This is a genomic window from Cupriavidus sp. UGS-1, assembly GCF_021213615.1.
Classification (GTDB): domain Bacteria; phylum Pseudomonadota; class Gammaproteobacteria; order Burkholderiales; family Burkholderiaceae; genus Cupriavidus.
This window is the reverse complement of sequence record NZ_JAJQJF010000002.1, coordinates 1-112,393: the sequence shown is the minus strand read 5'-3', so window position 1 is coordinate 112,393 and position 112,393 is coordinate 1. Positions and strand designations below refer to the sequence as shown.

The following is a 112,393-nucleotide window of genomic DNA, read 5'->3' as shown; positions in this document are numbered from 1 at the left end:
GACCGGCCGCAACCTGGACCCGTATATCGGCCGCGCCTTTATCGGCGATGGCGTCGCCACGATGCTGTCGGCCGCTGGCGGCGGTACCGGCGTGACGACCTATGCCGAGAACATGGGCGTGATGGCAGTGACGCGCATCTATTCGACGCTGATCTTCGTGGTCGCCGCGCTGGTGGCGATCCTGCTGGGCTTCTCGCCCAAGTTCGGTGCGCTGATCCTGACGATTCCCGGTCCGGTGATCGGCGGCCTGACCATCGTCGTATTCGGCCTGATCGCGGCCACCGCGGGCCGGATCTGGGTCGAGAACCGCGTGGACTTCTCCGATTCGCGCAACCTGATCACCGTCGGCGCCACGCTGACGGTTGCGGCCGGCGACCTGACGCTGCGTTTCGGCGGCATGACGCTGGGCGGCATCGGTACCGCCACCTTCGGCGCGATCCTGCTGTACCACCTGCTCGGCAAGGGCCGCACGCGCGCCTGATGAGCCGGGGCGGGGCATGCGAATGCTGCCCCGCCGCGCTGGCGGCAGGGTCATGACACCTGCATTACAATGGGCGCCGACATTTGGACTCGCCCCATCATGGCCTACAAGACGATCGAAGACACCATCGGCAATACGCCGCTGGTGCAATTGCAGCGTATTCCCGGAGCCGCCAACGCCGAGCGTGGCAATGTGATTCTGGGCAAGCTCGAAGGCAACAATCCCGCCGGCTCCGTCAAGGACCGGCCCGCGCTGTCGATGATCGCGCGTGCCGAGGCGCGCGGCCGTATCAAGCCTGGCGACACGCTGATCGAGGCGACCTCCGGCAATACCGGCATCGCGCTGGCGATGGCCGCCGCGATCCGCGGCTACAAGATGGTGCTGATCATGCCGGAGGACCTGAGCATGGAGCGCCGCCAGAGCATGGCGGCGTACGGCGCCGAGATCATCCTGACCCCGGTCAAGGGCGGCATGGAATACGCGCGCGATCTGGCCGATTCGATGGAGCGCGACGGCAAGGGCATCATCCTGGACCAGTTCGCCAATCCCGATAATCCGCAGTCCCACTACGAGACCACCGGTCCCGAAATCTGGCGCGACACCGACGGCCGCGTCACGCATTTCGTCTCGGCAATGGGCACCACCGGCACCATCACCGGGGTGTCGCGCTATCTGAAGGAACAGAACCCGGCGATCCAGATCGTCGGCGCGCAACCGGCCGAAGGCTCGCGCATTCCGGGCATCCGCAAATGGCCGGAAGCCTATATGCCGAAGATCTACGATCCGCGCCATATCGACCGCACCGAGCCGGTCAGCCAGGCCGATGCCGAGCATATGGCCCGTCGCATGGCGCGCGAGGAAGGCATCTTCTGCGGGATCTCGGCCGCCGGCGCGCTGTGCGTGGCGCTGCGAATCGCCGAGGAAGTCCGCGATGCGACCATCGTGTTCGTCGTCTGCGATCGCGGCGACCGCTACCTGTCGACCGGCATCTTCCCCGCCTGATTCAGCGTCGACCAGGGCCGGCGCCGTCCGCCAACAGCGGGACATGCGCCGGCCGGACCATCGGTCCTTACACCATCGCGGCCTTGACCGCCTCGCCCAGCTGATAGACCGCCAGCGCGTAGAAGAAGCTGCGGTTGTAGCGCGTCAGCACATAGAAATTGCGCAGCCCAAGCATGTAGTCGGTCGGCGCATCGGGCGTCGGCAGGTCTACCACCAGCACGCCGGTCTCGCCTTCGCGCGCCAAGTCGATCGGCTCGTCCAGCCGCAGCCCGGCGCGCGTCAGCTGATTCAGCGTGCGCGTCGGCCACGGTTCGCCGTCCGCCGCGGCCGCCGCGATGCCGCGGCTGCCTTCGTCCTGTGCCAGCCGCCACACCACCGGCCGTCCGGGCTCCCATCCGTGCAGTTGCAGAAAGCGGCCGACGCTGCCGATCGCGTCGACCGGGCTGTTGCGCAGGTCGACATGGCCGTCGCGGTCGAAGTCGGTCGCGTATTCGCGCAGGCTGGTCGGCATGAACTGCGGAATGCCGATCGCGCCCGCGTACGAGCCGAGCACCGAGAACACGTCGGTGCGGGTATCGCGGCACCACAGCAGGTAGTCTTGCAGCTGCGCGCGGAACATGGCCGAGCGGCTGGCGCGGTTTGGCGTATCGGGATAGTCGAAGGCCAGCGTCGACAGCGAATCCAGCACGCGGAAGGTGCCCATGTCGCGTCCGTAGATCGTCTCGACGCCGATGATGCCGACGATCACCGAGGCCGGCACGCCGAACTCGCTTTCCGCGCGGCGCAGCGTGTCGCGATGCTGCTGCCAGAAGCGCACGCCGGCGTTGATGCGGATCGGTTCGATGAAGCGTGAGCGGTAGGCACGCCAGCTTTTTCGGCCCGGCGTGGCCGGCGGCATGATCAGCCGCGCCACCGTGGCCGAGTAGACGGCCTGTCCGAACCAGTCGTTCAGGGTCGCGCGGGAGAACCCGTGCTGCGCGACCATCTCGTCGATAAAGGCGGCCGCTTGCGGGTTGCTGCCGTTGCGATAGCGGCCGGGATCGATTTCTTCTTCCTGGAAGCTGGCGCGGCGCTTGCCGGCCGCCAGCAGCGAGGGGGTGGCGCCGCACAGGCCAAGCGCCACGGAGCAGAGCGCGGCGCCCAGCAGCGGGCGGCGCAGGTTACGCGTGTGTTCGGTCATGGTGTCCTTTGCAAGTCGGACCGAGTATAGCGGACGCCTCCGACGCAAAACATCACGGCACGATACGACCCGGCGACGAAGGCGGCAGCCGCATTGCCCGGCCATCCGCTGTGCTAACGTACGGGGATGGAGACAGCGGCGCACCCGGCAGGGTGTCCGCCACGCGCCCAACAACGCCTCGATAAACGCGCTGACATCCCATGCCGACCGGCTACTACACGCATCCCGAATTCCTGCTGCACGAGATGGGGCACTTCCATCCCGAGTGCCCGGAACGCCTGACCGCCATCGAAGACCATCTGATCTCGCACGGCATCGACGGCCTGCTGGACCGCCGCGAGGCGCCGGCCGCCAGCCGCGAGCAGATCGAGCGCGTGCACCTGCCCGGCTATGTCGACGGGCTGCAGGAAGCGAGCCCCGCCAGCGGCTACCATGCGATCGATCCCGATACCGCGATGAACGCGCATACGCTGGCCGCGGCCACGCATGCGGCGGGCGCCGCGGTGGCCGCCACCGATGCGGTGATCGCCGGCGAGCTCGAGAACGCCTTCTGCTGCGTGCGCCCGCCCGGCCACCACGCCGAGCCCGATCGCGCGATGGGCTTCTGCTTCTACAACAACGTCGCGATCGCGGCCCGCCATGCGCTCGACGCCCACGGGCTCGAACGCGTGGCGATCATCGACTTCGACGTGCATCACGGCAACGGCACCGAGGCCGCCTTCCGTGGCGACGAACGCGTGCTGATGTGCAGCTTCTTCCAGCATCCGTTCTATCCGTACAGCGGCACCGAGCACGTGGCCAACAACATGGCCAATATTCCGCTGCCGGCCTATACCAACGGCATGGCGGTGCGCGAGGTCGTCGAGACGATCTGGATGCCGCGGCTGCAGGCGTTCCGTCCGCAGATGCTGTTCATCTCGGCGGGCTTCGACGCGCATCGCGAGGACGACCTCGGCCAGATGGGGCTGGTCGAGCAGGACTACGCCTGGATCACGGCCGAGCTGATGACGCTGGCGCGGCAGCACGCGCAGGGGCGCATCGTCAGTTGCCTCGAAGGCGGCTACAACCTCAGCGCGCTGGGCCGCAGCGTGCTGGCGCATCTGAAGGTGCTGCTGGAGAAATAGGCTGCGACCGGCGCCACCGCGGCACGACAACGTCAGATCAGCAAACCAGGAGACCATCATGGCCGAATCGGAACACGCACAAGCCGCCGGGGCGCTGCTGATGCAAAGCGAGGATGCCCCGGGCGTGCTGCGCCTGACGCTGCAACGTCCCGACGCCTTCAACGCGCTGTCCGAGGCGCTGATCGACGCGGTGACCGAGGCGCTGACCCGCATCGCCGCCGATCCCGCGGTGCGGGTCGTGGTGCTGGCCGGCGCGGGCCGCGCCTTCTGCGCCGGACACGATCTGCGCGAGATGCGCGCGCAGCCGTCGCACGATTACTACCGGCGGCTGTTCGACCGCTGCACGCGCATGATGCTGGCGATCCAGCGCATGCCGCAGCCGGTGATCGCGCGCGTGCACGGCATCGCCACCGCGGCCGGCTGCCAGCTGGTGGCGATGTGCGACCTGGCGGTCGCGGCGGACGACGCGCGCTTCGCGGTGTCGGGCGTCAACCTCGGGCTGTTCTGCTCGACCCCCGGCGTGGCGCTGTCGCGCAACCTGCATCGCAAGCACGCGATGGAGATGTTGCTGACCGGCGAGATGATCGGCGCCCGCGAGGCGCAGGCGCGCGGCCTGGTCAACCGTGTGGTGCCGGCCGCCGAACTGGACGGCGAGGTGGCGAAGCTGGCCGCCAGCATCTGCGCGAAGCCCGCGGCGGCGATCGCGGCGGGCAAGGGCCTGTTCTACCGCCAGCTCGAAATGGGCGTGGAGGCGGCCTATCAGCTGGCCGGGCAGACCATGGCGTGCAACATGATGGACGAAGCGGCGCTGGAAGGCGTGCAGGCGTTCATCGACAAGCGGCCGCCGGCCTGGCGCGCGAGTTGACATACCGGCACTTCGGATCGACGCCTTATTCCCTTTTCGTCTAAAGACATCGGCAAAAAGTCGTTTCTGGTAAGAAGCGGATCGCTTAAAATAGCCCGTTACATCCAAAAACGATAAATGCGGCAGCAGCGCTGGAGACCCCGTCCCGGCTGTTGCCGTTTTCTTTTCGCTCTGTCTCATGATCGAACTGCAAGGTCTCTCGCAGCGATTCCCCGGTGCGACCGGGGATGTGCACGCTTTGCGGGATGTCAGCCTGTCCATCGCGGCGGGCGAAGTCTTCGGCATCATCGGCCGCAGCGGCGCCGGCAAGAGTACGCTGGTGCGCGCCATCAATCTGCTGAACCGTCCGACCGACGGCCGCGTGATCGTCGCCGGCCAGGACCTGACCGCGCTCGACGCGTCGGCGCTGCGGCTGGCGCGCCGCGACATCGGCATGATCTTCCAGCATTTCAACCTGCTGTCGTCCCGCACCGTCTATGACAACGTGGCGCTGCCGCTGGAGCTGGCCGGCAAGAACCGCGACGAGATTGCCGCGACGGTACTGCCGCTGCTCGATCTGGTCGGCCTGTCGGCGCTGAAGGACCGCTATCCGGCGCAGATCAGCGGCGGGCAGAAGCAGCGCGTCGGCATTGCGCGCGCGCTGGCCAGCAAGCCCAAGGTGCTGCTGTCGGACGAGGCCACCTCGGCGCTCGATCCGGAAACCACGCGCTCCATCCTCGACCTGCTCAAGCAGATCAACCGCGATCTTGGCCTGACCATCGTGATGATCACGCACCAGATGGAGGTCATCAAACAGGTCTGCGATCGCGTCGCGGTGCTCGACGCCGGCTGCGTCGTCGAGCAGGGCCAGGTCATCGACGTCTTCCTGCGGCCGCAGCATGCGGTCACGCGCGCGATGATCGGCGACGTGATTTCGCAGGAGCTGCCGGCCAGCGTGCTCAAGCGCGTCGAGAGCCGGCTCGGCAACGGGCGCGACCACGTCTACCGGCTCGCCTTCACCGGCGAGGGTGTCGACCAGCCGGTGCTGGCACAGGCGATCCGCCGCTACGGGCTGGACTTCAACATCCTGCACGGGCATATCGACGAGATCCAGGGACAGGCCTTCGGCTCGCTGGCCATCATGGCCACCGGCGAGACCGACAACGTCCGCGCGGCAATGGCATTCCTGCAGCAGCAGGGCGTGGTGGTGGAGGAGTACGAGCATGTGGTCTGAGCTGTTCGACCTGTTTGTGACCTCGCTGGGCGAGACCCTGGTGATGGTCGGCATCTCCGGCGTCATTGGCGCGCTGCTGGGCGTGCCGCTCGGCGTGGTGCTGCACCTGACCGACCGCGGCGGCCCGCTGGCGCATCCGTTGTTCAACCGGCTGATCGGCGTGGTCGTCAACGCCGTGCGCTCGATCCCGTTCATCATCCTGCTGGTGGTGGTGATTCCGTTCACCCGCTTCCTGGCGGGCTCGTCGATCGGTACCGCGGCGGCCGTGGTGCCGCTGACGATCGCCGCGATTCCGTTCATCGCGCGGCTGGTCGAAAGCGCGCTGCGCGAGGTCGACAAGGGCCTGGTCGAGGCGGCGCAGTCGATGGGCGCCAGCACGCGCCAGATCGTCTGGAAGGTGCTGCTGCCCGAGGCGATGCCCGGCATCGTCGCGGGCCTGACCATCACCTTCGTCAGCCTGGTCGGCTATTCCGCGATGGCCGGCGCGATCGGCGGCGGCGGCCTGGGCGACCTCGGCATCCGCTATGGCTACCAGCGCTACATCACCGAGGTGATGGTGGCGGTGGTGCTGATCCTGATCGTGCTGGTGCAGGCCGTGCAGAGCTTCGGCGACTGGCTGGTCCGCCGGATCAGCCATCGTTGAGCGCCATGTCGCACCGGCCGGGATCGTTTCGTTTTCCGTTTCGTTTTTGCTTTACCCCAGACTCAACCCAGAACGCATCGCAAAGGAAGTCAGACATGCAACGTCGTAGCCTGCTGCAATGGATCATCGGCGCCGCGCTCGGCGCCAGCCTCGCCACCGCCGCGGTGGCGCAGGACAAGCCGATCAAGATCGGCGTGACCGGTGGTCCGCACGCCCAGATCATGGAACAGGTCAAGAAGGTCGCCGCCAAGGATGGTCTCAATATCCAGGTCGTCGAGTTCAGCGACTACATCCAGCCGAACGCCGCGCTGGCCGCCGGCGACCTCGACGCCAACAGCTACCAGCACCTGCCGTACCTCGAAGCCCAGATGAAGGACCGCGGCTACAAGTTCGCCAACGTCGGCTACACCGTCACGTTCCCGATGGGCGTCTACTCGAAGAAGATCAAGTCGCTGGACCAGCTCAAGCAGGGCGCCCGCGTCGGCGTGCCCAACGACCCGACCAACGGCGGCCGCGGCCTGCTGCTGCTGCAGAGCAAGGGCGTGATCAAGCTGCGCGCGGACGCCGGCCTGAAGGCCACGCCGCTGGATATCGTCGGCAATCCGAAGAAGCTGCGCATCGTCGAACTGGACGCCGCGCAACTGCCGCGCTCGCTGGACGACCTGGATGCCGCCGCGATCAACGGCAACTACGCGGAATCGGCCGGCCTGTCGCCGACCAAGGACGCGATCGCGATGGAAGGCCCGAAGGGTCCGTACGCCAACCTGATCGCCGTGCGCGAGGCCGACAAGAACAAGCCGTGGGTCGCCAAGCTGATCAAGGCCTATCACTCGCCGGAGATCAAGCAGTACGTCACCACGACCTTCAAGGATTCGGTGATCACGGCCTGGTAAGCCGCGAGCCGGGCGTCACGGCCGGGTATCGAACAAAACCTCGAATCCGGCCGCCGCCTCTGTGCCGCGAAGGGTTTTCTGCGGCACAATACGTGTCGCCAGATCGCTTGCCGGGCTATGCCCGGCAATTCTTTGCCTATAAAATAGTACGGTCGTTCGAAAATTCCGGGCGCCGCCGACCCGGTGGTTATAATGGCGAGCGAACCAAATTTCTGACAATCAGTGGAGTGAGCGCATGAAAGTACTCGTCGCAGTCAAGCGCGTGGTTGACTACAACGTCAAGGTCCGTGTGAAGTCCGATGGCTCGGGCGTCGACCTGGCCAACGTGAAGATGAGCATGAACCCGTTCGACGAGATCGCCGTGGAAGAGGCGGTCCGCTTGAAGGAAGCCGGCGTGGCCAGCGAGGTCGTGGCGGTCTCCTGCGGCGTGGCGCAATGCCAGGAAACGCTGCGTACCGCGATGGCGATCGGCGCCGACCGCGGCATCCTGGTCGAGAGCGGCGAAGACCTGCAGCCGCTGGCGGTGGCCAAGCTGCTGAAGGCGCTGATCGACAAGGAGCAGCCGCAGCTGGTGATCCTGGGCAAGCAGGCGATCGACGACGACTCCAACCAGACCGGCCAGATGGTGGCCGCGCTGGCCGGCCTGCCGCAGGCGACCTTCGCCTCGAAGGTCGTGATCGCCGATGGCAAGGCCTCGGTGACGCGCGAGGTCGACGGCGGCCTCGAAACGCTGTCGGTCAAGCTGCCGGCGGTGGTGACCACCGACCTGCGCCTGAACGAGCCGCGCTACGTCACGCTGCCGAACATCATGAAGGCCAAGAAGAAGCCGCTGGAAACCGTGAAGCCGGAAGACCTGGGCGTCGACGTGGCGCCGCGTCTGCAGACGCTGAAGGTCGTCGAGCCGCCCAAGCGCAGCGCGGGTGTGATGGTGCCGGACGTCGCGACGCTGGTGCAGAAGCTCAAGAACGAAGCCAAGGTCATCTAAGCGCGCCAGGAGATACGAACATGACTGCACTCGTCATTGCTGAACACGACAACCAATCGATCAAGGGCGCGACCCTGAACACCGTGACCGCCGCGGCCCAGTGCGGCGGCGACGTCCATGTGCTGGTGGCGGGCGCCAACGCCCAGGCCGCCGCCGAGGCCGCCGCGAAGATCGCCGGCGTCGCCAAGGTGCTGCTGGCCGATGCGCCGTACTTCGGCGAAGGCCTGGCCGAGAACGTCGCCGAGCAGGTGCTGGCGATCGCCAGCGACTACAGCCACATCCTGGCGCCGGCCACCGCCTACGGCAAGAACGTGCTGCCGCGCGTCGCCGCCAAGCTGGACGTGGCCCAGCTGTCGGACATCACCAAGGTCGACGGCCCGGATACCTTCGAGCGCCCGATCTACGCCGGCAACGCGATCGCCACGGTCAAGTCCTCGGACAAGATCAAGGTGATCACCGTGCGCGGCACCGCCTTCGACCCCGCCGCCGCGGAAGGCGGCTTGGCCTCGGTCGACACCGTGCCCGCCGTGGCCGATGCCGGCATCTCCCAGTTCGTGTCGCGTGAAGTCACCAAGAGCGATCGCCCCGAACTGACCGCCGCCAAGATCATCGTGTCCGGTGGCCGTGGCGTCGGCTCGGGCGAGAACTACACCAAGGTGCTGACGCCGCTGGCCGACAAGCTGGGCGCCGCGCTCGGCGCCTCGCGCGCCGCGGTCGACGCCGGCTTCGTGCCGAACGACTATCAGGTCGGCCAGACCGGCAAGATCGTCGCGCCACAGCTGTACATCGCCGTCGGTATCTCGGGCGCGATCCAGCATCTGGCCGGCATGAAGGACTCCAAGGTGATCGTCGCGATCAACAAGGACGCCGAGGCGCCGATCTTCTCGGTCGCCGACTACGGCCTGGTGGGCGACCTGAACACCGTGGTGCCGGAGCTGGTGGCGGCGCTGGGCTGATTCGGAAGCCGTCCGCGGCGCCGCCCGGTGCCGCGGACGGACGAAGCCACGCAACACAAGAAAAACGAAAAGCCAAGACAAGCCGTTCCGGGCCCGCCCGCGAGCGGCTTTTTTATACGCTGTATCGAACGGCCGCAGCGATCCGCGCGCCCTGCGCGACCTGCGCGACATATTGCGATAACGGAGACATCGATGACCTACCGCGCCCCGCTCAAGGACATGCTGTTCGCGATCAACGAACTGGCCGGGCTGGATGCCATCAGCCAATTGCCTGGCTTCGAGGAAGCGACGGCCGACACCGCGCAGGCGGTGCTCGAGGAAGCGGCCAAGTTCACCGAGCAGGTCGTCGCGCCGCTGAACCGCGCCGGCGACATCGAGCCGAGCCACTGGAAGGACGGCGCGGTCACCACCACGCCGGGCTTTCGCGAGGCCTTCCGCCAGTTCGGCGAGGGCGGCTGGCAGGGCGTGCTGCATCCGCAGGAATTCGGCGGCCAGGGTTTGCCCAAGCTGATCGCCACCGCCTGCAACGAGATGCTGAACTCGGCCAATCTGTCGTTCGCGCTGTGCCCGCTGCTGACCGACGGCGCCATCGAGGCGCTGCTGACCGCCGGCAGCGACGCGCAGCGCCAGGTCTTCCTGCCGAAACTGATCTCGGGCCAGTGGACCGGCACCATGAACCTGACCGAGCCGCAGGCCGGCTCCGACCTCGCCGCGGTGCGCACGCGCGCCGAGCCGCAGGGCGACGGCACCTACAAGCTGTTCGGCACCAAGATCTTCATCACCTACGGCGAGCATGACATGGCGGAGAACATCGTCCATCTCGTGCTGGCGCGGACGCCGAACGCGCCGGAAGGGGTCAAGGGCATCTCGCTGTTCATCGTGCCCAAGTTCCTGGTCAACGAGGATGGCTCGCTGGGCGCGCGCAACGACGTGCACTGCGTCTCGATCGAGCACAAGCTCGGTATCAAGGCCAGCCCGACCGCGGTGCTGCAGTTCGGCGACCACGGCGGCGCGATCGGCACGCTGGTCGGCGAGGAGAACCGCGGCCTCGAGTACATGTTCATCATGATGAATGCGGCCCGCTTCTCGGTCGGCATGCAGGGCATCGCGGTGTCCGAGCGCGCCTATCAGCAGGCCGTGGCCTATGCCCGCGAGCGCGTGCAGAGCCGGCCGGTCGACGGCTCGGCGCGGCAGGCGGTCACGATCATTCATCATCCGGACGTCAAGCGCATGCTGATGACGATGCGCGCGCTGACCGAAGGGGCCCGTGCGCTGGCCTATGTCGGCGCGGCGGCCTGCGATACCGCGCACCAGCATCCCGACGAGGCGGTACGGAGCGAGAACCAGGCGTTCTACGAGTTCCTGGTGCCGGTGATCAAGGGCTGGAGCACCGAGCTGTCGATCGACGTGACCAGCCTCGGCGTGCAGGTCCACGGCGGCATGGGCTTCATCGAGGAGACCGGCGCCGCGCAGCATTATCGCGATGCGCGGATCCTGCCAATCTACGAGGGCACCACCGCGATCCAGGCCAACGATCTGGTCGGCCGCAAGACCGTGCGCGATGGCGGCGCGGTGGCGCGCGCCATCTGCGCACGGATCGCCGAGACCGAGGCCGCGCTGGCCGCGCATGGCGGCGCGCCGTTCGCCGCGATGCAGGCGCAGCTGGCCAAGGGCCGCGCCGCGCTGGAGCAGGCGATCGACTTCATCGTGGCCAATGGCAAGACCGATCCCAACGCGGCGTTTGCCGGCAGCGTGCCGTATCTGAAGCTGTGCGGCATCGTGTTCTCGGGCTGGCAGCTCGGGCGCGCGATGCTGGCCGCCGATGCGCGGCGTGCCGAGGACCCGGCCTTCCACGAGGCCAAGATCGCTACCGCGCATTTCTTCGCCGAGCACGTGCTGTCGCAGGCCGGCGGCATTCGCGATGCCATCGTGTCAGGTGCGCCGGCGGCGCTGGCGTTGACCGAGGCGCAGTTCTGAAGGCGGTGGAGGTGGAAGCAATAAAAAAAGACGGCCGCTTGGCCGTCTTTTTTTAAGGGCGGTTCTTTCAGGCCGTCGCCGGACGCGGTGCCGGATGCCGTGCCGTCTGCTGCTGATAGCGCGCGACCGACAGATCGTCGGCGCGGATCGCCGGCGAGGCGCCCGACACCAGGTCGGCCAGCAACTTGCCCGAACCGCAGGCCATCGTCCAGCCCAGCGTGCCGTGGCCGGTATTGAGCCATAGCCCCTTGACCGGGGTCGGGCCGACGATCGGCGTGCCGTCCGGCGTCATCGGGCGCAGGCCGGTCCAGAACGAGGCCCGCGCCACGTCGCCGGCGCCGGGGAACAGATCGGTCACCACGTGTTCCAGCGTGCGCCGCTTGGCCGGATCCAGCGAGCGGTCATAGCCGACGATCTGCGCCATGCCGCCGACGCGGATGCGGTCGTCGAAGCGGGTGATCGCGACCTTGTAGGTCTCGTCCAGCACGGTCGACACCGGGCTGCGCGCGGCGTCGGTCATCGGCACGGTGATCGAGAACCCCTTCAGCGGATAGACCGGAATCCGCACGAAGTCCTTGATGAACGGGGTCGACCAGCTGCCCAGCGCGACCACCACGGCATCGGCGAAGATCGGCTCGCCGCCGACGATGGCGCCAGTCACCGCGGTGCCCTGGGTCATCAGGCTGTCGATCGACCGGTTGTACAGGAACTGCACGCCCAGGCCCTCGGCCATGGCCGCCAGGCGTTGGGTAAACAGCTGGCAGTCGCCGGTTTCGTCGTTGGGCAGGCGCAGCCCGCCGGTCAGCTTGTGGCTGACCGCGGCCAGCGCCGGTTCGCTCGCGGCGAGGTCCTCGCGCGACAGCAATTGATAGGGGACGCCGGCTTCCTCGAGCACGGCGATGTCCTTGGCCGCGCCTTCAAGCTGCTCGTCGGTGCGGAACACCTGCAGCGTGCCTTGCTGCCGGCCCTCGTAGGCGATGCCGGTTTCGGCGCGCAGCGCGCGGATGCAGTCGCGGCTGTACTCGGCCAGCCGCACCATGCGCTCCTTGTTGACCGCGTAGCGGTCGGCGCTGCAGTTCATCAGCATCTGCCACATCCACTGCAGCTGGAACAGCGTGCCGTCGGGCCGGATCGACAGCGGCGCATGCTGCTGGAACATCCATTTGATGGCCTTCAGCGGCACGCCGGGCGCGGCCCACGGCGAGGCATAGCCGGGGGAGATCTGGCCGGCATTCGCAAAGCTGGTGCCGAGCGCCGGCGCCGCTTCGCGGTCGATCACCGTGACCTGATGGCCGGCCCTGGCCAGGTACCAGGCGCTGGTCACGCCGATCACGCCACTGCCAAGAACGAGAACACGCATTGCGATGGACCCCAACCAGAATGACAATTGTATGAAGGTATATCCGCTATGGTATTGGATTCATTCCAGTCATAATTACCGAAAATTTGTCGTAAAAAGGAAATATTCATGAGAACGACCCGACAGCCGGTACGCGGCCTGGACCGCCTCGACCGCCGCATCCTGGCCCTGCTGCAGGCCGACGGCCGAATCTCGATGAAGGACCTCGCCGAGGCGGTCGGGCTGACCATCACGCCGTGCATCGAGCGGGTCAAGCGGATGGAGCGCGACGGTGTCATCATCGGCTACTACGCCCGCCTGAATCCGGCGCTGCTGGGCAGCGCACTGCTGGTCTTCGTCGAGATCACGCTGAACAACAAGGCCGGCAACATGTTCGAGCAGTTCCGGCGCGAGGTGCTGCGCATCCCCGAGGTGATGGAGTGCCATCTGGTGTCGGGCGATTTCGACTACCTGATCAAGGCGCGCATCCGCGAGATCGGCGAGTATCGCCGGCTGCTGGGCGACATCCTGCTGCAACTTCCGGGGGCCGCCCAGTCCAAGAGTTATGTCGTGATGGAAGAGATCAAGGAGACGCTGGCCATCCCGGTCGACGAGAAGAGCCAGCCTGCATGAGATGAAGGACAACGCGCGCAACGGGCGCCACATCGGTCAGTACGATCCGGACCGGCCGGCGGATGACGTCCCTGACGAATCGGCGCCGCCTCGGCCGCCACTTCGGCCGCCGCTTCGACCGCTGAAGGGCCGCGGTGCGGTCAGCAATCTGCAGGGGCGCTTCGAGCGGGATACCCGCGAGCCCTTCGACGATGGCTGGGGTCCGGCGGACATCGGCGAGCACGAGGCGATCGCGGGCGGCGAGGGCGGCGAAGGCGCCGCTGCCGAACCGGCGCCGCCGAAGCTGATCACCCGCGTCACGCAGGAGCAGGCGCGCTCGATCCTGAGCCGCAATTCGTCGCCGGACATCCCGTTCGGCGTCTCGCTGAACCCCTATCGCGGCTGCGAGCACGGCTGCATCTATTGCTTCGCGCGGCCGACGCACGCCTATCTCGACCTGTCGCCGGGCCTGGATTTCGAGACGCAGCTGTACGCCAAGACCAATGCCGCCGAGCGGCTGCGCGAGGCGCTGTCGCGGCCGTCCTACCGGTGCGAGCTGATCGCGCTGGGCGTCAACACCGACGCCTATCAGCCGATCGAGCGGACCCAGCGCATCACGCGTCAGGTGCTCGAGGTGCTGCACGAATGCCACCATCCGGTGGCGCTGATCACCAAGTCGTCGCTGATCGAGCGCGACATCGATCTGCTGGCGCCGATGGCGGCCCGGCGGCTCGCGGTCGCCGCGATCACGATCACCACGCTCGATGCCGGGATCGCCCGCACGCTGGAGCCGCGCGCGGCCACGCCGTCGCGGCGGCTGCGGACCATCCGCACGCTGTCGGAGGCTGGCATTCCGGTCGCGGTCAGCGTGGCGCCGGTCATTCCCTTCATCACCGAGCCCGATCTGGAGCGCATTCTGGAGGCCGCGCGCGAGGCCGGCGCCGTCTATGCGAACTACATCGTGCTGCGCCTGCCATGGGAGGTCGCGCCACTGTTCCAGCAATGGCTCGAGGCGCATTTCCCCGACCGGGCCGAGCGCGTGATGAATCGCGTGCGCGAGATGCGCGGGGGCAAGGATTACGATTCCGATTTCTCGACCCGCATGCGCGGCACCGGCGTCTGGGCGGACCTGATGCGCCAGCGCTTTCACAAGGCGGCCGAACGCCTCGGCTTTCGCTATCACCGCTTCGATCTGGATACCTCGCAGTTCGTCCCGCCCGCGCCGCCGGCCGGCGCGCGACGCGGCGCGCGAGGCGCCCGCAAGCCGGAGGACGACGCGCAAGGTTCGCTGTTCTGAACCTGCGGGTTTGTACAAGCCCGGCACGCTGTCCATAATGGCTGTTCGATCCGCGGCGCCTGCCCGTCCCGGCGCCGCCTTGGGGAAGCCATGATCCATCTGATGCAGCACGGCGGCCGTGCCTTCGATCCGGTCGTGATCTGGGGCGAGCTGGCCCAGCAGGCGCTCGCCGCCGGGCCGTATCCGCTGGCCGCGGCCACGCACCGTCGCCGTTTCGAGCACTACTACCGCTGGTTCCAGACCTGGCTTGCGCCGTTCGGCACGGCCGATTTCGAACTCGAGGATATCGAGGTGGATGGCGTGCGCACGCCGGTGGCCGAAAGCACGGTGTCCGTGACGCCGTTCTGCACGCTGCGGACGTTCCAGTGTGCGTCGCCGTCCCGCCGCAAGCCGCGCTCGCGCGTGCTACTGTGCGCGCCGCTGGCGGGGCATCGCGCGGTGCTGATGCGAGATACCGTCGCGGCGCTGCTCCCGCATGCGGACGTCTACGTCACCGACTGGGCCGATGCGCGCGATGTGCCGCGCGAAGCCGGCGCGTTCGGTCTCGACGACTACGTACTGTTGGTGGAGCGATTCATCCGCCAGCTCGATCCTGCCGGTCTGCATGTGCTGGCGGTCTGCCAGGCGACAGTGCCGGCGCTGGCCGCGGTCTCGCGCATGGCGCAGGCCGATGGCGCCGAGCCGGCGACGTTGACGCTGATGGGCGGGCCGATCGATGCGCGGCTGGGGCCGACCACGCTCGATCGCGTCGCCGCCACGCTGTCGCTGTCGTGGCTCGAGGCGACCGCGATCGATGTGGTGCCGAGCGGTTATGCCGGCGCCGGACGGCGCATCTATCCAGGCTTTCTGCAATATCCGGCGCTGGTCGCGGCGCAGCCGGACCGCCATGCGACGCTGATGTTCGACTGGCTATGCCGGCGCCAGGCCGCCGATGCCGATACCGCGCGCGAGATCGAGCGTGCCGTCGCGCAATACGGCGCCGTGCTGGACATGACCGCGGAATTCTTCTTCGACACGCTGCGCGTGGTGTTCCAGCAGATGCTGCTGCCCAAGGGCGCGTGGCGGGTCGGCGGCGAGATGGTGCGTCCCGACAGTCTGCGGCGAACCCGCTTGCTGACGGTCGAAGCCGAGCGCGACGATATTTCGGGACCGGGGCAGACGCATGCGGCGCAGGGACTGTGCAGCGGCCTGCCGGCACGGTGCCGCGAACGGCTGACGATCGAGCGATGCGACCACTATGGCCTGTTCAGCGGCGCACGCTGGCGCGAGACGGTACACCCCGCGGTGCGCCACTGGCTGGCGGCGGCCTAGCTCATTGCCGGCCCGGCCGCACAGGGTTCGCCGCGGCAGGGGGACGCACTGCGCCTGCCCGCACCGGGGCGGCCGGCCGCGGCGCCATGTCGTCGTCCATCATCCTGCAGGCCAGATCCAGCGCCGCGACCGCGTCGTCGTGCGACAGGCCGGACGCGCGCATCAGTCTGACGGTCAACGCGGCCACCCGGCCCACTTCATAGCTGGGAACGTTCATGTCCACTCCTGGGGTTCACCGACCTGGCAAACAACGGGTTCAGTATGGGCGACGAATGCCGGAATGGGGTTGACGTGGATCAGCAAAACGAAGGGTGCGCGCATGGCGTGCCTGCTCGCCGCGGACGGTCTTCGTCGGTGCTATTGCGACAGCTCGCGCGCCGCTTCGACCTGCGACTCGAAGAACGTCTGGAAGCTGATGGCGAGCCCCGCCATCAGCAGGCCGGTGCCGATCAGCAGCGACAGGATCACCAGGATCACGACAGGCCAGCCGGAGCGGGTCGGCTCGCCGTCCGCATTGAAGCGCGCGTCCCAGCGCTCGTCCGGCCGCAGCCCGTAGACGATCGCCGCCAGGAAGGCGCTGATCACCGAGGCGCCGCCCGCCACCGCAAAGGTCCAGTTCAGCGCCGGCGCGCCGACGTGCAGCACCATCGAGGCGATGCCCAGCACGCCGGCCAGCGTGGCCAGCAGGTGCAGCCAGCCATAGCGGTCGCGCAGGCCGCCAAGATAGAAGCGGTGGGCCCCGAGGCTGCCGAGCAGGAACGCCAGCGCCACGGTCAGCAGCTTCGATTTGCGCCTCGGCGCGCGGTCCATGCCGGCGGCGATGGCGGGAGAGGCGGGCGAGGCGGAGGACGGAGCGGCGGACATGGGCGTGGACGTGGGGAAGGGAAAATCTGCCGAGATTCGGACCGGGGCCGACAAGGGCACCGGGCCGGCGGCCCTACGATGGAAGCGGGCAGTGCAGCGCACATTGTACGCCGCACCGCCCGCTTCGATGACCTGGTTGAAGGCCGGCGGATCGTGAGTCGACCACCGGCCGGGGGGCGCTGGTGCAAAACCTGCAATGACCTGTCTTGCAGCAGCGTCCGATGGCCGTCAGCGCGGCGCGTTCGACACGACGCCCAGCAGGACGCCGAGATTGGTTTCGCCGTACAGCACGGCAGCCAGAATTCCCATGAACAGCACGGTCAGAGTGAGCTGGCCCGCGTGTCGAGCCAGGTCGGTCAGCATGGATAGCATACGAACCTCGTCGGTTGGTTGGACGAAGGCCGCGCCCATCGCGACACGATCCGAAGGAGAGGGCATGTCAGTGTGCGTTCGCCGCCTGCGATCGACGGCACGCTGCTGAACACCGGTCAGCGCCGGGCGGCAGCCAGGTGGCGGCGCAGCTACGGCCGCCACAAGCTATTGGACCGTTGAAAGAGGGGTGGAGTTCCGGCGGGGAGTTTCGAGCCCATCGCGATCGGCGAAGGCTGCGGGAATCGCGCCAGCGATCCCGGCTGGAAGCGCAAAAAAGCGCCTGAACACGCGCGACAGCAAGGCGGCCGCGTAGGGGCGGCCGCTGTGGCAGTCAGGATGGGGAGGAGCGCGACTAGCGGGTGGTCTCGCGCCCGGAGCCTTGCCAGCCGGGTCCGACATTGGCGGGGCGATTGTCACCGGACACGCCGCTGCCGTTCTGCGCGCTGCGGTCGGAAGTCGGCGTACGTTCGGGAACCGCGCGTTCGGCGGGTGGGCTCGGGCGCCCGTTCAGCCGGCTGTCGGCGCGGGCACGCGCCTCCATCCGCTCGATCTGGGCACGGACGTGATCGGGGCTTTCCGCGCGCATCACGGTGCGTTCCATGCCGGTCGGCAGCAGGCGCGCACCGAAACCATCCCGCATGTCGGCGCCTTGCCGCGACCAGCCGCCCTGAGCATGGCTCAGGGCCGCAAGGCCGAGCACCGACGCCACCAGCACGGTGGCGGCCGCGGCGTCGCGCAGGAGAGAGCGGAAAAGCATGCGGAATCCCAGAGCCTTCGCTTGCTGTCGTTATCAAGAAGATTGGGATCATGGTACGCAGCGCTGCCAGCAGGCGCCTATGCCAATCCCGTTACCGGTGTAACGGATTGTTTCGCCTGCGAATGCGGTCTGTTCTCATCTCCGGCGCCGCCCGCGCGCGCGCCGCCCGCGACGGCGATCGACGGTCGTCGCCTCGGCTATGGCGCATAGCGGATGCGGTAGATTGCGCCGGCCATATCGTCGCTGACCAGCAACGAACCGTCGGGCGCGACCTCGACATCGGCGGGCCGGCCCCACGGTTGGCCGTCCTGCAGCCACCCCTGCGCGAACACCTCCTGCCTGACCGCCTTGCCGCTGTCGTCGAGCACCACGCGCGTGATGCGGTAGCCGATCCGTTCGCTGCGGTTCCAGCTGCCGTGTTCGGCGATGAAGATGTTGTTGCGATATTCGGCGGGGAACTGCGTGCCGGTGTAGAAGCGCATGCCAAGCGCGGCCACGTGCGGGCCCAGGCGGGCCACCGGCGGCTGGAACTCGGAGCAGGGACGCTGCTTGCCGAACTCCGGATCGCGCAGATCACCGGCGTGGCAATACGGAAAGCCGAAATGCAGCCCGGCACGCGGCGCCCGGTTCAGCTCGTCGGGTGGCTGGTCGTCGCCAAGCCAGTCGCGGCCGTTGTCGGTGAACCACAGCTCGCCGGTGGCCGGATGCCAGTCGAAGCCGACGGTGTTGCGCACGCCCTTGGCCACGACCTGCAGGTCCGTGCCGTCCGGCTTCATCTTCATCACGTTGGCGTAGCGGCCCTCGTCGCGCGTGCAGACGTTGCAGGGCGCGCCGATCGGCACGTACAGGTAGCCGTCCGGTCCGAAGGCGATGAAGCGGCCGCCGTGGTGGGTCTCGCTAGGCAGCTGGTTGTTGATGACGACTGGCTTGGGCGGATTGGACAGGCGCTGTTCGATGCCGTCCAGCCGCAGGATGCGCGAGACCGACGAGGTATAGAGCGCGCCGTCGCGCCACGCCACGCCGATCGGCAGCGTCAGGCCGCTGACGACCGTATGGACCACCGGCTTGCCGCTGAGCGGCGCCTGCACCGCGTAGACCTTGCCGGCGCCGCGGCTGCCGACGTACAGTGTGCCGCCCGGAGAAAAGGTCATGCCGCGCGCCTCTGGCACGTCGCCGGTCAGCCGCTCGATGCGAAAGCCGGGCGGCAACTGGATCTGCTCCAGCGACTGGGCTTGCGCGCTCGGCACAATCGTCTGGAACAGCGCGGCGGCAAAGCCGGCCAGGATGGTGGAAAAGTGACTGAAGTAGCGCACGACCCCTCCTGCAATTGGTGTTTTTGCCACGATGCCGACGCGTGACGCGGCCGTCAATCGGCCCACACCGCCGTCGGACACCCTAAGTGTTTGTTTGGCCTCAGTAATTGGGCTATACTCTTGTGTTTCGTGTTCGAACACCCCGTTTTTCGAGGAATTCACCCATGGTCGTAATCCGTCTGGCCCGTGGCGGCAGCAAGAAGCGCCCGTTCTTCAATATCGTTGCAGCTGATTCGCGCAACCGCCGCGACGGCCGTTTCATCGAGCGTATCGGCTTCTACAACCCGCTGGCTTCGCAAGGCGAAGAAGGTCTGCGTCTGGCGCAAGACCGCCTGACCTACTGGCAAGGCGTTGGCGCCCAACTGTCGCCGACCGTCGCCCGTCTGGTCAAGCAGGGCGCCAAGGCCGCTGCCTGATTTTCGCTGTCTGATTTTCACTACCGCTAGTCTGCCGTGGCCACGTCCGCGCGCGGCACGCAACGGCGGCCGTTGAACCTGCCGCCCGGTGCCACCGGGAAAGGGGCCGGGACCGGCACGCCGCGCGAGGTGCGCGAGGTGCGTATCCCCGCCGCGCTGGTGCATGCACAAGCTCTGCCCGAAGACCTGATCGAGGTCGGCTATGTCGCCGCGGCGTATGGCGTGCGCGGCTGGATCAAGGTCCAGCCCCATGCCCAGGATGCCGGCGCCTTGCTGCATGCGCGGCGCTGGTGGTTGCTGCAGCCCGAAGCTCCGGCTTCGCGGCCGGTGGCCCAGTCCGCGGCGCGCGATGCGGAACCGCTGTGCCTGAAGATCGCCCAGTCGCGCGAGCATAGCGGCACGGTGGTGGCGCAGGCATCCGGTGTGGCGGACCGCAATCTGGCCGAGGCGCTCAAGGGGCGCCGCGTCTGGATCCGGCGCGAGGATTTCCCCGCGCCCGAAGAGAACGAGTTTTACTGGGTCGATCTGATCGGCTGCACGGTGAGCAACGAACAGGGCGAGGCCCTGGGCGAAGTCGCCGGGCTGATCGACAACGGCGCCCACCAGATCCTGCAGGTTGCCTACGCGCTGCCGGACGGCAAGCCGGGCGAGCGTCTGATTCCCTTCGTCGACGCCTATCTGCGCCACGTCGATATCGACGGCAGGCGCATCGTGGTGGACTGGGGACTGGACTACTAGCCACGGCACCAAGGGCGGCAAGGCAACGGCAGGTAATGGCGGCAATGGAACAGGAGTGAGACGGATGCAGTTCGACGTGATCACGCTGTTCCCGGAGATGTTCCGCGCGCTGACCGACTGGGGCATCACCAGCCGGGCCGCCAAGCAGCAGCGCTATACGCTGCGCAGCTGGAATCCGCGGGACTTCACCACGGATAACTACCGCACCATCGACGACCGTCCCTACGGGGGCGGACCCGGCATGGTGATGCTGGCCAGGCCGCTGGAAGATGCCATCGACGCCGCGGTGGCGGCGCAGGCGGATGCCGGTGCCAGCCCTGCCCACGTGGTGCTGATGTCGCCGCAGGGCGCGCCGCTGACGCACGCCAAGGTGGTCGAGCTGGCGCGGCGCCCCGGGCTGGTGCTGATCTGCGGCCGCTACGAGGCGATCGACCAGCGCCTGATCGACCGCCGCGTCGACGAGGAAATCAGCCTCGGCGATTTCGTGCTGTCCGGCGGGGAGCTGCCGGCGATGGCGCTGATCGACGCGGTGGTGCGGCTGCTGCCCGGCGTGCTGGGCGATGCGCAATCCGCGGTGCAGGACAGCTTCGTCAACGGGCTGCTCGATTGTCCGCACTACACGCGGCCCGAGGAATACGAAGGCGTGCGGGTCCCCGACATTCTGCTCGGCGGCCATCACGCCGAGATCGAAAAATGGCGGCGCCGCCAGGCGCTGGCCAATACGGCGCGCAAGCGGCCCGACCTGATCGAGTCCGCGCGCCGTCAAGGTTTGCTGACCAAGGCCGACGAGAGCTTCTTGTCGGAGTGGGCGGCGAAGGAAGGGCGGGGGCAAGCCTCCGCCAGTTGAAACCCCATCCTCTGTCGGGGCCGCGCCATCAGGCGAGGCATGCAACGCCGGCACGATGGCACAGGAGAAGAAACGATGAACATCATCGAGCAGATCGAGAAGGAAGAGATCGCGCGTCTGACCGCGAACAAGACCATCCCCGCATTCGCGCCGGGCGACACCGTCGTCGTCAACGTGAACGTGGTCGAAGGCAACCGCAAGCGCGTGCAGGCTTACGAAGGCGTGGTGATCGCCAAGCGCAACCGTGGCCTGAATTCGTCCTTCATCGTGCGCAAGATCTCGTCGGGTGAGGGCGTGGAGCGTACGTTCCAGCTGTACTCGCCGCTGATCGCCGGCATCGAAGTCAAGCGTCGCGGCGATGTGCGCCGTGCCAAGCTGTACTATCTGCGCCAGCGTTCGGGCAAGTCCGCTCGCATCAAGGAAAAGCTCGTCACCAAGGCCTCCAAGGCCGCGGTCGCTGCCGAGTAAGACGCAGCGCCTGGCCGGCCACGCCGGCCGGAGCGATCGACGGGGTTCGCGCCCCGTCTTCGAGGGCACCTTCGGGTGCCCTTTTTGCATGGTGGCCCCATGGCCGCCCACATCGTGGCCATGCCGCCGTCTCGCCGGGCCGCCGATGCGCCGCGGCGACCTCTGTCATACTTGTGCCGCTATGCGCCCCGCCTTCGATCCCGAAGCGCTGCCGATCGTCTCCGTCGACAGCCAACATCCACCGCTTTCCGAGCCGCGCCTGCGGCCCGACTTCATCCGCCATCGTTTCCTGACCCCGCCGGCCTGGCAGCCCGAGCTGACCGACGAGTCGCGCGCCTACGATCCCAGGCAGAGCCTGCGCGACGCCGCGGTGCTGGTGCCGCTGGTGCAGCGCGCCGACGGCCTGACCGTGCTGCTGACGCAGCGCAACGCCAATCTAAGCGCGCACGCGGGGCAGATCAGCTTTCCCGGCGGCCGCTGGGAGCCAGAGGACGCCAACCGGGTCGCCACCGCGCTGCGGGAAACCGAGGAGGAGATCGGGCTGGGACGGGATTACATCGAGGTGCTGGGCGCGCTGCCGGACTACATCACCGGCACCGGTTTTCATGTCAGCCCGGTCGTGGGCCTGGTGCGCGATGGCTTCACGCTGCGCCCCGATGCGCGCGAGGTCGCCGATGTGTTCGAGGTGCCGCTGGCCTTCCTGATGGATCCGTCGCGCCATCAGCGGCGGCTGTTCCGCTGGGTCGATGGCGAACGGATGTTCTATGCGATGCCGTATCCGCGCGAGGGCGGCGGGCACCGTTTTATCTGGGGCGCGACCGCGGGCATGCTGCGCAATCTGTACCACCTGTTGGCGGCCTAGCGCGCGGGCGCATGCCTTGCGACGGCGTGCAGGCAATCAGGCCCGCGCCGCTTTCCCTTCCTGCTTCGATTCGGACTCGCGCTGCGCCGCACGGTCGGCATGGCAGTGCGGGCAGCTGACGCCCACGACGTAGTGCGGGCTCTGCTGCTCCTCGGGCGTGACCACGGCCCGGCAGGCAAAGCACTGCTTCGGTCCGGCCGGCTGCAGTTCGGGATTGAGCGCGGTGCGGTAGTCGAAGACGAAGCAGTCGCCGCGATAGTGGCTGCCGCCGACCTCCTCGAAGTACTTCAGGATGCCGCCCTCGAGCTGATAGACGCGTTCGATGCCGGCCTGCTGCATATGGATCGCACCCTTCTCGCAGCGGATGCCGCCGGTGCAGAACGACACCACGGTCTTGCCGGCGAACTCGTCCTTGTGCTCGGCGACCACCGCCGGGAAATCGCTGAACTTCTGCAGCCCGTAGTCGACCGCCTGCTCGAAGGTGCCGACCGCGACCTCGAAGGCATTGCGCGTGTCGAGCATCACCACCGGCCGGCCCTCGTCGTCATGGCCCTGGTCGAGCCAGCGCTTGAGGTCGGCGGGGCGTACCGACGGCGCGCGGCCTTCCTCCGGCCGGATCAGCGGCATCTTCATCGTGATGATCTCGCGCTTGATCCGCACCAGCATCCGCTTGAACGGCTGCGTTTCCGACAGGCTCTCCTTCGGTTCGAGGTCGGCGAAGCGCGGATCGGCGCGCAGCCAGCCCGCCACGTCGTCGATGCCTTCGCGGCTGCCGGCCAGGAACAGATTGATCCCTTCGGGGGCGAGCAGCACGGTGCCCTTGAGCCCGGCCGCTTCGCAGCGCTCGCGCAGGGCCGCGCGCAGCGTCTCGATGTCGTCCAGCGTGACGAATTTGTAGGCGGAAATATTGACGATCTGCATGGACTGCGGCATGGACTGCGGAGGATGGCGTGGCGGCATGTCGGACGCGCCGGCGACGCGCCGGATGAAGCGCCGGAGAAGGCGCCGGGACAGGTCCGTGGACCGCGCCGCGCAGCCACCCGCTGCCGCCATTAACTGCCTGACTGGAAACGCGAAATTATAGCGGTTCGGGCGGACGGACGGCGCCGCGCCCGCCGGCCCGATCGCCGCGCAACCGCATCCGGATGCGGATTTCGTTGCCTGCCGGCGGCCCGGCAAACAGCCTGCGCCGGTACAATGGCGCCCATGTCTTCGCCCCGCTTCGTACATCTCCGTCTCCATTCCGAATACTCGATCGTCGACGGCATCGTCCGCCTCGAGGATGCGGTCAAGGCCGCCGCCGCCGATGGCATGGGCGCGCTCGCGCTGACCGACCTGGCCAATGCCTTCGGCCTGATCCGCTTCTACAAGGAGGCGCGCGGCGGCGGCGTCAAGCCGATCGTCGGCGCCGACGTCTGGCTGACCAACGCCGACGATCGCGACAAGCCGGCGCGCATGCTGCTGCTGGTGCAGGACCGGCGCGGCTATCTGAACCTGTGCGTGCTGCTGTCGCGCGCCTGGCTGTCGAACCAGTACCGCGGCCGCGCCGAACTCGAGCCCGGCTGGTTCGAGGAACCCGGCGAGGACGGCCTGCCGCTGTCGACCGGCCTGATCGCGCTGTCCGGCGCGATGGGCGGCGACGTGGGGCAGGCGCTGGCCAACGGCAACGAGGCGGCCGCGCGGCGCGCCGCCCAGCATTGGGCCAGCGTGTTTCCGCAGCGCTACTACATCGAGCTGCAGCGCGCCGGCCATCCCGGTACCGAGGCTTATGTGCAACGCGCGGTCCAGCTCGCTGCCGCGCTGCAGCTGCCGGTGGTCGCGACGCATCCGGTCCAGTTCATGACCCCCGACGACCATACCGCGCACGAGGCGCGCGTCTGTATCGCCGAGGGCGAGCTGCTGGCCAATCCGCGCCGCGCGCGCCGCTTCACCACCGACCAGTATTTCAAGACGCAGGACGAGATGTGCGCGCTGTTCGCCGACATCCCGTCGGCGCTCGAGAACGCGGTGCAGATCGCGCGCCGATGCAACCTGACGCTCGAGCTCGGCAAGCCGCGCCTGCCGCTGTTCCCGACGCCGGACGGCATGTCGCTGGACGACTATCTGGTGCACATGTCGAAGGAAGGGCTGGAGCGCCGTCTCGAAGTGCTGTTCCCCGACGAGGCGACGCGCGAGGCCAAGCGTCCCGAGTACTACGCGCGGCTCGAGTTCGAGACCGGCATCATCATCAAGATGGGGTTCCCCGGCTACTTCCTGATCGTGGCCGACTTCATCAACTGGGCCAAGAACAACGGCGTGCCGGTCGGTCCGGGGCGCGGCTCGGGCGCCGGCTCGCTGGTCGCCTACGCGCTCGGCATCACCGACCTCGATCCGCTGAAATACGCGCTGCTGTTCGAGCGTTTCCTGAATCCGGAGCGGGTGTCGATGCCCGACTTCGATATCGACTTCTGCCAGCACGGCCGCGATCGCGTGATCCAGTACGTCAAGGAGAAGTACGGCAAGGACGCGGTGTCGCAGATCGCCACCTTCGGCACGATGGCCGCCAAGGCCGCGGTGCGCGACGTCGGCCGCGTGCTCGATCTGGGCTACAACTTCGTCGACGGCGTGGCCAAGCTGATCCCGTTCAAACCCGGCAAGCTGGTGACGATCGAGGAGGCCAAGAAGGAAGAGCCGCTGCTGACCGAGCGCGAGAACAACGAGGAGGAAGTGCGCCAGCTGCTCGAGCTGGCGCAGCGCGTCGAAGGCATGACCCGCAACGTCGGCATGCACGCGGGCGGCGTGCTGATCGCGCCGGGCAAGCTGACGGACTTCTGTCCGCTGTACACGCAGGGCGGCCAGAACGACGGCATGAGCGGCGTGGTCAGCCAGTACGACAAGGATGATGTCGAGGCCGCGGGCCTGGTCAAGTTCGACTTTCTGGGCCTGACCACGCTGACGATCCTCGACTGGGCCGAGCGCTATATCCGCCGGCTCGATCCGGGCAAGGCCGACTGGAACTGCAGCCAGATTCCGCTCGACGATCCGGCCGCCTTCGACATCCTGAAGTCCGCCAACACCGTGGCAGTGTTCCAGCTGGAAAGCCGCGGCATGCAGGGCATGCTCAAGGACGCCAAGCCCGACCGCTTCGAGGACATCATCGCGCTGGTGTCGCTGTACCGCCCCGGCCCGATGGACCTGATCCCCAGCTTCTGCGCGCGCAAGCACGGCCGCGAGAAGGTGGAATATCCTGACCCGCGCGTCGAACCCGTCCTGAAAGAGACCTACGGCATCATGGTCTATCAGGAGCAGGTGATGCAGATGGCGCAGATCATCGGCGGCTACTCGCTCGGTGGCGCCGACCTGCTGCGCCGCGCGATGGGCAAGAAGAAGCCCGAGGAGATGGCCAAGCACCGCGAGCTGTTCCGCGAGGGCGCCGCGAAGAACGGGCTGTCGTCCGACAAGGCCGACGAGATCTTCGACCTGATGGAGAAGTTCGCCGGCTACGGCTTCAACAAGTCGCACGCCGCCGCCTATGCGCTGCTGGCCTACTACACGGCCTGGTTGAAGGCGCATCATCCGGCCGAATTCATGGCGGCCAACATGTCGCTGGCGATGGACGACACCGACAAGGTCAAGATCCTCTACGAGGATTGCCGCGCCAACGGGCTGCGCGTGCTGCCGCCGGACGTCAATGCCAGCGAATACCGTTTCGCCCCGACCGATGCGAAGACGATCCGCTACGGTTTGGGCGGCATCAAGGGCTCCGGCCAGGGCGCGATCGAGGACATCCTGCGCGCGCGCGAGGAACGGCCTTTTACCGACCTGTTCGACTTCTGCGAGCGCGTCGACCGCCGCCAGGTCAACCGCCGCACGATCGAAGCGCTGATCCGCGCCGGCGCCTTCGACACGCTGCATCCGAATCGCGCCCAGCTGCTGGCCTCGGTGCCGCGCGCGATGGAGGCCGCCGAGCAGAAGGCCGAGTCGGCCAACCAGGTGTCGCTGTTCGACCTGATGGCAGACGACGGCGACGCGCACCGCCCGGAGCTGATCGACGAGCCGGCGTGGACGCCCAAGCGCATGCTGCAGGAAGAAAAGCAGGCGCTCGGCTATTACTTCTCCGGCCACCTGTTCGACGCCTATCGCGACGAGGTGCGGCGCTTCGTCAAGGGCACGCTGGCGGCGCTGGAAAAGGAAGTGCAGGGCAACGGCGGCGGCTATGGCCGCGACGTGCGCGGCAAGATGGTCGCCGGCGTGATCACCGGCATCCGCACCCAGATGACCCAGCGCGGCAAGATGCTGATCGTGCTGCTCGACGACGGCACCGGGCAGATCGAGATGACGGTGTTCAACGAGGTGTTCGACGCCAACCGGCACATGTTCCGCGAGGACGAGCTGCTGATCGCGCAGGGCAACGCGCGCCACGACACCTTCACCGGCGGCGTGCGCTTCACCGCGGAAACGGTGATGGACCTGACCACCGCCCGCATCCGCCATGCGCGCGCGCTGAAGCTGTCGCTGAACGGCAATTCGTCGACCGCGATGCTGCGCGAGCTGCTGACGCCGCACCTGGCCGCCTCCGCTGGCGCGGCGGGCCTGCCGGTCTGCATCCAGTACGCGAGCGCCTCGGCGGTCTGCGAGGCGGTGCTGGGCCAGGCCTGGCAGGTGGTGCCGTCGGATGACACGCTGGCGGCGCTGCGGGCGGCGCTGTCGCCGGAGTGCGTCAGTACGTTGTACGAGTGAGGGGCAGCGAGTCGGCAAGACGCGCGCCTTGTCGATAACGCCCGTTATCGGCCCCCTCTCCCGCTGGCGGGAGAGGGTAGGGGAGAGGGAACAGGGCGGGTCAACGAGCGTCGAGGGTTACAGGAAGCGCCCGCTTCCCTCTCCCCCAACCCCTCTCCCGCAAGCGGGAGAGGGGGGTACCGAAGCCCCTCAACGCTTCACCCTTCACCCCTTCACCCCTTCACCCCTTCACCCCTTCATCCCTTCATCCCTTTCACCAGATTCCCCAGCGCGAAGAACGGCGCATAGATGCCGGGGCAGGCGGCATAGAGGAACATCCGCAGCCGGTGGCCCAGCCGCACGTCACGCGCGCGCAGCAGCAGCCGCAGCCGCTCGCCGTTGCTGCTCGCGGCGAAGATGTCGCGCGTGAAGGTCTCGCGGGCCAGCTTGCCGGCCTTGTGGCGGCGCATCGCGTCGCCGGCGCCGGCCAGCTCGGCGTCCTGGATGAACTGCAGCGTCTCGGCCAGCGAGCTGCGGTTGGTCAGCTGGATGCGCCTGACGAAGTCGGCCGGCGTGCGCCACTTGCGCTTGCCCGAGACGCCGCCGCGGCGATAGCGCACCAGCGGCCGGCGCAGCGTGATGGCGCCGCCGCCGAGCACCGCGCGCAGCGTGGTGATCTGGTCTTCGGAGATCATGCCGGGCGCGATCGGGCCGAAGCGTTCGAACTGCCGGCGCGTCCAGGTATGCGAGGCGCCGATGACGACCGGCGGTTCGGCGATCCAGCGAGCGACGCTGTCATAGATGCCGAGCTCGCTGTGCGCGATGGTGCCGTGGTCGACGCCCTCGTAGTCCATGTCGATCAGGTCGGTGGCGATCAGGTCCGGCTTGCGGCCGTGCGCGAGCCAGGCCTGCGCGACCTCGCGGCAGCGCGTCGGCAGCGAGATATCGTCGCCGGCGGCGACGAAGATCAGCTCGCCGTGCGACAGCTCGACCAGCTGGCTCAGATGCCCGCTGATGCCGAGGTTGACCGGGTTGCGCCGCAGCGTCACGCGATGCGGGCCGGCGTAGCCCTGCAGCGCCCGCTGCGCGGCGGCGAAGGTGTCGTCGGTCGAGGCGTCGTCCGAGACGATGATCTCGAGGTTCGGGTAGTCCTGGGCCAGCGCGCCGGCGATCGCGTCGGCGATGAAGCGCTGCTGGTTATAGGTGATCAGCAGCAGGGTCGCGGACGGCCACGCGCGGTCCCGCGCATTCGCCGCGTCCGCCGTGTCACCTGCGTCCGCCGTCGCCCGCAGCTCGCCGCCATTCGCCGTACCGCTCATCCTCGCTTCCTCTCTGCTTGCCAATCTGCTTGCTGTCCGCTCGCCACCCGCGGGTGGCCCCATCGCGGCAAGGCCGAACGATACCATGCCGATCCGGCCCCCCACGCAGGGAGGGGGCGCAAGGGGCAACGGTATAATGCGCCGCGTGGCGCCCCCCCGGCCGCCCTTTGTTTTCGGCTCATGGCCAATGTGCCCGCCAACGCCGTTCCGGCGCCGATCCGTATTTCACCCCATGAGCATGCATCGTGTTTCCATCGGTGTCGCGGCGATTGCCGCGGCGCTGTCCCCTGTGCTGATGCTGACCCTGCAGGGCGGCACCGGCTACTGCTTCTTCGTCGTGCTGGCCTTCAGCCTGCTGTGGCTGAGCCAGGCCGAGAACCGCCGCCAGAGCCGAGAGCTGTTGCTGCGCTACAAGTGGTACGTCGTGGCGATGACGGCCTATCCGCTGGCAATCGGCCTGCAGGCACTGCTGACCGGCGAGGTGCCGTCACGCGCGTTCGATTCGCCGTCGCGGCTGCTGCTGTCCGTGCCGATCTTCCTGCTGCTGGCCGCGGTGCCGGCCGAGCGGCTGCGGCCGTTCCAGTGGGGCTGCGTGGTCGGCGCGCTGGGCGCGTGCTTCTGGTCCGTGCTGATCCTGTTCTCGCCGGCCGAGTGGGTGATGTCCGGCCGCGCCGGCAATCCCTTCACCAACCCGATTCCGTTCGGCGACACCGCGCTGGTGCTCGGCTTCATGGGCGCGATTCCGCTGGCCGAACGGGGCCGCCCGCGCTGGGAGCAGGTGCTGCGCCTGCTCGGCCTGGCGGCCGGCTGCTATGCCTCGTACGCCTCGGAGAGCCGCGGCGGCTGGATCGCCATTCCGGTGATGCTGTGGGTGCTGCTGTGCCGCTTCGACCTGGCTCGCATGCGTCCGCGCCGGCTGATGCTGGTGTTCGCCGCGTCGCTGACGCTGGGGGCGATGGCCGCGCTCAATACGCCGGTGGTGCAGAGCCGGATTGCCGCCGCGACCTCGGACTTCGAGCGGCTGGCGCAGGGCGATGCCGACACCTCGATCGGCCTGCGGCTGCAGCTGTGGCAGGCGGCCTGGACGCTGTTCGAGCGGGAACCGGCGCTGGGCGTCGGCAAGGGCACGCTGAAGGACAATCTGCAGGTGCTCGCCGAGCGCGGCGAGGCCTCGCCGGCGATCGTCCATCCGCACGCGCACAACGAGCTGTTCTCGACGCTGGCCGAGATGGGGCTGCTGGGCCTGGCGGCGCTGCTGCTGCTGTACTACGGCTCGGCGATCTATTTCTGGCGCCATCGCCATTCGGCCGATCCCGACATCGCCACCGCGGCCGCGATGGGCCTGGTGCTGTCGCTGGGCACGGTGGTGTTCGGCCTGACGATCGACGTCTTCACGCTGGTGATGAACACCGCGTTCTTCGGGCTGACCTCGGCGACACTGCTGGGCATCATCGCCAATCGCACCCGGCAGCTGGAAGCCGCGGCTGCCACCAGGCAGCGCTGAGCGGACCGTAGGTCCCGGACCCGAGGCGGAATTCTCTCAGGCACCACCCAGCCGCAGCAGCGCATCGAGATGCGCCGCCGGTTCCGGGTTGTAGCGCAGATGCCGGCGCGGCTCGGCGATCCGCGCGCCGCCGTCCTTCGACCACGCGGCGGCCTCGCGCATCGCGGCGGCGATCGCCGCCACGTCGCTGCGCGGGAAGCGCCGCGCCACCGCATCGTCCATCACCTCGAGGCACGCGATATTGTCGGCCAGCAGCACCGGCGTGCCGCACAGCACCGACTCGATGCCGACCAGCCCGAACGGCTCGTAGCTCGAGGCGAGCACGGTGAAATCGGCGGCGGCATAGAGCTCGGCCATGTTGGCGCAGTAGCCCAGTTCGCGCACGCCGGGCAGCGTCTTGCCGACCGGCCGGCCGGCGACGGCGAGCGTTGCATCGAGGCCGCTGTCGGCCAGCGCGCGGGCCAGCACATCGAGGCCCTTGCGGGAATGGTCGGACGACGGGAACAGGAACACCGGCGTGTCGCCAAAGCCGAAGCGCTGGCGCAATGCCGCGCGTGCGGGGTCGTCGACCGGACGGAAGCGCGCGGTGTCCACCGGCGGATAGAGCAGGGCGAGCCGGTCGGCCGGCACGCCATAGAGCTCGGCCAGTTCGTCGGCCATCAATCGAGAATGCGCGACCACGCGGCGCGCGGCCGCATAGTGGCGCGATTCCAGTTCGATCTGGCGCCGGTCCCAGAAGGTCGGCGCGCGTCCCGATGCGCGCAGGTAGCCGCGATGGGTGCCGCCGCAGACCGCCAGGTCGGCGCCCACCACGCGGTTGCAGCCGATCAGCAGATCGCAGTGGCGATGCGCGTCGCGCATGCCCCACGAGAACGCGGTGTCACGCATCTTGCCGGGCAGCCAGCGCACGCGCACCAGATGCCGGTCGACCTGGCCGTACTCGGGAATGTCGCCGTCGAAGCGGCGCGCGAACACCGCGGGGCGCTCGCCGCGCGCAATCAGGCCGCGCGCCAGGTCCAGCGCATAGCGTTCGAAGCCGCCGCCCTTGCCGAAGCGGTTGCAGGAGATGCCGATCTTCATGGACACGGATATCGGGACGGGAGAAAAGCCAGGGTCATGGGCGGTCGCTCATTGGCCGCTGGCCTGCTGCCGGCCCAGGTACCACAGCTTCAGGTATTTGTAATAGCTCGCCTGCGCGTTCATCAGCGCGACGCCGAAGCCCTCGGCCCCGTCGAGAATGCTGCGCCGAAGCAGCCAGGTCCGCAGGAAGGCCCACAGGCCGTGGCCCGCGGCGGCCAACGGCGACGAACGCTTGCCGCGGCTGAATGCCTGGCGGGCGCCGGCCGACGAATAGCTGTCGATCTTGCGCAGCACGTCCGAGTAGTCGCGATAGCTGTACTGCGTCAGCGGTTCGCGCAGCCGGCCGAGCCGGCCCTGCACGATCAGGCTCTCGTGCACCAGCGCATCGCTGAAGCGCCCATGGCCGCGGCGCACGAGCCGCGTCACATAGTCGGGATACCAGCCGCCATGGCGGATGAAGCGGCCGCAGAACTGCGACAGCCGCGGCATCTCGTAGCCGTCGGCGCTGCCGCTGGCGATCGCCGCGAGGATCTCGTCGCGCAGCGCGGGGCTGACGCGCTCGTCGGCATCGATGCTGAGGATCCAGTCGCCCGTCGCGGCGTCGACCGCGCGGTTCTTCTGCGGCCCGAAGCCGGGCCAGTCTTCGGTCTGGATCACGCGCGCGCCCATGTCCCGGGCAATCGCCGGGGTGGCGTCCGCGCTCATGCAATCCACTATAATCGCCTCGTCACACCACTTCACGCTCTCCAGACAGGCCTGGATATTGTGGGCTTCGTTGCGGGTGATGATGACGACGGAGAGTTTCATTGACGTGGTCGTATGGCCTGCTGTATGACGCGACCGAGCCGCGATCCGACCGCCATCGGCACGGTATCGCCCCGGTCGAGCGCGGCGCCATTGTACCCCGGCCCCTGCCGGCCTCTGCGCCGGGCCGACCCCGCCGGTGCCCGCTTCCGGTCTCCGGCCCGGGCTCACCGGCGCCTCTGATTATTCCGAAGGAGTGTTCTTGTCCCGCCCATCGACGCCAGGTGTGCAAACCATGCCCGCCCGACTCTGGTCCTACCTGCGCCCGGAGTTGCGCATCTTCATCGCGGCCATCATTGCGATGGCCGTCGTGGCCGCCAGCGAAGGGGTGATCCCCAAGGTCGTCAACGATCTGCTGGACAAGGGCTTCGGCGGCGACTACGCCGGCAAGCTGTGGCATGTGCCGGCGATCCTGACCGGCGTCGCGCTGATTCGCGGCCTGGCGCAGTTCGCTTCCGGCTATCTGCTCAGCCTGATTTCCAATCGCGTGCTGCTGAAGATGCGGCTGCAGATGTTCGAGCGGATGCTGCATGTGCCGGCGATGTTCTTCCATCGCAATACCGCGGCGTCGCTGATCAATGCGGTGATCTTCGAGGTCAACCAGGTGCTGCAGATCCTGACCAGCGTCTTCATCACGCTGGTGCGGGACTCGCTGACCGTGGTCGCGCTGTTGATCTACCTGTTCTACACCAACTGGCGGCTGACGTTGATCGTGGCGGTGATCCTGCCGGTGATCGGCTACCTGATGTCGAAGATCAACCGGCGCCTGCGCAAGCTCAATCGCGAGCACCAGACGCTGACCAACAGCGCCGCCTACGTCGTCGAGGAAGCGGCCGGCGGCTTCAAGGTGGTCAAGCTGCACGGCGGCGAGACCTACGAACTGGCGCGCTTTCGCGCGATGGCTGAGCGGCTGAAGAACTATTCGATGCGGATGGCGGTCGCGGGCGGGCTGAATCAGCCCGTCACCGCGTTCCTGGCGGCGCTGGCGCTGTCGGTGATCATCACCATCGCGATGGTGCAGGCGCAGGGCAATCAGACCACCATCGGTGGTTTCACCGGCTTCGTGATGGCGATGCTGCTGCTGATCTCGCCGCTGAAGCACCTGACCGACATCAACCAGCCGCTGACGCGCGGCATGACCGCCGCCGAAATGATCTTCCGGCTGATCGACGAGCCGGTCGAGCCGCAGCACGGCGGACTGCCGCTGGAGCGCGCGCGCGGCGAGCTGGTGTTCGACCGCGTCGGCTTCCGCTACGGCGATGCCGGGCGCCCGGCGCTGCAGGACGTGTCGCTGCGCGTCAGCCCCGGCGAGGTGCTGGCGCTGGTCGGTCCGTCCGGCAGCGGCAAGACCACGCTGGTCAATCTGGTGCCGCGCTTCTTTGATCCGACCGAAGGGCGCATCCTGCTCGATGGCCAGCCGCTCGATGCGCTGGCGCTGAAGGACCTGCGCCGCCAGATCGCCTTCGTCAGCCAGGACGTGGTGCTGTTCAACGACACCGTCGCCGCCAACGTGGCCTATGGCGTGCACTCGGCCGACCAGATCGACCTGGCGCGGGTCGAACGCGCGCTGGAGGCCGCCTATCTGACCGACGTGGTCAAGGGGCTGCCCGAGGGCCTGCAGACCAATATCGGCGACAACGGCATGAAGCTGTCCGGCGGCCAGCGCCAGCGCCTGGCGATCGCGCGCGCGCTGTACAAGGACGCGCCGATCCTGATCCTGGACGAGGCCACCTCGGCGCTCGATTCGGAGTCCGAGCGCCAGGTCCAGGCCGCGCTCGAATCGCTGATGGTCGGCCGTACCACGCTGGTGATCGCGCACCGGCTGTCGACCATCGAGAACGCCGACCGCATCGCGGTGCTGGACCAGGGCCGCATCGCCGAGCACGGCACCCATGCCGAACTGCTGGCCGCGAACGGCCTGTACGCGGGGCTGCACCGCATCCAGTTCGCCACGCAGTAAGTTGGCCTCGCAGTAAGCCGGCCGGGCAGTAAGCCGGCCGCGCGCTTGGGCGCCGGCCGGCGAGGCTTGGCGTGCCGCCGTGGCTGGCCGATACTGTCGCAGGCCCCCGCACACCGCGCGGGGCCATGCCGACAGCCGGATCAACCGGAACCCACCGAGGAGACCACGATGAGCGAATCGCAGCAAGCCAGTCCGTCCTCGACTGCATCGGCCGACAGGCGGATCAGCCGCTACCCCGTGCCGACGCTGGAGCAGGTGCCCGACGATATCCGCGAGCGGATCCTGACGGTGCAGGAGAAGGCGGGCTTCGTGCCCAATGTCTTTCTCGCGCTGGCGCACCGGCCGGCCGAGTTTCGCGCCTTCTTCGCCTATCACGACGCGCTGATGGACAAGGAGGGCGGGCTGACCAAGGGCGAGCGCGAGATGATCGTGGTCGCCACCTCCGGCGTCAACCAGTGCCTCTATTGCGTGGTCGCGCATGGCGCGATCCTGCGCATCTACGAGAAGAAGCCGCTGCTGGCCGACCAGGTCGCGGTCAACTACCGCAAGGCCGACCTGCCGCCGCGCCAGCGCGCGATGCTCGATTTCGCGATCAAGGTCTGCCAGGCCTCGCACGAGATCGACGAGGCCGATTTCGAGGCGCTGCGCCCGCACGGCTTCTCCGACGAGGACGCCTGGGATATCGCCGCGATCACCGCCTTCTTCGGCCTGTCCAACCGGATGGCCAACACCATCGGCATGCGTCCCAACGACGAGTTCTTCCTGATGGGACGTGTGCCGAAGGCCAAGCCATAAACCGCTTCCGGGACCGGCCGTCTCGCCCGCGCACGGCGGATGCCGTCCGCTCCCGACCTGCAAGGAGATTGCATGCCAAGGATCGTCGACCGATCGTTTGTTTCCTCGCTTCTTTCCTCGTGGCTTTCGCGCCTGACCGGCACCGGCCGGCTGGCCTGCGCCGCGACCGGCGCGGCCATGCTGACCGCCTGCGCCAGCGAACCGCCCCCGGGCCCGCCGCCGCCGCCGATGGGCGGCGCTGCCACGCCGCAAGGCTGCGCCGCCGACAAGCTGGCCGACGACGCGCTGGTCGGCAAGCCCGAGGCCGAGGCGATCGCGCTGCTGGACGGCTGCGCCTGGCGCATCGGCCAGCGCGACGCGCAGCAGTTTCCCGGCACCATGGATTACCGTCCGGACCGCCGCACGCTCGGCATCGCGGGTGGGCTCGTGGTCTGGGTCAAGCGCGGCTGAACGTCTGCATGCCAATGCCGACGTTGGTGGACCAATTGCAATAGGGCGCGGCGATTGCGAAAGCAACCGCGGCGTCGATTGCGGATGATCCGGATCTTGCTTGCGGTGACGGTTCGCCGAACCGGATCACCGCATCCTTCCCCGGTCAATTCGCCAACATCGAGGCTGTCACATGAGAGTCGGGCACCGCGTTAGTCTCCCGCAATCGCCATCGCAACCCACGCGCACGGCGTCCGTGCCGTCCCATCCGGGTCGAGCGCCCCGCAACGCCCCCGCGATTGGCGCCCAGCAAGCCGCGCCGCTGTTGCCCGCATGGCAGGCGCCGCAGGCTCCGGCAGCGCCCCGGCTGGCGGAGCGGCTCAAGAGCGGGCTCTGGTGGCTCGTGCGGGCGCGCGGGATGCCCCAGGCTCCGGTGCCGGGCGCCGGTCGCATTGTTGGCCGCGTGCTCGTCAGGGCAGCGCAGTGCGCGGTGGTTGGCGGCGTCGCCTGTGCCATCGTCATGACTGGCATGGCGATCCCCGCCCTCTTCGCGGCAGCGGGGATCGTTGCGTTGGTGGGGATGTGCGCGGCGCTCGGATACGTGGCCGGCAAGCTGCCTGGCGCGGCTGGCAACGTTGATATGCATCGGCCGGGAACTGGCGGCACCGGCGGCGGTCGGGCCGAATGATCGCTCGCACGGCGCCGGCGACGGTCGCGGTTCGGGCCGGCCGGCGCGCGGCCAAGTTCCGCCCTGATTGCCGCGCTGATTGCCGCCCTGATTGCCGCCCTATTTGACCTGCGCGCACATGCCGCTGCCCGGGTCGAACATCACCGGCCACGCTTCCTCGTAGATTCCCGGCGTGCAGCGCTTCTGGCAATTGGCATGCGCCAGCGTGACGCGCCGCGGATCCTGCCAGACCATCAGCTTGCAGCCGCTGTCGTCGCGTGCCACCAGCTCGATATGCGGGGCCTTCTGGACCTGCCGGAACTCGCTCAGTTCGAAGGCGCACGAGCCGCGGCGCCGCGGCACCCACAGCTTCCAGTTCAACGCATGCACCTCGTTGGCGATCACGCGCACCCGCGCCTCTTCGCGAAAGCCGTCGTCCTCGGTGCGGCTGCAGTAGCCGGCCAGTTCGATCACGCGCGCAGCGATCGGTGGCGGCGGGGCAGGGGTAACCTGGCGTTCGGGCGCGGCCGGCGGCAATGAGGGCGCGCGTTTCGCCAGTTCCTGCACGGGCGCGCAGCCCTGCATGCCGGCAATCGCGATCAGCATCGCGCCGATCCACGGCGCGCCTTGCCGAATCCAGAACTGTCCGGCCGTTGTCGATTGCCGCCCCGTCATGGCCCGCTCCTGCCGTGCTCTTGCTGTATTCGTTATAGGGGATCGGGACGGCAATGACATGCGGTCAGACCCTAGTGGAAATCCGCACCGGGCACGCTACATCAGGATGATGTCGTACTGCTCCTGATGGAAGGTCGATTCGACCTGCAGCGAAATCGGCTTGCCGATGAAGTCGCCAAGCATCGCCATATGCTGGCTTTCCTCTTCGAGGAAGAGGTCGATCACTTCCTGCGAGGCCAGGATGCGGAACTCGCGCGGATTGAACTGGCGCGACTCGCGCATGATCTCGCGCAGGATCTCGTAGCAGACCGTGCGCGGCGTCTTGACCTGCCCCTTGCCCTGGCAGACCGGGCACTGCTCGCACAGCACGTGCGCCAGCGATTCGCGCGTGCGCTTGCGCGTCATCTCGACCAGGCCCAGCTGCGAGAAGCCGTTGACGGTGATGCGGGTGCGGTCGCGCGACAGCGCGCGCTTCAGTTCCGACAGCACCGCGTCGCGGTGCTCGGCGTTCTCCATATCGATGAAGTCGATGATGATGATGCCGCCCAGGTTGCGCAGCCGCAGCTGGCGCGCGATCGTGTGCGCCGCTTCCAGGTTGGTCTTGAAGATCGTGTCGTCGAAATTGCGGGCGCCGACATAGCCGCCGGTGTTGACGTCGATCGTCGTCATCGCCTCGGTCTGGTCGATCATCAGATACCCGCCGGACTTCAGGTCGACGCGCCGCGACAGCGCGCGCTCGATCTCCGCGTCGATATTGAACAGGTCGAAGATCGGCCGCTCGCCGGTGTAGTGCGACAGCCGCGGCAGCACCGCCGGCGTGTATTCCTGCGCGAACTCGACCAGCTTCTGGTAGTTCTCGCGCGAGTCGACCTGGATCACGCCGGTGGCGTCGTTGACGAAATCGCGCAGCACGCGCTGCGCCAGGCTCAGGTCCTGATAGAGCAGGCTGGGCGCCGGCAGCGTGGTGGCGTTGAGCCGGATCGCGCCCCAGATCTTGCGCAGGTAGGCGATGTCGTTGCCCAGCTCCTCGTCGGTCGCCTCCTCGGCGATGGTGCGCACGATGAAGCCGCCGCGTTCGTCCTCGGGCACCAGCCCCTGCACGCGGGCGCGCAGCGCCTCGCGATCGACCTCGCCCTCGATGCGCTGCGAGATGCCGATATGCGGGTCCTGCGGCAGATAGACCAGCGTACGGCCGGCGATGCTGACCTGGGTCGACAGCCGCGCGCCCTTGGTGCCGATCGGGTCCTTGATCACCTGCACCATCAGCGCCTGGCCTTCGAACAGCGTCTTCTCGATCGCCAGCTGCGTGCTGCCGTTGCGGTCCGGCTCGCGCCGGTGCCAGATATCGGCCACATGCAGGAAGGCGGCCCGCTCCAGCCCGATGTCGATGAAGGCCGACTGCATGCCGGGCAGCACGCGTACGACCTTGCCGAGATAGATGTTGCCGACGAGTCCGCGCGTCAGCGTACGTTCGACATGAAGCTCCTGCACCGCGGCCTGCTGCACGATGGCCACGCGCGTTTCCTGCGGGGTGATATTGACGAGGATGTCTTCGGTCATGTTGTGTGCGATCCGTCGCCGGCTGGCTGGCTCCGCCGACGGTTGCCGGTGGCGGCGGAGCAGGTTGGTTCCCTGGATGCCGGGCGGCGCGGTCGGCGGGAGAACCGCGGCCTTTGCCTGATCTGGCTAGGCGTTGCCCGGCGTTGTCCGGACCTGCGCGGCGGTGCGCTTCAGAAGCGCAGACCGGCCTGTCGCAACAGCGACGCGGTCTCGAACAAGGGCAGGCCCATGATACCCGAATAGCTCCCCGCGATCCGCTGCACGAACTCGGCGGCGCGGCCCTGGATGCCGTACGCCCCGGCCTTGCCGAGCGGCTCGCCGCTGGCCACGTAGCGCGCGATCTCGTCGTCGCCCATCGTGCGGAAGCTGACCTCCGAGATCGACAGCGCATGGTGCGCGCCCAGCGTCGAGACCACGGTCACCGCGGTCAGGACCCGATGCGTGGTGCCGGACAGCGCCGTCAGCATCGCGGCGGCGTCGTCGGCATGCTCGGGCTTGCCCAGGATGCGGCCGCCCAGGCAGACCGTAGTGTCGGAGGTCAGGATCGGCGCGTCGGGCAGCGCGCGGCGCTCGCGGCGGCGCAGCGCGGCCTCGGCCTTCAGCGCGCAGACGCGCTGCACGTAGTCGTCCGGCGTTTCGCCGGGCAGCACTGCCTCGAGCGCCTCGGCGTCTTCGTCGTCATCGGGCAGCAGCAGCTGGTAGGAGACGCCGAGCTGGGTCAGCAGTTCGCGGCGGCGCGGACTTTGGGAGGCGAGGTAGAGGACGTCGTGGAGCACGATGGCACGGAAGGGCAAGCCGGGACGAACGCAGCGGCCGGCGCACCGGCTCTGCATGGATCAGACCCGATGGTAAGGGTGGTTTTGCGTGACCGTCCAGGCACGGTACAGCTGCTCGGCCAGCAGCACGCGGACCATGCCGTGCGGCAGCGTCAGGCTGGACAGCCGCAGCAGCGTCTGCGCGCGCGCCTTCAGCAAGGGATCGAGCCCGTCCGCGCCGCCGATCAGGAAGGCGACGTCGCCGCCCTCGCGCTGCCAGCCGGTCAGCTGGTCGGCCAGCTGCATCGTGGTCAGGTCGCGGCCGCGTTCGTCCAGCGCGACGATGCGGCACTGGCGCGGCAGCGCCGCCTCGATGCGTGCGGCCTCGCGCTGCATCACGGTCGCCGCGTTATTGCTGGCGGTGCGCGCCTCGGGCTTGATCTCGCGCAGCACGATGCGCAGCTCCGGCGGCATGCGCTTGGCATACTCGGCGAAGCCGGCTTCGATCCAGGCCGGCATCTTGTGTCCGACCGCGACGATCAGCAATTGCACGGCGGCGCGCTACTGCGAGGGCGGGCCTGGCTCAGGCCGAGCGGGTGGCGCGCTTGCGCGGTGCCGCGGTCTTGGCGGCGGCGCTGCGCGTGGTGGTGGTCCTTGCCGCGGTGCGGGTGCCCGTACCGGTTGCCGTCTTTGCCGCCGTCTTGGGGGCGCTCCTGGGGGCGGTCTTGGCCGCAGTCTTGGCCGCAGTCTTGGTCGCAGTCTTGCGCGCGGCGCCGGTACCGCTGCCGGTGCCCGTGCGGGCCGGCGCCTTGCGCGCCGGCGCGGCGCCGCTGACGCTGGTGGTGCGGGCGCGGGCGACAGGCTTGCGCTGCGTCGCGATCGCGTCCGGATCGGTGTCCTCGTGACCCATCGGCGGCGACGGTTCCTTCATGCCTTCGGGCAGCCGGGCCAGTGCCGGGCGTTCGCCGACCGCGCGGCGCGTGCGGGCGCGCGGTGCGTTGTCTTCCTCGTCCTCGTCGATCGGCTCGCTGGCCTTGATCAGGCCCTTGGCCGCGCTGCCGAGCTTCATCCGCACCGGCTTGTCGCCCCAGATCTCTTCGAGGTTGTAGTACTGGCGCAACTGCGGCTGCAGGATGTGCACCACCGCATCGCCGCAGTCGACCAGCACCCATTCGCCGGTCTCCATGCCTTCCACCGCGACGATGTGGCCGCCGGCTTCCTTGACGGTGTCGCGTACCGAGGCGGCCAGCGCCTTGGTCTGCCGGTTCGAGGTGCCGCTGGCGATCACCACGCGGTCGAACAGTTCGGTCAGGTGCGAGGTGTCGAACACCTTGATGTCCTGTGCCTTGACGTCCTCGAGGCCATCGACGATGGCGCGTTGCAGTTTGCGAATATCCATGGTGCCTTGGTGGTGCCCTTGTATTTGGTCAGCGAGGGATCGGTGGCCGTGGCCGCGTCCCGGGCCAGTGCCAAGGCCGGCCCGGTTCCACGGTCCTGCTCAGTCCTGGCGATAGAGTCCGTGGGTGGCGATGTAGTGTGCCACGCCCGGGGGGAGTTGGTCATCCGCGCGCTGGCCCGCCGCGAGGCGCTGGCGCAGGGCGGTGGAGGAGAGGTCGACGGCTAGCGTCTGGTCGATCCACATCCGGCCGGAGGGCGTGGATTGTATCAGGTGCGCGTCGGCGCGGCGTTGGGCCAGCGCGTCGCGTACCGGGCCGTCGAGCTGGTCCAGCGCGAAGCCGGGCCGGGTCGCCACGCACAGATGGACGTAGTCGAGCAGATCCTGCCAGCCATGCCAGGTGTGCAGGCGCAGCAATTGGTCGGCGCCCATCAGCCAGGCCAGCGAGGCCTCGGCGCCGACCTGCTCGCGCAGCTGGCGCACCGTGTCGATGGTGTAGCTGGGGCCGGCGCGATCGACTTCCATGCGGCTGGCGTGGACCCGCGCCGGCGCGTCGGCCAGCGCCGCGGCGGCCAGCTCGGTCATCGCCAGCCGGTCCGCGGCCGGCGTCACATCGTTGCCCTTCTGCCACGACTGGCCGGTCGGGATCCACAGCAGCTCGTCCAGCTGCAGATGCTCGATGCACAGCCGCGCCAACGCCAGGTGGCCGACGTGCGGCGGATCGAAGGTGCCGCCGAGGATGCCGAGGCGCCAGGGGCGGCCGTGCGGGGCCGGATAGGGATCGTCGGCCGGGGCCGGCCGGATCGGCGCGCTGGCGGCGGGGCGGGTGGTGTTCATCGGTGAGGTTCGGAGCCGGTTCAGACCCAGTCGCGTGCCGGCAGGAAGTCGGTGTACAGCGCCGCTTCGGCGCTGCCCGGCTCGGGCTGCCAGTCGTAGCGCCAGGCAGCCTGCGGCGGCATCGACATCAGGATCGATTCGGTGCGGCCGCCCGATTGCAGGCCGAACAGCGTGCCGCGGTCGAACACCAGGTTGAATTCGACATAGCGGCCGCGGCGATAGGCCTGGAAGTCGCGTTCGCGCGGGCCATAGGGCGTGTCCTTGCGCGCCTGCAGGATCGGCAGGTAGGCGTCGAGGAAGCCGTCGCCGACCGCGCGCATCATCGCGAAGCTGTCGTCGAAGCCGAGCGCGGAGAAGTCGTCGAAGAACACGCCGCCGACACCGCGCGCCTCGCCGCGATGCTTCAGGAAGAAGTAGTCGTCGCACCAGCGCTTGAAGCGCGGATACAGCTCGGCGCCGAAGGGATCGAGCGCGCGCTTGCAGGTCGCGTGGAAATGCCGGCAGTCGTCGGCATGGCCGTAGTAGGGCGTCAGGTCCATGCCGCCGCCGAACCACCAGACCGGCTCGGCGCCTTCCTTGACCGCCAGGAAGCAGCGCACGTTCATATGGACCGTGGGCACGTAGGGATTGCGCGGATGGAACACCAGCGACACGCCCATCGCCTCGAAGCCGCGGCCGGCCAGTTCGGGCCGGTTGGCGCTGGCCGACGGCGGCAGCGCGTCGCCGCGCACGTGCGAGAAGCCGACGCCGGCGCGCTCCATCACCGCGCCGCCTTCGAGGATGCGGGTGCGGCCGCTGCCGCGCAGGCGTTCGGTCGGCGGCTTTTCCCAGGCATCGGTGGCGAACGGCTGCCCGTCGATGGCGGCGACGGCCTCCGTGATGCGGTCTTGCAGATCCAGCAGATAGGCGCGGACCGCCTGGGAATCGATCATCAGCATGGTCAGGATTGTAGCCGCTGCCCCGTCATGGTGCGGCGGGACCGGCACGCGGGGGGCTGCCTCAGGGCCTTTTTCCCCTCTCCCGCGTGCGGGAGAGGGGTGGGGGAGAGGGCAAGGGCGGTGGCGTCACGACGATATTCGAAACCACCTCCTCTCCCCGGCCCTCTCCCCCTGAGGGGGAGAGGGAGAACAACATCGGCTCGAGCCATGTCGGCGAGCCGACGGAGCACCGATTCGTCAGCGCTTGATTGCCCGATATCCGATATCCGAGCGGTACTGCATGCCGTCGAAGTGGATCTGCTGGGCGGCCGCGTAGGCCGCGCGCTGCGCCGCCTTGACGGTATCGGCCAGGCCCACCACGCACAGCACGCGGCCGCCGGCGGTCAGCAGCTTGCCGTCGGCCAGCGTGGTGCCGGCGTGGAAGGTCACGCTGTCGTCGGTCTCGGCCGGGATGCCGGTGATCAGGTCGCCCTTGCGTGGCGCATCCGGGTAGCCGTGCGCGGCCATCACCACGCCCAGCGCGGTGCGGCGGTCCCAGTCGAGTTCCACCGCGTCGAGCCGGCCATTGACCGCGTGCTCCATCACGTCGAACAGGTCGGTCTTGAGCCGCGCCATGATCGGCTGCGTCTCCGGATCGCCCATGCGGCAGTTGAATTCGAGCGTCTTCGGGTTGCCTTCGCTGTCGATCATCAGGCCGGCGTAGAGGAAGCCGGTGTACGGGATGCCGTCCTTCTCCATGCCGCGCACGGTCGGCATGATGATTTCGCGCAGCACGCGCGCATGCAGTGCCGGCGTGACCACCGGTGCCGGCGAATAGGCGCCCATGCCGCCGGTATTGGGGCCGGCATCGCCGTCGAGCAGCCGCTTGTGGTCCTGGCTGGTCGCCAGCGCCAGCACGTTGGCGCCATCGACCATCACGATGAAGCTCGCCTCCTCGCCCTCGAGGAATTCCTCGATGACCACGCGCGCGCCGGCATCGCCGAGCTTGTTGTCGGCCAGCATCATGTCGACCGCGGCGTGCGCCTCTTCCAGCGTGGTGGCGACCACCACGCCCTTGCCCGCGGCCAGGCCGTCGGCCTTGATCACGATCGGCGCGCCCTGCGCGTCGATATAGGCGTGCGCCTCGCCGGCATCGGCGAAGGTCTGGTAGGCGGCGGTCGGAATCTGGTGCCGGTGCATGAAGGCCTTGGCGAAGTCCTTCGACGACTCGAGCTGCGCGGCCGCCCGGCTCGGGCCGAAGATACGCAGGCCCTGCGCGCGGAACACGTCGACGATGCCGGCCGCCAGCGGCGCCTCGGGACCGACCACGGTGAAATGCACGCCCTCCTGCCGGGCAAACTCGGCGAGCGCCGCCGGATCGGTCACCGGGACGTTCTGCAGCCGCTTGTCCAACGCCGTGCCGCCGTTGCCCGGCGCCACGTAGACGACCTGCACCTTGGGCGACTGGGCCAGTTTCCAGGCCAGCGCGTGTTCACGTCCGCCCGAGCCGACAACCAATACTTTCATGATCCACTGCCAGAAGATAAAGCTTTGGGGAGGGCGGCCGCCGCATTGCGTGGGCGGCGGCCGCCGGGGAGAGGGGAGGGGCGGAGGCGCCGGCTCAGTCCTCGATCACCGCGTTGGTGAAGACTTCCTGCACGTCGTCGAGATTTTCCAGCGCGTCGAGCAGCTTCTGCATCTTGACGGCATCGTCGCCGGTGAAGCTGACTTCGTTCTGCGGCTTCATCACGACGTCGGCGACCTCGGCCTTGAAGCCGACCGCTTCCAGCGCCGCCTTGACGGCGCCGAAGTCGTTGGGCGGGCAGGTGACCTCGATCGCGCCGTCCTCATGCGTCACGACGTCGTCGGCGCCGGCTTCGAGCGCGGCTTCCATCAGCTTGTCCTCGGGCGTGCCCGGGGCGAACAGGAACTGGCCGCAATGCGTGAACATGAATGCCACCGAACCCTCGGTGCCCATGTTGCCGCCGTGCTTGGAGAAGGCGTGGCGCACTTCGGCGACGGTGCGGGTGCGGTTGTCGGTCAGGCAATCGACGATGATCGCGGCGCCCGACAGGCCATAGCCCTCGTAGCGGATTTCCTCGTAGCTGGCGCCTTCCAGACCGCCCACGCCGCGCTGGATCGCGCGCTGGATGTTGTCCTTCGGCATGTTGGCGTCCGTGGCCTTGTCCATGGCCAGGCGCAGGCGCGGATTGGAGTCGGGATCGCCGCCGCCAAGCTTGGCGGCAACGGTGATTTCCTTGATCAGGCGGGTCCAGATCTTGCCGCGCTTGGCGTCGGCGGCGGCTTTCTTATGCTTGATATTGGCCCATTTGGAATGACCGGCCATGTTTCTCTCCGAGGCGGAACAGGTACGCGAGGCGCGTGCAGCGCGGCAAGGGCAGCATGGCCGAAGGTTGGCGGCCGGGCCGGCGGACGTTCGAAGACGCCCACGGCTTGTTGCGATGCACGCGCCGGGTGATGGAATCATCAGCGGCAGGCCATGACTGCTGGCAATCACTGCTGGATATAATCAGCCCGGGATTTTATCACGCGCCCCCGCGCGCCAGACCGCCGGCCCGGCCCTTGCCGTGCCGGTGCAAGGCGGGCCGGAATGGCGCAACACCAGCCGCACCATCGCTTCATCAGCGCATCGTCATCGCCTCGTCATTCACCGGAGCCCCAGCATGGCCGACCCCATCGTTATCGCCAAGAATGCCCAGCACGAACTGGCCCTGCTGCCGCAGATGGGCAATCGCCACGGCCTGATCACCGGCGCCACCGGCACCGGCAAGACCGTGACGCTGCAAACGCTGGCGCAGGGCTTCTCGCGGCTCGGCGTGCCGGTCTTCATGGCCGACGTCAAGGGCGACCTGACCGGCATCTCGCAGCCGGGCCAGCTGTCCGACAAGCTCGGCAAGCGGCTGGCCGACCTCGGCCTGCCCGAGCCGGTCTGGGGCGCCTGCCCGACCACGCTGTGGGACGTGTTCGGCGAGAAGGGCCATCCGGTGCGTGCCACCGTGTCGGACATGGGCCCACTGCTGCTGTCGCGCATGCTCGAGCTCAACGACACCCAGCAGGGCGTGCTGAACCTGGTGTTCCGCATCGCCGATGCCAATGGCCTGCTGCTGCTCGACGCCAAGGACCTGCGCGCGATGCTGCAGTACGTCGGCGACAACGCGTCGCAGTTCACCACCGAGTACGGCAATATCTCGGCCGCGTCGATCGGCGCGATCCAGCGCGGCCTGGTCGCGCTCGAATCGCAGGGCGCCGACGTGTTCTTCGGCGAGCCGATGCTGAACCTGGACGACTTCATGCAGACCGACAAGGGCCTGGGCATGGTCAATATCCTGGCCGCGGACAAGCTGCTGCACGCGCCGCGGCTGTACGCGACCTTCCTGCTGTGGCTGCTGTCCGAGCTGTTCGAGAAGCTGCCCGAGGCCGGCGACCTCGACAAGCCGAAGCTGGTGTTCTTCTTCGACGAGGCCCATCTGCTGTTCAACGACGCGCCGAAGGCGCTGCTCGAGAAGATCGAGCAGGTGGTGCGGCTGATCCGTTCGAAGGGCGTCGGCGTGTACTTCGTCACGCAGAATCCGATCGATATTCCGGACACCGTGCTGGGGCAGCTCGGCAACCGCGTCCAGCATGCGCTGCGCGCGTTCACGCCGCGCGACCAGAAGGCGGTCAAGGTGGCCGCCACGACGATGCGCGCCAATCCCGAGCTCGATGTGGAGAAGGCGATCGGCGAGCTGGCGGTCGGCGAGGCGCTGATCTCGCTGCTCGACGCCAAGGGCACGCCCGGCATCACGCAGCGCGCCTGGGTGCTGGCGCCGGGCAGCCGCATCGGTCCGATCGACGAGGCCGAGCGCAAGCAGCTGCTGGCGTCGTCGCTGGTGGCGGGGACCTACGAGAAGGCGGTCGACCGGGAATCGGCCTACGAGCGGCTCAAGGGCAGGGCCGTGCAGGACGCGGATGCGCAGGCTGGTGCGCGGAACGGCGGGCAGGCAGGAAGCGAGCCCGCGCAGCAGCAGGCCGCCGATCGCGGCTGGCTCGACGAGGCCGGCGATCTGTTCGGCGGACTGACGCGCGGCACCGGCAAGAGCGGCCGCGGCGATTCGATCCTCGAATCGATGGCCAAGTCGGCGGCGCGCACCATGGGTTCGCAGGTGGGCCGCGAACTGATCCGCGGCGTGCTGGGCAGCCTGCTGGGGTCGGGGCGCAAGCGCCGGTGACGTTTGCCCTTCCCCCGGCCCCTCTCCCGCAAGCGGGAGAGGGGAGAGAAAACCGGGTGGCGCTTCGATGTTCGTGGAACGGACTGCCCTGTTCCGCTCGCGTGAAGCAGAGAAGAAAAAACCGGCGGCGCTTCAACATCTGTGGGGTGGCTCCCTCTCCCGCGCCGCGGGAGAGAGGCTGGGGGAGGGGGCAAGGCGCCTCCCCAACCCCTCCGCCTCAGTTCTTGGTACCGAACAACCGGTCTCCCGCATCCCCCAGCCCCGGCACGATATACGCGTGCTCGTCCAGATGGCTGTCGAGCGAGGCCACGTACAGCTTGACGTTCGGGTGGGCCTTCTGGAAGACCTCGACGCCTTCGGGCGCCGCCACCAGCGCGACGAACGTGATCGCCTCGTCCTTGACGCCGCGGCGCTTGAGCACATCGACCGCGTGCGCCGCCGAATAGCCGGTGGCGACCATCGGATCGCACAGGATGAAGCTGCGGTCCTCCAGGTCGGGCAGCCGCACCAGGTATTCGACCGGACGATGATGCTCGTCGCGATAGACGCCGATATGGCCGATCCGCGCCGACGGGATCAGCTCGACCAGGCCGTCGCTCATGCCGACGCCGGCGCGCAGCACCGGCACGATGGTCAGCTTCTTGCCGGCGATCACCGGCGCGTCCATGCTGACCAGCGGCGTGTCGATATGGCGCGTGGTCAGCGGCAGGCTGCGCGTGATCTCGTAACCCATCAGCAGCGTGATCTCGCGCAGCAGCTCGCGGAAGGTCCGCGTCGACGTGTCGCGGTCCCGCATATGCGACAGCTTGTGCTGGATCAGCGGGTGGTCGAGGATGAACAGATTGGGAAAACGCGGATCTTGCTTCATGGCGGGTAGCGGCAGGGCGGGAAGGACGGGGCCTGGATCGGGCGCGGGGTTCGGTCGGCAGGCCGTTGGTGCGGGATTGTAATGGATCGACTCCATGTCGTCCCCGCGCAAGCGGGGACCCAGTGACTTCGCGCCCTGGCGGCGATCAAGACGCTGGGTCCCCGCCTGCGCGGGGACGACATGGCCGCCATCCGATGCCTTTGCGCCTTTTGACATACAATCCTCGCGTCTGTCCGGCGGCATTGTCGGGCGGCAATCCCAAACATTTCCGATGTCATGCCCTTGCCGCGCCCGCCTGTCGGCGGCCCTGCGCGGACAGGCCGTTTGCACCATACCCGTGCCCGCTTCCCAGAAATCCCTCGCCAGCCCCGCCAGCGCTTCCGCCGGCGCGCGGCAGCGCACCGGGCTTGCCGTCGCCGCGATCGGCGCGGTGCTGTTCTCCGGCAAGGCCATCGTCGCCAAGCTGATGTACCGCTACAACGTCGACGCCGTGATGGTGATCACGCTGCGCATGCTGTTCGCGGTGCCGCTGTTCATGGCGATCGGCTGGTGGCAGTCGATGCGGCTGCCGCCGCTGTCGTGGAGCGACCGCGCCCGCGTGCTGATGCTCGGCTTCATCGGCTACTACCTGTCGAGCTTTCTCGATTTCCTCGGCCTGCAGTACATCACCGCGGGGCTGGAGCGGCTGATCCTGTTCCTGACGCCGTCCTTCGTCGTGCTGGCGACCGCCTTCGGCTTCAAGCGCCATATCAGCCGCCAGCAATGGATCTCGCTGCTGCTGGCCTATGCCGGCATCGTGCTGGTGCTCGCGCACGACCTCGACGTCAGCGGCAGCCAGGTGTGGCTTGGCGCCGCGCTGGTGCTCGGCAGCGCGCTGACCTACGCGGTCTATCTGATCGCCAGCGGCGAGCTGGTGGCGCGCATCGGCTCGCTGCGGCTGGTCGCCTATGCGATGTGCGTGTCGACCGCCTGCTGCGTGGTGCAATATCTGGTGCTGGGACGCCCCTGGGGCGAACTGCTGCAGCCGGCGCCGGTGATGTGGCTGTCCGTGATCAACGCGGTGTTCTGCACCGTGTTGCCAGTGTCGCTGACGATGATGGCGGTCGCGCGCATCGGCGCGCCGATGGCCTCGCAGGCGGGCATGATCGGTCCGGTGTCGACGCTGTTCCTCGGCTTCTGGCTGCTGGGCGAGCCGATCACCGTGGTGCAGCTGGCCGGCAGCGCGCTGGTGATGGGCGGCATCTATCTGCTGTCGCGCGGCAAGGCCGCGCGGGCTTGAACACAGGCGTGAATACAAACTAGCGAATCAAGGAGAAGGGAGCATGGATTTCGGACTGCGAGGCAAGCATGCGCTGGTGTGCGGCGCGAGCAAGGGCCTGGGCTTTGCCTGCGCCGATGCGCTGGCCGCCGAGGGCGTCGATGTGGTGATCGTCGCGCGCGGCGCCGAGGCGCTGGACAAGGCCGCCGCCGACCTGCGCGCGCGCCATGGCCGCCGCGTGATCGCGGTGGCGACCGACATCACGACGCCGGAAGGCCGTCAGCAGGCGCTCGACGCCGCGGCCAAGCTCGGCGACCTCGACATCCTGGTCAACAACGCCGGCGGTCCGCCGCCCGGCAACTTCCGCGACTGGAACCGCGAGGACTGGATCGCCGCGCTCGACGCCAACATGCTGACGCCGATCGAGCTGATCAAGGCCACCGTCGACGGCATGATCGCGCGCAAGTGGGGGCGCATCATCAACATCACCAGCGGCGCGGTCAAGGCGCCGATCGATGTGCTGGGCCTGTCCAACGGCGCGCGTTCGGGCCTGACGGGCTTTGTCGCCGGCGTGGCCCGCGAGGTCGCCCAGCACGGCGTGACCATCAACAACCTGCTGCCGGGGCCGTTCAATACCGACCGGCTGTACAAGACGATGGAAGGCGCGGCGAAGAAGGCCAACCTGACCGTCGACGAGGTCGCGCAGCGCCGCGCCGCGCAGAACCCGTCGCGCCGCTTCGGCGACCCGGCCGAGTTCGGCGCAACCTGCGCCTTCCTGTGCAGCAAGCAGGCGGCCTACATCACCGCGCAGAACATCCTGCTGGACGGCGGCGCCTACCCCGGCACCTTCTGAGCGCGCGCATGACGACCATCCCTGTCGCCGCGGTTCCGCCGCGCATCGCGCTGATCGCGCACGACCGCAAGAAGGACGATATCGTCGCCTTCGCCCGCCGTCACCGCGACTTCCTCGTGCATTGCGAGCTGCTGGCCACCGGCACCACCGGCGGCCGGCTGATCGACGAGGTCGGGCTGTCCGTCACGCGCATGCTGTCGGGCCCGTGGGGCGGCGACCTGCAGATCGGCGCGCAGCTGGCCGAGGGCCGGGTTGCCGCGGTGATCTTCCTGCGCGACCCGATGACGCCGCAGCCGCACGAGCCCGATATCAACGCGCTGGTGCGCGCCTGCGACGTGCACGACGTGCCGTGCGCGACCAATGTGGCGACCGCCGACATGCTGATCGCCGAGATGCGGCGGCGCGCCGAGGCGCCGGCGGCCTGAGCCGGTGCGGCATCGCCGCGGCGCTTCCATCCGATCATCCCCAAGGAGAACCGAACCATGAGCAAAGCCATCCGCATCTTCGAGAACGGCGGTCCTGAAGTGATGCAGTGGGTCGACGTCGAGGTCGGCGAGCCGGGCCCGGGCGAGATCCGCATCCGGCAGGAGGCGGTCGGCCTGAACTACATCGACGTCTATTTCCGTACCGGGCTCTACAAGCAGCCGCTGCCCGGCGGGATCGGCATGGAAGGCGCCGGCGTGGTCGAGGCGGTCGGGCCGGGCGTCACGCATCTGCGCGAGGGCGATCGCGTCGCCTATGCCGGGCGTCCCACCGGCGCCTATGCGCAGGTCCGCGTGATGCCGGCCGATATCGTCGTCAAGCTGCCGGACGATATCTCGTTCGAGCAGGCCGCCGCGATGATGCTGCAGGGCATGACCGTCCAGTACCTGGTGCGCGACACCTACCGCGTGCAGCCGGGCGACACCGTGCTGCTGCACGCCGCCGCCGGCGGCATCGGCCTGATCGCGTCGCAATGGCTGAAGGCGCTGGGCGCCACCGTAATCGGCACCGTCGGCAACGACGACAAGGCCGCGCTGGCGCGCGCGCATGGTTGCGACCATACCGTCGTCTATACGCGCGAGTCGTTCCTGGACCGCGTCAAGGAGATCACGGGCGGCAAGGGCGTGGCCGTGGTCTACGACTCGATCGGCAAGGACACCTTCAACGATTCGCTGGACTGCCTGGCGCCGCGCGGCACCATGGTCAGCTTCGGCAATGCTTCCGGTCCGGTGCCGCCGGTCGATATCTCGGTGCTGGGCGCCAAGGGCTCGCTGAAGCTGACGCGGCCGACCATCATGACCTATGTGACGCAGCGCGAGCTGCTCGAGCCGATGGCGGCCGAGCTGTTCGACATCGTGCGCAGCGGCAAGGTCAGGATCGAGATCCGCCAGCGCTATCCGCTGTCCGAGGTCGCGCAGGCGCATCGCGAGCTGGAGGCGCGCAAGACCACCGGCTCGACCGTGCTGATTCCGTAAGCTCGTCGCTAGTTGCAACGAAAAAGGGCGCCAGTTCAGTGGCGCCCTTTGTTTTTTGTTCCTGCGAGGTCAGTGCGGCCTGACCGTGGTCGACTGCGTGCGCATCTGCGCTTGCCGCAGGATGTGCGGTGGCAGGCGCTTCAGGATCAGGTGTACGGCCAGCGGGATCAACACCAGGTCATCGACGATGCCCAGTCCCGCCACCACGTCCGGGATCAGGTCGATCGGCGACAGCGCGTACAGCACCACGCCGATCACCGCCGGCTTGAGCCAGCCGGGCGCGTCCGGATGCCGCAGCGCATGCCAGAGCAGGCGCCCATCGCGCCGCGCGAGCGTCCAAAGCGCCGAGAATCGTTTCCACATGAGAGGCCTCCTTCACACTGTGCACCCGCGGCTCGAAATGCGCGGCACGACAACAGGATAGCTTGGGCCGGTTCGCCGCGGTTCAAGTTCCCGGGGGCGGATGTGGCGAAAGACTGAAAGCAGGAAGGGAGGGTCTGCGGAACGCAGGGATCGCGCAAGGGAGGGTTTGCAGAAGGGCGGGTTTGCTCCCCTCTCCCGCTTGCGGGAGAGGGGCTGGGGGAGAGGGAAGGGACGGTCGAATTGCGTACGTCAGCAACCAGTGCCCGCGCCGCTTGCCCTCTCCCCCGACCCCTCTCCCGCCTGGCGGGAGAGGGAGCAAACAAGCGGCAGAGGTCAGACGTCGCCAGCAGAGCGTCCCGATCAACCCGGAATCTGCCCCTCGACGCCCTCGACATAGAACTTGATGCCGTGCAGGAACTTGTCGTCGGCGACCTGGCCCTCGGCGAGCTGTTCCTTGCCGGTGTTGTCCTTGATCGGGCCCTTCCAGATCGGCGCGCTGCCCTCGATGATGCCGCGGCGGCGCTCGGCGACCAGCGCCTTGACGTCCTCCGGCACATCGGCGTTGAAGCCGGTCAGGTCGATCATGTTCTCCTTCAGGCCCCACCAGGTGGTGCCGTTGGTCCAGGTGCCGCTGAGCACGTCGCCGACCACCTTGTTGTAGTAGACGCCCCACGAGATCACCGACGCCGCCAGATGGGCCTTCGGACCGAACTTGCTCATGTCGCTGTCCCAGCCGAATGCGTGCACGCCCTTTTCCTGCGCGGTCTGCACCACGGCGGCGGAGTCGGTGTTCTGCATCAGCATGTCGACGCCCTGGCCGATCAGCGTGGTCGCGGCCTCGCGCTCCTTGCCCGGATCGAACCACTTGTTGACCCAGACCACCTTGACGGTCGCGCTCGGATTGACGCTGCGCGCGCCGAGCGCGAACGAGTCGATGTTGCGGATCACCTCGGGGATCGGCACCGACGCGACCACGCCCATCTTGCCGGTCTTGCTCATCTTGCCCGCGACCACGCCGGCCAGGTACGCGCCCTCATAGGTGCGCACATCGTACTGGGCGACGTTCTCCGCGGTCTTGAAGCCGGTCGCATGCTCGAAGCGGACGTCCGGAAATTCCTTGGCGACCTTCAGCATCGATTCCATGTAGCCGAAGGTGGTGCCGAAGATCAGCTTGTTGCCCTGGCTGGCCAGGTCGCGGAACACGCGCTCGGCATCGGCGGCCGATTCGGGGATGTTCTCGACATAGGTGGTCTTGACCTTGTCGCCGAATTTCTCCTCGACCGCCTTGCGGCCGCGGTCGTGCGCATAGGTCCAGCCGGCGTCGCCGACCGGTCCGATATAGACGAAGGCGACCTTCAGCGGCTCGCCCGCCTGGCCGGCGGCCGGCGCGGAAGCCGCGCCCGGTGCGGGCTGCTCGGCCTCCTTCTTGCCGCAGCCGGCCAGCGTGGCGACCGCCAGCAGCGTGGTGGCGGCCAGCGTCGCGAGGGACTTCCTGCGCGTGACGATCATCGATTTCTCCTTGTGTTGAATGCGCGATTGGACACGCGCGTTGGCTCTTGCTGGAAAACGTTTGCGGGAAATGGGTCAGGCGTTGCCGGGGCGGAATGGCCGTCCCAGCGACGCCGGCATATTGAGGCGAATCCACGCCGGATTGCGCGAGATCAGCGCCAGCACGACGATGGTGGCCGCGTACGGCAGCATCGACAGGATCTGCGACGGCGCGGACACGCCGATGCCCTGCAGGTAGAACTGCAGGATCGTCACGCCGCCGAACAGCCAGGCGCCGACCAGCACGCGGCCGGGCCGCCAGGTGGCGAAGGTGGTCAGCGCCAGCGCGATCCAGCCGCGCCCGGCGACCAGGTTCTCGACCCACATCGGCGTATAGACCAGCGACAGATAGGCGCCGGCCAGACCGCAGCAGCCGCCGCCGAACAGCAGCGCGGCGAAGCGGATCCAGCGCACCGGATAGCCGAGCGCGTGCGCCGACTCGGGCGATTCGCCGATCGCGCGCAGCGTCAGCCCGGCGCGCGTGCGGAACAGGAACCACATGATGGCCAGGCACAGCAGCACGCTGGCATAGACCATCCAGTGATGCTGGAACAAGGCCGGACCGACGAAGGGCAGGTCGCCCAGCACCGGCACCTTGCTGCCCTGCGCGGGCATTGCATGGCCGACGAAGCGCTGGCCCATGAAGGCCGACAGGCCGGTGCCGAAGATCGACAGCGCGAGGCCCGTGGCGACCTGGTTGGTGGCCAGCACCAGCGCCAGCCACGCGAACAGCGTGGCCATCGCCATGCCGGCCAGCGCGCCGGCGACGAAGCCGAGCAGCGGCGACTGGGTCTGGTAGCCGACCATGAAGCCGAACACCGCGGCGACCAGCATCATGCCTTCGGCGCCGAGGTTCAGCACGCCGGCGCGTTCGTTGATCAAGAGGCCGAGCGCGGCAAGCAGCAGCGGCGTGCCGGCATTGATCGCGGTGGCGACAAGGGGAGCGAATTGTTCCATGAGCGGATATCGGTAGAGCCGCCGGATCAGCGGGCGGCCGCCGCGCGCCAGCGCAGGCGGTGGTCGATCAGGCTGTCGCAGGCGAGCAGGAAGAACAGCAGCATCCCCTGGAACACCCAGCCGATGGCCGACGGCAGGCCCAGGCGCGATTGCGCCATCTCGCCGCCGATATAGAACAGCGACATCACGATGCCGCCGAACACCGCGCCGACCGGATGCAGCCGGCCGACGAAGGCGACGATGATCGCGGTAAAGCCGTAGCCCGGCGAGATCGACGGCAGCAGCTGGCCGATCGGTCCCACCACTTCGAACGCGCCCGCGAGCCCGGCGAAGCCGCCGGAGATCAGCAGCGCCATCCACAGCGAGGCGCGCGCCGAGAAGCCTGCGTAGCGCGCGGCCGACGGCGCGGTGCCGCCGACCTGCAGCCGGTAGCCGGCGAAGCTGCGGAACAGGAACACCGTCATCACCGCCACCAGCACCAGCATCACGGCGAAGCCCGCGTGCAGCCGCGAGCCGGACATCAGGTTGGGCAGCAGGAACTCCGACGAGAACACCCTGGACTGCGGGAAATTCATGCCCTGCGGATCCTTCAGCGGCCCGTTGACCACGTAGAGGATCAGCTGCTGCGCGATGTACGTCAGCATCAGCGAGACCAGGATCTCGTTGGCGTTGAAGCGGTCGCGCAGCAGCGCGGTGATGCCGGCCCACAGCATGCCGCCGGCGATGCCGGCGAGCGAAGCGAGCACCAGCACCGCGACGCCGCTGACCGCATGGCCGGGCACGTCGAACCACAGCACCGTCGCCGCGGCGAAGATGCCGCCGAGGATCAGCTGGCCCTCGGCGCCGATGTTCCAGACGTTGGCCCGGTAGCAGACCGACAGCCCCAGGGCGCACAGCACCAGCGGCACGGTCTTGAGCAGCACCTCGCCGAGCGCGCGCTTGTCCTTGACCGGATCGACCAGGAAGACCTTCAGCGCGGCCATCGGGTCCTTGCCGAGCAGCACGAACAGCAGCGCGCCGAAGGCCAGCGTCAGCGCCAGCGCGATCACCGGCGAGGCATAGGCCATCGGGCGCGACGGCAGGCCGCGGGGGGCCAGCGAAACGGGGAAGGCGAAGCCGAGCGATCTAGCCATGGGCGCGCGCCTCCGCGACGTCATGCCGGCCTTCGTCCTGGCCGCCGGGTCCGCCTTGCCACAGCCCGCTCATCCACAGGCCGATCTGTTCTCGCGTGGCATCCTCGACCGGGATCGACGGCGACAGCCGCCCCTTGGCGATCACGTGCAGCCGGTCGCAGATCGCGAACAGCTCGTCGAGCTCCTCCGATACGACCAGGATCGCGCAGCCGGTCGCCTTCAGCGCCAGCAGCTCGTTGTGGATCTGCGCGGCGGCGCCGACGTCGACGCCCCAGGTCGGCTGCGCGACGATCAGCACGCCGGGGCCGCTCTCGATCTCGCGGCCGACGATGAACTTCTGCAGGTTGCCGCCGGACAGGCTGCGCGCCAGTGCGTCGGGACCGCCGGCCTTGACGCGAAAGCGCTGGATGATCGCGGCCGCGAGCCCGGCCGCCGCCTTCGGCGACACCAGCCCGCGCCGCACATAGGGCGGGTCCTGGTGCGACAGCAGCGTATTGTCGGCCAGGCTCATGCCGGGCACCGCGCCGCGGCCCAGCCGCTCCTCGGGCACGAAGGCCAGGCCCGCGCGCCGGCGCGCCCGGGCATCGAGCCGGCCGACCGGTTTGCCGTCGAGCGCGATCGCGTCGCGCGCGGCGCGCGTGTCCTCGCCCGACAGCGCCGCCAGCAATTCCTGCTGGCCGTTGCCGGAGACGCCCGCGATGCCGACGATCTCGCCGGCATGCAGCTCGAGCGAGATGTCCTCGAGCGCGGTGGCGAACGCATGCGCGCGCGGCAGCGACAGCGCGCGCACCGACAGCCGCAGCGCCCCGCGCGGCGTGGCCACGCGCGCCTCGCGCGGCGGCTCGCCGCCGATCATCATGCGCGACAGCGAGGCCGCGCTTTCCTGGCGCGGGTCGCACAGGCCGGTAACCCGGCCCATCCGCATCACGGTGGCGCGATGGCACAGCGCGCGGATCTCGTCGAGCTTGTGGCTGATGTAGAGAATGCTGGTGCCTTCGTCGGCGAGCTGGCGCAGCGTGACGAACAGCGTCTGCACCGCCTGCGGCGTCAGCACCGAAGTCGGCTCGTCGAGGATCAGCAATTGCGGCCGCGCCAGCAGCGCGCGGACGATCTCGACGCGCTGGCGCTCGCCGACCGACAGCGTATGCACATGGCGCTCGGGCTCGAGCGGCAGGCCGTAGCGCGCGGCCGTCTCGCGGATCCGTGCGGCCAGCGCCTTCATCGAGGTGCCGCCGCGCTGCGCGGCCGGCAGCCCCAGCGCAATGTTCTCGGTCACGGTCAGCGTGTCGAACAGCGAGAAATGCTGGAACACCATCGCGATGCCCAGGTCGCGGGCGTCGTGCGGACTGTCGATGACGACCGGCGCGCCGTTGAAGTGCATGTGGCCGGCGTCTGGCTTGACCGCGCCGAAGATGATCTTCATCAGGGTCGACTTGCCGGCGCCGTTCTCGCCGAGCACGGCATGGATTTCGCCGGGAGCGACGGTCAGCGAGACGTCGTCGTTGGCGGTCACGCCGGGATAGCGCTTGACGATATGGGCAAGCGCCAGCCTGGGGGTGGAATTGGATGTCACTGAGGCGGCTCTGGTTGTCGTGGCAGCTTCGTCCGTCGGCACTGCGCGGCACCGGGGCAGACCGCGGGGAAGCGGCGCCACGGCACGGCGGCAGCGGTCAGCAGTGAACAGCGGCAAGGCGAAGGCCAGCATGGCCGGGGCGCCTGGCCGCGTCATCACGGAAGCGTAATGCCTGTTATCAGGTCGGGATTATATAAGTGCGCGGGTCTCGCAACGGCCGCCGTGACCGCCGCTGCAGGCCCCGCAACGGATGGCGGACGGTTGCAAGTCGCATGCCGGATGCGCGGCGGGGAAAGAGAAGAAAGGGGGAAGGCCCGGCGAACGCGGGCCCTCGAAGGGCTGTCTGGGGCGCTCAGGCAGCGGAGGCCGAAGCCCCGGTGTTCTCGCCCGCCTCGCTGCCGGTGCGCTCCGCGGCCAGCGAGCCCTGCATCACCGCCTCGCGCTTCTCCAGCAGATGCTGGCGCAGGATCGCGGCGAGCCGTTTGCCGTCGCGCGCTTCCAGCGCCTGGATCATGGCCTCGTGGTCCTGCACCGCGCGGTCCCATTTCTGGGTCTGCTGGTTGGAGCGGAAGCGCAGCGCCTTGAGCCGGCGGTTGATCGACAGATAGGTCTGGCGCAGCACGCCATTGCGCGCGGCCGCGTTGATGCGGTCGTGGATCTCCTGGTTGCGGCTGTAGTAGCCCGACAGATCGTTCTGCGCGCGGCAGGCCAGCATCGCGTAATGCAGCGCCTTGATCTGCGCCAGCTCGGCCGGCGTGATGCGTTCGCAGGCCAGTTCGCCGGCAAAGGCTTCGAGTCCGGCCATCAGCTCGAAGGTCTCCCAGATCTCGGCCTCGGTCATCCGCGACACGCTGGCGCCGCGGTTCGGCGAGATCTCGATCAGGTTCTCGGCGGCCAGCACCTTGAACGCTTCGCGCAGCGGCGTGCGCGAAATCCCCAGCGTCTCGCACAGTTCGCGCTCGTTGAGCTTCATGCCGGGCTTGAGCACGCCCTCGGTGATGAACTTGCGCAGGTGCTCGACCACGGTGTCGTGCAGGCGCTGGCGCTCCAGCCGGGGCAGCAGCGGGGTGGCGCCGCTGTCGGGCAGCGGTTCCCCTTCGGCGGAATTTTGCATTCAAAGTCCTTATCCGTGATGTCCCGGCCATTCTAGCGCAGAGTCGCCGGCAACTGTCCCGCAGCCCGCGTGGCGCTGGCAATGCGGGTAAACGAGCGCGCTTCCGGGGCAATTTCCGCTTGGGCTGGCCGACCTCGGCTGCTACAGTATTTTGAATTCAAAATTCAACAAGGAGGTACCAGTCCCATGATCTCGCTCGACTTTCACCCCGCCGGCCGCCATTTCCTGCAGATTCCGGGACCGAGTCCGGTACCGGATCGCATCCTGCGTGCGATCAGCTATCCGACCATCGACCATCGCGGGCCGGAATTCGGGGCGCTCGGGCGCAAGGTGCTGGCGGACATCCGCAAGATATTCAAGACCGAGCACCCGGTGATCATCTACCCGGCCTCGGGCACCGGCGCCTGGGAGGCCGCGCTGTCGAACACCACGAGCCCGGGCGATACCGTGCTGATGTACGAGACCGGGCATTTCGCCACGCTGTGGAAGTCGATGGCCGAGTCGCTCGGCCTGAAGCCGGAATTCCTCGGCCTGCCCGGCATCGAGGGATGGCGCCGCGGCGTGCAGGCCGACATGATCGAGGCGCGGCTGCGCGAGGACAGCGGCCATCGGATCCGCGCGGTCTGCGTGGTGCACAACGAGACCTCGACCGGCGTGACCTCCGACATCGCCGCGGTGCGCCGCGCGATCGATGCGGCGGGCCATCCGGCGCTGCTGATGGTCGATACGATCTCGGGCCTGGCCTCGGCCGACTACCGGCATGACGAGTGGGGCGTGGACGTGACGGTGTCGGGCTCGCAGAAGGGCCTGATGCTGCCGCCGGGCATCAGCTTCAACGCGCTGTCGCCGAAGGCCATCGCGGCCAGCAAGGAGGCGCGCATGCCGCGCAGCTTCTGGCGCTGGGACGAGATCATCGAGGCCAACAAGAACGGCTACTGGCCGTACACGCCGAACACCAACCTGCTGTACGGCCTGTCCGAGGCGCTCGACATGATCCTGGAGGAGGGGCTGGACAACGTGTTCGCGCGCCACCAGCGCCTCGGCGAGGCGACGCGCCGCGCGGTGCGCGCCTGGGGCCTGGAGATCCAGTGCGCCGATCCGGCGGTCTACAGCCCGGTGCTGACCGGCGTGATGATGCCCGAAGGCGTCGACGCCGACGCGGTCCGCAAGCGCATCTACGAACGCTTCAACATGTCGCTGGGCCAGGCGCTCGGCAAGATGCGCGGCAAGATGTTCCGCATCGGCCATCTCGGCGATTGCAACGACCTGACGCTGATGGCGACGCTGTCGGGCTGCGAGATGGGGCTGAAGCTGTCGGGCGTGCCGCTGCAGGGCAGTGGCGTCGCGGCGGCGATGGAGTACCTGACCTCCCATGCCGACACCCCGGTGCTGAAGGCCGCTGCCTGAGCGGATGGAGCTGCGATGACGGATCTGTCCACGCCGTTGGCCCCTTCATTGGCTGCCTCGCCGATCGTCAAGCCGCTGCACTTCGTCCGCGCCGAAGGCGGCCCCGGCTCGCCGCTGGCCACGCGGCTGCGGCGCGAGCTGCGCGGCGACGTGCTGTTCGACCGCGCCAGCCGCGGCCGCTATGCGACCGACGCGTCGATCTACCAGATCATGCCGGTCGGCGTGGTGGTGCCGCGCGACCAGCGTGACCTGCTGCTGGCGCTGGAGATCGCGCGCGATGCCCATGCGCCGGTGCTGGCGCGCGGCGCCGGCACCAGCCAGTGCGGCCAGACCGTCGGCGAGGCGCTGGTGATCGACAACAGCAAGTGGCTGAACCAGGTGGTCGACTTCGATCCGGTCGCGGCCACGGTGACGGTGGAACCGGGCATCGTGCTCGACCACCTGAACGCCTGGCTCAAGCCGCATGGGCTGTGGTTCCCGGTCGATGTCTCGACCGGCGCGCAATGCACGATCGGCGGCATGGCGGGCAACAACTCCTGCGGTTCGCGCTCGCTGGCCTACGGCAACATGGTCCACAACGTGCTGGCGATCGACGCGGTGCTGGCCGACGGGGCGCAATGCCATTTCGGTTCGCTGGCGCAGCCGCCGGCCGATGCACGCGTGCTGGCGATGCTCGAGCGCCTGCGCGCGATCGCCACGCGCGAGCGAGACGAGATCGCCGAGCGCATGCCCAAGGTGCTGCGCCGGGTCGCCGGCTACAACATCGATCTGTTCGACTGCCAGAATCCGCGCGCCTATACCGACGACGGTCATGCCAACCTGTCGCATCTGCTGGTCGGCTCGGAAGGCACGCTGGCTTACAGCCGGCAGATCACGCTGAAGCTCGCGCCGCTGCCGACGCACAAGGTGCTGGGCGTGGTCAATTTCCCGACCTTCTACCAGGCGATGGAAATGACCCAGCATATCGTCGGGCTGGCGCCGGTCGCGGTCGAGCTGGTGGACCGCACGATGATCGACCTGTCGATGGCCAACCCGGCCTTCCGCCCGGTCATCGCGTCGGCGCTGCGCGGCGAGCCGCAGGCGATCCTGCTGGTCGAGTTCGCCGGCGAGGATGCCGCCGCGCTGCGCGCCGACCTCGATGCGCTCGACGAGCTGATGGGCGACCTCGGCCTGCCCGGTTCGGTGGTCAAGATGCCGGACGCCGGCGCGCAGAAGGCGCTGTGGGAAGTGCGCAAGGCGGGCCTGAACATCATGATGAGCATGAAGGGCGACGGCAAGCCGGTCTCCTTCATCGAGGACTGCGCGGTGCCGCTGCCGCATCTGGCCGAGTACACGCGCCGGCTGACCGAGGTGTTCCATCGCCACGGCACCGAGGGCACCTGGTACGCGCACGCCAGCGTCGGCACGCTGCACGTGCGGCCGATTCTGGACATGCGCCGCGACGGCGCGCAGAAGATGCGCGCGATTGCCGAGGAGGCCGCCGCGCTGGTGCGCGAGTACAAGGGCGCCTATTCGGGCGAGCACGGCGACGGCCTGTGCCGCGGCGAATGGGTGGCCTGGCAATACGGCCCGCGCATCCATGCCGCCTTCGGCGAGATCAAGGCGCTGTTCGATCCGGACAACCGCTTCAACCCGGACAAGATCGTGCGGCCGCCGAAGATGGACACGCGCGAGCTGTTCCGCTTTCCGCCCGGCTACCAGCGGCTGCCGCTGCAGCCGGCGCTCGACTGGTCGGCCTGGAACGTCAGCCGCGATCCGCTGAGCGGCGAGGAAACGCCGCCGGGCAGCGGCGGCGATCGCACCGGCGGGCTCGCCGCCGCGGTCGAGATGTGCAACAACAACGGCCACTGCCGCAAGTTCGACGCCGGCACCATGTGCCCGAGCTACCGCGTCACGCGCGACGAGCAGCATGTCACGCGCGGCCGCGCCAACACGCTGCGGCTCGCGGTGTCGGGCCAGCTCGGCGAGGCAGGACTGGCCAGCGAGGACGTCAAGGCAGTGCTCGACCTGTGCGTGTCGTGCAAGGGCTGCAAGCGCGACTGTCCGACCGGCGTCGACATGGCGCGGCTCAAGATCGAGGCGCGCCATGCGTGGGCGCAGCGTCATGGGCTGACGCTGCGCGATCGGCTGGTGGCCTTCATGCCGCGCTATGCGCCGCTGGCGAGCCGCATGTCCGGCCTGATGGCGCTGGCCGAGCGGATTCCGCTGCTGTCGGACTGGGCCAAGCGCGCGCTGGGCTTCGCGCCGCAGCGCAGCCTGCCGCGCTGGCAGCGTTCGTTTCTGTCGACGATTGCGCGTGCCGGCCGCGGCGATGCCACCCCGGCCACTGCCGGCGCCGGCGCTGCGACGGACACCGCTTCCGTCGCCGTTTCGTTTGGCGATTCATCTGTCGATGCGGCCGCCGGGGGACAGCGGGAAGTGGTGCTGTTCGTCGACACCTTTAACAACCACATGGAGCCCGAGAACGCGCGCGCCGCGCAGGCGGTGCTCGAAGCCGCCGGCTACACCGTGCATCCGCTGATGCGGCCGGGCGAGCGTCCGCTCTGCTGCGGCCGCACCTTTCTCGCCGCGGGCCTGGTCGAGCAGGCGCGGCAGGAGGCGCGGCGGCTGCTCGACGCGGTGCAGCCGTTCGTCGCGCGCGGCGTGCCGATCGTCGGGCTCGAGCCGTCGTGCCTGCTGTCGCTGCGCGACGAATTCCTCGGCTACGGCTATGGCGACGAGGCGGCGCGGTTGGCCGCCGGCGCCTTCCTGTTCGAAGAGTTCCTGGTGCGCGAGCGCCAGGCGGGGCGCCTGAGCCTGAAGCAGCTGGCGCTGCAGCCGCTGCCGCAGCGCGAGGCGCTGGTGCATGGCCACTGCCACCAGAAGGCCTTCGACGCGTTCACGCCGGTGCAGACGGTGCTGGGCTGGATTCCCGAGCTGAAGGTCACGCCGATCCAGTCCTCGTGCTGCGGCATGGCCGGCAGCTTCGGCTACGAGGCCGAGCACTACGAGGCGTCGGTGGCGATGGCCCAGCTGTCGCTGCTGCCGGCGGTGCGTGCCCGCGCGGACGACGCCATCGTCGTCGCCGACGGCACCAGCTGCCGCCATCAGATCCTTGACGGTGCCCACGCGCAGGCCTGGCACGTGGCGCGCGTGCTGGCCGCGGCGTTGACGGCGCGCGCAGGGGCGGCGGTGACGGACTAGCGAGGGGGTAGCAATACAGGGAGGACAGGCCGGCACCGTTGCCGTGCCGGCCGCAAACCAGTCCGCCGCACAGACCGCACAAGGCCGCTCGACGGCCGGCACGCGGCGGACCGATGTGACATTCCAACGAGGAGACAGGCAATGCAAAGCAAGCACAGCAAGCAGGGCAAGCGTTCGATGCTGGCGTTCGGCGCGGCCGCGCTCGCGATCGGCGGCGCGCCGGCCGCGGCATGGGCATGGGAGCCGACCAAGCCGGTCGAGATCGTCGTGCCGTTCAGCGCGGGCGGCGCGTCCGACCAGATGGCGCGCTCGATCCAGAGCATCATCGCCAAGCACAAGCTGATGAACCAGCCGGTGATCGTGGTCAACAAGGCCGGCGCCAGCGGCGCCGAGGGCCTGATGGATACCAAGGCGTCGCAGGGCAATGCGCACAAGCTGCTGGTGACATCGTCGGCGCTGTACACGGTGCCGATGGTCAGCCACCTGCCGTTCAGCTGGCGCGACCTGACGCCGATCGCGATGGTCGCGCAGGACGAGTTCGTGCTGTGGACCAATGCCGAGGCACCGTACAAGACCGTCGCCGAGTTCGTCGAGGGCGCCAAGGCCGGGGCCGGCAAGGTCAAGATGGGCGGCACCAGCTCCAAGCGCGAGGACCAGATCATCACCACGCTGATCCAGAAGAAGACCGGCGCGAAGTTCATCTACGTGCCGTACAAGGGCGGCGGCGAGGCGGCCACGCAGCTGTCGGGCAAGCATATCGACGCGAACGTCAACAACCCGTCCGAATCGATCGGCCAGTGGCGTGCCGGCGAGCACCGCGCGCTGTGCGTGTTCGCGCCCGAACGGATGGGCTACACCGCCAAGGTCACCCAGTCGCAGAGCTGGCGCGACGTGCCGACCTGCAAGGAGCAGGGGCTCGACGTCCAGTACCAGATGCTGCGCGTGTTCATGATGCCCGGCGGCATCACGCCCGATCAGCAGAAGTACTACGTCGAGCTGATGCGCAAGATCGTCGCCACGCCGGAGTGGAAGGAGTACCTCGAGCGCAATGCGCTGAAGAGCGAATTCGTCGCCGGCAAGGCGCTCGAGGACTTCCTGGTCAAGGACGAGAACGCGCACCGCGACATCCTGAAGGAAGCGGGCTTCATGGCCGCGCGCTGAGCCGGCACCGCAACGACGCGCGGCCGGCTCGACGCGGGCCGCCGCGCGCACCGACTGGGAGAGCTTTCGATGGAAACACAGCAAGAGCATGCGGCCGCCGCCGCGCACGCCGACCGGGCCGATCACGCCGACCGCGCTGATCACGCCGAGGCGGACGCGCCCGGCGTGTCGCTGCGCGCGGTCGAGCTGGTGGTGGCCGCGCTGCTGCTGGCGGCCGCCGCGGTGGTGATCTGGAGCAATCACCGCATCGGCGCCGGTTGGGCCGCCGACGGTCCGGAGGCCGGCTACTTTCCGCTGCGCGTCGGCGCGATCGTGCTGGTGTGCAGCCTGGCCGTGGCGTGGCAGGCGTGGCGCACCCCTGCGGACGCGATCTTCGCCAGCTGGCAGCAATTGCGGCAGGTCTGCGTGATCCTGCTGCCGCTGACGGTCTACGTCGCGCTGATCGGCTGGCTCGGCATCTATGTCGCATCGGCGGTCTTCATCGCCGGCTTCATGATGGCGGTCGGCAAGGCCGAATGGTGGCGCGCGGTGCTGCTGGGCGCGGGGATCAATCTGGTGCTGTTCTGGATCTTCGAGATCCAGTTCCGGGTGCCGCTGCCGAAGGGGCCGCTGGAAGCGGCGCTCGGCTTCTAGGAGGGGCACCATGGAGGAATTCAATGCGCTGATGCACGGCTTCTCGGTCGCGCTGTCGTGGCAGAACGTCGGCCTGATGTTCGTCGGCATCCTGCTCGGCATCGTGGTCGGCGTGCTGCCCGGGCTGGGCGGCCCCAATGGCGTCGCGATCCTGCTGCCGCTGACGTTCTCGATGGATCCGACCTCGGCCATCATCATGCTGTCCTGCATCTACTGGGGCGCGCTGTTCGGCGGGGCGATCACGTCGATCCTGTTCAATATCCCGGGCGAGGCCTGGTCGGTGGCGACCACCTTCGACGGCTATCCGCTGGCGCAGCGCGGCGAGGCGGGCCGCGCGCTGACGTCGGCTTTCACCGGCTCGTGCCTCGGCGCGATGGCCGGCGTGCTGCTGATCACCTGCCTCGCGCCGCTGGTGGCGAAGTTCGCGCTGCGCTTCGGCCCGCCGGAATATTTCGCGGTCTATCTGCTGACCTTCTGCAGCTTCGTCGGCATGGGCAAGGAGGCCAAGCCCAAGATCCTGATCGCGATGTGCGCTGGCTTCCTGCTGGCGGCGGTCGGCATGGACACGGTCTCCGGCACGCTGCGGATGACCTTCGGCTCGACCGAGCTGCTGCGCGGCTTCGACTTCCTGGTCGCGGTGATCGGGCTGTTCGGCATCAGCGAGATCCTGATGACGATGGAGGAGGGCGTGGCCTTCCGCGGCAAGCAGGCGCGCATCGACCTGAAGGTGGTGCTGCGTACCTGGGCCGAGCTGCCGCGCTACTGGATGACGGTGCTGCGCTCGTCGGCGATCGGCTGCTGGCTCGGCATCACGCCGGGCGGCGCCACCGCGGCGTCGTTCATGGGCTATGGCGTGGCCAAGCGGATGGCGCGCGATCCGGACTCGTTCGGCAAGGGCAATATCGAGGGCGTGGTCGCGCCCGAGACCGCCGCGCACGCGGCTGGCACCAGCGCGCTGCTGCCGATGCTGGCGCTCGGCATTCCGGGCTCGGCGACCGCCGCGGTGCTGCTCGGCGGCCTGATGATCTGGGGCCTGCAGCCGGGGCCGCTGCTGTTCCAGGAGCAGGGTCCGTTCGTCTGGGGGCTGATCGCCAGCATGTACCTGGGCAATATCGTCGGGCTGCTGGTGGTGCTGTCGACGGTGCCGCTGTTCGCCGCGATCCTGCGGATCCCGTTCTCGATCATCGCACCGCTGATCCTGGTGGTCTGCGCGATCGGCGCCTATACGGTCAACAACGCGCTGTTCGATGTCTGGCTGATGCTGGGCTTCGGCGTGATCGGCTATGTGCTGAAGAAGCTGGACTATCCGCTGGCGCCGCTGGTGCTGGCACTGGTACTGGGCGACCGCGCCGAGGACGCGTTCCGGCAGACCATGCTGGTGTCGTCGGGCTCGCTCGATATCTTCTGGTCCAACGGACTGGTCGGCACCATCATGACGCTGGCCATCCTGGTGCTGATCTGGCCGATGATCGGCGACCTGCGCGCACGGCTGCGCAAGGGCAAGGGGGTGGCGGAGGCGGTGGAGGGGAATGGGTAGGGCGCAAGGCGGCCCAGTCTCGCTGCCCTCTCCCCCGGCCCCTCTCCCGCGAGCGGGAGAGGGGAGCAAGCCAGCGGCGTCTGGTGAGTCGGTAGGTGTTCGCCTCTCCCGCTTGCGGGAGAGGGAAGCGAACCAGCAGCGTTTCGTTGATCGGAAGGTGTTCTCCCTCTCCCGCTAGCGGGAGAGGGCCGGGGGAGAGGGCCGCGGCGCATCGCGCCGCTTCCCGACCTTACCCCGCGCTCTGCACCTTCCCCTCGAACCGCCCGTCGCGGAAGTCGCTGAGCGCCTGATGGATCTGCGCCTCGCTGTTCATCACGAACGGTCCGTACTGCACGATCGGCTCGCCCAGCGGCTTGCCGGCGATCAGCAGGAAGCGCGCATCCTGCGTGGCCTTGACGATCACGCCGTCGGCGTCCGCCTCGTTGGCCAGCACGCCCATCCGCTGCGCGTCGAGCGCGGCCAGCGCGTCGCCCTCGCCGATGCTGACCTCGCCCCGATAGACGTAGACGAAGGCGTTATGCCCGGCGGGGATCGCCTGCGCGAACGATTGACCCGCCGGCAGCGATACGTCCAGATACAGCGGCTCGGTGACGGGCCGCGTCATCGCGCCTTGCACGCCGTGCGAGGCGCCGGCGAGCACGCGCACCACTGCGCCGCCCGGCAGCGCGACGGTCGGGATCGCCGCGGCGGGCAGGTCGCGATACCAGGGCGCCGTCATCTTGTCGCTGGCCGGCAGGTTCAGCCACAGCTGGAAGCCCTCCATGCGGCCATCCTGCTGTTCCGGCATCTCCGAATGCACGACGCCGGCACCGGCCACCATCCATTGCGCGCCACCGTTTTCCAGCAGCCCCTCGTTGCCGGCGCTGTCGCGATGGCGCATGCGTCCGGCCAGCATGTAGGTGATGGTCTCGAAGCCGCGATGCGGGTGGGCCGGAAAGCCGCCGATGTAGTCGTCGGCCCGGTCCGTGCCGAAGGCGTCGAGCATCAGGAACGGGTCGAGCCGGCGCTGCAGGTTCTGCGTCAGCACGCGGGTCAGCTTGACGCCGGCGCCATCGGAGGTGGCGATGCCGCGCACCACGCGGTCGATGGTGCGGGTGCGCCGCACCGCTTCCTCGGCGGTCGCCGGCACGGTGGTCAATTCGTTCAGGTTGCGGATGTCGTCCATGTCGATCTCCTGTGTCTTGGCGAGCGGCGCCTCGCGCCGCGGTACCCCCTCAATGTAAGGGTTTGGCGGGAAAGCGGTAGCCGGGAACAGGGCAAAAGAGCGTTCTATTGATGGAATGATGGGACCTAGTTTGTGAACGCCACTGGAACGCGGATCGCTGCATGCCGGGTGCCTTGTCAGGCGTTTGGCCAGGCCCCGGGACGCGCAAAAAGACCCCAAAAGACGGCCGGCTGACGGGCGGGGTGACAAGATCGCTGAAGTTGGTTAGAATAGCGACCTCTTTGCCATCCGTTGTTGCAAATTAGCCGCTTGAGCTTCGCGCTCGCCGTGGCCGATTTCGCGACCACGGCCGATTGACCGGCGGCGCGTCGGAACTTTCAATTTTGCGCTGCCACTGGCCTGCGAGGTCTGGACTTACCGTCTGGCGACCGTCCGCGTCCGTCCGGCTCCTGCCGACGCCGCACCGACCGTCGCACCGATCCGCAGCGCCGCGCCAGGGCCGCTGGCGCCCGCCCGTTCCGGGCGGCACCCGCGGTCCGTCACCGGGCCCCCATCGCCTCGCCCCCTCGTGCGGCAATGGGCGCCCACCGTCCGTCCGCCGGCATCGCGCCGGTCATGGCGGACAGCACCAATCTAGTCTGGACCCGGCCGGGTCCGCCGTCATGGCGCATGTCCCCATCGGGTCCCGCCATCGCGCTGGTCCGTTGCCGTCGTCCTTCATGGACCGCCGTCGCGGCCGTCGCGCCTTGGTGCGCCTGTCGTGCCGCGCTTTTGCCGCCGCCTGTCGCCGCTTGGCCGATCTGCCGATCCGCCGATCCGCCGATCGCGACGCCGGCTGGCTTACGGGAGAAAAGATGTCGCAGCGAATCTGGCGTGGACTCGGCTGGACCGGTTTCATCGTGTTGGCACTGGCCGGCCTGCTGGCCTGGGTCGGCGTCGATGCGATCGCCGAGCACCGCGAACGCCTGCTTTACGACGTGGCCGATCACCTGCGCCTGGTGGCGTGGTCGATGGCGCTGGCGCTTGCCACCGGCGTGCCGGCCGGCATCCTGCTGTCGCGGCCGGCGCTGCGGCGCTGGGCCGACCGGCTGATGCAGGTCTTCAACATCGGCAATACCGTGCCGTCGCTGGCGGTGCTGGCGCTGTCGCTGGCGGTGCTGGGCATCGGCGAGCGGCCCGCGGTGCTGGCGCTGTGGCTGGCCTCGCTGCTGCCGATCGTGCGCAATACCTGCGAGGGCCTGCGCGGCCTGCCGCCCGCGCTGCTCGAGGCGGCCAAGGGCATCGGCATGACGCCGCGCCAGCGGCTGCTGCGGGTCGAGTTGCCCAATGCGATGCCGGTGATCCTGGCCGGCGTGCGTACCAGCCTGGTGATCAACGTCGGCACCGTGCCGCTGTCGTTCCTGATCGGCGCCAACAGCCTGGGCGAAATGATCTTCCCCGGCATCTACCTGAACAAGCCGTCGCTGCTGCTGCTGGGCGCCGCGGCCACCGCGCTGCTGGCGCTGGCGCTCGACGCGCTGTTCGCCGCGGGCGGACGCTTCTATCTGCGCCGGCGAGGGCTGGCGGCATGAAGCGGACCATCCAGCGGAACACCCAGCGGAACATCAAGGAGAACACCATGACGATGATGCGATCGCTTCGTCCGCGCGCGTGGCTGGCCGCACTGCTCGGCGCCGCCGCGCTGCTCGTCAACGCTCCGGCGACGGCCGCCGATGCGGCGCCCGTGCGCGTGGGCGGCAAGAACTTCACCGAGCAGCTGATCCTGTCGTCGATGACCTCGCAGTATCTGCGCGCCAAGGGCCTCGCCACCGAGCTGACGGCGGGCCTGGGCAGCACGCTGATGCGGCAGGCGATGGAGAGCGGCCAGCTCGACGTGGTGTGGGACTACACCGGTACCGCGCTGATCGTCTTCAACCGCGTCGAGGAGAAGCTCGATGCCGAGCAGAGCTACGCCCGCGTCAAGTCGCTCGATGCGGCCAAGGGCCTGGTGTGGCTGCAGCCCTCGACGATCAACAACACCTATGCGCTGGCGATGCCGCGCCACCGTGCGGAGGCGGCTGGCGTGAGCACGCTGTCCGAGCTCGCCGACAAGATCCGCGCTGGCGGCGAGGACAAGCGCCACCACTTCGCGGTCGACATGGAATTCGCCGCGCGGCCCGACGGCCTCGAGCCGCTGAAGGCCGCCTACGGGCTGCCGTGGGCGCGCCGCGACGTGATCCAGCTCGATCCGGGCCTGGTCTACACCGCGCTGCGCAACGACCAGGTCGAGACCGGCCTGGTCTACGCCACCGACGGCCGCGTCAAGGGCTTCGACCTGGTGCTGCTGCGCGACGACAAGGGCTTCTTCCCGGCCTACCAGGCGGTACCGGTGGTGCGCAAGGCGGTGCTCGACGCCCACCCGCAATTGGCCGAGCTGCTGAACGCGCTGGCCGCCGCGCTCGACAACGCGTCGATGACGGAGATGAATTACCGCGTCGACATCGAACAGAAACCGGTCGACGCCGTCGCGGCCGATTTCCTGCGCCAGCACGGGTTGATCTGACGCCCGCTCGGGCGCAGACAACACGGACAACCACGGACAATCCATGGACCTGATTTCCTACCTGCAACACAGCTGGCCGACGCTGCTGAAACTGACCGGCGAGCATCTGGCACTGGTCGGCGCGGCGGTCGGGCTGGCGATCCTGATCGGCGTGCCGCTCGGCATCCTGGCCACGCGCTGGCGCTGGCTGGCCACGCCGATGATGACGCTGGCCACGGTGGTGCTGACGATCCCGTCGATCGCGCTGTTCGGCCTGATGATCCCGGTGTTCGCGCGCTTCGGCCACGCGCTCGGCTACCTGCCGGCCGTCACCGCGGTGTTCCTGTATTCGCTGCTGCCGATCCTGCGCAACACCTACGTGGCGCTGGCCGGCATCGACAGCGGCATCCAGGAGGCCGGACGCGGCATCGGCATGACCACCTGGCAACGGATGCGGCTGGTCGACCTGCCGCTGGCGGTGCCGGTGATCCTCGGCGGTGTGCGCACCGCGGTGGTGATGAACATCGGCGTGGCGACCATCGCCGCGCTGATCGGCGCCGGCGGCCTCGGCGTGCTGATCCTGCAAGCGATCAGCCAGAGCAATATGAGCAAACTCGCGGTGGGCGCCGTCCTGGTCAGCCTGCTCGCCATCGTGGCGGACGTGTGCCTGCAATGGTTGCAGCGCGTGCTGACGCCCAAAGGAATCCGCACATGATCGAACTGGACCAACTGAGCAAATCGTTCACGCAGAAGGATGGCGCGCTGGTGCGCGCGGTCGACTCGGTGTCGCTGACGGTGCCGCGCGGCGAGATCTGCGTGTTCCTCGGCCCGTCGGGCTGCGGCAAGACCACCACGCTGAAGATGATCAACCGGCTGATCCCGCCGACCTCGGGCCGCGTGCGGATCGAGGGCGAGGACACCGCGGGCATCGACGAAGTCGCGCTGCGCCGCAAGATCGGCTACGTGATCCAGCAGATCGGCCTGTTCCCGAACATGACGATCGAGCAGAACATCACCGTGGTGCCGCGCCTGCTGGGCTGGGACAAGCAGCGCTGCCGCGAACGCGCGCGCGAGCTGATGGCGATGGTGCAGCTCGATCCGAACCGGATGCTGTCGCGCTATCCGCGCGAGCTGTCGGGCGGCCAGCAGCAGCGCATCGGCGTGATCCGCGCGCTCGCCGCCGACGCGCCGGTGCTGCTGATGGACGAGCCGTTCGGCGCGGTCGACCCGATCAACCGCGAGAGCATCCAGAACGAGTTCCTGCAGATGCAGCGCCAACTGGGCAAGACCGTGATCATGGTCTCGCACGACATCGACGAGGCGATCAAGCTGGCCGACAAGGTCGCGGTGTTCCGCGCCGGCAAGCTGGTCCAGTTCGACCATCCGGACGCGCTGCTGGCGCATCCGGCCGATGAGTTCGTGCAGGCCTTCGTCGGCCACGACAACACGCTCAAGCGGCTGCTGCTGGTGCGCGCCGGCGATGCCGCCACGATGGGCTCCACCGCGACGCCGCAGATGCCGCTGGCGCAGGCGCTGGCGCTGATGGACGACGCCGACGTGCGCTATCTGCCGGTGCTCGATCGCGACCAGCGCGCGCTCGGCTATGTGGCGCGCCGCGACGCGCGCAATCCGGCCGCGGGCAAGCAGGCCTGCGGCGACGTGCTGCGTCCGTTCGCGGCGACCGCGGCGTTCGACGAGCATCTGCGCATCGTGCTGTCGCGGATGTACCAGCACAACACCAGCTGGCTGCCGGTGGTCGACGCCGACGGCGTCTACCTGGGCGAGGTCACGCAGGAGTCGATTGCGGGCTATCTGAGCTCGGGGCGCTCGCGCAGCGGCGCCATCGCGTCGCCTGCCGCCTCGGCGGCGCCGGCTTCGGCAGCGAGCGCGGCCGCGCCGCTGCGCGCGGCGGCCTGAGGACGTACGGCCCGGCGATACGGCGATACGGCGATACGCCGATGCGCCGATGCGCCGATGCGCCGATGCGCCGCGGCGTCAGCGCAGCTTGCCGGGTGGGTCGATTGGGCCCGCCAGCCGCCGCTTGATCGCGTCGATCGCCGCTTCGAGCTGCTCGCGGCAATGCAGCGAATCGGCGGTCTCGCGCACGCGCCACATCAGCTCCTTGCGCAGATGGCCGAGGCGCGTCTTGTAATAGGTGTGTTCGGTGAAATCGGCGTTGATCATCGCCGGATTGATATAGATGCGATGTCCCCGCGCGCGCAGGTCGGCGTGGAAGGACACGTGCTCGTTGATCTCGCCGCCGTTGGCGTCGAGCCCGACATAGCGTCCCGTCACGAAGGCATCGCGCCGGTACACCGCGAAGCCGCCGAAGGCCGATTCGACCTCGATCGGCGCGGCGTCGGCCGGCACGCGGATCTGCTTCGATGCGACGCACATCTCCAGCGCCTGGCGATGCCCCACCACGTCGACGATGTCGCGATAGGCGGCCCAGCAGTCGACCGGCGACCAGGCCGGATGGCGCAGCGCCCAGATATCGTAGTAGCCCAGCCGCTGGTTGGCCGTCATGCCGGCCCAGTCCAGCTCGCTGCGCCAGCAGCTGAGCACCGCGTCGGCCGTCAGGCCATGGTTGATGTCGTCCAGGTCGGCGGCAATCACGTAGTCGATCCTCGCATAGCGCGGGTCGGTGGCCAGGCGCTCGACATAGACATTGCGGCAGAGCGCGATGCGGTCGCAGCGCGCCGGATGACGCTCGCGCAGCGCGCCCATCGATTCGAAGGCGAAGCCCGGTACCTGCGCGGCCAGCTGCCGCAACTGCTCGACGGAATCGTCGCTGGAATCGCTCTCGACCAGCAGGAAGCCGACCGAGGCGAAGCCCGCCAGGACCTTGCGCAGGTGTGCCACTTCGCCCGCGATCGTCGCGCCGCAATTTCGCACCGGCCCTACCACCACGACATGGGCGGATTCGGGCGGGATGCGCAGGGGGCGCGGCGGGGCGGTCATGATGGCGGTCCTCTGTGGCCGACGGGCACACGTTGCGGTGACAGTGTCACTGTACGTACGTCGACCTGCGGCGACTGTGGGATGGATCACACAGTCGCCGCCGGCCGTGGCGGGCCACCGCGTCGTTCCCGCGCAGGCGGGAACCCAGCGTCCTTGAACGCCACTGGGTCCCCGCCTTCGCGTGGACGTCAACGTTTGGCCGGCTATGCCCTGCCCAACTCCCCATCCCGCAGCCGCCACAGCCCCAGCGGATTGTCGTCGCGCAGCGCCGGCGGCAGCAGTTCGGCCGGCACGTTCTGATAGCAGACCGGCCGCAGGAAACGCGAGATCGCCGCGGCGCCGACCGAGGTCGTGCGGGCGTCCGAGGTGGCCGGGAAGGGGCCGCCGTGCACCATCGCGTACGACACCTCGACGCCGGTCGGATAGCCGTTGAACAGTACCCGTCCGGCCTTGCGCTCGAGCACCGGCAACAGTTGCCCGGCCGCGGCGTGGTCGCCGGCATCGGCATGCACGGTGGCGGTCAGCTGTCCCTCGAGGCTGCGCGTCAGCGCGGCCATCTCGTCGATGTCGCGGCAGACCACCAGCACCGACGACGGGCCGAACACCTCGGCCTGCATCCGATGATCGGCGATGAACTGCGCGGCGCTGGTCTCGAACATCGCGGCGCAGGCCTGGTTGGGTCCGCTGCCGGCCAGACCCGTGCCGATGCGCTGCAGGCCGTTGATTTCGCCCAGGCTTGCCACGCCCTGCTGATAGGCCTGGTGGATGCCGGGCGTCAGCATCGTGCCGGCGGGCTTGCCGCCCAGCGCCTGCACCGCGGCCGCGCGGAACGCGGCGAGCGCCGGACTGTCGATCGCGATCACCAGGCCCGGGTTGGTGCAGAACTGGCCCACGCCGAGCACCAGCGAATCGACCAGCTCCGTGGCGATGCGCTCGCCGCGCGCGGCCAATGCGGCCGGCAACAGGAACACCGGATTGATGCTGCTCATCTCGGCATAGACCGGGATCGGCTGCGGCCGCTGCTGCGCCACGCGCGTCAGCGCCAGGCCGCCGCCGCGCGAGCCGGTGAAGCCCACCGCCTGGATCGCCGGATGCGCGACCAGCGCCGTGCCGATCTCGTTGCCGGCGCCGAGCACCAGCGAGAACACGCCCTCGGGCAGGCCGGCGTCGGCCACCGCCTGCTGAATCACGCGGCCGACCAGTTCGGAGGTGCCCAGGTGGGCCGGGTGCGACTTGGCGACCACCGGGCAGCCCGCCGCCAGCGCCGACGCGGTATCGCCGCCGGCCACCGAGAACGCCAGCGGGAAGTTGCTGGCGCCGAACACCGCCACCGGACCCAGCGCGATGTTCTGCATGCGCAGGTCGGGACGCGGCGGCGTGCGCTCGGGCAGCGCGCTGTCCCAGGTGGCCTGCTGCCAGCGGCCGTCTCGCAGCACGCGCGCGAACAGGCGCAGCTGATTGGCGGTGCGGCCGCGTTCGCCCTGCAGCCGCGCCAGCGGCAGGCCGCTTTCGCGGTGGGCGCGTTCGATCAGCGTGTCGCCGAGCGCCTCGATGCCGTCGGCGATGCGCTCCAGAAAGGCGGCGCGCTGCGCCGGCAGCGTGTTGCGGAAGGCGTCGAAGGCCTGTTCGGCCAGCACGCAGGCACGGTCGACCTCGGCCGCGCCGCCGCCATGAAAGTCGGGGCCCAGCGTCGCGCCGGTGGCGGGATCGATCGCCTGCAGCACGGCGTCCTGGCCGCGCACGGCGCTGGCGCCGATCAGCATCTCTCCGGTGATCTTCATTGGCTTCTCCTGAAAACGTCGATGGCGCAGCGGCCGCCGCGGTGCGATACCGCGGGCGGCCGATGCGCCGAGGGCATGATGGCGCGCGCCGCGCCGGCATGGACGGGCGCGGCGTGCATGGACGGGCTTACTGGCCGCCGACCTTGTCGATCAGCCGTTGCAGCATCGCGCATTCCTCTTCGCTCAGATCGGTCAGCGGCGCGCGCACCGGGCCGGCATCGTGGCCGACCAGGCGGGCGCCCGCCTTGATGATGCTGACCGCGTAGCCCTGCTTGCGGTTGCGGATGTCGAGGTAGGGCAGGAAGAACGTGTCGATCAGGCGGCCGACGGTCTCGTGATCCTCGGCGGCGATCGCGCGATAGAAGTCCATCGCGGTCTTCGGAATGAAGTTGAATACCGCCGACGAGTAGACCGGCACGCCGAGCGCGCGATAGGCGGCGGCGTAGACCTCGGCCGTCGGCAGTCCGCCCAGATAGGCGAAGCGCTCGCCCAGCCGGCGGCGGATCGACACCATCAGCTCGATGTCGCCCAGGCCGTCCTTGTAGCCGATCAGGTTCGGGCAGCGCTCGGCCAGCCGTTCCAGCTGCACCGCGTTCAGGCGGCACACCGCGCGGTTGTAGACGATCACGCCGCAGGACACCGAGCGGCAGACCGCCTCGACGTGGTTGGCGATGCCTTCGGGGCTGGCCTCGGTCAGGTAGTGGGGCAGCAGCAGCACGCCGTGGGCGCCCAGGCGCTCGGCTTCCTGCGCATAGGCGATCGCCACGCGGGTCGGGCCGCCGGCGCCGGCGATGATCGGCACCTTGCCGCGGCAGGTGTCGACCGCGGTGCGGACGATGTCGCTGTACTCGTTCGGCGCCAGCGAGAAGAACTCGCCGGTGCCGCCGGCCGCGAACAGCGCGCTGGCGCCATACGGGGCCAGCCATTCGAGGCGCTTCGCGTAGGACGCCGCGGCAAAGTCGCCATTGGCGTCGAAATCGGTCACCGGGAACGACAGCAGGCCGGCGCTGATGATCTGTTTGAGGTCTTGGGGGTTCAGGGACATGGTGGTTTCCGATTTACCGATTTACCGAGGAAAGGGCCGGGCGTCCTGCCCGAATGCGCAACGTTGGACGGCGAAGGCGCCGCGGTAGTGAAGCGCCATTCGATGTTCGATATCGTAAGACATCATACAACTATGGCGCAAGGGGTCCGCGTCGGGGGTTAACCCTCGGAGGGGGCGGGGATCAGGCTTGCTTAGGCCGGCTTATCAGACCTGGGTATTGGGGGCCTGCGTGTTGGAGGCCGGCGTACTGGCGGCCGCGGCCGAGGCCTTGCGCAGGCGTTCGCGGCTGTTGGTCAGGTGCATGCGCATCGCGGCCTTGGCGCCATCGGGGTCCCGGCGCTCGATCGCGTCGTAGATGCTGTCGTGCTCGAAGTTGACCCGTTCCAGATATTGCTCCCGGTCGCCCGGGGTGACGTGCAGCCGGCCGCGCGGAATCACCGAGGCGCCCAGGTGGCCCAGCATCTCGCTGAAGTAACGGTTGCCGGTCGCGCGTGCCACGGCCAGGTGGAAAGCAAAGTCGGACGCGACCGAATCGCCGCCCGAGGCGGCGGTGCGCTTCAGTTCGTCCAGCGCGCGCCGCATCTCGGCCAGATCGGCGTCGCTGCGCCGCACGGCCGCCAGGCCAGCGGCCTCGGCCTCGATGCTGACGCGAAATTCCAGCATCGCCAGCACGTCCATCGCGGTGACCATGGCCGACGGATCGATGCGGAACGGGGAGGCCGATTCGGCGGGCGGCGGTGTCAGCACGAAGGTGCCGATCCCGTGGCGGGTCTCGACCAGGCCGCTCGCCTGCAGGCGCGACAGCGCCTCGCGCACCACGGTACGGCTGACGCCGAGCGAGGCCATGATTTCCGATTCGGTGGGCAGCTTGTCGCCGGGGCGCAGCGTGCCCTGGCGGATGCTGTCAGTCAGGCTGGCGACCGCTTCTTCGGCCAGCGTGCGGCCGCGGCGGCGCAGCGGAGTGGGGGCCAGGGTCGAGGCTTTCATAGGGTATGTACCGTGCTTGACCGGTTCGCGAACGGCTCATTATACTGCGTCGTAAGTCATACGACGACTGATAACCGACTTTGGCGCACGGCCCGACGTTTCACCCACTGGTGTGGCCGGCCCGTAGCGGCAAGCCATCCGAGACAGCATTCCGAGACGCTTCATGACAGACCACTCGATCTCCGCGCCGGGCGCCACGCCCGTCGTCACCGAACTGACCGTGATCCCGGTCGCCGGCCACGACAGCATGCTGATGAACCTGTCGGGCGCCCACGGACCGTTCTTCACGCGCAACGTGGTGCTGCTCAAGGACAGCGCCGGCCGCATCGGCGTCGGCGAAGTGCCTGGCGGCGAAGGCATCCGCCAGACGCTGGAGGACGCTCGCCCGCTGGTGGTCGGCCAGCCGATCGGCGCCTGGCAGGCGGTGCTGAACCGTGTGCGGCAGGCTTTCGCCAGCCGCGATGCCGGCGGCCGCGGCCTGCAGACCTTCGACCTGCGCATCACGATCCATGCGGTGACCGCGCTGGAGGCGGCGCTGCTCGACCTGCTGGGCAAGCATCTGGACGTGCCGGTCGCCGCGCTGCTCGGCGAAGGGCAGCAGCGCGATGCGGTCGAGATGCTCGGCTACCTGTTCTATATCGGCGACCGCAAGCGCACCACGCTGCCGTATCGTCAGGAGGCCGATGCCGACGATGCCTGGTTCCGGCTGCGCAACGAGGAGGCGATGACGCCGGAGGCGGTGGTGCGCCTGGCCGAAGCCGCCTATCAGCGCTACGGCTTCAACGACTTCAAGCTCAAGGGCGGCGTGCTGCGCGGCGACGAGGAGATGGAGGCGATCGTCGCGCTGGCCGAGCGCTTTCCGGAGGCGCGCATCACGCTCGATCCGAACGGCGCCTGGTCGCTGGCCGAGGCGGTGCGGCTGTGCCGCGACAAGCATGGCGTGCTGGCCTATGCGGAAGATCCGTGCGGCGCCGAGGACGGCTATTCGGGCCGCGAGATCATGGCCGAGTTCCGCACCGCGACCGGACTGCCGACGGCGACCAACATGATCGCCACCGACTGGCGGCAGATGGGCCATGCGGTGCGGCTGCAGTCGGTCGACATCCCGCTGGCCGATCCGCACTTCTGGACCATGCAGGGCTCGGTACGCGTCGCGCAGATGTGCGCGGAGTGGGGGCTGACGTGGGGTTCCCATTCGAACAACCACTTCGACATCTCGCTGGCGATGTTCACGCATGTGGCCGCGGCCGCGCCGGGACGGATCACCGCGATCGACACGCACTGGATCTGGCAGGACGGCCAGCGCCTGACCAGGGAGCCGTTGAAGATCGAGGGCGGCATGGTGCAGGTGCCAAAGCGGCCCGGGCTGGGCGTGGAGATCGACATGGCCGAACTGGAGAAGGCCCACCAGTGCTATCGCAGCATGGGGCTGGGCGCGCGCGACGACGCGGTGGCGATGCAGTTCCTGATCCCCGGCTGGAAATTCGACAACAAGGCGCCGTGCATGGTGCGGTAGCCGGTGCCGGCGATCCCTTCGACAACGAACAGAGATTCAGGAGACAACATGAGCAAGACCTTCATCACTTGTGTGCGCCGCCTGCCGCGGCTGATGCTGTCCGCGGGCATGCTGGCCGGCGCGTTCGCCGGCGGCCTGCTGGCCACCGGCACCGCGGCCGCGCAGGACTGGCCGCAGAAACCGGTGTCGGTGGTGGTGCCGTTTCCGCCCGGCGGCTCGACCGACACCATCGCGCGGATGCTGGCGCAGCCGCTGAACGAAAAGCTGGGCCAGCCCTTCGTCATCGAGAACCGCCCGGGTGCCACCGGCGCGATCGGCGCGGCGATGGTCAAGCGCGCGCCGGCCGACGGCTACACGATCATGATCGCGTCGATCGGCGTCTACGCGGTCAACCCCTTCCTGCAGAAGAACCTGCCGTACGATCCGGCCAAAGACTTCGATCTGCTGACGGTCGCGGTGCGCGCGCCCAACGTGCTGGTCGCCAATCCGTCGGTCGCCGCGCGCAGCGTGCAGGACCTGGTCGCCCATATGAAGAAGAACCCGGGCAAGGTCAGCTTCGCGTCGTCGGGCGCTGGCTCGTCGGACCATCTGACCGCGGCGCTGTTCTGGCAGAAGACCGGCACCGACGGCCTGCACGTGCCGTACAAGGGCGGCGGCCCGGCGATCCAGGATCTGCTGGCCGGCCAGGTCGAGGTCTCGTTCCAGAACATCAACGCGGTGATCCAGCACATCAAGGCCGGCAAGCTGAAGGCGCTGGCGATTACCTCGGAGAAGCGCTCGCCGCTGCTGCCGGATGTGCCGACGCTGGCCGAAGCCGGGGTCAAGGATGTCGAGGTCTATTCGTGGCAGGCCGTCGCCGCGCCGCGCGGGTTGCCGGCCAACGTCAAGTCCAAGCTGCACGGCGCGCTGGTCAGCTCGCTGACCGAGCCGAAGATGCGCGCCAAGCTGGCCGAGACCGGCTTCGAGGTCGTCGCCAATACGCCGGAGCAGTTCGCGCAGTTCGAGAACCAGGAGCTGCAGCGCTGGAAGAACGTGATCGAGGCCGGCAAGATCACGATCGATTGACGATCGGACGATCGCTCCACGACATGTCGTTGCCCCGCCTGGTGCGGGGCTTTTTTATTGCGTGGGGAAGGATCGCCGTTTCTGTGTCGCCGTTCGGGTGTCGCCGTTCGGGTGTCGCCGTTCGGGTGTCGTCGTGCGGATGTGACCGTGAGGGTCTGGCGTTTGCAGTGGCGGAGACGGTGAGATTCGAACTCACGGATGGGTCACCCCATCGGCAGTTTTCAAGACTGCTGCCTTAAACCACTCGGCCACGTCTCCAGTCCCATGATGGGCCGGCCTTGCGCCGGCCGCGCATTATAGCAAGGCGGTATGCGGGTGGGGTTGGAAACGCCTCGTTACACATCTTGCACCGCGGGAAGACAAGAAACCGGCCCTGTCGGCGTCCGTCCGACATCGCGGAACCTTGTCTGGATGTATACCTCCTAGGGCAGGAGGGAAGCGGCGGTGCGCCGCATCCCGTCTCTTCTCGTCCCAGTCAGGAGAACATTAAATGAATGGCAAGACTTTGTTTGGCATGGCCGCGCTGGCGGCCGCGATCGGTACCGCGGGCTGCGCGGCACCCGGTGGCGGTTATGGCTACGGCGCCCCGGCGGCCAATACGGGTTACGGCCAGGGGTCCTACCAGGCGCCGGCCGGCTCGGTGTTCTACGGTCGCGTCGAAGCGATCGAACCGATTCAACAACCTCGCGGCGCCAGCTCGGGTCTGCTCGGCACCGTGATCGGCGGTCTGGCCGGCGGCCTGCTCGGCCACCAGATCGGCGGCGGCCGCGGCCAGACCATCGCGACGATCGGCGGTGCGGTGGCGGGCGGCGTGGCCGGCAACCAGATCGAACAGCGCGCCACCGGCGGCATGGAAACCGTCTATCGCGTGCACGTACGACTCGACGATGGCCGCATGGCCACGGTGACGCAGCGCCAGGCCAACAATCTGCAGGTCGGCCAGCGCGTGCAGGTCGCCAACGACATGGCGTCGCCGATCTGACGCGATGCCCGCCGCTGCGATGGCGGCATGAAATGGAAAAAGGCCGCGAATCGCGGCCTTTTTCATTGGCGCGGCTCTCGGTCCCGCTGGCACTCACGACTTCAGGAAGATCTCCTGCAGATCGTTCAGGAAGCGCCGTCCCAGCTCGGTTGGACGGATCACGGTCGGGTCCGGGTCCAGCAATCCCTTGTCGGTCGCCTGCGCCAGCTCGCGGCGGATCGCATGCAGCGGCAGGCCGGTATGGTCATGGAACAGGCTCGCCGGCACGCCGTCGGTCAGCCGCAGCGCGTTCAGCATGAATTCGAACGGCAGCTCGGCGGCATCGACATCGCGCGCTTCCTGCACCGCGTTGCCCGCCATCGCCTGCGCCATATAGGTGGCCGGATGCTTGTAGCGCATCTGGCGCAGCACGCGATGCGGGAACGACAGCTTGCCGTGCGCGCCGGCGCCGATGCCGAGGTAGTCGCCGAAGCGCCAGTAGTTCAGGTTGTGGCGCGCCTCGCGATGCGGCTGCGCATAGGCCGAGGTCTCGTAATGGCGATAGCCGGCTTCGGCCGTGCGCGCCTCGATCCAGTCCTGCATCTCGTAGGCGGTGTCGTCGTCCGGCAGCGCCGGCGGGAAGCGCGCGAACAGCGTGTTCGGCTCCAGCGTCAGGTGGTACAGCGACAGATGCGTGGTGCCGTACGACAGCGCCGTCTCGACGTCCTGCCGGCACTGCGCGAGGGTTTGCCCGGGCAGCGCGTACATCAGGTCCAGATTGACGTTGTCGAAGTGGCGCAGCGCGATGTCGATCGCGGCGCGGGCCTCGGCGCCGCCGTGAATGCGGCCCAGCGCCTGCAGATGTTCGTCGTGGAAGCTCTGGATGCCGATCGACAGCCGGTTGATGCCGCTGGCGCGATAGCTGGCGAAGCGCTCGGCCTCGAAGGTGCCGGGGTTGGCCTCCATCGTGATTTCGGCATCGGCGTCCAGCGGCAGCAGCGCGCGGATGTCGGACAGCAGCCGGTCCATGCCGGCGGCCGACAGCAGGCTGGGCGTGCCGCCGCCGATGAAGACCGTATGCACCGGGCGCCCCCATACAAGCGGCAGCGACTGCTCGAGGTCCGCGCGCAGCGCGTCCAGATACGCCGCTTCGGGAATCTCGCCGCCGTCGGGCGCCGCGTGCGAATTGAAGTCGCAATACGGGCATTTGCGCACGCACCAGGGCACGTGCACGTACAGCGACAACGGCGGCGAGGCCGGCAGCGAAATCTGCCCGGGCTTGAGCCACAGGCCGACGCTGTCGCCGCCGGACGAAGCGGGGGCGGGCGTGGCACCGGGGACGGGGACGATCGGAATCATGGCCGGCCTTGCGCGGCAGTATCCGCGGCGGTATCCGTGGCGCTATCCGTGGCCGCATCCCGGCGCAGCCGCTCGCACAGCGCCTGCAAGGCCAGCGCGCGATGGCTGACGCGGTTCTTCTCTTGCGCCGACAGTTCGGCGGCGGTCTTGCCCAGCGCCGGCAGCAGGAAGTACGGGTCGTAGCCGAAGCCGCCGTCGCCGCGCGGGACGTCGATGACTTCGCCGTCCCAGCGGCCTTCCGCGATGATCGGGCAGGGATCGTCGGCATGGCGCACCAGCACCAGCACGCAGTAGTAGTGCGCGCGGCGATCCGCGTGGCCCGCCAGTTCGGCGATCAGATGCGCGTTGTTGGCGGCGTCGCTCTTTTCCTTGCCGGCCAGCTGCGCGTAGCGCGCCGAGTAGACGCCGGGCGCGCCGCCCAGCGCGTCGACGCTGATGCCCGAGTCGTCGGCCAGCGCCGGCAGGCCCGACAGGCGGCTGGCATGGCGCGCCTTGGCCAGCGCGTTCTCGACGAAGGTCACGTGCGGTTCCTCGGCCTCGGGGATGCCGAGCTCGCGCTGCGGCACCACATCGAAGCCGAGCGGCGCCAGCAGCGCGCCGAACTCGCGCAGCTTGCCGGCATTGTTCGAGGCCAGCACCAGACGTTGCGCGGCGCGCATGGCGATGCCCGCGGTCGAGTTCGCCATCATGCCGCCGTCATGCCAGATTCAGCGCCTGGCGCTGCATCGTGACGAGCTGCGCGATGCCGCGCTCGGCCAGCTGCGTCATCGCGTCGAGTTGCGCGCGCGAGAACGGCACGCCCTCGGCGGTGCCCTGGACCTCGACGAAGCCGCCGCTGCCGGTCATCACGACGTTCATGTCGGTGTCGCAGGCGCTGTCCTCGGCGTAATCCAGGTCGAGCACCGGCACGCCGCCGACCATGCCGACCGATACCGCGGCGACGAAGTCGCGGATCGGGCTTTCCGCGATCAGGCCGTCGCGCAGCATCACCGAAACGGCGTCATGGGCGGCGACGAAGGCGCCGGTGATCGCGGCCGTGCGGGTGCCGCCATCGGCCTGCAGCACGTCGCAATCGAGCTGCAGCGTGTATTCGCCGAGCTTGGACAGATCGAACACCGAGCGCAGCGCCCGGCCGATCAGGCGCTGGATCTCCTGGGTGCGGCCCGACTGCTTGCCGCGCGCGGCCTCGCGGTCCGAGCGGGTATGGGTGGCGCGCGGCAGCATGCCGTATTCGGCGGTCACCCAGCCTTCGCCGCTGCCTTTCTTGTGCGGCGGCACCTTGGTCAGCACGCTGGCGGTGCACAGTACCTTGGTGTCGCCGAAGGCGGTCAGCACCGCACCTTCGGCGTGGCGGGTGTAGTGGCGGGTCAGGGTGATCGGGCGCAGCGCGTCGGCCGCGCGTCCACTGGGTCGCATGGAGGCTCTCTTGGAAGGAAAATCGGGAACAGGCGCGATTCTAACGCCGGGCGCCCCCGGACGCTGGCGGCGGCGGTGCCGCGCCGGGCCTTGCGCTGCGGCACGAACGCAGCGGCGCGGCAGCATGGCGGCAAGGGGCCGCCGGGCAAAGTTCTTTACAATACTGTGTTCAATCCGTGTTGGTCAGCCCACTGCCGGGCCGGCCGCGGTCGCCGCGCCGTGCGGCCCTCGCCGCCAGCCCCTTCAAGAGACGAATCCATGATCCATAGCATGACCGGATATGGCCTGGCGACGCGCCAGGCACCGCTGACCGACGCGCATGGCGCGCCCAGCGGCAGGACCGCCGCCGTGTCGGTCGAATTCCGCACCGTCAATTCGCGCTTTCTCGATCTGCTGTTCCGCGCGCCGGAAGAGTGCCGCGCGTTCGAGCCGGCCCTGCGCGAGATGCTGATGGCCAAGCTGTCGCGCGGCAAGCTCGAATGCCGCATCAATCTGCAGCGCACCGACGCGGGCGGCGCGGCGCTGGCGCTCAATACCGGCCTGCTGGCGCAGCTGCGCGAGCTGGAAGCCACCGTCGCCAGGACCTTCGACCAGGCCGGCACGCTGCGCATGGGCGAGATCCTGCGCTGGCCCGGCGTGCTGATCGAGCCCGAGCTGTCGCAGGACGCGCTGCGCGAAGCGGTGCTCGGCGCCGCCAAGGACGCGCTGGCGCAACTGCTCGAAGCGCGCCGCCGCGAAGGCGATGCGCTGAAGACCACGCTGGTCGACCGCATCGACGCGATGCTGGCGATCGTGCAGCGGCTCGCTCCGGCGGTGCCGGACCTGATCGCGCAGCATCAGGAGAAGCTCACCGAGCGGCTGCAGGAGGCCTTCAACCTGGTCGCGCCGAACGGCATGCCGTCGATGTCGCGCGACGAGATCGGCGAGCGCATCCGCCAGGAGGCGACCGTCTACGGCATCCGCATCGATATCGCCGAGGAGCTGTCCCGGCTCGAGGCGCATCTGAACGAGACCCGGCATATCCTCGACAAGGGCGGCCAGGTCGGCAAGCGGCTCGACTTCATGATGCAGGAGCTGAACCGTGAGGCCAACACGCTGGGCTCGAAGGCCGCGGCCAAGGAACTGGCCGATGCGTCGATGGAGCTCAAGCTGCTGATCGAGCAGATGCGCGAACAGATTCAAAATCTCGAATGACGAACATGAGCAACCCTACTCAGCCTCATCCTGCGGCGAACTTGCAAGCCAGCGCGCCGGCGCAGTCGCATACCGCGATCGACACCGTATACCCCGGCAACCTGTTCATGGTGGTGGCCCCGTCCGGCGCGGGCAAGTCCACGCTGGTCAACGCGCTGCTGGCGCAGGACCCGTCGATCCGCCTGTCGATCTCGCACACCACGCGGCCGCCGCGCCCGGGCGAGCAGGACGGACGCGAGTACCACTTCACCACGATCGAGGCCTTCCGCGAGGCGCGCGATCGCGGCGACTTCCTCGAATGGGCCGAGGTCCACGGCAACTACTACGCGACCTCGCGCGTCTGGATCGAGCAGCAGATGGCGCACGGCCACGACGTGCTGCTGGAGATCGACTGGCAGGGCGCGCAGCAGGTGCACAAGCGCTTCTCCAACGCGGTCGAGGTCTTCATCCTGCCGCCGTCGCTGACCGCGCTCGAGGAGCGTCTGCGCAAGCGCGGGCAGGACGAGCCCAACGTGATCGTGCGGCGCCTGCTGGCGGCCGGCAGCGAGATGGCGCATGCCTCCGAAGCCGACTACGTGATCATCAACGACGTGTTCGACGAAGCGCTGGAAAAGCTGCGCTGCGTGGTGCGTGCCACGCGGCTGCGTTTCTCGTCGCAGAAGGCGCGGCACGCCGATCTGTTCATCGAACTCGGCATCCACTGAATGCGAGGCCGCGGGGCCGCGGGCCACCTGCGGTAAAATGGCGGCCATCGCATAGGTTCTGTCTCAAGGTAGATTTGATATGGCGCGTATTACCGTCGAAGATTGTCTGAAACACATCCCGAACCGCTTCGAGCTCGCGCTCGCGGCGACCTACCGCGCGCGCCAGCTGGTGCAGGGGCACACGCCGAAGGTCGAGGCCAAGGACAAGCCGACCGTGGTGGCACTGCGCGAGATCGCGTCGGGCCAGGTCGGCATCGAAATGCTGAAGAAGGTTCCGACCTGATCGGCCGGCGGCCCGGTTTTCAACGGCATTGCGAGCTACCCTGGCATCCCGCCCGATCGTCGCTTTGGTCGACCGGATTGTCCTGATCGCACTCGTTGCCCACGTCTGAACCACAGGCCGCCATCATGCCCTCGTCGCCGCGCTCTTCCTCGCGATCGTCGCCCAAGCCGGGCAGCACGGGGGAGACGCGCGCCGCGGCGCGCACCGGCGCGCCGAACCTGCCCGATCCCCTGGGCGACGACGTGGTGGGCGAGCGCGCCGTAGCCCCGGCGATGGCACCCGCCAAGGGCCGCGCCGCCAGCGTGCCGGCCACGCAGCCGCGCGAGGCCGACAGCGGCGTCGCGGTGGCCGCGCCGGCCGCTCAGGCGGCGGACGGTCTCTTCATCGACGCGGTCCTCGCGCAGACGTACCGGCATTTCTTCGGCCCCACCTCGCAGCCGGCGGTGCCGCCGCGGCAACAGGTGATCTCCATCTCCGGGCTGATGGAGAAGCTCGGCTACCTGAAGCCCGCCGACCAGGCCCTCGTCCGAGAGGCCTTCCAGTTTTCCGACGAGGCTCACCTCGGCCAGTACCGGCAGAGCGGCGAGCCGTATATCACGCATCCGGTGGCGGTCGCCGAACTGTGCGCCGAGTGGAAGCTCGACGCGCAGTCGATCATGGCGGCGCTGCTGCACGACGTGATCGAGGACCAGGGCATCACCAAGAGCGAGCTGGCCGAGAAGTTCGGCCCCAAGGTCGCCGAGCTGGTCGATGGCCTGACCAAGCTGGACAAGCTCGAATTCCAGAGCCGCGAGCAGGCGCAGGCGGAAAGCTTCCGCAAGATGCTGCTGGCGATGGCGCGCGACGTGCGCGTGATCCTCGTCAAGCTGGCGGACCGCACGCACAACATGCGGACGCTGGACTTCGTGCCGCCCGAGAAGCGCCGGCGCATCGCGCTGGAGACGATGGAGATCTATGCGCCGATCGCGCATCGGCTCGGGTTGAACAGCACCTATCGCGAGCTGCAGGAACTGTCATTCAAGGTCGGCTCGCCGTTCCGCTACGCGACGCTGGAGAAGGCCGTCAAGGCGGCCCGCGGCAATCGCCGCGAGGTGGTCTCGCGCATCCTCGAGGCCGCGCAGAGCGCGCTGGCCAACGCGGGCATCGTGGCCGAGCTGTCGGGCCGCGAGAAGACGCTGTACAGCATCTATCGCAAGATGCATGACAAGCAGCTGTCGTTCTCGCAGGTGCTGGACGTCTACGGCTTCCGCGTGGTGGTCGAGACGCAGATGCATTGCTACATGGCGCTCGGCGCGCTGCATGGGCTGTACAAGCCGATGCCGGGCAAGTTCAAGGACTACATCGCGATCCCGAAGATCAACGGCTACCAGTCGCTGCATACGACGCTGGTCGGCCCGTTCGGCACGCCGGTCGAGTTCCAGATCCGCACGCGCGAGATGCACCAGATCGCCGAGGCCGGCGTCGCGGCGCACTGGATGTACAAGCATCACGCCGACCAGATCAACGACATCCAGCAGCAGGCGCACCAGTGGCTGCAGTCGCTGCTCGATATCCAGAGCCAGACCGGCGATTCGCAGGAATTCCTCGAGCACGTCAAGATCGACCTGTTCCCGGACGCGGTCTATGTGTTCACGCCGAAGGGCCATATCCGGGCGCTGCCGCGCGGGGCCACGGCGCTCGACTTCGCCTATGCGGTGCACAGCGATCTGGGCAACCAGTGCGTCGCGGTCAAGATCAATAACGAGCTGCTGCCGCTGCGTACCGAGCTCAAGAGCGGCGATATCGTCGAGGTCATCACCGCGCCGTACTCGAAGCCCAATCCCGCCTGGCTGTCGTTCGTGCGGACCGGCAAGGCGCGCGCGGCGATCCGCCACTATCTGAAGACGACCAAGCTCGACGAGGCGATCCAGCTTGGCGAGCGGCTGCTGGAGCAGGCCGCGCGCCAGCTCGGCATCGACCTGAAGGCGGTGCCGCAGCCGGTGTGGGAACGGATGATCCAGTGGACCGGCAACAAGCAGCGCGACGACATCTTCGCCGACCTGGCGCTGGGCCGGCGCGTGCCGGCGGTGGTCGCCAAGCGCATGGAGATCCTGCTGCAGGAGCTGTCGGGAGACTTCGATACCGCGCTGATGGCGGCGGTGCAGACCTTTGCCGGCGAGGAGGCGCCCGCGGTGCCGATCACCGGCGACGAGGGCATGTCGATGATCTTCTCGGCGTGCTGCCGGCCGATCCCGGGCGATTCGATCGTCGGCTATCTCGGCAAGGGCGAAGGGCTGCAGATCCATGTGCAGGACTGCAAGGTTGCCAAGCGGCTGCACAGCAAGGATCCGGAGCACTGGATCGAGGTCATGTGGGCCAACAAGACCACGCGCGCCTTCGATGTCTCGATCAAGGTGCTGGTGCGCAACGTCAAGGGCATCGTCGCGCGCGTCGCGGCGGACCTGACCGCCGCCGACGCCAACGTCGCGCACGTCGCGATGGAGCACCAGGACAACGGGCGGCAGGAAGCGACCTATATGCAGTTCGTGATCCAGGTCCACGACCGCCTGCATCTGGCCAACGTGATGCGGGCCCTGCGCCGCAACACCGACGTCATCCGCATCTTCCGCGACCGCAACGACGGCTGACGCGCGGTCGGTACCGGGGACGCCTCAGTCCTCAGGCCTCGCCGCGCTTCGGATAGCGGACTTCCAGAATATCGATCTGCTCGATGCCGTTGGGCGTGCGCAGCGGCACGGTATCGCCCTCGCGGGCCTTGATCAGTGCCTTGGCGATCGGCGAGATCCAGCTGACGCGGTGCGCGTCCAGGTCGACCTCGTCCATGCCGACGATCGTGATCGTGTTTTCCTCGCCCGCCTGGTTGGCGTACGTGACCGTCGCGCCGAAGAAGATCTGATCGTTGTCGCCCTGCAGCGAGGGGTCGACCACCTCGGCCTTGTCGAGCCGCCGGGTCAGGAAGCGGATGCGGCGATCGATCTCGCGCAAACGTTTCTTGCCGTACAGGTAGTCGCCGTTCTCGGAACGATCCCCATTGGACGCGGCCCACGAGACGATCTGCACGATCTCGGGGCGTTCGACGTCGATCAGGTGCATCAGTTCGTCGCGCAGCCGCTGATAGCCCTGCGCGGTGATGTAGTTCTTGGTGCCGGCAGGCAGCGGGGTCGCGCCTTCGGGGAGGTTGTCGTCTTCGTCGTCCGACGGTTCTTTGACAAAAGCCTTGCTCATGGTACGGATCACTTCTTGGCAGGCAGACATTATAGGAACAGCGGCCTGCAACGGTGACGCCGAAAAAGATGGCGCAGGGGGCTTCCCAAAAACAAAAAACGCGATATAATCTCTTTCTCGCGTGCGGCTGTAGCTCAGTTGGATAGAGTACTTGGCTACGAACCAAGGGGTCGTGGGTTCGAATCCTGCCAGCCGCGCCACCTACATGCAGTACGAACGGCTTGGAGAGTCTTCTCTCCAAGCCGTTTTTGTTTTGGAGTTGCCGGAGTTGCCGGTGGAGCAGGATTGCCGCAGATGCCCGGCCGCCAGCGTGGCCGTCAACGCCGATCGAACGCTCCCGTTACAGCGCGGCCGGATTCTCGCTGTTTGCCACCGCGCTCGGGCGGCCGCTCTGGACGTTGGCGCCGGCCTTCAGTCCGGCGTAGGCGGCGAAGCCCAGCGCGGCGACGGAGATGGCCAGCGTGGCTACCCACTTGTAGATGTCGGTATGCGCGCGTTCGACCGAAGCGCGGATATCGCCGAGGTCGAGCTTGGCGTCGAGCCGCGTCAGCGTGGTCTGGATGTCCGCGACACTGGTGGTCAGGTGGGCGACATCGGTCTTCAGGGACGAGACGTCCGTCTTCAGCGATGAGACGTCGGTCTTTAGAGTCGACACGTCGCCCTCGAGCCGGGCCACCGATTGTTCCAGTCGATCGATTCGGTCCATCTTGCGATTTTCCATGACGCATTGACGTTGGTGCGGGGTCCTGGCCGGCCTTGCGGCTCCGCGAGCAATGCCGGCTGACGCGGGTTGTGCAATGGCGAAGATGATGGCACGAATCGAGCGGGCCCACTGTCAATTTGCGTTTCGACTACGCCGTTCTCCGACAGCCGCGTCAGCCTTCGCCGCCTTGCGCCAGCGCCGCACGCTGGCTAGCCTGACACTGTGTACGGGCGAAATCGCAGGAGGCGCGATGCATGACGACGACTGGCGTGTCGAGGACTATCGCGGCATGGATGTCTATGTGCTGGTGTCCGAGCGCGAGGGCGGCGGACCCGCGGGCTGGAGCTACGAGGTCCGCATCGGCCAGGAGGGCGGCGATCCGAGCGATGCCGGCGATGTCGAAATGATCTCGAGCGGCGAGCAGGTCTTTGCGACCCGTCACGCGGCCGAGGTCGCGGCCTTCAGTGCGGGCTATGCGCGCGTGGATCGCATTCTCGGGCCTGAGGTCTGAAGCGGCGACGGGATAAGCGGGTGCCCGGCCCGATCATGTCACGTTGTGATGGATTGACGCGTGGCGTCCGGTGTTTGCTGCAACAATAATGCTTGCAATGGCGGCGCGATTGCTGCATAATGTTGTTCTTCCAGACGCGGGGTGGAGCAGTCTGGCAGCTCGTCGGGCTCATAACCCGAAGGTCGCAGGTTCAAATCCTGCCCCCGCAACCAAATTCCCGAGATGTCGTCGTTACGCACGGTACCTGGCCCTGAACCAGGTACCGTGCAGACATCTCAGCGGCACGCAGTTTCGTCCCTTCGCAGTATCTCCCTGACCAGTACCGCCTTCAGTTACTCCGTGTTCGGGGCTAAGTCGCCCGCGCCTTGCCGCGCCTACACCGCGGAACCGCCGGCCAGCGCGATCGCCTGTTCGAAGGTTTCGCGTATCGCCGGCTGATCTTCGCGCTCGGCGGCCTCCGCGCGTTCGCGCAGCCTCGCTACCAAGACCTGCAGATTGTTGCCGACCGGCGTCGTCTTGCTGGCGTCGCATTCGCTGACCGCCTCGGTCATCAGCTGCTGCAGTTCGTCACCGACATCGGCGCCGTCGAACGCGCTGACCGACAGCGCCGAGATGCGCTCGAGGTAAAGGTTGACCAGCGCTTCGTCGTGTACCGGTTCGGGCATGTCCATCTCGGCCTCCGTGCTGTGGGTTGGCGGTGTGATGTCCATTCTAGTGGCCGCCCCGGCCAGCCTGCTGTCGGGACGTGGCCTACAGCGCGCCTGTCCGATGACCACGAATGCCGTCAACCTTCGGGTCGGTCGCGGGCCGGAAAGACAGGCAGCGCGATGCGCCGGCGCGCGGCCTTCAGCGCACGGGTGGGCCACAGCACGTAATTGGTATGCGGGTCGAGCGGCTTGCCGAAGTAGGACACCCACACCTGTACGCCGTGCTCGGTCTCGGCGATGATCGCGGCCACCGCGCGGGCGGCGACGGAAGGGGACTTCAGCAGTTCGGCCAGCGCCTCGACGCCCTGGACGACGTGGTGCTTGACTCCCCGGAACCACGCGTACTGCCGCATGGCGGACAACAAACGCTTCGTCATTGTCTGTGCATCTCCATTGAAAACGAGAATGAGAACCACGTGTCTGACCGCGCCGCCCGGTCTTTGTTCAGCCTGTGTGCGCGGCTGTTTTCTATCGCTGGCCGGGACCGATTCGTCGCGCCGGTCGAGGGCCCGGAATTGACAGCCCGACGCCGTTTGCCGTAGCTTCGGTCGCATGGGCGGCACGCCCCGCGGCCGTCGCCGCCCGATCCCCGCTGGGGCCACCGCATCATCCCGCAAGGAGCTGCCGATGACCGAGGACATGCTGATGCAATTGATGGTGGAGGTCGAGAAGGAAGATCCGATCGACTATGCGAACCTGCCGTTCGACGATGGCGCGCTGCGGTCCCTGGTCTGCCGCCTGGTGGCCGAGCGCTCGCAGGCGATGGAAGCGGCCGGCATGCCGGTCGACGCGGTGCTGGCGACCATGTGGGCCTCGACCGCCAAGCTGGTCCTCGAAAACATGGTGCTGAACGCGCGTCTGCTGACCTTGCAGGGCGCTCCGGACGACGCCCGCGCGCTGATCGAGCGCATCGCCCGCCGGTCCCGCGGCAAGCCGTGATCCCGCTCTCCAGCGCCGAGGCTGCCGTTTAGGTAAACTACGGTCCTTCATTGCAAATGGTGTGCCTTTGCCCGCACGGCAACAGTCTCGCACCAGGCAGCTCAGGGAGAGTTCGAGGTGGTCAAGTGGATCATTGTCGCGGCCTATCTCGGCGCGATTCTGTATGTGCATTTCCGCGGCAAGGTGCGCCTGCGCATCTGGCGGCAATTGCTGGATCATTCGGCGCTGGTCGCGCCGGTCAATTGCTTCATGTACGCCTTCTCGGGCGTTCCCCGCACGCCGTTCATCCCGGTGGAGCGCTTCCCCGAACTGGAGAAGCTGCGCGCCGCCTGGCCCGAGATCCGCGACGAAGGGCTGGCGCTGGCCGCGATGCGCAAGATCAAGGCGGCCGAGAAGAACGACGACGCCGGCTTCAATTCCTTCTTCAAATACGGCTGGAAGCGCTTCTACCTGAAGTGGTACGAGGCGCATCACCCGTCGGCCGAGCAGCTGTGCCCGCGCACGGTGGCGCTGCTGCGCGAGCTCCCGTTCGTCAAGGCCGCGATGTTTGCCGAGCTGCCGCCGGGCGGCAAGCTCAATCCGCATCGCGATCCCTTCGCCGGCTCGCTGCGCTACCACCTCGGCCTGGCCACGCCGAACGACGACCGCTGCTTCATCGAGGTCGACGGCGAGCGGCACAGCTGGCGCGACGGCCAGGGCGTGGTGTTCGACGAAACGTATCTGCACTGGGCCGAGAACCGCAGCGATCAGAACCGGCTGATCCTGTTCTGCGATATCGAGCGGCCGATGCGCTATGGCTGGGCCGGGAAGATCAATCGCTGGCTGGGCCGCAAGGTGATGAGCGCGGCCAGTTCGCCGAACGACGAGAACGACCAGACCGGCATGATCAACAAGCTGTTCCGCATCGTCTGGCTGGGCGGCCAGTATCGCCGCCGCCTGAAGGCGTGGAACCGCCAGGTCTATTACGTGGTCAAGTTCGGCCTGATCGCCGCCGGCGTCGCGCTGATCGTCTTCCTGTAACGCTGCAGCCTTCAGGCCTGCACGCGGCCGCAACAAAGGACGCGGTGCCACGCACCGCGTCCCACCCCTTCCGCTAGCGTGGCGCCAGCCGCGCCACCACTCCCGCCAGCTTCCGATACGCCCGCTCCAGCGCGGTCGACCGCGGTGCGCCGATATTGATCCGCAGGCAATGGTCGAAACGGCTCGAGTTGGAGAACACCACCCCGGGCATCACGCGCACACCGGCCTCGAGCGCCTGCTCGAACACCGCCTCCGACGACAGCCGGTCCGGCAGCTCCACCCAAAGATGCATGCCGCCCTGCGGCGCCGACAGCCGTGTGCCCGGCGGAAACAGGGCCGCGATGGTCTCTGCCGCCCAATGCCGCTGATGGCGCAGCCGTGCGCGCAGCCGCCGCAGATGCCGATCGACATCGCCCGACGCCATCAGCTCGGCCACGGCGATCTGCGACAGCAGCTCGTTCGGCCGCGACTGGCTGAACTTCAGCATCTCGACGCGGGCCTGCCATTTGCCGGCGGCTATCCAGCCGAGCCGCATGCCCGGCGCCAGATTCTTGTGCAGCGAGGCGCAGTAGATCACGTTGCCGCTGCGGTCCCACGCCTTGGCGGCGGCCAGCGGCGCGTCGTCGTCGGCCAGCGTCGAGAAGCAGTCGTCCTCGATCAGCGCGATGCCGCGCGCCTCGCACCATTGCACCAGCCGCGCCTTGTTCGCGTCCGGCATGATGCTGCCCTGCGGGTTCTGCAGGTTCGGCACCACCACCACCGCGCGAATGTTGTCGTAGGTCTGCGCGGCCAGTTCCAGCGCCTCCAGCGACAGCCCCGTCTGCGGACTGCACGGGACCTCGAGCGCGCGCATGCCAAGGCTTTCCAGGATCTGCAGCAATCCGTAATAGGTCGGGGATTCGACCGCGATGACGTCGCCCGGACCGGCCACCGCGCGCAAGGCGAGGTTCAGCGCCTCGGTGCAGCCATGCGTGATGGCGATCTGTTCCGGCGCCAGCGTCATGCGCGCCTGCAGCGCCTGGCGCGCCAGCGCGGCGCGCAGTGCCGGATGTCCATCGGGCTCGACCGCGCTGCCCAGCAGGCTGGGATGGCGGCGCAGCGCGCGGCCGGTGGCCTGGCGCAGCGCTTCGACCGGATAGAGTTCGGGCGGCGCGCAGGCGCCCGCCAGATTGACCGCGTCGGGATAGCGGCGGCCGCGCGCGATGATCGCCGAGATGCGTGCGTGGATGCCGACGTACTGCGCGGGATCGGGCAGCGACGCCGACGGTTCCGCGATGGGCGTGGTCTGCGGCGCCGGGGGGCGGACGAAGTAGCCTGAGCGCGGACGCGCTTCGAGCAGCCCTTGCGCCTCCATCTCGCGGCACGCCTGCAGCGCGGTCGACAGGCTGACGCCGTGGCGCTCCATCAGGGCCCGTATCGATGGCATCCGCTCGCCGGGCAGCAGCGTGCCCGAGGCGATGGCCTGCCGATAGTGGCCGGCGAGTTGACGGTACAGCGGGGCGGAGTCCATGCGGCATGGTGGCGCATCCGGCCGATGCGCAACAGATACAGAAAAGTATCCGCCGTATCGTAACAGAGCAAAGGATGGGCCTCTGTTCTGCTGTCCGTTGCGGTGCCGTGTGCCTGCCGCACCGCGACGGCGGCCGGTACGCTGCGTTCAGTCGATCGCGCATCCACGATGCCGGCCGCTCTTTGCTGCTGTGTCATGGCATCCCGTCGCAGACGGGCCGCCCGCAGCCACAGCACAACCCCAGCGGCATCAGAACCCGTCCGAGGCCCATCATGTCCATCCTGTCCCTGCTGCCACATCCGATCTACCACCACCGTGCGTTGACGCTGCATGCCGGCCACTCGGTCGGCTTCCACGCCAGGGCCGGTACCGAGCTGCATGTCGCCGATGGCGACGTGGAACTGATCGAGCCGCCGCTGCTGCTCGCCGACACGCTGCACTGGCCGCGACGGGCACTGGGACCGGGCAGTGTGGTTGCGCTGTCCCGCTCCGGCTGGTTTGCGCTGCGCGCGCGGCGCGATACCACCGTGCGGCTGCGCCAACGTGCCTGGGTATTCTCCCGGGCCCGTATCGCGCGCATACTTTCCGGCTGGCGCCGCCGGCGCCTGGCGCACTGAGCCGGCCGATGCCCGTCCCTCCGAATCGTCTATCTCTTTTCCCTGCAAGGAGTGTTGTCCCATGACGCAATTGGCCATCTCGTTCATCGATGTCGTGGAGGCGCATCGCCGCATCAGCGGCGTCGCGCACCATACGCCGGTGCTGACCTCGGCCACCGCCGACGCGCAGGCCGGCGCGCGGCTGTTCTTCAAGTGCGAGAACCTGCAGCGCATGGGCGCCTTCAAGTTTCGCGGCGGCTACAACGCGATCGCGCAACTGTCTGCCGCGCAGCGCGCCGCTGGCGTCGCGGCGTTCTCGTCGGGTAACCATGCGCAGGCGATTGCGCTGTCGGCGCGCCTCTTCGGCACGCGCGCGGTGATCGTGATGCCCAAGGACGCGCCCGCGGCCAAGATCGCCGCGACGCGCGGCTATGGCGGCGAAGTCGTGCTGTACGACCGCTATACCGAAGACCGCCATGCCATCAGCGAGCGGCTGGCGCGCGAGCAGGGCCTGACGCTGATCCCGCCGTTCGACCATCCGGACGTGATGGCCGGGCAGGGCACCGCCGCCAAGGAGCTGTTCGAGCAGGCCGGTCCGCTGGACGTGTTGCTGGTCCCGCTGGGCGGTGGGGGTCTGCTGTCGGGCAGCGCCGTGGCGGCGCGGGCGATGCATCCCGGCTGCAAGATCATCGGGGTCGAGCCCGAAGCGGGCAACGACGGGCAGCAAAGCCTGCGGGCGGGGCGCATCGTCGAGATCGGCACGCCCAACACGATTGCGGACGGGGCGCAGACCCAGCATCTTGGCCGCCACACCTTCCCGGTGCTGCAGCAGCTGGTCGACGATATCGTCACGGTCAGCGATGCCCAGCTGGTCGAGGCGATGCGCTTCTTTGCCGGCCGCATGAAACTGGTCGTCGAACCGACCGGCTGCCTGGGCGCTGCGGCGGCCTTCGCCGGCAAGGCCCCGATCGCCGGCAAGCGGGTCGGCATCATCCTGTCCGGCGGCAATGTCGACCTGGCCCGCTATGCCGCGCTGCTGGGGCAGGTGCCAGCCCAGGACTGAAGGCCAAGGACTGACGGCCAGCGGGGCGGGAAGCGGCGGCAGCGAGGGGCCGGCGGCGCCGAAAGGCTTTAGAATTGCGGGTTGGCCATCGGACCCGCCGCTCGGCCGCCGAATACCTCGTTCCCCATGCTACGCCTCAGTGAACTCAAGCTCCCCCTCGACCATTCAGAAAGTGACCTGGAGGCCGCTGTCCGCGCGCGGCTGATCGAGATCGGCATCAAGGGCGATGGCATGGTGTCCTTTACCGTGTTCCGCCGCGCGCACGACGCACGCAAGCGCTCCGATATCAAGCTGACGTATATCGTCGATATCGAGGTGAAGGACGAGGAGGCGGCGCGCAAGCGCATCGCCGGCAAGCCGAACTGGAGCGTGACGCCGGACATGACGTACCGCTTCGTCGCGCAGGCGCCGCAGCACACGGCCACGCCGCGACCGGTGGTGATCGGCATGGGCCCGTGCGGCCTGCTGGCCGGGCTGCTCCTCGCGCAGATGGGCTTTCGCCCGATCATTCTGGAGCGCGGCAAGGAAGTGCGCGAACGCACCCGCGACACCTTCGGTCTATGGCGCAAGAGCGTGCTGAATCCGGAATCGAACGTGCAGTTCGGCGAGGGCGGTGCCGGTACCTTCTCCGACGGCAAGCTCTACAGCCAGATCAAGGACCCGAAGCACTACGGCCGCAAGGTACTGCACGAGTTCGTCAAGGCCGGCGCGCCGGAGGACATCCTGTTCAAGGCGCGGCCGCACATCGGCACGTTCCGGCTGGTCAAGATGGTCGAGAACATCCGTGCGGAGATCTTCGCGCTCGGGGGCGAGATCCGTTTCGACACGCGCGTCGACGATATCGACATCGAAGGCGGCCGCGTGCGCGGACTGCAGCTGTCCAATGGCGACTATCTGCCGTGCGAGCAGGTGATCCTGGCGGTCGGCCACAGCGCGCGCGATACCTTCGAGATGCTGTACCGACGCGGCGTGTTCATGGAGGCCAAGCCGTTCTCGCTCGGCTTTCGCATCGAACATCCGCAGGGCATGATCAACCGCAGCCGCTTCGGCAAGTTTGCCGGCAACAAGCTGCTGGGCGCCGCCGACTACAAGATCGTGCACCACTGCAGCAACGGCCGTTCGGTCTACAGCTTCTGCATGTGCCCGGGCGGCACCGTGGTGGCGGCGGCATCCGAGCCGGGGCGCGTGGTCACCAACGGCATGAGCCAGTACAAGCGCGCCGAGCGCAACGCCAATGCCGGCATCGTCGTCGGCATCACGCCCGACGACTATCCGGGCGGACCGCTGGCCGGCATCGAGTTCCAGCGCCATTGGGAAGAACGTGCCTTCGAGCTGGGCGGGCGCAACTACTGCGCGCCGGGCCAGCTGGTCGGCGACTTCCTGGCGCGGCGGCCATCCACCGCGCTCGGCACGGTCGAGCCCTCGTACAAGCCGGGCGTGACCCCGACCGATCTGAGCACCGCACTGCCCGACTACGTGATCGAAGCGATTCGCGAGGCGCTGCCGGCGTTCGAACGGCAGGTGCCTGGCTTCGCGATGGACGACGCCGTGCTGACCGGCGTCGAAACGCGGACCTCGTCGCCGCTGCGCATCCGCCGCAAGGACGACTACCAGAGCGTCAATGTCGCGGGACTCTATCCGGCCGGCGAAGGCGCGGGCTACGCGGGCGGCATCTATTCCGCCGCGATCGACGGCATCGAGGTCGCCGAGGCGGTCGCGCTCGATATCGTCGGCCGCATCGGCAAGGCGGCCTGAGCGATGTCGCCGGCGGAGCAGCAGCAGATCGTCGATGCCACGCGTCACTGGCTGACGCGCGCGGTGATCGGGCTCAATCTGTGTCCGTTCGCCAAAAGCGTCCACGTCAAGGACCAGATCCGCTACGTGGTCTGCGAGGCCACCGACGCCGAGGCGCTGCTCGATACCGTCGAGGCCGAGCTGAAGGCGCTGGCCGCGGCCGATCCGGCGCACATCGATACCACGCTGCTGATCGTCCCCCGGATGCTGGCGGACTTCGCCGACTACAACGATTTCCTGTACCTGGCCGAACGCATGCTCGACAGCCTCGGCCTGTCCGGGGTGCTGCAGATCGCCAGCTTCCACCCGCAATACCAGTTCGCCGGCACCGATGCCGACGATATCGAGAACTACACCAATCGCGCGCCGTATCCGATCCTGCATCTGCTGCGCGAAGACAGCATTGCCCGCGCGGTCGAGGCCTTTCCCGACGCGGCGGACATCTACGAGCGCAATGAGGAAACCCTGCGCCGGCTCGGTCACGAAGGCTGGCGGCGCTGGATGGCGGGGGACGAACCCCGGTAAGCGTGGCTGAGCGCGCGGCTGACGCCGTGGCTCAGGCCGGCGTGAAGAACCGCTCGCGCATTTCCTCGAGCCCCAGCGTTTCGAGCACGTGCGCCAGCCGCTCGGACGGGCGCCGGCGCGGCAGGTCCTTGTACTGGGCCACGATCAGCTCGTTCTTCATCGAGTGTTCCCACCCGACCAGCTCGGTCACCGTGACCTGATAGCCGTGCGCCTCCAGCTGCAGGCAGCGCAGCACGTTGGTGACCTGGCTGCCGAATTCGCGCGTATGCAGCGGATGGCGCCAGATCTCGGTCAGCGGATTGCCTAGCGACTTCGACTTGTTCCTGCGCAGCACCGCCGCGACCTCGGCCTGGCAGCAAGGGACCACCACGATGTACTTGGCGCGCTTGGTCAAGGCGAAGCGGATCGCATCGTCCGTAGCGGTATTGCAGGCATGCAGCGCGGTGACCATGTCGACCGTCGCGGGCAGCCGGTCCGAGGTGATCGACTCCGCCACCGACAGATTCAGGAACGACATGCCCGGGAAACCGAGCCGCTCGGCGAGCGCGGTGGACGAACGCACCAGTTCCTCGCGCGTCTCGATGCCGTAGATGTGCGAGCGGTCCTGCTGCGTCTTGAAGAACAGATCGTAGAGGATGAAGCCGAGATACGACTTGCCGGCGCCATGGTCGACCAGCGTCAGGTCGGCATGGTCTCGCTTGAGATCCTGCAACAGCGGTTCGATGAACTGATAGAGGTGATAGACCTGCTTCAGCTTGCGGCGGCTGTCCTGGTTCATCTTGCCGTCGCGGGTCAGGATATGGAGTTCCTTGAGCAGCTCGATCGATTGGCCGGGACGGATTTCGTGGGTGTTCGACATGGGATACGGCGGGGTTGGCCCGGGTCCTGGTGCGCCGCGTCTTGCGGCATGTTGCGGCGTCCTGCGAGCGGCGAAGGCCCGGGCGGGCAGGGCGACAGTTTACCGGAAGGCGTCCCGAAAAAATTCTCCTAAAGTTTTGCCGAAATCTGCCGTAGGTGACGGACAGGCGGCATGTCGACTCGGTGCCGCTCTCAACAACAACGATAAATCAAAGGCAGACGGCTGGAGGACGCGATGGGTGACGTAGCAGCTTCGGTTGTGCGGGTGTGGGTGGAGGCCACGGACAAGGCCGTGCGGGCCCGGTACGAGGTGCCGGTGGAGGGCGAAGGCGGCAGCGGGCCGCCCGACCGCGCCGCGCTGATGGCAGCCCTCGAGACGCAGGGATGGGCGCATGCCAGGCTGGACGAGCACGCCATCGCGGCGTTCCTGCTCGCCTGCCATCGCGACGGGCCGCCGGCCGAGGCGGTGGTCGGCGAACTCGTCGACGGCTATTTCGAGATCGATATCGATGCCGACTCGCTGACGGTGCGGCTGACGCTGTGGCCGCCCGAAGGCGGACGTGCGGTGCAGCCCGACGATGTACGCATCGTGCTCGCGGGGCGCGGCATCAAGCTGCCCGTCGACGAGCCGGCATTGGCCGAAGCCTTCGCCGCGGGACGTTGCGACGACCTGCCGATCGTGCACGGCACGGCGCCGACGCGGGGCACGCCGGCCCGCTTCGTCAATCTGCTGGAGCCGCGCCGCGGCGGCGCCGAGGATGATCACGCCCGGATCGATCTGCGAGACCTCGGCAACCTGCTACTGGTGCAGCCCGGCACGCATCTGATGCGGCGGGTCCCCGCGGTGCAGGGTACCGCGGGTCAGGACGTGTTCGGCCGCGTGCTGCCGGCACCGGAGGTTGCCGACACGCCGTTCTCCGATCGGCTGACTGGCGTCGGCCCGGATGCGCACGATCCGAATCTGCTGGTGGCGACCGTCGCGGGTCTGCCATCGGTGCGCGCGCGCGGCGTCAGCGTCAATCCGGTCGTCGCGGTCGATGCGGTCGACATGCACTCCGGCAATATCGCGTTCGAGGGCACGCTGCGTGTCAACGGCGACATCAAGACCGGCATGTCGGTGCGTGTCGGCGGCGACGTGATCGTCGGCGGCACCATCGAGGCCGCCCATGTCGAGGCCGGCGGCAATGTGGTCGTCAGCGGCGGCATCATCGGCAAGTCCGAAGGGCCGCACGATCCGGCGAGCGCGATCGCGCGGATCCAGTGCAAGGGATCGGTGCATGCGCGCTTTATCGAAAACGCCGTGGTCGAGGCGGGCACCACGGTCACCGCCGACAGCGCCATTCGCCAGAGCGATGTTGCTGCAGGCGAGGTCATCACCGCGGGCGACCCGGCCATCGGCAGCGGCAATATCACCGGCGGCCGCTCGCGCGCCTGGCATGCGGTCCGTACCGGCACGCTAGGCGCGCCGGCAGGCACCGCCACCGCCATCCATGTCGGACTGAACCCCTATGCGGACGCCGAGAAGGCGGCGCTGGAGGCGGACAAGCGCCGGCAGGAACAGGAGCAGGCCAAGATCCAGCAACTGATGACGTTCTTCGCCAAGAATCCCGAGCGCGCCACGCCGGAACTGCGCGAGAAGGCGCGCGCCACGCTGTTCAAATACACGCGGGACATGCTGGACACCGACGCCCATCTGGCCAAGCTCGCCGAGCAACTGCATCCACGCCCGGACGCCGCCGTGGTGGTCGGCAAGCGCGTCCACGGCGGGGTCAGCGTGACGATCGGGCAGAAGACCATGCGCGTGATGGAAGATATGCCGAAGGTCGAATTGCGGCTGGTCGGCGAAGGGATCGGGGTGGTGCGGGAATGAAAAAGCGGCGCACAGGCGCCGCTTTTTCTGAGACTGGTTACGCCTTCGCGCCCTGGTTACTGCAGCGACAGCGCGGTCTGCGTGTAGTGCCGGCTATTGCCGGCCGGCTCAATGCCGACATAGCTGTAGTTGAACTCGCACTTGACCGCCCGGCCGAGTTCGGTGGCCCACCAGCAGCGGTAGTCCATCCGGTAGGCGGCATTGCCGGTCACGCCGTTGGTCAGGTTGCCGTCATTGGAATTGGTGAATGCTACGCCGTACTTGATGCGCAACGTATCGAACGTATCGCTGCCGACGGCGACACGCTCGAACGCTTCCACGCTGGCTTCGAGGGCGGCCGTTTCGTGATATGCGCCACACTGATATTGCCAGCCCGAGGTCCAGGTCTTGCCGACGAACATCGGGTATTGGAAATGCTCGCGCTTCGGCGTGAAGGTGCAGGTCTGGCTCGGGCTGTCTGCGCTAATGCGCGCCGTACGGTTGCGATCCGCGTCGTTGAGGATGGTATCGGTCAGCTCGCCAGTGGTCCTGTAGCGGTTCATCGTGAATCCGCCTTGCGAATCGACGGCAGTCGTCGTATCGCGATAGGTGCGGTCGATGGGTGAGCCGTCGACAGTCGTGCCCTGCTCGCGCCACAACGTGGTTTCACCGACCTTGGCTGCGACCCGCGCATAGCGGTGCGGCGGCACCTCGATACGGATCGTCGCCAGCTTGCTCGCATCGGCGGCGGACTTGGCCACCAGCGTCACCGTGCCGCCTTCCGGGCTGATCAGCACGGCATCCCACACCGCACTGTTCTGGCTCTTCGGCTGGATCGTGGTCTTCTCCATGCTCGCGGTCCACGTCACGCCGTTGCTGGCGCTCAGACGCAGCTCCTGGCCCGACGCGATATTGAGCGTCGTGCTGCCGCCGTCCTTCAGCGCAAAGCCGGTGACCGGCGTGCCATCGAGACTGGCGGACAGTTGAAAGCCCGTGTCTTTACCAGCCTCATTGCCCCCGTCATCGCCGCCACCGCCGCACGCGCCCAGTGCCGCGGCAACCAATGCGGCTGCGGTAAATCCCGTCCAATTTCTCATCTCTTTTCCTTGTTATTGATCCTTGTTCTTTTATCGGCAACAAGCCGCGCGGGATATTAGCAAGGCGCTCCCCGAAAGTGGGGACCGTGAAGTAGGGTTGACCGGAACGGAACGTTGGGATAGAGCCGGGCCGGCTTCCATCCTGTCGTGTTCTTGCGTTGGCGATGTCGGCCCGTCGCTCAGACCGTGCCGCGCCAACGCCCACTACGGCGGATCGACTGACAGCGATCGTGATCCAACGCGGCAACGGCGCGACGCAATAAACGCGCTTCGTCCAACGTTACCGGATAGCGCGGCTCCACGTCGTCGATCGAGCCCAGATCGAAATAGCTCCAGAGCGTTTCGCCGTGGATCGTGACGCCCCAGTGGTCCATTTGCCGCAGGTCGGCGAGGCATAGCGTGACGAACGCATCGGGATCGTTCGAGCCGGCGCGGCCAATGGCCTGGTCCAGCCGCATCGTCATTGCGCGGACTTCGGTGCAAGTCGGCGTGTCGTTGTTTTCCGCGCTGTGCCTGGGCGTTGGCGCGAGCTTTCGTTCGAGCGGAGTTTCGGGAATGGACGCAGGGCCGAATGACTGCGACTGCCGGTGCAACGCGATCGGATTCATGGCGAGCTCGAGTGGGTGGAGGAGGTTCGAGCTTATCCAGCGTCGGCGCGGTGGGCGCTGAGCGGATTCTGAAAGGTAGAGCGGGAAAGCGACCGGCCGTCGGACGGAGCCTTGGCCTGGGGCGTAAGGGTGGGGCGCCAAACAAAAATGCCCTTGGAAAATCCAAGGGCATTTCTTTGAAACCTGGTGCCGAAGAGAGGAATCGAACCCCCGACCTTCTCATTACGAATGAGCTGCTCTACCGACTGAGCTACTTCGGCAACACTACCGGTTTGGAACCGGATAGAGCCCGCAATAATAGCAGTGGATCCGGCGGCTGTGAAGCCCCCCGGCGCACTTTTTTCACGCTTCCCGCAGGCGGCGGTCAGCCGAAGGTGCGGCCGGTAGGCGAGGCGGGATGGCGGGTCATGGCCTCGTCCGGCCGCGCCAGGGCGGTCAGCAGGCTGTCGATCGCGGCGATGAATTCGCGCAGGCGGACCAGCGAGACCGGAAACACCGGGTCCGATGCATCGATGGTCCAGGGGTAGAAGTACAGCTCGCGTTCGTGCTCGCTGATCGGCACGCCCCAGTTCGCCAGCTGGCGCAGATCGCAGACATGCAGGTCGATGCCGTCGCTCAGCCCGTAATGCAGCGCGACATCGAGCGTCTCGTGCAGCCGGATGGCGAGGGCCTGCACTGCCGTGCGTTCCAGCGGGGCCTCGCCGCACGGCGGGTTTGCCGGCGTGGTGGCGGTGACGGGCGGGTTGATCGGTGGGGTGATGGCGTAGCGGGCGCCGGCATCCGAGAGGGGGGCCATCGCGGTTTCCTTGCTCCGTGGAGAAAACAGCAGGGTAGGGACTCTACGAGGCGGAGGAAATGAGCGGATTCTGATTTCCGCTGCGAAAAGAAAAAGGAGCCACCGGCAATGCGGTCGGCTCCCTGTCGGCGTGCACCATGCACGTCGATGCAGGCCCCGCGAGACCGGCCTCTGTCGAAGACCGGCCCGCGTGCAAGCAGCCGTATCAGCTGCCCGCTTGCGCTTCCTGGTGGTAGCGCGTCACGCGCTCGACCTCGTTCTTGGAGCCGAGGATCACCGACACGCGCTGGTGCAGCTTTTCCGGCTGGACCTCGAGAATGCGCTGATGGCCGTTGGTGGCCGCGCCGCCGGCCTGTTCGACCAGCATCGCCATCGGGTTGGCCTCGTACATCAACCGCAGCTTGCCCGGCTTCTCCGGCTCGCGCTTGTCCCACGGATACATGAAGATGCCGCCGCGCGTCAGGATACGGTGCACGTCGGCGACCATCGAGGCGATCCAGCGCATGTTGAAGTTCTTGCCGCGCGGGCCTTCCTCGCCGGCCAGGCATTCGTCGATGTAGCGGCGCACGGGCGGGGCCCAATGCCGCATGTTGGACATATTGATCGCGAATTCCTTGGTGTCCTCTGGAATCCTGACATCCGACTGCGTCAGCACGAAGCTGCCCGCCTCGCGGTCCAGCGTGAACATATGGACGCCGTTGCCGACGGTCAGCACCAGCGTGGTCTGCGGGCCGTACACCGCATAGCCGGCCGCGACCTGTTGCGTGCCCGGCTGCATGAAGTCGGACTCGGTGACGGTCTGGCCCGGCTTGGGCATATGCAGCACCGAGAAGATCGTGCCGATCGACACGTTGACGTCGATGTTCGACGAGCCATCGAGCGGATCGAACAGCAGCAGGTATTCGCCCTTCGGATAACGGTTCGGGATCTCGTAGAACGAGTCCATTTCCTCCGACGCCATCGCGGCCAGGTGGCCGCCCCATTCGTTGGCGTCGAGCAGCACTTCGTTGGCGATCACGTCCAGCTTCTGCTGGGTTTCGCCCTGCACGTTGCCGGTGCCGGCCGAGCCGAGCACGCCGGCGAGCGCGCCCTTGCTGACGGCATTGGAGATGGCCTTGCACGCGCGCGCGACCACCTCGATCAGCAGCCGCAGCTCGGGCTGGATGGTGTTGTGCTGGCGTTGTTCCTCGACCAGATAGCGGGTCAGGCTGATGCGAGTCATGGGTTTCCTCCTTGAATGGCCGCCATTCTACAGGCCGGGGCGGGCGGCCCACCGAAGCCGGCGGGCCTGGACCGCGATCGCTGGTTGGCTAGCGCACCCAATCGGCAGCCGACCGGCATCCCAACCCGCGGCCGACCAGCCGCCTCACGTCGACAGTGCCTTGCCGACGATCTCGCGCACGTCGCGCGACAGCTTGTCGGCCGCGGCCACCCGTTCCAGCGCGGCGCGCATCCTGTCGCGCAGCGGCAGCGCGTATTTCTGCCAGCGGTCCAGCGCGCGCGCCAGCCGTGCCGCCACCTGCGGATTGATCGCGTCGAGCGCCAGCACCTGTTCGGCCCAGAATTCGTAGCCCGAGCCGTCCTCGGCATGGAACTGCGCGGGGTTGCCAGAGCAGAAGCTGAAGATCAGCGCCCGTGCGCGATTGGGATTGCGCAGCGTGAAGGCCGGATGCTGCATCAGCGCCCGCACCGTGTCGATGGTGCGCTTGCCCGCATGCGGGCCGACTTCGCCGCGCTGCATGCCCTGCAGCGAGAACCATTTGTCGACCACCAGCGGATCGTGCTCGAAGCGCTGGTAGAAGTCGGCCAGCGCCGCCTCGCGGCCCGGCGCGAAGCTGTTGACCAGGGCCGTCAGCGCGGCGAAGCGGTCGGTCATGTTGTCGGCCTGCTGATACTGCTCGCCGGCCAGCGCATACATCGCATCGTCGCCGACTTCGACCAGATAGCCGAGCGCGAGATTGCGCAGCGCGCGCTTGCCTGCCGATTCCGGATCGGGCCGATACGGGCCGGTGGTCGCGTTGCTTTCGTAGGCGCCCAGCCAGTCGCTCTGCAGCGCGCGGGCGAGGCCGGCGCGCATGAATTGCCGCGCGCGATGGATCGCCGCGGGATCTGCCACGCCCATGCGCTCGGCCAGATAGGCCTCGGCCGGCAGCATCAGCGCCTGTTCGCGGAAGGCGGGGCTCAGCGAGGTGTCGGTCAGCACCGAGCGGAACGCGCCGATCAGCGCGTGGTCCAGCTCCAGCTCGCGCCCGGCCTGCACGTCGGCGACCAGCTTCAGCAGCGCGCGCGTCGCCAGCCGCTGGCCCGCTTCCCAGCGGTTGAACGGATCGCTGTCGTGCGCGAGCAGGAAGGTCAGCTCGTCGTCGCTGTAGTCGACATCGACGATCACCGGCGCCGAGAAGTTGCGCAGCAGCGAAGGCAACGGCGCGCGCGGGCCCTTGGGCAGGTTGATGAAGCGGAAGATCTGCCGCGCTTCGGTGAAGTTCAGCACGCGCGTGGTGTCGCCGGCGGCGGCCTCGCCCTCGAGCTGCAGCGGCAAGTCCTTGCCGTCGGCGCCGATCAGCCCGACCGCGAACGGGATATGGAAGGGGAGCTTCTCCGGGGTGCCGGGCTGGGTCTCGATGCCGACCTTGGGGCATTGCTGCGTCAGCGTCAGCGTCAGCCTGCCCTCGCCGGCGTCCCATTCCGTATGCACGCCGACCACCGGCGTGCCGGCCTGGCTGTACCAGCGCCCGAACTGGGTCAGATCGCGGCCGTTGGCGTCGGCCATCGCGGCGAGGAAGTCGTCGCAGGTCACCGCCTGGCCGTCGTGCCGCTGGAAATACAGGTCCATGCCCTTGCGGAAGCCCTCGCGGCCCAGCAGGGTCTGGTACATGCGCACGACCTCGGCGCCTTTCTCGTACACCGTCACGGTGTAGAAGTTGTTGATCTCCTCGTAGCTGTCGGGCCGCACCGGATGCGCCATCGGCCCGGCATCCTCGGGGAACTGCACCTGCCGCAGCACGCGCACGTCCTCGATGCGCTTGACGGCGCGCGCCGAGCCGTCGTCGGCGCCTTGCTCGGCCATCATGTCGGCGGAGAACTCCTGGTCGCGGAACACCGTCAGCCCTTCCTTCAGCGACAGCTGGAACCAGTCGCGGCAGGTCACGCGATTGCCGGTCCAGTTGTGGAAGTACTCGTGGCCGACCACCGATTCGATATTGAAGAAGTCGGTGTCGGTCGCGGTGGCCGCATTGGCCAGCACGTACTTGGTGTTGAAGATGTTCAGGCCCTTGTTTTCCATCGCGCCCATGTTGAAGTCGCCGACGGCGACGATCATGAAGCGGTCCAGATCCAGCTCCAGTCCGAAGCGCCGTTCGTCCCAGCGGATCGAATGGATCAGCGAATCCATCGCGTGCTGCGTCTTGTCCAGGTCTTGCGGCTCGACCCAGACCTGCAGCAGTTTTTCCTTGCCCGAGCCGGTGGTGATGCGCTGCTCGATGCATTGCAGCTTGCCGGCGACGATCGCGAACAGATAGGAGGGCTTGGGGAACGGGTCTTCCCACACGGCCTCGTGGCGGCCGCCGTCCAGTTGCTGTTCACCGATCAGATTGCCGTTGGACAGCAGCACCGGATAGGCGGCCTTGTCCGCGCGCAGGGTGACGCGGTAGGTCGCCATCACGTCGGGACGGTCGAGAAAATAGGTGATGCGGCGAAAGCCCTCGGCCTCGCACTGCGTGAAGAAGTTGCCGTTGGAGACGTACAGTCCCGACAGCGTGGTATTGGCTTCCGGCTGGCAGGCGCTGACGATCTGCAGCGTGCCATGCTCGGGCAGCCCGTTCAGCGTCAGGCTGCCATCGTCGAGGCGATAGTCGCCGAATGGCTGGCCATCGAGACTGACGCTCGCCAGCTCGAGCGCTTCGCCGGCCAGCACCAGCGGCGCGCCGGCCTGGCGGCGGGCAAAGCGCAGCGTGCTGGTCACCACGGTGCGCTGCGGATCGAGCTCGAACACCAGGTCGACGTGTTCGATGGCGAAGGCGGGCGGGGTATAGTCCTTGCGGTGGACGGTGACGGGGGTATCGGTGCGGAGCATGGATGGTCCTGTCCTGGAAGGCGATGAGTCGGGCGCGCCGGGCGCCGGGTAATCCATTGTAGCCAAGCACGGCATGGCCGCATGGCGCCAAGGGAATTCCGGCGCACGCCGCCGGTCTGATGCAACGAGAGGGCGGCCCGCCGACCGCCCCCGCGCCCACCACCGGCGCACGGTCCGGTGGAGCCCTGTCGGCGAGACCATGAACAGAAGGAAGAACATCATGTGGCAATGGCGAAAGGCCTGTGCACGGACGGGCCAATGGCTGAGCACCGTGAGCCGTCGCGGTCAGGAAAGGGGGCGGACCGCCAGCTGGTCCGGATGGGCCGGGGCCGCGATGCTCGGCGCCTTGCTGCTGTCCGGCTGCGCCAGCACCGTGACCACCGACGTGACGGCGTTCCGCCAGCCCGGCTGGCAGAACGATCCGCCCCGCACCTACGCGTTCGACGCCGAAAAGGGGCAGGAGCAGCAGGGCCAGCTGGACCGCGCCACCTATCAGAACTGGATCGCCGACGCGCTGTCCGGCCACGGCTTCACGCAGGTGCCGCGGTCGCAGGCGCGCTATCTGGTCAGCTTCGATTTCGATTCGGATCCGCGCCTGGTGCGCGTGCACGAGACCTACTATCCCGATCCCTGGTATCCGTGGGGGCCGTACTGGGGCCCGTACGGCTATTACCGCCCGTGGGGGCCGTGGGGCTGGGGCCCGGGCTACTGGCCGCCACAGACGGTGATCCGCGACGTCCCGGCCACGCTGGCGAGCCTGCGCGTCTTTATCCGCGAGGCCGCCGGCAACAAGCGCGTCTACCAGGTGACCGCGCAGAACCTGAGCGAAGGCAGCACGATGCCCGGGCTGATGCCCTATCTGGTGCGCAGCGCCTTCGCGGAATTTCCGATGGAAAGCGGCCGGCCGCGGCGCGTGACGCTGGAGGTCGACAAGAACGCCAGATAACGGCAACAGCGAGAAATACATCGACGCCGGTATGCATTGCCAACGCTGCATGCCGGCGTTTTGTTTTACCGGTGGATCGCCCAGGGCGCACTCGCACCCATTCGCACCCGATCCGCGCCATTGACGCTATTCCGGTAAAAGCTCTTTAACCGCAAAATGCCCGCGTTTGCGGCCTTCCGGGGCGCCATCGGGGCGACTCGCGCACGGCGGCTGGGCTAGAATAGCTGCTCGATTTTTTCGGCCCTGGCGGTTCGACCGGTATCGACCGGCATCGTACGGCGCCATGTTGGGCCTCTTTCCGGACGAGCGACATGAGCAGCAAGACCAGCGGTGACGCACCGCAACACGCCCCCAATAGTCCTGAAGCGCAACTGCGCCTCGCCGCGCTGGAATATCACCGCAGCCCGACCAAGGGCAAGATCCAGGTGACTGCGACCAAGGCGCTGTCCAACCAGCGCGACCTGTCGCTGGCCTATTCGCCGGGCGTGGCCTATGCCTGCGAGGAGATCGCCAAGGACCCGGCCATGGCGGCCGAGTACACCTCGCGCGGCAATCTGGTGGCGGTGGTCACCAACGGCACCGCGGTGCTGGGCCTGGGCGACATCGGCCCGCTGGCCGGCAAGCCGGTGATGGAAGGCAAGGGCTGCCTGTTCAAGAAGTTCGCCGGCATCGACGTGTTCGACATCGAGCTCGACGCGCGCGACCCGGATCAGATCGTCGAGATCGTCGCCGCGCTGGAACCCACGCTGGGCGGCGTCAACCTCGAGGACATCAAGGCGCCCGAGTGCTTCTACATCGAGAAGAAGCTGCGCGAGCGGATGAACATCCCGGTCTTCCACGACGACCAGCACGGCACCGCGATCATCTCGGCGGCGGCGCTGCTCAATGGCCTGAAGGTGGTCGGCAAGGACATCGCCAACGTCAAGATGGCGGTGTCGGGCGCGGGCGCGGCGGCGATCGCCTGCCTGGACACGATGGTGAGCCTGGGCGTCAAGCGCGAGAACATCTACGTGGTCGATTCGAAGGGCGTGATCTTCGTCGGCCGCGACGCCAACATGGAGGCCAACAAGGCGCGCTATGCGCAGGACACGTCGGCCCGCACGCTGGCCGATATCGTCGAGGGCGCCGACGTGTTCCTCGGCTGCTCGACCGCCGGCGTGCTGACCGCCGAGATGGTCAAGACGATGGCCGACAAGCCGATCATCCTGGCGCTGGCCAATCCCGAGCCGGAGATCCGTCCGGAAGTGGCCAAGGCCGCGCGCCCCGACTGCATCATCGCGACCGGCCGTTCGGACTATCCGAACCAGGTCAACAACGTCCTCTGCTTCCCGTACATCTTCCGCGGCGCGCTCGATTGCGGCGCGACCAAGATCACCGAGGAAATGAAGCTGGCCTGCGTCAAGGCGATCGCCGAGCTGGCCGAGGCCGAGACCAACGATGCGGTGGCCGCCGCCTATGCCGGCAAGGAACTGAAGTTCGGCCCCGACTACATCATCCCGACGCCGTTCGACCAGCGCCTGATCGAGAAGATCGCGCCGGCGGTCGCGCGCGCGGCGATGGAGTCGGGCGTGGCCACGCGTCCGATCCAGGACCTCGAGGCCTATCGGCAGCAGCTGACCCAATACGTCTACCACACCGGCCTGATCATGAAGCCGGTGTTCTCGGCCGCCAAGGCCGCGCCCAAGCGCGTGGCCTATGCCGAGGGCGAGGAAGAGCGCGTGCTGCGCGCGGTGCAGACCGTGGTCGACGAAGGCCTGGCGCGCCCGATCCTGATCGGCCGTCCGCACGTGATCCAGATGCGCATCGACAAGGCCGGCCTGCGGCTGAAGCCGGGCGTCGATTTCGAGCTGGTCAATCCCGAGGACGATCCGCGCTATCGTGCCTATCACGAGGCCTATCACGCGCTGCGCGGACGCGATGGCGTGACGCCCGACATGGCCAAGGTCGCGCTGCGCCGCTCCAACACCCTGATCGGCACGATGCTGATGCACATGGGCGATGCCGATGCGCTGCTGTGCGGCACCGTGGGCCGCTTCGAGGCGCATCTGGAGCATGTGCGCGACGTGATCGGCCTGAAGCCCGGCGCCAAGGTGCTGGCGGCGATGAACGCGCTGATGCTGGAGAAGTACACGCTGTTCATCACGGACACCTTCGTCAACGAGGACCCGACCGCCGACGAACTGGCCGCGATCACGCAACTGGCGGCCGAAGAGATCCGCCGCTTCGGCCTGACGCCGAAGGTCGCGCTGCTGTCGCATTCGATGTTCGGCTCGTCGAACCGCGCCTCGGCGCGCAAGATGCGCGCGGCGCAGGAGATCCTGAGCCAGATCGCGCCCGAGCTCGAAGTCGAGGGCGAGATGCAGGGCGATGCCGCGCTGGTCGAAGACGTGCGCCGACATTTCCTGCCGGGCACCAAGCTGGCCGGCTCTGCCAATCTGCTGGTGATGCCGACGCTGGACGCGGCCAATATCGCGTTCAATCTGCTGAAGATCACCGGCGGCCAGGGCGTGACGGTGGGCCCGATCCTGCTGGGCGCGGCCAAGCCGGTGCACATCCTGAATCCGCAGGCGACCACGCGCCGGATCGTCAATATGACGGCGGTGGCGGTAGCGGAGTCGGGCGCGCTGCGCTGAGCGGAGGCTGGCGCTGGCCGCAAAATAAAAGCCGGGCTGCGGGCCCGGCTTTTTTCATTGCGACATTCGGTCGCGTTGGCGTTCGTCGGTTTTGCTCAATGTTCGGTGCTCGTGATTTCATGCTGCAGTGTTGTGCTGCGGAGCAGCGTATCGGCTGAAGGCGGCGCTATTGCAATACGTTGTACTGCTGGCGCATGTCGACGATGATCGACTTCGCCGCACGCAATTGCATCGACACGCTGTCTTCGGCCGCACGGGGGAAGTCCACCTCGGCGCTCCAATTGCATCCCGTATGGTCGGGCTGGTGCACGCGTACCGCATGCAATTCGCACTCGCCGCATTCCGGATTGTTATCGAGGCACTGGTTGAGGATAGCCATCAACTCCGACCGGGTCTTTGCGTATCGCCGCATGAGTCACCTCTCTCGTTTGGCTAATCGTGGTCTGGACGTTCAATGTAGGCATTCGTCCTGGGCCGTGCCAATTGAATGAGCCTATGAGGTGAAGTCGTTCATTCCCGCGCCGGAGCAGGGGAACGGTGCTGCGATGCAGCGGGGAAGGGAGGAAATGATGCGATGCTGCGGCATTGCGCCGCAGCGTGGGAGCGCTGTTGCCCTCTCCCCAGCCCTCTCCCGCAAGCGGGAGAGGGAGCACGCCCACAGACCCGCGACACGCTGCTGGTCTTCTCCCCTCTCCCGCTTGCGGGAGAGGGGCCGGGGGAGAGGGCAAGGCGAGAGGGCGTCTTCGGGCCGTTCAGGCCCGAAGGCAATCCCGATCAGAACTTGTGCCGAATGCCCACACCGAACGAATCGCCGTGCTCGGCGCCGGTGATCTTGTCGTAGAAGTAGGCGGCATACACATCGGTGCGCTTCGACAGGTTGTAGTCGTAGGCGATCGCGAACGTGTTGCGCTTGAAGTCGTCGACATTGTTCTCGGCCTTGGCATAGCCATACGAAGCGAGCAGGCTGCCGGCGCCGATGGGCACCGAGGCACCGATCTGGCCGCTGGTGTGCTTGATGTCGCCGGTGGCATTGGTCACGTCGCTCTTGATGTACTGACCCTGGGCGAACAGCTTGACCACCTTGAAGTCGTACGACAGGCCGGCCAGCACCGCGTTCTGCTTGTCGAAGCCGGCCAGCGTGGCGGGCGACGTCACATCGCCCGGCACGTTGTTGAACTTGACCTGCTGGAAGGCGACGGTCGCGGCCAGCGGGCCGTTGAAGTACATCAGGTTGCCGCCCCACTTGTTGCGGCCGGTCGAGCCCGCCTGTTCGCCGAACGAGTAGATCAGGTTGGCGGTCAGGCCGCCGAAGGTCGGCGTCGAATAGACCAGCGAATTGCTCCAGCCCGAATCGCCGATGATGCCCGGATCGAACACCGTGCCATTGGTGGCCGTGAAATAGGTGTGGAAGATCGCCGGCGAGAACACGTACGAATCGACCAGCGGGTTGAACAGGATGGTCGAGATGAAATACGGCGTGGTATTGCGGCCGAGCTTGAGCGTACCGGCGCGGTCGCTCTGCAGGCCGACATACGCATTGCGGCTGAACATCGCATCGCCGTCGAAGCGGCCGGTGCGGCCGTTATCGGTGCGATAGAAACCGTTCAGGTCGAAGATCGCCTTGAGGCCGTTGCCCAGATCCTCGGCGCCCTTGATACCCCAGTACGACGTTTGCATGCCACCCGAATTGGCGACCCAGGCGCGCTCGCCGGTGCCCGGGCTCTTGACCGCGCCGACGAACATGTCGACCTGGCCGTAGAGCGTGACGCTCGATTGCGCCATGGCCCCGCCGCTGAAAAGGGCCGCGGCCAGTGCCGCCAACTTGAACTGCTTCTGCATGAAAGACCTCCGTGGTTTGATCCTGTTGGAACGTTGTGTACTGGGTCCCTGACGGGTTCTCTTTTTGGTATGTACCGGCGGCATCCGTGGCGAGGGTGCCGGCGGCGGACGGCGCTGGCTTCGGGCGCCGTTCATCGTGTCATCGGGCAGGGCGCCGGCGGTGACTTGCCGAGGCCTTGCCCGATGTGCGGTCTTGCTCCATGCATGGGTTCCATGCGAGGGGAATTTCGACTCAGCCGGATACTAAGTCGTCGAGACGGAACTGGGCAATGCGATGGATCTGATTGATGCAAGTTTGCAACTCATCGGCCGGCGAATTCTCGATGCGTCTTGCGAACTCGTCGATGATGCCGGCGCGATCGTAGCCGCGTACCGCGAGAATGAACGGAAAGCCGAATTTCTCGTTGTAGCGCGCATTCAATGCCTGCAGCCGTTCGAATTGCTCGGGCGTGCATTGATTCAGTCCGGCGCCGCTCTGCTCGCGCGTCGATTCTTCGGTCAGCTCGCCGCGCACCGCGGCCTTGCCGGCGAGCTCGGGGTGGGCGCGCACCAGCTTGAGCTGGGCCGCTTCGCCGGCCTGGTCGACGGCCGCCTGCATTGCCGCAGCCAGCGCCTGGCGATCGGCGAAGGGACGCTGCTCGGCGGCGCTCGCGGCGACCCAGGGCGAGTGTTCATAGATGCCGCCGAGGGCCTGCACGAATTCGGCGGACGGCATCGCGTTCAGTTGGGAGAGGGTGTAGGTCACGTCGGGACTCTGGTGTTGGTGTCGGAGAAGGGCGCCGGAGAAGGGCGCCGGAGAAGGGCGCATTACCGCGCCGTGCTGGCCTTGTACGGATGCGTCTCGATCCAGTGCCGCGCGATATCGATGCGGCGTGCGATCCAGACCTTGTCGTGCGACTGCACGTAGTCCAGGAAACGCTGCAGCGCGCGGAAGCGGCCCGGGCGTCCGAGCAGCCGGC

General features: G+C 68.0%; 104 protein-coding genes, 4 tRNA genes and 1 pseudogene (1 of these 109 cut by a window edge). 57 read left to right on the top strand and 52 right to left on the bottom strand.

The window, feature by feature from the left end; translation table 11 throughout:
• Both LRR16_RS03125 and cysM read left to right on the top strand, forming a co-directional pair.
• Positions 1–481 carry the 3' end of a solute carrier family 23 protein gene (locus LRR16_RS03125; RefSeq protein WP_064572955.1) on the top strand. 818 nt of this gene lie to the left of the window's left edge, so 481 of the gene's 1,299 nt are visible here — the last part of the coding sequence; its start codon lies off the left edge, out of view; it ends in the stop codon at positions 479–481.
• 99 nt (positions 482–580) lie between these two features.
• Positions 581–1,483: a cysteine synthase CysM gene (cysM, locus tag LRR16_RS03120; protein ID WP_006577901.1), complete on the top strand. Its 903-nt coding sequence runs from the start codon at positions 581–583 to the stop codon at positions 1,481–1,483.
• 67 nt (positions 1,484–1,550) lie between these two features.
• On the opposite strand, the gene mltB is transcribed toward cysM, so the two are convergent.
• Positions 1,551–2,663 (bottom strand): lytic murein transglycosylase B, encoded by a 1,113-nt coding sequence (gene mltB, locus LRR16_RS03115; protein WP_232204777.1) that lies wholly within the window; start codon positions 2,661–2,663, stop codon positions 1,551–1,553.
• Positions 2,664–2,863: 200 nt separating this feature from the next.
• On the opposite strand from mltB, the gene LRR16_RS03110 reads away from it, so the two are divergent.
• From LRR16_RS03110 to LRR16_RS03075, 8 genes are all read left to right on the top strand, one after another.
• The gene (locus tag LRR16_RS03110; protein WP_232204776.1) at positions 2,864–3,787 is read left to right on the top strand and encodes a histone deacetylase family protein; all 924 of its coding nucleotides are present in this window, start codon (positions 2,864–2,866) and stop codon (positions 3,785–3,787) included.
• 58 nt (positions 3,788–3,845) lie between these two features.
• A complete protein-coding gene (locus LRR16_RS03105) occupies positions 3,846–4,652 on the top strand; it encodes an enoyl-CoA hydratase (RefSeq protein WP_232204775.1) in 807 nt (268 codons plus the stop codon).
• A 178-nt stretch (positions 4,653–4,830) separates the two neighbouring features.
• Positions 4,831–5,865: a methionine ABC transporter ATP-binding protein gene (locus tag LRR16_RS03100; RefSeq protein ID WP_232204774.1), complete on the top strand. Its 1,035-nt coding sequence runs from the start codon at positions 4,831–4,833 to the stop codon at positions 5,863–5,865.
• Entirely contained in the window at positions 5,855–6,508 is a 654-nt protein-coding gene (locus LRR16_RS03095; protein WP_006577896.1) for a methionine ABC transporter permease, read from the top strand. The genes LRR16_RS03100 and LRR16_RS03095 overlap by 11 nt, the downstream gene beginning before the upstream one ends.
• Positions 6,509–6,603: 95 nt before the next feature.
• Positions 6,604–7,401, top strand: a complete 798-nt coding sequence (locus LRR16_RS03090) for a MetQ/NlpA family ABC transporter substrate-binding protein (RefSeq protein ID WP_023264942.1) — start codon at positions 6,604–6,606, stop codon at positions 7,399–7,401.
• A gap of 235 nt (positions 7,402–7,636) precedes the next feature.
• Positions 7,637–8,386 (top strand): electron transfer flavoprotein subunit beta/FixA family protein, encoded by a 750-nt coding sequence (locus LRR16_RS03085; RefSeq protein ID WP_232204773.1) that lies wholly within the window; start codon positions 7,637–7,639, stop codon positions 8,384–8,386.
• Positions 8,387–8,406: 20 nt separating this feature from the next.
• Positions 8,407–9,342, top strand: coding sequence for an electron transfer flavoprotein subunit alpha/FixB family protein (locus tag LRR16_RS03080; protein ID WP_232204772.1), 936 nt, complete (start codon positions 8,407–8,409; stop codon positions 9,340–9,342).
• 192 nt (positions 9,343–9,534) lie between these two features.
• Positions 9,535–11,319, top strand: a complete 1,785-nt coding sequence (locus tag LRR16_RS03075; protein ID WP_232204771.1) for an acyl-CoA dehydrogenase — start codon at positions 9,535–9,537, stop codon at positions 11,317–11,319.
• Positions 11,320–11,386: 67 nt separating this feature from the next.
• Here LRR16_RS03075 and LRR16_RS03070 read toward each other — a convergent pair whose 3' ends face one another.
• Complete coding sequence (locus LRR16_RS03070; RefSeq protein WP_232204770.1) at positions 11,387–12,679, bottom strand: D-amino acid dehydrogenase; 1,293 nt, start codon at positions 12,677–12,679, stop codon at positions 11,387–11,389.
• 108 nt (positions 12,680–12,787) lie between these two features.
• On the opposite strand from LRR16_RS03070, the gene LRR16_RS03065 reads away from it, so the two are divergent.
• From LRR16_RS03065 to phaZ, 3 genes are all read left to right on the top strand, one after another.
• Entirely contained in the window at positions 12,788–13,291 is a 504-nt protein-coding gene (locus LRR16_RS03065; protein ID WP_006577018.1) for an Lrp/AsnC ligand binding domain-containing protein, read from the top strand.
• A 1-nt stretch (position 13,292) separates the two neighbouring features.
• The gene (locus LRR16_RS03060; protein ID WP_232204769.1) at positions 13,293–14,567 is read left to right on the top strand and encodes a PA0069 family radical SAM protein; all 1,275 of its coding nucleotides are present in this window, start codon (positions 13,293–13,295) and stop codon (positions 14,565–14,567) included.
• A gap of 90 nt (positions 14,568–14,657) precedes the next feature.
• On the top strand, positions 14,658–15,878 hold the full coding sequence (gene phaZ, locus LRR16_RS03055; protein WP_232204768.1) for a polyhydroxyalkanoate depolymerase: 1,221 nt from the start codon (positions 14,658–14,660) through the stop codon (positions 15,876–15,878).
• 1 nt (position 15,879) lies between these two features.
• On the opposite strand, the gene LRR16_RS03050 is transcribed toward phaZ, so the two are convergent.
• The 5 genes from LRR16_RS03050 to LRR16_RS03030 all read right to left on the bottom strand — a co-directional run bounded on the left by LRR16_RS03050 (position 15,880) and on the right by LRR16_RS03030 (position 19,184).
• Complete coding sequence (locus tag LRR16_RS03050; RefSeq protein WP_232204767.1) at positions 15,880–16,095, bottom strand: hypothetical protein; 216 nt, start codon at positions 16,093–16,095, stop codon at positions 15,880–15,882.
• A 140-nt stretch (positions 16,096–16,235) separates the two neighbouring features.
• Positions 16,236–16,742 (bottom strand): TM2 domain-containing protein, encoded by a 507-nt coding sequence (locus LRR16_RS03045; RefSeq protein ID WP_064572970.1) that lies wholly within the window; start codon positions 16,740–16,742, stop codon positions 16,236–16,238.
• 228 nt (positions 16,743–16,970) lie between these two features.
• Complete coding sequence (locus LRR16_RS03040; RefSeq protein WP_144425751.1) at positions 16,971–17,180, bottom strand: hypothetical protein; 210 nt, start codon at positions 17,178–17,180, stop codon at positions 16,971–16,973.
• Positions 17,181–17,466: 286 nt separating this feature from the next.
• The gene (locus LRR16_RS03035) at positions 17,467–17,871 is read right to left on the bottom strand and encodes a hypothetical protein (protein ID WP_232204766.1); all 405 of its coding nucleotides are present in this window, start codon (positions 17,869–17,871) and stop codon (positions 17,467–17,469) included.
• A gap of 197 nt (positions 17,872–18,068) precedes the next feature.
• Positions 18,069–19,184 (bottom strand): sorbosone dehydrogenase family protein, encoded by a 1,116-nt coding sequence (locus tag LRR16_RS03030; RefSeq protein WP_231906240.1) that lies wholly within the window; start codon positions 19,182–19,184, stop codon positions 18,069–18,071.
• Positions 19,185–19,348: 164 nt separating this feature from the next.
• On the opposite strand from LRR16_RS03030, the gene rpsP reads away from it, so the two are divergent.
• From rpsP to LRR16_RS03005, 5 genes are all read left to right on the top strand, one after another.
• Positions 19,349–19,600 (top strand): 30S ribosomal protein S16, encoded by a 252-nt coding sequence (gene rpsP / locus LRR16_RS03025; RefSeq protein ID WP_006577009.1) that lies wholly within the window; start codon positions 19,349–19,351, stop codon positions 19,598–19,600.
• 36 nt (positions 19,601–19,636) lie between these two features.
• Positions 19,637–20,338, top strand: coding sequence for a ribosome maturation factor RimM (rimM, locus tag LRR16_RS03020; RefSeq protein WP_370646745.1), 702 nt, complete (start codon positions 19,637–19,639; stop codon positions 20,336–20,338).
• 64 nt (positions 20,339–20,402) lie between these two features.
• On the top strand, positions 20,403–21,185 hold the full coding sequence (gene trmD, locus LRR16_RS03015) for a tRNA (guanosine(37)-N1)-methyltransferase TrmD (RefSeq protein ID WP_064572976.1): 783 nt from the start codon (positions 20,403–20,405) through the stop codon (positions 21,183–21,185).
• Positions 21,186–21,260: 75 nt separating this feature from the next.
• Positions 21,261–21,653 carry a 50S ribosomal protein L19 gene (gene rplS / locus LRR16_RS03010; RefSeq protein WP_006577006.1) on the top strand — a complete coding sequence of 131 codons (393 nt, stop codon included), beginning with the start codon at positions 21,261–21,263 and terminating at the stop codon, positions 21,651–21,653.
• A 181-nt stretch (positions 21,654–21,834) separates the two neighbouring features.
• Positions 21,835–22,515 carry a CoA pyrophosphatase gene (locus tag LRR16_RS03005; protein ID WP_006577005.1) on the top strand — a complete coding sequence of 227 codons (681 nt, stop codon included), beginning with the start codon at positions 21,835–21,837 and terminating at the stop codon, positions 22,513–22,515.
• Positions 22,516–22,551: 36 nt separating this feature from the next.
• Here LRR16_RS03005 and LRR16_RS03000 read toward each other — a convergent pair whose 3' ends face one another.
• Entirely contained in the window at positions 22,552–23,436 is an 885-nt protein-coding gene (locus LRR16_RS03000; RefSeq protein ID WP_232204945.1) for a sulfurtransferase, read from the bottom strand.
• 285 nt (positions 23,437–23,721) lie between these two features.
• Here LRR16_RS03000 and dnaE point away from each other — a divergent pair, with 285 nt between their 5' ends.
• Positions 23,722–27,234, top strand: a complete 3,513-nt coding sequence (gene dnaE / locus LRR16_RS02995) for a DNA polymerase III subunit alpha (protein WP_006577003.1) — start codon at positions 23,722–23,724, stop codon at positions 27,232–27,234.
• A 236-nt stretch (positions 27,235–27,470) separates the two neighbouring features.
• On the opposite strand, the gene LRR16_RS02990 is transcribed toward dnaE, so the two are convergent.
• A complete protein-coding gene (locus LRR16_RS02990; RefSeq protein WP_082928240.1) occupies positions 27,471–28,532 on the bottom strand; it encodes a glycosyltransferase in 1,062 nt (353 codons plus the stop codon).
• A 238-nt stretch (positions 28,533–28,770) separates the two neighbouring features.
• On the opposite strand from LRR16_RS02990, the gene LRR16_RS02985 reads away from it, so the two are divergent.
• Entirely contained in the window at positions 28,771–30,036 is a 1,266-nt protein-coding gene (locus LRR16_RS02985) for an O-antigen ligase (protein WP_232204765.1), read from the top strand.
• 36 nt (positions 30,037–30,072) lie between these two features.
• Here LRR16_RS02985 and LRR16_RS02980 read toward each other — a convergent pair whose 3' ends face one another.
• Positions 30,073–31,116, bottom strand: a complete 1,044-nt coding sequence (locus LRR16_RS02980; RefSeq protein WP_232204764.1) for a glycosyltransferase family 4 protein — start codon at positions 31,114–31,116, stop codon at positions 30,073–30,075.
• A gap of 48 nt (positions 31,117–31,164) precedes the next feature.
• On the bottom strand, positions 31,165–31,923 hold the full coding sequence (locus LRR16_RS02975) for a glycosyltransferase family 2 protein (protein WP_232204763.1): 759 nt from the start codon (positions 31,921–31,923) through the stop codon (positions 31,165–31,167).
• Between the two features lie 232 nt (positions 31,924–32,155).
• On the opposite strand from LRR16_RS02975, the gene msbA reads away from it, so the two are divergent.
• The 4 genes from msbA to LRR16_RS02955 all read left to right on the top strand — a co-directional run bounded on the left by msbA (position 32,156) and on the right by LRR16_RS02955 (position 35,792).
• Entirely contained in the window at positions 32,156–33,880 is a 1,725-nt protein-coding gene (gene msbA / locus LRR16_RS02970) for a lipid A export permease/ATP-binding protein MsbA (protein ID WP_232204762.1), read from the top strand.
• Between the two features lie 168 nt (positions 33,881–34,048).
• A complete protein-coding gene (locus LRR16_RS02965; RefSeq protein ID WP_232204761.1) occupies positions 34,049–34,675 on the top strand; it encodes a peroxidase-related enzyme in 627 nt (208 codons plus the stop codon).
• A gap of 177 nt (positions 34,676–34,852) precedes the next feature.
• The gene (locus tag LRR16_RS02960; RefSeq protein WP_223819805.1) at positions 34,853–35,125 is read left to right on the top strand and encodes a hypothetical protein; all 273 of its coding nucleotides are present in this window, start codon (positions 34,853–34,855) and stop codon (positions 35,123–35,125) included.
• Positions 35,126–35,429: 304 nt separating this feature from the next.
• Positions 35,430–35,792, top strand: coding sequence for a hypothetical protein (locus LRR16_RS02955; protein ID WP_064572990.1), 363 nt, complete (start codon positions 35,430–35,432; stop codon positions 35,790–35,792).
• A gap of 99 nt (positions 35,793–35,891) precedes the next feature.
• On the opposite strand, the gene LRR16_RS02950 is transcribed toward LRR16_RS02955, so the two are convergent.
• The 9 genes from LRR16_RS02950 to LRR16_RS02910 form a co-directional block, all read right to left on the bottom strand.
• Positions 35,892–36,377, bottom strand: a complete 486-nt coding sequence (locus LRR16_RS02950; protein ID WP_043439705.1) for a hypothetical protein — start codon at positions 36,375–36,377, stop codon at positions 35,892–35,894.
• A gap of 165 nt (positions 36,378–36,542) precedes the next feature.
• The gene (gene rng, locus LRR16_RS02945; RefSeq protein WP_023264366.1) at positions 36,543–38,006 is read right to left on the bottom strand and encodes a ribonuclease G; all 1,464 of its coding nucleotides are present in this window, start codon (positions 38,004–38,006) and stop codon (positions 36,543–36,545) included.
• A gap of 170 nt (positions 38,007–38,176) precedes the next feature.
• Entirely contained in the window at positions 38,177–38,839 is a 663-nt protein-coding gene (locus LRR16_RS02940; protein ID WP_232204760.1) for a nucleoside triphosphate pyrophosphatase, read from the bottom strand.
• Positions 38,840–38,842: 3 nt separating this feature from the next.
• The gene (rlmH, locus tag LRR16_RS02935; protein WP_232204759.1) at positions 38,843–39,313 is read right to left on the bottom strand and encodes a 23S rRNA (pseudouridine(1915)-N(3))-methyltransferase RlmH; all 471 of its coding nucleotides are present in this window, start codon (positions 39,311–39,313) and stop codon (positions 38,843–38,845) included.
• Between the two features lie 31 nt (positions 39,314–39,344).
• Positions 39,345–40,160, bottom strand: a complete 816-nt coding sequence (gene rsfS, locus LRR16_RS02930) for a ribosome silencing factor (protein ID WP_232204758.1) — start codon at positions 40,158–40,160, stop codon at positions 39,345–39,347.
• Positions 40,161–40,259: 99 nt separating this feature from the next.
• On the bottom strand, positions 40,260–40,994 hold the full coding sequence (locus LRR16_RS02925) for a nicotinate-nucleotide adenylyltransferase (RefSeq protein WP_232204757.1): 735 nt from the start codon (positions 40,992–40,994) through the stop codon (positions 40,260–40,262).
• Positions 40,995–41,014: 20 nt separating this feature from the next.
• A complete protein-coding gene (hemF, locus tag LRR16_RS02920) occupies positions 41,015–41,926 on the bottom strand; it encodes an oxygen-dependent coproporphyrinogen oxidase (protein WP_043440327.1) in 912 nt (303 codons plus the stop codon).
• Positions 41,927–42,169: 243 nt separating this feature from the next.
• A complete protein-coding gene (gene purD / locus LRR16_RS02915) occupies positions 42,170–43,438 on the bottom strand; it encodes a phosphoribosylamine--glycine ligase (RefSeq protein WP_232204756.1) in 1,269 nt (422 codons plus the stop codon).
• Positions 43,439–43,532: 94 nt separating this feature from the next.
• Complete coding sequence (locus LRR16_RS02910; protein WP_232204755.1) at positions 43,533–44,258, bottom strand: YebC/PmpR family DNA-binding transcriptional regulator; 726 nt, start codon at positions 44,256–44,258, stop codon at positions 43,533–43,535.
• 337 nt (positions 44,259–44,595) lie between these two features.
• On the opposite strand from LRR16_RS02910, the gene LRR16_RS02905 reads away from it, so the two are divergent.
• Positions 44,596–46,140, top strand: a complete 1,545-nt coding sequence (locus LRR16_RS02905) for a helicase HerA-like C-terminal domain-containing protein (RefSeq protein ID WP_232204754.1) — start codon at positions 44,596–44,598, stop codon at positions 46,138–46,140.
• Between the two features lie 217 nt (positions 46,141–46,357).
• On the opposite strand, the gene upp is transcribed toward LRR16_RS02905, so the two are convergent.
• Complete coding sequence (gene upp, locus LRR16_RS02900) at positions 46,358–47,008, bottom strand: uracil phosphoribosyltransferase (RefSeq protein ID WP_006577223.1); 651 nt, start codon at positions 47,006–47,008, stop codon at positions 46,358–46,360.
• Between the two features lie 337 nt (positions 47,009–47,345).
• Between upp and LRR16_RS02895 the strand changes: the two genes are divergently transcribed.
• Genes LRR16_RS02895 through LRR16_RS02880 form a run of 4 tightly spaced genes read left to right on the top strand, consistent with a single transcriptional unit; the run spans position 47,346 to position 50,576 of the window.
• Positions 47,346–48,287, top strand: coding sequence for a DMT family transporter (locus LRR16_RS02895; protein ID WP_232204753.1), 942 nt, complete (start codon positions 47,346–47,348; stop codon positions 48,285–48,287).
• A gap of 43 nt (positions 48,288–48,330) precedes the next feature.
• The gene (locus tag LRR16_RS02890) at positions 48,331–49,119 is read left to right on the top strand and encodes an SDR family oxidoreductase (protein WP_023263585.1); all 789 of its coding nucleotides are present in this window, start codon (positions 48,331–48,333) and stop codon (positions 49,117–49,119) included.
• A gap of 8 nt (positions 49,120–49,127) precedes the next feature.
• Positions 49,128–49,544, top strand: coding sequence for a methylglyoxal synthase (locus tag LRR16_RS02885; protein ID WP_064573008.1), 417 nt, complete (start codon positions 49,128–49,130; stop codon positions 49,542–49,544).
• Positions 49,545–49,601: 57 nt separating this feature from the next.
• Positions 49,602–50,576, top strand: a complete 975-nt coding sequence (locus tag LRR16_RS02880) for a quinone oxidoreductase (protein ID WP_232204752.1) — start codon at positions 49,602–49,604, stop codon at positions 50,574–50,576.
• A 69-nt stretch (positions 50,577–50,645) separates the two neighbouring features.
• Here LRR16_RS02880 and LRR16_RS02875 read toward each other — a convergent pair whose 3' ends face one another.
• The 6 genes from LRR16_RS02875 to LRR16_RS02850 all read right to left on the bottom strand — a co-directional run bounded on the left by LRR16_RS02875 (position 50,646) and on the right by LRR16_RS02850 (position 57,264).
• Entirely contained in the window at positions 50,646–50,939 is a 294-nt protein-coding gene (locus tag LRR16_RS02875; RefSeq protein WP_006579827.1) for a YkvA family protein, read from the bottom strand.
• 360 nt (positions 50,940–51,299) lie between these two features.
• Positions 51,300–52,448, bottom strand: coding sequence for a BMP family ABC transporter substrate-binding protein (locus LRR16_RS02870; protein ID WP_232204751.1), 1,149 nt, complete (start codon positions 52,446–52,448; stop codon positions 51,300–51,302).
• Positions 52,449–52,523: 75 nt separating this feature from the next.
• Positions 52,524–53,444, bottom strand: coding sequence for an ABC transporter permease (locus LRR16_RS02865; RefSeq protein ID WP_232204750.1), 921 nt, complete (start codon positions 53,442–53,444; stop codon positions 52,524–52,526).
• Positions 53,445–53,470: 26 nt separating this feature from the next.
• A complete protein-coding gene (locus LRR16_RS02860) occupies positions 53,471–54,577 on the bottom strand; it encodes an ABC transporter permease (RefSeq protein ID WP_232204749.1) in 1,107 nt (368 codons plus the stop codon).
• Complete coding sequence (locus tag LRR16_RS02855) at positions 54,570–56,150, bottom strand: ABC transporter ATP-binding protein (RefSeq protein ID WP_232204748.1); 1,581 nt, start codon at positions 56,148–56,150, stop codon at positions 54,570–54,572. Before LRR16_RS02855 ends, LRR16_RS02860 begins: the two co-directional genes overlap by 8 nt.
• A 352-nt stretch (positions 56,151–56,502) precedes the next feature.
• Entirely contained in the window at positions 56,503–57,264 is a 762-nt protein-coding gene (locus tag LRR16_RS02850) for a GntR family transcriptional regulator (protein WP_232204747.1), read from the bottom strand.
• A 186-nt stretch (positions 57,265–57,450) separates the two neighbouring features.
• Here LRR16_RS02850 and LRR16_RS02845 point away from each other — a divergent pair, with 186 nt between their 5' ends.
• The 5 genes from LRR16_RS02845 to LRR16_RS02825 all read left to right on the top strand — a co-directional run bounded on the left by LRR16_RS02845 (position 57,451) and on the right by LRR16_RS02825 (position 65,185).
• Positions 57,451–58,671, top strand: a complete 1,221-nt coding sequence (locus LRR16_RS02845) for an alanine--glyoxylate aminotransferase family protein (RefSeq protein WP_232204746.1) — start codon at positions 57,451–57,453, stop codon at positions 58,669–58,671.
• A 15-nt stretch (positions 58,672–58,686) separates the two neighbouring features.
• A complete protein-coding gene (locus tag LRR16_RS02840) occupies positions 58,687–61,854 on the top strand; it encodes an FAD-binding and (Fe-S)-binding domain-containing protein (protein WP_232204745.1) in 3,168 nt (1,055 codons plus the stop codon).
• 177 nt (positions 61,855–62,031) lie between these two features.
• Positions 62,032–63,015 (top strand): tripartite tricarboxylate transporter substrate binding protein, encoded by a 984-nt coding sequence (locus LRR16_RS02835; protein ID WP_064573746.1) that lies wholly within the window; start codon positions 62,032–62,034, stop codon positions 63,013–63,015.
• A 69-nt stretch (positions 63,016–63,084) separates the two neighbouring features.
• Entirely contained in the window at positions 63,085–63,648 is a 564-nt protein-coding gene (locus LRR16_RS02830) for a tripartite tricarboxylate transporter TctB family protein (protein ID WP_232204744.1), read from the top strand.
• A gap of 10 nt (positions 63,649–63,658) precedes the next feature.
• Positions 63,659–65,185 (top strand): tripartite tricarboxylate transporter permease, encoded by a 1,527-nt coding sequence (locus LRR16_RS02825; protein WP_023263323.1) that lies wholly within the window; start codon positions 63,659–63,661, stop codon positions 65,183–65,185.
• Between the two features lie 229 nt (positions 65,186–65,414).
• On the opposite strand, the gene LRR16_RS02820 is transcribed toward LRR16_RS02825, so the two are convergent.
• Positions 65,415–66,350 (bottom strand): pirin family protein, encoded by a 936-nt coding sequence (locus LRR16_RS02820; RefSeq protein ID WP_064573018.1) that lies wholly within the window; start codon positions 66,348–66,350, stop codon positions 65,415–65,417.
• A gap of 854 nt (positions 66,351–67,204) precedes the next feature.
• Here LRR16_RS02820 and LRR16_RS02815 point away from each other — a divergent pair.
• The 4 genes from LRR16_RS02815 to LRR16_RS02800 are packed head-to-tail and all read left to right on the top strand — an operon-like array spanning position 67,205 to position 70,788.
• On the top strand, positions 67,205–67,921 hold the full coding sequence (locus LRR16_RS02815) for an ABC transporter permease (protein ID WP_064573748.1): 717 nt from the start codon (positions 67,205–67,207) through the stop codon (positions 67,919–67,921).
• A 56-nt stretch (positions 67,922–67,977) separates the two neighbouring features.
• Positions 67,978–68,892: a glycine betaine ABC transporter substrate-binding protein gene (locus tag LRR16_RS02810; protein WP_043436664.1), complete on the top strand. Its 915-nt coding sequence runs from the start codon at positions 67,978–67,980 to the stop codon at positions 68,890–68,892.
• A gap of 43 nt (positions 68,893–68,935) precedes the next feature.
• Positions 68,936–69,586, top strand: a complete 651-nt coding sequence (locus LRR16_RS02805; RefSeq protein ID WP_006580114.1) for an ABC transporter permease — start codon at positions 68,936–68,938, stop codon at positions 69,584–69,586.
• Positions 69,583–70,788 carry a betaine/proline/choline family ABC transporter ATP-binding protein gene (locus LRR16_RS02800; RefSeq protein ID WP_232204743.1) on the top strand — a complete coding sequence of 402 codons (1,206 nt, stop codon included), beginning with the start codon at positions 69,583–69,585 and terminating at the stop codon, positions 70,786–70,788. The genes LRR16_RS02805 and LRR16_RS02800 overlap by 4 nt, the downstream gene beginning before the upstream one ends.
• 78 nt (positions 70,789–70,866) lie before the next feature.
• On the opposite strand, the gene LRR16_RS02795 is transcribed toward LRR16_RS02800, so the two are convergent.
• From LRR16_RS02795 to LRR16_RS02780, 4 genes are all read right to left on the bottom strand, one after another.
• Positions 70,867–71,832, bottom strand: coding sequence for a hypothetical protein (locus LRR16_RS02795; RefSeq protein ID WP_232204742.1), 966 nt, complete (start codon positions 71,830–71,832; stop codon positions 70,867–70,869).
• Positions 71,833–72,035: 203 nt separating this feature from the next.
• Complete coding sequence (locus tag LRR16_RS02790; protein ID WP_232204741.1) at positions 72,036–73,613, bottom strand: aldehyde dehydrogenase (NADP(+)); 1,578 nt, start codon at positions 73,611–73,613, stop codon at positions 72,036–72,038.
• A gap of 127 nt (positions 73,614–73,740) precedes the next feature.
• On the bottom strand, positions 73,741–74,658 hold the full coding sequence (gene kdgD / locus LRR16_RS02785) for a 5-dehydro-4-deoxyglucarate dehydratase (RefSeq protein WP_006578034.1): 918 nt from the start codon (positions 74,656–74,658) through the stop codon (positions 73,741–73,743).
• A 204-nt stretch (positions 74,659–74,862) separates the two neighbouring features.
• Positions 74,863–75,645: a FadR/GntR family transcriptional regulator gene (locus LRR16_RS02780; RefSeq protein WP_232204740.1), complete on the bottom strand. Its 783-nt coding sequence runs from the start codon at positions 75,643–75,645 to the stop codon at positions 74,863–74,865.
• 163 nt (positions 75,646–75,808) lie between these two features.
• Between LRR16_RS02780 and gudD the strand changes: the two genes are divergently transcribed.
• A complete protein-coding gene (gene gudD, locus LRR16_RS02775) occupies positions 75,809–77,161 on the top strand; it encodes a glucarate dehydratase (RefSeq protein WP_232204739.1) in 1,353 nt (450 codons plus the stop codon).
• Positions 77,162–77,269: 108 nt separating this feature from the next.
• Entirely contained in the window at positions 77,270–78,226 is a 957-nt protein-coding gene (locus tag LRR16_RS02770) for a tripartite tricarboxylate transporter substrate binding protein (protein WP_006578287.1), read from the top strand.
• A 168-nt stretch (positions 78,227–78,394) separates the two neighbouring features.
• Here LRR16_RS02770 and LRR16_RS02765 read toward each other — a convergent pair.
• Positions 78,395–78,484, bottom strand: a tRNA-Ser gene (locus tag LRR16_RS02765).
• A 232-nt stretch (positions 78,485–78,716) separates the two neighbouring features.
• Between LRR16_RS02765 and LRR16_RS02760 the strand changes: the two genes are divergently transcribed.
• Complete coding sequence (locus tag LRR16_RS02760; RefSeq protein WP_006578288.1) at positions 78,717–79,208, top strand: glycine zipper 2TM domain-containing protein; 492 nt, start codon at positions 78,717–78,719, stop codon at positions 79,206–79,208.
• A gap of 93 nt (positions 79,209–79,301) precedes the next feature.
• On the opposite strand, the gene hemW is transcribed toward LRR16_RS02760, so the two are convergent.
• Genes hemW through rph form a run of 3 tightly spaced genes read right to left on the bottom strand, consistent with a single transcriptional unit; the run spans position 79,302 to position 81,962 of the window.
• A complete protein-coding gene (gene hemW, locus LRR16_RS02755; protein ID WP_232204738.1) occupies positions 79,302–80,546 on the bottom strand; it encodes a radical SAM family heme chaperone HemW in 1,245 nt (414 codons plus the stop codon).
• Positions 80,543–81,235, bottom strand: coding sequence for an RdgB/HAM1 family non-canonical purine NTP pyrophosphatase (rdgB, locus tag LRR16_RS02750; protein WP_232204737.1), 693 nt, complete (start codon positions 81,233–81,235; stop codon positions 80,543–80,545). Before rdgB ends, hemW begins: the two co-directional genes overlap by 4 nt.
• A gap of 7 nt (positions 81,236–81,242) precedes the next feature.
• Positions 81,243–81,962 (bottom strand): ribonuclease PH, encoded by a 720-nt coding sequence (rph, locus tag LRR16_RS02745; protein ID WP_232204736.1) that lies wholly within the window; start codon positions 81,960–81,962, stop codon positions 81,243–81,245.
• Between the two features lie 258 nt (positions 81,963–82,220).
• Here rph and LRR16_RS02740 point away from each other — a divergent pair, with 258 nt between their 5' ends.
• The 4 genes from LRR16_RS02740 to LRR16_RS02725 all read left to right on the top strand — a co-directional run bounded on the left by LRR16_RS02740 (position 82,221) and on the right by LRR16_RS02725 (position 86,770).
• Positions 82,221–83,156: a YicC/YloC family endoribonuclease gene (locus LRR16_RS02740; RefSeq protein WP_064573030.1), complete on the top strand. Its 936-nt coding sequence runs from the start codon at positions 82,221–82,223 to the stop codon at positions 83,154–83,156.
• 5 nt (positions 83,157–83,161) lie between these two features.
• Complete coding sequence (gene gmk / locus LRR16_RS02735) at positions 83,162–83,860, top strand: guanylate kinase (protein ID WP_052511243.1); 699 nt, start codon at positions 83,162–83,164, stop codon at positions 83,858–83,860.
• Between the two features lie 79 nt (positions 83,861–83,939).
• Entirely contained in the window at positions 83,940–84,143 is a 204-nt protein-coding gene (gene rpoZ / locus LRR16_RS02730) for a DNA-directed RNA polymerase subunit omega (protein WP_006578656.1), read from the top strand.
• 125 nt (positions 84,144–84,268) lie between these two features.
• A complete protein-coding gene (locus LRR16_RS02725) occupies positions 84,269–86,770 on the top strand; it encodes a bifunctional (p)ppGpp synthetase/guanosine-3',5'-bis(diphosphate) 3'-pyrophosphohydrolase (protein ID WP_232204735.1) in 2,502 nt (833 codons plus the stop codon).
• A 31-nt stretch (positions 86,771–86,801) separates the two neighbouring features.
• Here the strand turns inward: LRR16_RS02725 and greB are convergent, their stop codons facing one another.
• The gene (greB, locus tag LRR16_RS02720; protein WP_232204734.1) at positions 86,802–87,368 is read right to left on the bottom strand and encodes a transcription elongation factor GreB; all 567 of its coding nucleotides are present in this window, start codon (positions 87,366–87,368) and stop codon (positions 86,802–86,804) included.
• Between the two features lie 123 nt (positions 87,369–87,491).
• Here greB and LRR16_RS02715 point away from each other — a divergent pair.
• Positions 87,492–87,568: transfer RNA gene (locus tag LRR16_RS02715), tRNA-Arg, on the top strand.
• A gap of 140 nt (positions 87,569–87,708) precedes the next feature.
• On the opposite strand, the gene LRR16_RS02710 is transcribed toward LRR16_RS02715, so the two are convergent.
• Entirely contained in the window at positions 87,709–88,074 is a 366-nt protein-coding gene (locus LRR16_RS02710) for a hypothetical protein (RefSeq protein WP_232204733.1), read from the bottom strand.
• A 247-nt stretch (positions 88,075–88,321) separates the two neighbouring features.
• Between LRR16_RS02710 and LRR16_RS02705 the strand changes: the two genes are divergently transcribed.
• Positions 88,322–88,582: a hypothetical protein gene (locus LRR16_RS02705; RefSeq protein ID WP_006579278.1), complete on the top strand. Its 261-nt coding sequence runs from the start codon at positions 88,322–88,324 to the stop codon at positions 88,580–88,582.
• Between the two features lie 135 nt (positions 88,583–88,717).
• A tRNA-Met gene (locus tag LRR16_RS02700) sits at positions 88,718–88,794 on the top strand.
• Between the two features lie 162 nt (positions 88,795–88,956).
• On the opposite strand, the gene LRR16_RS02695 is transcribed toward LRR16_RS02700, so the two are convergent.
• A complete protein-coding gene (locus tag LRR16_RS02695) occupies positions 88,957–89,247 on the bottom strand; it encodes a hypothetical protein (protein WP_232204732.1) in 291 nt (96 codons plus the stop codon).
• A 119-nt stretch (positions 89,248–89,366) separates the two neighbouring features.
• Positions 89,367–89,666, bottom strand: a complete 300-nt coding sequence (locus LRR16_RS02690) for a hypothetical protein (RefSeq protein WP_006579276.1) — start codon at positions 89,664–89,666, stop codon at positions 89,367–89,369.
• A 250-nt stretch (positions 89,667–89,916) separates the two neighbouring features.
• Between LRR16_RS02690 and LRR16_RS02685 the strand changes: the two genes are divergently transcribed.
• On the top strand, positions 89,917–90,228 hold the full coding sequence (locus LRR16_RS02685) for a hypothetical protein (protein ID WP_006579275.1): 312 nt from the start codon (positions 89,917–89,919) through the stop codon (positions 90,226–90,228).
• 117 nt (positions 90,229–90,345) lie between these two features.
• The gene (lpxO, locus tag LRR16_RS02680) at positions 90,346–91,248 is read left to right on the top strand and encodes a lipid A hydroxylase LpxO (RefSeq protein ID WP_006579274.1); all 903 of its coding nucleotides are present in this window, start codon (positions 90,346–90,348) and stop codon (positions 91,246–91,248) included.
• Positions 91,249–91,321: 73 nt separating this feature from the next.
• Here the strand turns inward: lpxO and LRR16_RS02675 are convergent, their stop codons facing one another.
• Complete coding sequence (locus LRR16_RS02675; RefSeq protein ID WP_232204731.1) at positions 91,322–92,758, bottom strand: PLP-dependent aminotransferase family protein; 1,437 nt, start codon at positions 92,756–92,758, stop codon at positions 91,322–91,324.
• Between the two features lie 272 nt (positions 92,759–93,030).
• Between LRR16_RS02675 and LRR16_RS02670 the strand changes: the two genes are divergently transcribed.
• The 4 genes from LRR16_RS02670 to LRR16_RS02655 all read left to right on the top strand — a co-directional run bounded on the left by LRR16_RS02670 (position 93,031) and on the right by LRR16_RS02655 (position 96,736).
• Positions 93,031–93,375, top strand: a complete 345-nt coding sequence (locus LRR16_RS02670) for a hypothetical protein (protein WP_006576023.1) — start codon at positions 93,031–93,033, stop codon at positions 93,373–93,375.
• Positions 93,376–93,436: 61 nt separating this feature from the next.
• Positions 93,437–94,417 carry a threo-3-hydroxy-L-aspartate ammonia-lyase gene (locus LRR16_RS02665; RefSeq protein ID WP_232204730.1) on the top strand — a complete coding sequence of 327 codons (981 nt, stop codon included), beginning with the start codon at positions 93,437–93,439 and terminating at the stop codon, positions 94,415–94,417.
• A 126-nt stretch (positions 94,418–94,543) separates the two neighbouring features.
• Complete coding sequence (locus LRR16_RS02660) at positions 94,544–96,172, top strand: NAD(P)/FAD-dependent oxidoreductase (RefSeq protein WP_023264642.1); 1,629 nt, start codon at positions 94,544–94,546, stop codon at positions 96,170–96,172.
• Positions 96,173–96,175: 3 nt separating this feature from the next.
• The gene (locus LRR16_RS02655) at positions 96,176–96,736 is read left to right on the top strand and encodes a DUF1415 domain-containing protein (RefSeq protein ID WP_006576021.1); all 561 of its coding nucleotides are present in this window, start codon (positions 96,176–96,178) and stop codon (positions 96,734–96,736) included.
• A gap of 31 nt (positions 96,737–96,767) precedes the next feature.
• On the opposite strand, the gene LRR16_RS02650 is transcribed toward LRR16_RS02655, so the two are convergent.
• Positions 96,768–97,595: an SAM-dependent methyltransferase gene (locus LRR16_RS02650; protein ID WP_006576020.1), complete on the bottom strand. Its 828-nt coding sequence runs from the start codon at positions 97,593–97,595 to the stop codon at positions 96,768–96,770.
• Positions 97,596–97,829: 234 nt separating this feature from the next.
• Between LRR16_RS02650 and LRR16_RS02645 the strand changes: the two genes are divergently transcribed.
• A complete protein-coding gene (locus LRR16_RS02645) occupies positions 97,830–99,464 on the top strand; it encodes a DUF342 domain-containing protein (RefSeq protein ID WP_232204729.1) in 1,635 nt (544 codons plus the stop codon).
• Between the two features lie 56 nt (positions 99,465–99,520).
• Here the strand turns inward: LRR16_RS02645 and LRR16_RS02640 are convergent, their stop codons facing one another.
• The 6 genes from LRR16_RS02640 to pepN all read right to left on the bottom strand — a co-directional run bounded on the left by LRR16_RS02640 (position 99,521) and on the right by pepN (position 106,016).
• Positions 99,521–100,540: a hypothetical protein gene (locus LRR16_RS02640; RefSeq protein ID WP_232204728.1), complete on the bottom strand. Its 1,020-nt coding sequence runs from the start codon at positions 100,538–100,540 to the stop codon at positions 99,521–99,523.
• Between the two features lie 179 nt (positions 100,541–100,719).
• The gene (locus tag LRR16_RS02635; protein ID WP_232204727.1) at positions 100,720–101,148 is read right to left on the bottom strand and encodes a hypothetical protein; all 429 of its coding nucleotides are present in this window, start codon (positions 101,146–101,148) and stop codon (positions 100,720–100,722) included.
• A 184-nt stretch (positions 101,149–101,332) separates the two neighbouring features.
• Positions 101,333–101,408, bottom strand: a tRNA-Thr gene (locus LRR16_RS02630).
• 104 nt (positions 101,409–101,512) lie between these two features.
• Positions 101,513–101,944 carry a hypothetical protein gene (locus tag LRR16_RS02625; RefSeq protein ID WP_232204726.1) on the bottom strand — a complete coding sequence of 144 codons (432 nt, stop codon included), beginning with the start codon at positions 101,942–101,944 and terminating at the stop codon, positions 101,513–101,515.
• Positions 101,945–102,149: 205 nt separating this feature from the next.
• Positions 102,150–103,166 (bottom strand): class 1 fructose-bisphosphatase, encoded by a 1,017-nt coding sequence (locus LRR16_RS02620; protein WP_006576016.1) that lies wholly within the window; start codon positions 103,164–103,166, stop codon positions 102,150–102,152.
• 144 nt (positions 103,167–103,310) lie between these two features.
• Positions 103,311–106,016: an aminopeptidase N gene (pepN, locus tag LRR16_RS02615; RefSeq protein ID WP_232204725.1), complete on the bottom strand. Its 2,706-nt coding sequence runs from the start codon at positions 106,014–106,016 to the stop codon at positions 103,311–103,313.
• 334 nt (positions 106,017–106,350) lie between these two features.
• Here pepN and LRR16_RS02610 point away from each other — a divergent pair, with 334 nt between their 5' ends.
• On the top strand, positions 106,351–106,962 hold the full coding sequence (locus LRR16_RS02610; protein ID WP_064573056.1) for a DUF4136 domain-containing protein: 612 nt from the start codon (positions 106,351–106,353) through the stop codon (positions 106,960–106,962).
• Positions 106,963–107,273: 311 nt separating this feature from the next.
• Positions 107,274–109,595, top strand: coding sequence for an NADP-dependent malic enzyme (locus LRR16_RS02605; RefSeq protein WP_064573057.1), 2,322 nt, complete (start codon positions 107,274–107,276; stop codon positions 109,593–109,595).
• Between the two features lie 166 nt (positions 109,596–109,761).
• Here LRR16_RS02605 and LRR16_RS02600 read toward each other — a convergent pair whose 3' ends face one another.
• The 4 genes and pseudogenes from LRR16_RS02600 to LRR16_RS02585 form a co-directional block, all read right to left on the bottom strand.
• The gene (locus LRR16_RS02600; protein ID WP_006576013.1) at positions 109,762–110,007 is read right to left on the bottom strand and encodes a hypothetical protein; all 246 of its coding nucleotides are present in this window, start codon (positions 110,005–110,007) and stop codon (positions 109,762–109,764) included.
• A 362-nt stretch (positions 110,008–110,369) separates the two neighbouring features.
• Entirely contained in the window at positions 110,370–111,434 is a 1,065-nt protein-coding gene (locus LRR16_RS02595) for a porin (RefSeq protein ID WP_064573059.1), read from the bottom strand.
• Positions 111,435–111,666: 232 nt separating this feature from the next.
• Entirely contained in the window at positions 111,667–112,149 is a 483-nt protein-coding gene (gene uraD, locus LRR16_RS02590) for a 2-oxo-4-hydroxy-4-carboxy-5-ureidoimidazoline decarboxylase (protein ID WP_052511403.1), read from the bottom strand.
• A gap of 92 nt (positions 112,150–112,241) precedes the next feature.
• A pseudogene (locus tag LRR16_RS02585) lies at positions 112,242–112,393 on the bottom strand (allantoinase); the annotation flags it as partial.

Bases quoted from the DNA above. Each gene is read 5' to 3' on its own strand.
- LRR16_RS03045 (WP_064572970.1), bottom strand. From the start codon at position 16,742: ATGTCCGCCGCTCCGTCCTCCGCCTCGCCCGCCTCTCCCGCCATCGCC.
- LRR16_RS02960 (WP_223819805.1), top strand. From the start codon at position 34,853: ATGCTGACCGCCTGCGCCAGCGAACCGCCCCCGGGCCCGCCGCCGCCG.
- greB (WP_232204734.1), bottom strand. From the start codon at position 87,368: ATGAGCAAGGCTTTTGTCAAAGAACCGTCGGACGACGAAGACGACAAC.
- cysM (WP_006577901.1), top strand. From the start codon at position 581: ATGGCCTACAAGACGATCGAAGACACCATCGGCAATACGCCGCTGGTG.
- LRR16_RS02815 (WP_064573748.1), top strand. From the start codon at position 67,205: ATGTCGCAGCGAATCTGGCGTGGACTCGGCTGGACCGGTTTCATCGTG.
- LRR16_RS02975 (WP_232204763.1), bottom strand. From the start codon at position 31,923: ATGAAACTCTCCGTCGTCATCATCACCCGCAACGAAGCCCACAATATC.
- pepN (WP_232204725.1), bottom strand. From the start codon at position 106,016: ATGCTCCGCACCGATACCCCCGTCACCGTCCACCGCAAGGACTATACC.
- LRR16_RS02650 (WP_006576020.1), bottom strand. From the start codon at position 97,595: ATGTCGAACACCCACGAAATCCGTCCCGGCCAATCGATCGAGCTGCTC.
- LRR16_RS03000 (WP_232204945.1), bottom strand. From the start codon at position 23,436: ATGCAGATCGTCAATATTTCCGCCTACAAATTCGTCACGCTGGACGAC.
- LRR16_RS02800 (WP_232204743.1), top strand. From the start codon at position 69,583: ATGATCGAACTGGACCAACTGAGCAAATCGTTCACGCAGAAGGATGGC.
- LRR16_RS03040 (WP_144425751.1), bottom strand. From the start codon at position 17,180: ATGCCCTCTCCTTCGGATCGTGTCGCGATGGGCGCGGCCTTCGTCCAA.
- msbA (WP_232204762.1), top strand. From the start codon at position 32,156: ATGCCCGCCCGACTCTGGTCCTACCTGCGCCCGGAGTTGCGCATCTTC.
- LRR16_RS03065 (WP_006577018.1), top strand. From the start codon at position 12,788: ATGAGAACGACCCGACAGCCGGTACGCGGCCTGGACCGCCTCGACCGC.
- phaZ (WP_232204768.1), top strand. From the start codon at position 14,658: ATGATCCATCTGATGCAGCACGGCGGCCGTGCCTTCGATCCGGTCGTG.
- LRR16_RS02980 (WP_232204764.1), bottom strand. From the start codon at position 31,116: ATGAAGATCGGCATCTCCTGCAACCGCTTCGGCAAGGGCGGCGGCTTC.
- LRR16_RS02660 (WP_023264642.1), top strand. From the start codon at position 94,544: ATGCTACGCCTCAGTGAACTCAAGCTCCCCCTCGACCATTCAGAAAGT.
- LRR16_RS02805 (WP_006580114.1), top strand. From the start codon at position 68,936: ATGGACCTGATTTCCTACCTGCAACACAGCTGGCCGACGCTGCTGAAA.
- LRR16_RS02705 (WP_006579278.1), top strand. From the start codon at position 88,322: ATGCATGACGACGACTGGCGTGTCGAGGACTATCGCGGCATGGATGTC.
- kdgD (WP_006578034.1), bottom strand. From the start codon at position 74,658: ATGTCCCTGAACCCCCAAGACCTCAAACAGATCATCAGCGCCGGCCTG.
- LRR16_RS03035 (WP_232204766.1), bottom strand. From the start codon at position 17,871: ATGCTTTTCCGCTCTCTCCTGCGCGACGCCGCGGCCGCCACCGTGCTG.
- rsfS (WP_232204758.1), bottom strand. From the start codon at position 40,160: ATGGATATTCGCAAACTGCAACGCGCCATCGTCGATGGCCTCGAGGAC.
- LRR16_RS02725 (WP_232204735.1), top strand. From the start codon at position 84,269: ATGCCCTCGTCGCCGCGCTCTTCCTCGCGATCGTCGCCCAAGCCGGGC.
- LRR16_RS02850 (WP_232204747.1), bottom strand. From the start codon at position 57,264: ATGCAAAATTCCGCCGAAGGGGAACCGCTGCCCGACAGCGGCGCCACC.
- LRR16_RS02925 (WP_232204757.1), bottom strand. From the start codon at position 40,994: ATGAACACCACCCGCCCCGCCGCCAGCGCGCCGATCCGGCCGGCCCCG.
- LRR16_RS02640 (WP_232204728.1), bottom strand. From the start codon at position 100,540: ATGAGAAATTGGACGGGATTTACCGCAGCCGCATTGGTTGCCGCGGCA.
- LRR16_RS02710 (WP_232204733.1), bottom strand. From the start codon at position 88,074: ATGGACCGAATCGATCGACTGGAACAATCGGTGGCCCGGCTCGAGGGC.
- LRR16_RS02950 (WP_043439705.1), bottom strand. From the start codon at position 36,377: ATGCTGATCGCGATTGCCGGCATGCAGGGCTGCGCGCCCGTGCAGGAA.
- LRR16_RS03095 (WP_006577896.1), top strand. From the start codon at position 5,855: ATGTGGTCTGAGCTGTTCGACCTGTTTGTGACCTCGCTGGGCGAGACC.
- LRR16_RS02985 (WP_232204765.1), top strand. From the start codon at position 28,771: ATGCATCGTGTTTCCATCGGTGTCGCGGCGATTGCCGCGGCGCTGTCC.
- LRR16_RS02690 (WP_006579276.1), bottom strand. From the start codon at position 89,666: ATGACGAAGCGTTTGTTGTCCGCCATGCGGCAGTACGCGTGGTTCCGG.
- gmk (WP_052511243.1), top strand. From the start codon at position 83,162: ATGAGCAACCCTACTCAGCCTCATCCTGCGGCGAACTTGCAAGCCAGC.
- LRR16_RS02835 (WP_064573746.1), top strand. From the start codon at position 62,032: ATGCTGGCGTTCGGCGCGGCCGCGCTCGCGATCGGCGGCGCGCCGGCC.
- upp (WP_006577223.1), bottom strand. From the start codon at position 47,008: ATGAAGCAAGATCCGCGTTTTCCCAATCTGTTCATCCTCGACCACCCG.
- LRR16_RS02770 (WP_006578287.1), top strand. From the start codon at position 77,270: ATGCTGGCCGGCGCGTTCGCCGGCGGCCTGCTGGCCACCGGCACCGCG.
- trmD (WP_064572976.1), top strand. From the start codon at position 20,403: ATGCAGTTCGACGTGATCACGCTGTTCCCGGAGATGTTCCGCGCGCTG.
- LRR16_RS02810 (WP_043436664.1), top strand. From the start codon at position 67,978: ATGCGATCGCTTCGTCCGCGCGCGTGGCTGGCCGCACTGCTCGGCGCC.
- LRR16_RS02655 (WP_006576021.1), top strand. From the start codon at position 96,176: ATGTCGCCGGCGGAGCAGCAGCAGATCGTCGATGCCACGCGTCACTGG.
- LRR16_RS02620 (WP_006576016.1), bottom strand. From the start codon at position 103,166: ATGACTCGCATCAGCCTGACCCGCTATCTGGTCGAGGAACAACGCCAG.
- LRR16_RS03090 (WP_023264942.1), top strand. From the start codon at position 6,604: ATGCAACGTCGTAGCCTGCTGCAATGGATCATCGGCGCCGCGCTCGGC.
- LRR16_RS02990 (WP_082928240.1), bottom strand. From the start codon at position 28,532: ATGAGCGGTACGGCGAATGGCGGCGAGCTGCGGGCGACGGCGGACGCA.
- LRR16_RS02840 (WP_232204745.1), top strand. From the start codon at position 58,687: ATGACGGATCTGTCCACGCCGTTGGCCCCTTCATTGGCTGCCTCGCCG.
- LRR16_RS02830 (WP_232204744.1), top strand. From the start codon at position 63,085: ATGGAAACACAGCAAGAGCATGCGGCCGCCGCCGCGCACGCCGACCGG.
- LRR16_RS02645 (WP_232204729.1), top strand. From the start codon at position 97,830: ATGGGTGACGTAGCAGCTTCGGTTGTGCGGGTGTGGGTGGAGGCCACG.
- LRR16_RS02665 (WP_232204730.1), top strand. From the start codon at position 93,437: ATGACGCAATTGGCCATCTCGTTCATCGATGTCGTGGAGGCGCATCGC.
- LRR16_RS02880 (WP_232204752.1), top strand. From the start codon at position 49,602: ATGAGCAAAGCCATCCGCATCTTCGAGAACGGCGGTCCTGAAGTGATG.
- LRR16_RS02605 (WP_064573057.1), top strand. From the start codon at position 107,274: ATGAGCAGCAAGACCAGCGGTGACGCACCGCAACACGCCCCCAATAGT.
- LRR16_RS02685 (WP_006579275.1), top strand. From the start codon at position 89,917: ATGACCGAGGACATGCTGATGCAATTGATGGTGGAGGTCGAGAAGGAA.
- LRR16_RS02635 (WP_232204727.1), bottom strand. From the start codon at position 101,148: ATGAATCCGATCGCGTTGCACCGGCAGTCGCAGTCATTCGGCCCTGCG.
- LRR16_RS02845 (WP_232204746.1), top strand. From the start codon at position 57,451: ATGATCTCGCTCGACTTTCACCCCGCCGGCCGCCATTTCCTGCAGATT.
- LRR16_RS02885 (WP_064573008.1), top strand. From the start codon at position 49,128: ATGACGACCATCCCTGTCGCCGCGGTTCCGCCGCGCATCGCGCTGATC.
- dnaE (WP_006577003.1), top strand. From the start codon at position 23,722: ATGTCTTCGCCCCGCTTCGTACATCTCCGTCTCCATTCCGAATACTCG.
- rng (WP_023264366.1), bottom strand. From the start codon at position 38,006: ATGACCGAAGACATCCTCGTCAATATCACCCCGCAGGAAACGCGCGTG.
- LRR16_RS03100 (WP_232204774.1), top strand. From the start codon at position 4,831: ATGATCGAACTGCAAGGTCTCTCGCAGCGATTCCCCGGTGCGACCGGG.
- LRR16_RS02780 (WP_232204740.1), bottom strand. From the start codon at position 75,645: ATGAAAGCCTCGACCCTGGCCCCCACTCCGCTGCGCCGCCGCGGCCGC.
- gudD (WP_232204739.1), top strand. From the start codon at position 75,809: ATGACAGACCACTCGATCTCCGCGCCGGGCGCCACGCCCGTCGTCACC.
- LRR16_RS02790 (WP_232204741.1), bottom strand. From the start codon at position 73,613: ATGAAGATCACCGGAGAGATGCTGATCGGCGCCAGCGCCGTGCGCGGC.
- LRR16_RS02670 (WP_006576023.1), top strand. From the start codon at position 93,031: ATGTCCATCCTGTCCCTGCTGCCACATCCGATCTACCACCACCGTGCG.
- LRR16_RS02610 (WP_064573056.1), top strand. From the start codon at position 106,351: ATGCTCGGCGCCTTGCTGCTGTCCGGCTGCGCCAGCACCGTGACCACC.
- LRR16_RS02675 (WP_232204731.1), bottom strand. From the start codon at position 92,758: ATGGACTCCGCCCCGCTGTACCGTCAACTCGCCGGCCACTATCGGCAG.
- LRR16_RS03070 (WP_232204770.1), bottom strand. From the start codon at position 12,679: ATGCGTGTTCTCGTTCTTGGCAGTGGCGTGATCGGCGTGACCAGCGCC.
- rpsP (WP_006577009.1), top strand. From the start codon at position 19,349: ATGGTCGTAATCCGTCTGGCCCGTGGCGGCAGCAAGAAGCGCCCGTTC.
- LRR16_RS03050 (WP_232204767.1), bottom strand. From the start codon at position 16,095: ATGAACGTTCCCAGCTATGAAGTGGGCCGGGTGGCCGCGTTGACCGTC.
- LRR16_RS02600 (WP_006576013.1), bottom strand. From the start codon at position 110,007: ATGCGGCGATACGCAAAGACCCGGTCGGAGTTGATGGCTATCCTCAAC.
- LRR16_RS03005 (WP_006577005.1), top strand. From the start codon at position 21,835: ATGCGCCCCGCCTTCGATCCCGAAGCGCTGCCGATCGTCTCCGTCGAC.
- uraD (WP_052511403.1), bottom strand. From the start codon at position 112,149: ATGCCGTCCGCCGAATTCGTGCAGGCCCTCGGCGGCATCTATGAACAC.
- LRR16_RS03085 (WP_232204773.1), top strand. From the start codon at position 7,637: ATGAAAGTACTCGTCGCAGTCAAGCGCGTGGTTGACTACAACGTCAAG.
- hemW (WP_232204738.1), bottom strand. From the start codon at position 80,546: ATGATTCCGATCGTCCCCGTCCCCGGTGCCACGCCCGCCCCCGCTTCG.
- LRR16_RS02890 (WP_023263585.1), top strand. From the start codon at position 48,331: ATGGATTTCGGACTGCGAGGCAAGCATGCGCTGGTGTGCGGCGCGAGC.
- rdgB (WP_232204737.1), bottom strand. From the start codon at position 81,235: ATGATGGCGAACTCGACCGCGGGCATCGCCATGCGCGCCGCGCAACGT.
- LRR16_RS02870 (WP_232204751.1), bottom strand. From the start codon at position 52,448: ATGATCGTCACGCGCAGGAAGTCCCTCGCGACGCTGGCCGCCACCACG.
- LRR16_RS02625 (WP_232204726.1), bottom strand. From the start codon at position 101,944: ATGGCCCCCCTCTCGGATGCCGGCGCCCGCTACGCCATCACCCCACCG.
- LRR16_RS02905 (WP_232204754.1), top strand. From the start codon at position 44,596: ATGGCCGACCCCATCGTTATCGCCAAGAATGCCCAGCACGAACTGGCC.
- LRR16_RS03105 (WP_232204775.1), top strand. From the start codon at position 3,846: ATGGCCGAATCGGAACACGCACAAGCCGCCGGGGCGCTGCTGATGCAA.
- hemF (WP_043440327.1), bottom strand. From the start codon at position 41,926: ATGATCGATTCCCAGGCGGTCCGCGCCTATCTGCTGGATCTGCAAGAC.
- LRR16_RS02865 (WP_232204750.1), bottom strand. From the start codon at position 53,444: ATGGAACAATTCGCTCCCCTTGTCGCCACCGCGATCAATGCCGGCACG.
- mltB (WP_232204777.1), bottom strand. From the start codon at position 2,663: ATGACCGAACACACGCGTAACCTGCGCCGCCCGCTGCTGGGCGCCGCG.
- LRR16_RS03060 (WP_232204769.1), top strand. From the start codon at position 13,293: ATGAAGGACAACGCGCGCAACGGGCGCCACATCGGTCAGTACGATCCG.
- rph (WP_232204736.1), bottom strand. From the start codon at position 81,962: ATGCGACCCAGTGGACGCGCGGCCGACGCGCTGCGCCCGATCACCCTG.
- LRR16_RS02695 (WP_232204732.1), bottom strand. From the start codon at position 89,247: ATGCCCGAACCGGTACACGACGAAGCGCTGGTCAACCTTTACCTCGAG.
- rplS (WP_006577006.1), top strand. From the start codon at position 21,261: ATGAACATCATCGAGCAGATCGAGAAGGAAGAGATCGCGCGTCTGACC.
- LRR16_RS02760 (WP_006578288.1), top strand. From the start codon at position 78,717: ATGAATGGCAAGACTTTGTTTGGCATGGCCGCGCTGGCGGCCGCGATC.
- LRR16_RS02940 (WP_232204760.1), bottom strand. From the start codon at position 38,839: ATGCAGAGCCGGTGCGCCGGCCGCTGCGTTCGTCCCGGCTTGCCCTTC.
- LRR16_RS02910 (WP_232204755.1), bottom strand. From the start codon at position 44,258: ATGGCCGGTCATTCCAAATGGGCCAATATCAAGCATAAGAAAGCCGCC.
- LRR16_RS02965 (WP_232204761.1), top strand. From the start codon at position 34,049: ATGAGCGAATCGCAGCAAGCCAGTCCGTCCTCGACTGCATCGGCCGAC.
- purD (WP_232204756.1), bottom strand. From the start codon at position 43,438: ATGAAAGTATTGGTTGTCGGCTCGGGCGGACGTGAACACGCGCTGGCC.
- LRR16_RS03110 (WP_232204776.1), top strand. From the start codon at position 2,864: ATGCCGACCGGCTACTACACGCATCCCGAATTCCTGCTGCACGAGATG.
- LRR16_RS03080 (WP_232204772.1), top strand. From the start codon at position 8,407: ATGACTGCACTCGTCATTGCTGAACACGACAACCAATCGATCAAGGGC.
- rpoZ (WP_006578656.1), top strand. From the start codon at position 83,940: ATGGCGCGTATTACCGTCGAAGATTGTCTGAAACACATCCCGAACCGC.
- LRR16_RS02595 (WP_064573059.1), bottom strand. From the start codon at position 111,434: ATGCAGAAGCAGTTCAAGTTGGCGGCACTGGCCGCGGCCCTTTTCAGC.
- LRR16_RS02875 (WP_006579827.1), bottom strand. From the start codon at position 50,939: ATGTGGAAACGATTCTCGGCGCTTTGGACGCTCGCGCGGCGCGATGGG.
- LRR16_RS02820 (WP_064573018.1), bottom strand. From the start codon at position 66,350: ATGGACGACATCCGCAACCTGAACGAATTGACCACCGTGCCGGCGACC.
- LRR16_RS02860 (WP_232204749.1), bottom strand. From the start codon at position 54,577: ATGGCTAGATCGCTCGGCTTCGCCTTCCCCGTTTCGCTGGCCCCCCGC.
- LRR16_RS02795 (WP_232204742.1), bottom strand. From the start codon at position 71,832: ATGACCGCCCCGCCGCGCCCCCTGCGCATCCCGCCCGAATCCGCCCAT.
- LRR16_RS03075 (WP_232204771.1), top strand. From the start codon at position 9,535: ATGACCTACCGCGCCCCGCTCAAGGACATGCTGTTCGCGATCAACGAA.
- LRR16_RS02740 (WP_064573030.1), top strand. From the start codon at position 82,221: ATGATCCATAGCATGACCGGATATGGCCTGGCGACGCGCCAGGCACCG.
- LRR16_RS02825 (WP_023263323.1), top strand. From the start codon at position 63,659: ATGGAGGAATTCAATGCGCTGATGCACGGCTTCTCGGTCGCGCTGTCG.